Here is a 111924-nt window from a genome sequence, read left to right as displayed (position 1 = left end):
CCTCCCACCCCCGGACGCACGGCGGGACGGCCGGTCACCAGGATCGGGACGGCCCGCCGGTCCACTGTGGGCGGAATCCCGGTCGGGGGATATCGCGGCCCCGGCGTGGGCCGGCGCGCGGATCGGGTAAGACTGGGCCATGCGCGCGATCACGATCCCGGAACCCGGCGGACCCGAGGCACTCGTCTGGGCGGAGGTGCCCGATCCCGAGCCCGGTCCGGGTGAGGTGGTCGTCGACGTGCGCGCCAGCGCGGTGAACCGGGCGGACCTGCTCCAGCGGCAGGGGCACTACCCACCGCCGCCGGGCGCGCCCGCGTACCCCGGTCTGGAGTGCTCCGGGGTGATCAGCGCGGTCGGCGCGGACGTGACCGGCTGGAAGGTCGGTCAGGAGGTCTGCGCGCTGCTGGCCGGCGGTGGCTACGCCGAGCGGGTGGCCGTGCCGGCCGGGCAGCTGCTGCCGGTGCCGGCCGGCGTCGACGTGGTCGACGCGGCGGCGCTGCCGGAGGTGGCCTGCACGGTCTGGTCGAACGTGGTGCGACTGGCCCGGCTGGGCCGGGGCGAGACGCTGCTGGTGCACGGCGGCGGCAGCGGGATCGGCACCTTCGCCATCCAGCTGGGCACCGCGCTCGGCGCGACCGTGCTGGTGACGGCGCGGGCGGCCAAGCACGAACGGCTGCGCGAGCTGGGTGCCGCGCACACCATCGACTACCGGGAGCAGGACTTCGTCAAGGAGGCCCGCCGGGTCACCGACGGCCGGGGCGTCGACGTCATCCTCGACATCATGGGCGCCTCCTACCTGGGGCGGAACGTGACGGCGCTGGCCGACGGCGGACGGCTGGTGGTGATCGGGATGCAGGGTGGCCGCAAGGGCGAGCTGGACCTGGGCGCACTGCTGGCCAAGCGGGCCACCGTGGCGGCCACCGCGCTGCGCTCCCGCCCGCTGGACGACAAGGCGGAGATCGTCCGGGGCGTCCGGGAGCAGGTCTGGCCGCTGGTCGAGTCGGGCGCGGTCCGGCCGATCGTGGACCGGCGGATACCGATCACCGACGCGGCGCAGGCGCACCGGCTGGTGGAGTCGAACGAGCACCTGGGCAAGGTGCTGCTCACGGTCGGCTGACGGCCGCCGGGTCGGTGGTGGTCGGAGGGCGGGGCAGCACCAGCCGGGCGCCCGGCCCCTCGCCGGCGAGCGAGTCCTCGGGGTTGTAGAGGGTGCAGCGCGTCAGCGACAGGCAGCCGCAGCCGATGCAGCCGTCCAGGTCGTCGCGGAGCTTGCCGAGCAGCCGGATCTTCTCGTCCAGCCGCTCCTGCCAGGTGCGGGAGAGCGCGGCCCAGTCCTCGGGTGTGGGGGTCCGTGCCGACGGCAGCGAATCCAGCGCCTCCCGGATCTCGTCGAGGGAGACTCCGACCTGCTGGGAGATCCGGACGAAGGCGACCCGGCGCAGCTCGGTGCGGGCGTACCGGCGCTGGTTGCCGCCGGTGCGCTCGGCACGGATCAGACCGAGCCGCTCGTAGTAGCGCAGCGCCGAGGGCGCGACGCCGCTGCGGGCCGCGAGCTGCCCGATGGTGAGGGACTCGTGCATCACATTCGCCTTGAGTTGAAGTGAACTTCAACTTGCAGGCTAGCGGCATGACCACCACGACCGCCACCGCCCCACCCGGCCACACCCTGCCGGGGCCGGTCGCCGCGCCGCTGGAACGGCTGCGCGCCGGCCGCGAGTACGGCGCCAACGTGTACTCCACCATCGACGTGCTCTGGGTGCTCTACGACCGGATCCTGCGGACCACCCCGGCGACCGTCGACGACCCCGAGCGGGACCGCTTCCTGCTCTCCAAGGGCCACGCCGTCGCCGGCTACTACGCCGTCCTCGCCGCCAAGGGCTTCGTTCCCGCCGACTGGCTGGACGACCAGGGCGGCCCGGACAGCCGGCTCGGTGACCACCCCGACCGGCTGCTGGTGCCCGGGGTCGAGATCGGCTCCGGCTCGCTCGGCCACGGCCTCGGGCTGGGCGTGGGCACCGCGCTCGGGCTGCGCGCCCAGGGCCGCCCCGACCCCCGGGTGTACGTGCTGCTCGGCGACGCCGAACTCGACGAGGGGTCGAACCACGAGGCGATCGCGTACGCCGGCGCCACCGGCCTGGGCAACCTGACCGCGATCGTGGTCGACAACCGCTCCGCCAGCCACGGCTGGCCGGGCGGGGCGGCCAGCCGGTTCACCGTCAACGGCTGGACCGGCACCACCGTCGACGGACGGGACCACGATGCTCTGCACGCCGCCCTGACCGGGCACGACGGGCAGCGCCCGCACGTCGTCGTCGCGGTCGTCACCGAGGGGGAACAGCCATGATGCGGGAGACCTTCGTCGACACCGCCACCGCCCTGCTGGAGGACACGCGGACCACGATCGTGCTGGCGGACATCTCCGCCGACGCGTTCGCCCCGGCCGCCCGGCGGCACCCCGACCGGGTGCTGAACGTGGGTATCCGGGAGCAGTTGATGGTGGGCGTGGCCGGTGGGCTGGCGCTGACCGGGCAGCGCCCGATCGTGCACAGCTACGCCCCGTTCCTGGTCGAGCGGGCGTACGAGCAGATCAAGCTGGACCTGGACCACCAGGGCGTCGGCGCGGTGCTGGTGAGCATCGGGGCGTCGTACGACCGGGCGGCCGCCGGGCGCACCCACCTCTCGCCGGCGGACGTGAGCCTGATCGACACCCTGAACGGCTGGACGGTGCACGTGCCCGGGCACCCGGACGAGGTGCCGGGGCTGCTGCGGAGCGCGGTCTGCGGGCGGGACTCGGCGTACCTGCGGTTGTCGACGCAGACCAACGCACGGGCGTACCCGGAGGCGGGCGAGCTGCGGGTGGTGCGCGACGCCGGGCCGGGCGCGGCGCTGGTGGTGGCGGTCGGGCCGGTGCGCGACGCGGCGCTCGCCGCGGTGGCCGACCTGCCGGTCACCGTGGCGTACACCCACCGGCCGCGGCCGCTCGACGTGGCGGGCCTGCGGGCGCTGGCCGGCACGGAGGTGATCCTGGTCGAGCCCTACCTGGCGGGCACGTCGGCGCGGGTGGTCTCCGAGGCGCTGGCCGACCGGCCGCACCGGCTGCTCAGCCTGGGCGTGGGGCGATCGGAACTACGCCGGTACGGCTCGGCCGAGGACCACACCCGCTGGCACGGGCTGGACGCGGCCGGTCTGCGCCGGTCGGTGGCCGACTTCCTGACGCCGGCCGGGTCAGCGCGCGGTTGACCGGGCGGGACGGCGGCGGGTGCGCTCCCGGCCGAGGATGAAGAGCGCCTCGACGCCGTCCTTCCAGGTGATCTTCTTGCCCTCCTCGCGACCGCGGGCCCGGTAGCTGATCGGCACCTCGTACGGGCGGATCCGGCGGCGCAGCAGCTTGCCGGTCACCTCCGCCTCCATGCCGAACCCCCGGGAGCGGATCTCCAGCGAGCGGTAGAGCTCCACCGGCATCAGCTTGAAGCAGGTCTCCAGGTCGCCGATGTAGGAGTTGAAGAGCACGTTGGCGGCCATCGTGACGCCCTTGTTGCCCATCACGTACCAGAAGCTGTAGGCACTGTGGCTGCCGAAGGTCCGATTTCCGTAGACCACGTCGGCGCGGCCGTCGAGCACCGGGGCGAGCAGCCGGGGGATGTCCTGCGGGTCGTACTCCAGGTCGGCGTCCAGGATGACCATGTACTCACCGTCGGCGGCGTCGACCGCCGTTTTGATCGCCGCGCCCTTGCCAGCGTTGCGCTGGTGGGTGATCACCCGCAGCCGCGCGTCGTCGGCCCGGTCGAGGATCTCCCCGGTGCCGTCCCGGCTGCCGTCGTCTACCACGACCAGCTCGATCTCGCACGGATAGTCGACCGCCAATGCCTGCTTGAGGGCATCCGCGATGCGTTCTTCCTCGTTGTAGACCGGCATGAGGATCGAGAGCTTCACGGGGATCTCCACGGTGGCGACAGTAAATCGGCCCTAGCGTAGCCTGGCTGGCCAGCCGTACCGAGGCCGCCACCACGGGCGGCCGGCGTCAGCGCAGGGCCGGACGGCATCTCCCGCGAGTATCCGGCACCGGGCACGGTCCGGGCACGCAGATGGCGGAAACCTTTCCCGAGACATATTCACATCAATACAGGTGCGGCGTTACCTTCCGGTAACTCGATCGACGTCCCGCGATCGAGCCGAAAGGAGTGCGTCGATGCTTGGCACCCCCACCAGGCGCGCACCGGCGATCCGACGGGTCCTCGCCGTCGCCTCCGCCGCCGCCCTCGCCCTACCCATGCTCCTCGGTCCGGCGTCCCCCGCCGCCGCCGACGACCGCCCGACCGTCCAGCCACTCCCGACGAACCTCGAGACGGTCCGCGCCGCCGAGGCCACCGCGCTCTACGGCTCTCCGGAGATCCGGCCGCTCGAGCAGCGCCGCACCGCCCTGGTCACCATGGGCGACAGTGAGATCTCCGGCGAGGGCGTGGGCAACTACGTCCCCGGCACGCACACCGACGGCAACTGGTGTGACCGCTCGTACGACCAGGCCGTCTTCCGGACCGGCATCGCCTCCGACACCCAGTACAACCTGGCCTGCTCCGGCGCCACCCCGTGGAACCTCGTCGCCGGCGGCCCCACCCAGCACAACGAGCTCAACCAGGGCGACTACCTGGCCGTCAAGGCGCGCAACACGCACGTCAAGCTGATCTGGGTGGTCGTCGGGGCCAACGGCGACGGCACCATCCAGTTCGGCCCGGTCGCCACCGACTGCGCGGTGCGGCGGGTCTTCTTCCAGGGCCCCTGCTACCCGACCTACACCGACCAGTGGACCATCCGCACCGACGGCAGCCGGCGGGCCGTCGAGGAGGCCCTCACCTCGATCCGGCAGACCATGACCGACGCCGGCTACCTGCGCACCGACTACGAGCTGGTGCTGATGTCGTACCCGAGCCCCGGCAGCCCGGACGTGGAGGACAACCCGAACTTCCCCGGCTGGTACTCCGGCGGCTGCCTGCTCTACCTCGCCGACGCGGCGTTCGCCCGGAACAAGGCGGTGCCGCTGTTCGAGTCGGCGCTGCGCGCGGCGGCCACCGACACCGGCACCCGCTACCTGGACGCCAGCCGGCTCTTCCACGGCCACGAGGTGTGCACCGACAACACCTCCGTCCGCGGCCTCTACATCGAGGTGGGGATCTGGGACGAGAACGCCGCCCGGCAGTCGTTCCATCCCAACGTCCGCGGACACGGCATGTTCGCCCAGTGCATCACCCAGTTCTGGAAAGCAGGCCTGTCGCGGGCCACCTGCGTCGACCCGGCCAGCACCGGCAGCGGCGTGCTCTACCCCGGGCTGATGGAGTTCCGGCAGCTGCGCAACGCGGCCACCGGCACCTGCGTGGACGGTCGCGGGTACGACTCACGCAACAGCACCGCCCAGCAGTCGTACGCCTGTCACGGCGGCCGTAACCAGGGCTTCTGGTACGACCCGACCCGGCGGTCGTTGCACTCCGAGCTCTCCCACGACCGCTGTCTGGACGTGGCGGGCGGCTCGCTGACCGCCAACACCGCGGTCAACATCTACGACTGCCACGGCGGCGCGAACCAGCAGTTCGTCTTCGTCGGCAACCAGCTCAAGCCGGCCGGCGCGACGAGCCTCTGCGTGGCGTTCGACAACCCGTGGCTGGGCACCCCGCGGCTGCGGCTGGCCACCTGCTCCACCAGCGCCCGCCAGCAGTGGTCCTTCGAGTCCCGGTCGTTCCCCACCCCGGTCGGGTACGGGCACGACGACTTCATCGGCTCCCGGGTCTACTGAGCACGCCGAGGAGCGGCCGTCCCAGCGGGACGGCCGCTCCTTTCACCCGTCACTTCTGCTTGAGCGGGACCACGATCAGCCGGGCCGTACCGTTGTCGCCGTCCTTCGCGCCGGCCACGCCGACGGTGGTGCCGACCTTGATGTCGGTGGACTGCACGGTGTTCCGCCGCTCGACCACCTTCAGGTCCTCGCCGAAGGTCCAGGTCATGGTGAATCCGTCGGTCGACTTCACGGTCATCGAGTCGCCGTCGATGGCGGTCACCTGGCCGCGTTGGACGGCGACGGTCCTCGTACCGCCGTCCCTGGTCTGCACCACGGCCTCACCGTGCAGGGTGTTCTTCCGCAGCAGCACCCGGGCCTGCCGCCGCTTGCGCCACTCCTCGGCCCGCTCACCCCGCTTGCCCTTCCCGCCGGCGGACGCCTCCGGAGCCGGCGAACCGGACGGGGCGGCACCGGCTGCGGCCACCGGCTCCAGCTCGGTCGGGTCGAAGCCCATCGCGGCGAGCGCCTGGCCCTCCACGCCCATCGCCGCGGCCACGTCCACCGCCGCCGCCTTCGAGCTGTTCTCGGCGACCTGCGCCGGGCCGCAGCCGGCGAGGCCCAGCGCCAGCGCCGCGAGCAGCGACGTGGTGCCGATGGCCAATCCCTGACGTGCCATGAGTCTCCCTCTCGTCCGTGGTGATTACAGAGTCCGGTACCGGGATGGGTGGCGCGTCAGGCCGATGTTCGGGTCAGGTAAGGATGCGCGGGCAGCCGGACGGTGAAGGCCGCGCCGCCCTCCGGCGCGTGTCCGGCGGCGATGTCCCCGCCGAGCCGGCGGACCAGGCCGGCGGCGAGCGCCAGCCCGAGGCCGCTGCCGACCTTGCGCACCCCCCGGTAGCGCTGGTGCAGCGCCCCGCGCTCGAACGCCACCGCCAGGTCGCCGTCGGTGAAGCCCGGTCCGCCGTCGCGGACCTCGACCACCCCGCCGGCCGCCGGGTCCGGTCCGGCCGGCCGGACCGCGAGCACCACGGGCGCCCCCGGGGGTACGACCCGCAGCGCGTTCTCCAGCAGCCCGTCCACCACCTGCCGGATCCGCCCCGGATCGGTGTACGCCGGCACCGGCCCCGAAGGCACCTCCAGCCGGAAGGGCACGCCGAGCGCCGCGCACCGGTCCGACCAGGTGCGCCCCGCGTCGGCGGCCAGCCGGGTGAGGTCGACCGGCACCGGCTCCAGCGGGAAGTCCGCCGCCTCCAGCCGGGCCAGCGCCAGCAGGTCGCTGACCAGCCGGTCCAGGTGCTGGGCCTCAGCGAGCATGGTCCGGCCGGTGGCCGCTGCCTCGTCCGGGTCGATCACCCCGTCGGCCAGCGCCTCGGCCCAACCCCGGATCGCGGTCAGCGGGGTGCGCAGCTCGTGCGAGACGGAGAGCAGGAACTCCCGCTGCCGTCCCTCGCTGGTGGCCAGCGCGGCGGCCAACCCGTTCAGCGCGTACGCCAGGTCGGCCACCTCGTCCGGCGGCTCCACCGGCACCCGGACCGTCCGGTCCCCGGCGCGCAGCCGGGCCGCCGCGGTGGCCGCCTGCCGGATCGGCCGGGCCAGCCGGCGGGCGAGCAGCAGCCCGGCCGCCACCCCGGCGGCGAGCCCGGCCAGCAGCGGCAGCCACAGGGTGCGCAGCACCTGCCGCCACGGGCCCTGCGGGGTGGCCCGGGCGAGCACCACGCCGTCGCCGGCGCCGCCGGGCAGGGCCCGTCCCTCGACCAGGGACCGCCTGCCGGCCACCAGCCGCGGGCCGGAGACGTTCCCGCCGGCGGCGATCCGGTTCACCACCTGCCGGGGCAGTCCCGGCCGGTCGACCTCGCCGGCCCGGACGACGTACACGTCGATCTTCTGCTGGCTCAGCTGACGGATCAGCCGGTCGCCGGCGGCGTCGCGCTGCCGGGCCGGGCGGACCCGCAGCACGTCGGCGGCGAGCCGGGCCTGGGCGGCGAGCGCCTCCTGGTCGCGCCGCTCGGCGCCGCGAACCGCCAGGGGAACCGCGACCAGGGCGGTGACCAGCACCGACACCAGCGCCACCGCACAGGTGACCAGGACCGCGCGGGCGGTCAGGGTGCGGCCGAGCCAGCTCCGTCGGGGCGGGGACAACGCCGGGCGGGCACCGATCACCGGCAGCGCGACGGTGGGCTCGTGCGGCCGGTGCGGTCCGGGCGGCCGGGCCGGCGCGGTGGGCTCGGGCGGCCGGGGCGGGCCGGTGGGCTCAGCCATCGGCCGCGTACCCGACGCCGCGGTGGGTACGGATCACGCTGGCCGGGCCGAGCTTCGCCCGGACCTGTGCCACGTGCACGTCGACGGTCCGGGTGCCGGCGTGCGCCGCGTATCCCCAGACGCCGGCCAGCAGTTCCTCCCGGGTGAAGACCCGCCCCGGGCGGGCCATCAGGTGAGCGAGCAGGTCGAACTCGGTGGAGGTGAGCTGCACCGGCGCGCCGGCCGCGGTGACCGTGCGCCGGGCCGGGTCGAGGGTGACCGGGCCGACCGTCCGGGGCCGCTCCGCGCCGCCCGGAGCGCCGACGGTGCGACGCAGCACCGCGCGGACCCGGGCCACCAGTTCGCGGGGGCTGAACGGCTTGGTGACGTAGTCGTCGGCGCCGAGTTCCAGGCCGACGATCCGGTCGACCTCGTCGTCGCGGGCGGTGAGGAAGATGACCGGGGTCCAGTCGCCCGCCTCCCGGAGCCGTCGGCAGATCTCGGTGCCGGCCAGGCCGGGCAGGGCGATGTCCAGCACGCAGGCCACCGGGCGCAGCCGGCGGGCGGCCGCCAGCCCCGCCTCGCCGTCCCGTTCCAGGTGGACGCCGAACCCGTCCCGAACCAGGTAGAGCCGGACCAGGTCGGCGATGGCCGGCTCGTCCTCCACCACGAGGACGAGCCCGCGCGGCGCGGCGTCGGCGGTCACCGGCCCATGATGACCGACCGTCGGGCGGGACGGACGTGCGGCTGTGTTCGGGTCAGGTAAGGATGCGGTCAGCGCGCCACGACGGGGCGCAGCGCGGGGATCGGCGGGACGGCCGGCGTCTCGCCGATCTTCGCGACGACGCGCTCCGCCGGCTTGCGCAGCCGGGTCCGGAAGGCGTGGTGGAGCAGCGTGTCGAGCTGCCAGACCTGCTTCGGGTGCTGGGTACGGATGACGAACCGCTCGCGCGCCCCGTCGATGGCGGTGGCGGCCAACTCGACGGAGTGCGACCGCGGGTCCGGGCTCCAGGTCACGTTGCTCAGCTCACGCAGTTCGGTGTTGAGGTGCAGGCGCAGCCGGTGCAGCACCCGGGTCTGCTGGGTGACCACCATCCGGCGGTGGGTGAGCAGGAGGAGGAATTCCCCGGCCACCGGCCGGTCGGGGCGGCTGCACCGGGTGACCAGGATGGTGGCGTCACCGGAGCCGACGCACTGCCGGAACACCGGCATGTGCCGGGCCACCGTCTGGACCGCCAGTCCGGTCTCGGCGGCGGCCGGGAGGAACGTTCGCGAGAAGACGTCCATGCCCTGGTCAACGAGCCGTTACCTGCGGTGACGTGGGTCACTACGGCATTTTGGAAGTTCCACCCCTGCAAGTCGCACCCTGGGTGCGACGAGTGCGCAGGATCAGGACCGGCCGGTCGAGACCGTCCCGCTGAACACCCGCGGGTACGCCGGCTGCGCCAGGTCGAGATAGTTGCTGTCGATGTTGATCCGGACGCCGCCCCAGGTCTCGTCGTGGTCCCCCTGGTACTGCTTCATCCGCCGCTTGGGCGCCCAGTACGTCGACGGCACGGCCGGGTCGGTGACGGTCTTCACTCCGTCCCACCGGGCGAAGTCGAGGACGTCCGGGCGACGGTAACCGGGCCGGGAGTAGGCGGCCAACTGGTCGGTGAGACCCGCCGAGGAGACGTTGGTGTAGTAGCCGGAGAAGAAGCTGGACTGGTGCAGCCGGGTCGTCCAGGCCGAGACGAACGCGTTGACGGCGGCGGAGCAGGCCGCGTCGCCGGTCTCGTAGTGCTCCATGTCCAGGATGATCGTGCTCCAGGCCGCCAGGCCGAGGCTGCGGGCGCTGGCCGCCGCGTCGTTGGCCGCCTCCCAGCCCTGAGTGGCCGCCCGGGCCGGGTCGATTGTGCGCAGGAACCCGGAGCAGGGGGCCTGGAGGCCGACGTAGAGCGGGAAGAACCGCCAGCCCGCCGCCTGCTGGTTCGCCACCCAGGTCCGGGTCAGGTTCGGCTGCGCGCAGCCCCGGTTGACCCCGCCGATGTAGATCCCGACCGCCCGGTACGGCGACTGCAGCCACGCCTGCATCGCCACGTCCGAGGGCGCCGCGCAGGTGTCGAAGCCCAGCCCGGTGAAGGTGCCGGGCTGCGGGCCGTAGTAGCCGGCGGCCTGCGCCGGCTGGCTCGTGCCGGTCACCGCGGCGGCCACGGCGAGCACGCCGGTCAGGGCGGCGGCGAGCACCCGGCGGACGGCACGACGCCGGCCCCACGGGGCGGAGGGGATCGTCACAGGTCTCCCGATCTGGTCGAACGACGGTGGGGGCGGAGCGGGCCCGGACGGGCCGCGCGCTCGACGCCAACCCGAGGAATACTGCCGTGCCCTCGCCTGGCTGTCTACCCCGTCCACCATGGACCGGAGGAACCGATCCACCGACGGGCGGTGGGGCTCAGAGCGGGGCGGGGGCGAAGAGCTCCTCCAGCCAGCCCGGCACCGCCGCGGCGTACTGGGCCCGGGACGGGTCGGGGCTGTCCAGGGCACGCCGCCAGGACAGTGACCGGCTCACCGTGGTCACGATCATCGCCAGCGCCGCCGCCTCCCGCAGGTCACCCCGGTCGTACCGGTCGGTCCACGGCTCCAGGTACGCGTCCCGCAGCCGGGCCAGCGCCGGGTCGCCCGGCGTCAGGGCGAAGCCGTCGGCGACGGAGCGCAGGGTCACCAGCAGGGTGCCGAAGGGATGGGCGACCGAGGCGTCCCCCCAGTCGAAGAAGCGGTACCCGTCGTCGGCGGCGAAGACGTTGCCGTCGTGCAGGTCGTCGTGCTGGATGGTGGCCGGTATCCCGAACCCGGCGAGCCGGCGGCAGTCCGCCGCGTACCCGGCGCGGTGCGCGCGCAGCCGCTCGTAGCCGGCCGGGGCCAGCCCGTCCTCGGCGCCGATCAGCAGCGATCCAGTGTCGTCCAACAGCGACTCGAAGAGCGCCGGCAGCACCTCGGGGTGGTGGTCGGGCACGCCGGCGGCCAGCATCGCGTCAACCCGCGGCGCGGTGGCCCGCTGGAGGTCGGCGTACGCCGGCAGCACCCGCTCCCAGCGGCCCAGGTCGCGGTCGACGCTCAGCACCGCACGCAGGCTCGGGCCCCCGTCGGGCAGCAGTGACCAGCCCCGCCGCACGTCGAGCGCAAGCGGTTCGAGCACCCCGCCCGGGGCGGTCCGGGCCAACTCGGCCAGGAGCGCCGCCTCGTGCCGGGTGCCCGGGTTGTTGGCCTTGAACCAGACCGGCCCGGCGTCGGTAGGCACCTGCCAGACCAGCGACCAGGGGCGGACCCGCGGCTCGACCGGACCGGTGACCCGGCGGCCGAGCGGTGCCAGCTGCCCGGTGACCCAGGCGAGGGCGTCGTCGGCCCACCGGCGGTCCGACCAGTGCGGGGTGGGGGTAGTCGTCACGGCCGGCAGGTTAGGCCGCCCGGACGCGGGACGGCCACCGATTTCAGAGCAGTTCGACGATGGTGGCGTTGGCCATGCCGCCGCCCTCGCACATGGTCTGCAGGCCGTAGCGGATGCCGTTGTCGCGCATGTGCTGGAGCATCGTGGTCATGATCCGGGCGCCGCTGGCGCCGAGCGGGTGGCCGAGGGCGATCGCGCCGCCCCGCGGGTTGAGTCGCTCCGGGTCCGCCTCGGTCTCCGCCAGCCACGCCAGCGGCACCGGGGCGAACGCCTCGTTCACCTCGTACACCCCGATCTCCTCGATGCCCAGCCCCGCGCGGCGCAGCGCCTTCGCGGTGGCCGGGATGGGGGCGGTGAGCATGGTGACCGGGTCGTCGGCGGCGACCACGGCGGTGTGGATCCGGGCCAGCGGGCGCAACCCGTGCCGGCTGGCCCACTCGCTGGTGGTGACGGCGAGCGCCGCGGCGCCGTCGGAGATCTGCGACGCGGACCCGGCCGTGACCACGCCGTCGGCGCGGAACGGGGTGGCCAGCTCACCGAGCTTGGCCAGCGAGGTCTCCCGGCGGATGCCCTCGTCGGCGACGAACTTGCCGCCGTCGGCCAGCGCCACCGGGGCCAGCTCCGGGTCGAACGCGCCGGCGTCCTGCGCGGCGGCCGCCTTCTCGTGGCTGGCCAGCGCGAACTCGTCGAGCTGGGTACGGGAGAAGCGCCAGCGTTCGGCGATCAGCTCGGCCCCGACGCCCTGGTTGAACGGCAGCGGCTGGTCGTCGGCGAAGCCCTCGACGCCCCGGTAGCGGTCCCGGAGCTGATCGCTGAAGGGCATCCCGCCGCCGACGCTGGAGCCCATCGGCACCCGGGTCATCGACTCGACGCCACCGGCCACCACCAGCTCGGCCTGACCGGACGCGACGGTGGCGGCGGCGAAGTGCAGGGCCTGCTGGCTAGAGCCGCACTGCCGGTCGAGGGTGGTGCCGGGCACCGACTCGGGCCAGCCGGCGGCCAGCACGCCGTTGCGGGCGATGTTCCAGGACTGCTCGCCGACCTGGGAGACGCACCCCCAGACCACGTCGTCCACCTGGCCGGGCTCGATGCCGGTCCGCTCGGCGAGGGCGCGCAGCACGTGCGCCGAGAGGTCGACCGGGTGCACGGCGGCAAGGCTGCCCTTGCGCCGCCCGACCGGGGTGCGTACCGCGCCGACGATGACTGCGTCACTCATATCTACTCCCCGGTAACCTGGCTGGGTCGATCCTACGTCGTCGGCCGGCCGTCGTCCGCCCCCGGGAGCCGGCCCGGTCCGGCTGGCATGCTGGAGCCGTGCAACCACCATCGTCCCCGGCCCGCCAGTGGCGGGTGCCGGCGGCCCTGCCGGTGGCGAAGCTGCTCGCCGCGGCCGGCCTGGTCCTGCTCGGGCTGATCTTCGCCGACGGCGACCCGGTCCAGATCGCGCTGGCCGTCGCGGTGGGCGTCGCGCTCGCCGGCTGGGCGCTGCGCGACCTGCTCGTCCCGGTCCGCCTCGCCGTCGACCCGGCGGGGATCACCGTCATCGACGGGTACGCCGGCCGGCGGCTGCTGCCCTGGGATGCGGTGGAGGCGATCACCGTGGACCGGCGCAGCCGGCTCGGGCTCGCCACCGAGACGCTGGAGATCGACGCCGGGGAGTCGTTGCACCTGTTCGGCCGGGCCGACCTGGGCACCGAGCCGGCCGAGGTGGCCGAGGCGCTTCAGGCGGCCCGCCCCTGAGGCAGGGTCAGCCGGTCAGCATCGCGGTGCGGACGACCACCAGGCCGAGCAGCGCCACCAGGATGACCGCCGTACCGGCCGCCTGGAAGACCGACCGGCGCATCCGCGGGGCGTACGCGAGCACCAGCGCCATCAGCGCCCCGGCGACCAGGCCGCCGATGTGCCCCGGGACGGAGATGCCCGGCACGGTGAAGGTGAAGACCAGGTTGATCACCAGGATCGGCACGATCGCCGAGGTGTCCCGACCCAGCCGGCGCATCAGCACGAAGACCGCGGCGAAGAGCCCGAAGATCGCGGTCGAGGCACCGGCCGACGCGGCGTTCGGGGCGCTGAACAGGTAGGCCGCGACGTTGCCGCCAAGGCCGGCGACCAGGTAGAGCGTGAGGAAGCGCAGCGGCCCGAGCAGCGCCTCCAGGTCGCGCCCGAGCACCCAGAGCGCCCACATGTTGAGCAGCAGGTGCACCAGGCCGTAGTGCAGGAACATGGCGGTGACCAGCCGGTACCACTCGCCGGTGGCGACGCCCTCCACCGGGAACTGCGGCGGCCACTGCGCGATCACCGCGCCCCACTGGGTCAGCGGGGTGCCGCCGCCGAACAGGCCGCCAAGGGCGGAGCCGCCGGCCATCGAGTCGCCGCCCCGGTCGGAGGCGATGGAGAGCACCATCATCAGCACGTTCAGCGCGATCAGGGTGCGGGTCACCAGGCCACGTCGGCCGGCGGCACCGCCGCCGAAGGCGGTGCGCGCCGGCCGTACGGTGCGGCGTCCCTCGCTCACGCACTCCGGGCACTGGTGGCCGACGGAGGCGTCCCGCATGCAGTCCGGACAGATCGGCCGGTCACAGCGGGTGCAGCGGACGTACGTCTCCCGGTCGGGGTGGCGGTAGCAGACCGGAGTGGTCGGCACCGACCCACCGGTGGCGTCGCCGGCCGGCCCGGAGCGTTCAGTCATGCGTGCAAAGGTACCTCGCGGGCGCGATCAGGCCGGGGTGCGCTCGATCTCGACCCGCTCGATCACCACGTCCTGCAGCGGCCGGTCGCTCGGGCCGGTCGGAGTGTTGGCGATCGCGTCGACGACCTTCACCGACTGCTCGTCGGCCACCTGGCCGAAGATGGTGTGCCGGTTGTTCAGGTGCGGCGTCGGCGAGACGGTGATGAAGAACTGCGAGCCGTTGGTGCCCGGCCCGGCGTTCGCCATCGCCAGCAGGTACGGCCGGTCGAAGCGCAGCTCCGGGTGGAACTCGTCGCCGAACTGGTAGCCCGGTCCACCCCGGCCGGTGCCGGTCGGGTCGCCCATCTGGACCATGAAGCCGCTGATCACGCGGTGCGAGATGGTGCCGTCGTAGTACGGCCCGCTGCCCGGCTGGCCGGTGCGCGGGTCGGTGTACTTCGCGGTGCCCTCGGCCAGTTCCACGAAGTTGCGGACCGTCTTCGGAGCGTGGTTCGGGAAGAGCTCCAGCCGGATCGGGCCAGCGTTGGTGTGCAAGGTGGCGTAGACAGCCTCGGCCACGGGTACTCCTCACTCGTTGGTCAGTTCCATGCGGATCCTCCCATGTGCCCGATCTGGCAGTGCGGAGGCATCCGAAGGTGGAGGATGACGAAGGAACAACTCCCAGGAGGTGGGACCGTGTTTGGAATCGGGCGGCGCAAGACCCAGGGACAGCTCGCAAAGATCGAGCTCAACCAGGGCATCGGACACCTGCGTCAGGCCGCGAACCATGCGGCGAAGGGTGCCGGCGCCACGGTCGGCCCGCGGGTCCAGGCGGCCCGGGGCGCCGTCGCGCCGACCGCCGTCGTCGTGAAGGACCGGGCGTCGAGCGGGTTCGCGTCCACCGTCGCGGCCCTCGCGCCGCTGGCCCTGGCCGTGCGCAACGCGCAGGCCGGCACGGCGGGCAAGATGGTCGCCGACCGCAAGGCCGCCGCCGCGAAGCAGGCCGCGGTGAGCAAGAAGGCCAAGGCGAAGAACGCCAAGGCCAGCAAGAAGAAGCAGAAGAAGTCGGGCGGCATGATGACCGGCCTGCTGGCCGCCGGCGCGGTCGCCGGGGTGGCCGGCGCGATGGCCATGCGTCGCCGCCGGGAGCAGCAGGAGTGGGCCGAGTACGACCCGACCCGCGGCGTCGCGCCGGTGAGTGACGAGGTCGACACCCTGGTGGTGGAGACTCCCTCGCCCAGCGGCGAGAAGGTCACCGACGCCTCGACGATGTCCAGCGGCGCCGGCACGGCCGGTGGCCCGACCGGCGCGGGAAGCTCATCGGTGGCCGGTGGCGACAGCGCGTCGACCACCCGTCCCGGCACGCAGCCGGTGATCCACGCCAACGACAAGGTCCCCTCGGTCGCCGAGGGCGCCAAGGACGTCTCCGGTCGTCCGGCGGACGACCTCACCAACGCGCTCGGCAAGGGTGCCGCGAAGAGCCGTCGCTGACACCAGGGGCATCGCCGGCGGCGCGGGAGGCGACTCCCGCGCCGCCGGCGTGTCCGGGGGAGTGAACCTCGCTTATCGGATCGCCGGGCGTGCGCCCGGCTCCTACAGTGCAGGACATGCCGCCGTCGAGGAGTGAGCCCCCGGCGCCCGGGGTGCAGTCGGCACGGCCGGCCCCCGCGGGTACCCGGGCGGTGTCCCGACGGCGGATCCTGACCGGCGCCGCGGCCGCGCTGGGCGGGGCGGCCGCCACCCTCACCGGCGAAATCGGGTACGACGAGGCCACCGCCGACAGCAAGCTGCCCTTCTACGGCGGGTACGCCGCCACCGTGCACGCCGATCGGCGCACGCCGCCGCGCTCCTCACGGGTGGAGGTGGTGTGGGGAGTGGACACCACCCGGCGGCTGGTCGCGTTGACCTTCGACGACGGGCCCGCGCCGAGCTGGACCCCGCAGGTGCTGTCGATCCTGGCCGACGCCGACGCCCGGGCCACTTTCTTCATGGTTGGGCGCAACGCCCGCGAGCACGGCCACCTGGTCGCCGACCGGTTGGCCGGGCACGAGGTCGGCAACCACACCTGGGCCCACCTGGACCTGGCCCGAATGACGTACGAGCAGAGCCGCGAGGCGATCAGCCGGGCGCACGAGGAGCTGACCCGGCTCTGGGGCCGGGAGCCCACCCTGCTCCGCCCGCCGTACGGGCACCTCGGCGGCAGCACCCTGCTCGCGGCGAACGACCTGGGCTACCAGTTGGTGCTCTGGAACCGGCAGATGCTCGAGTCGCAGTACGTCCACAACCCCGCCGGCCTGGTCGACTACGTGGTCGGGGCGTGCACCCCCGGGACGATCCTGCTGGCCCACGACACCGGGCCGGCCGACCGGCTGGTCGCCATCCGCGGACTGGCCGGAATGATCAAGGGGCTGCGGGCCCGGGGCTTCGACTTCGTCACCGTCTCCGAGCTGCTCGCCACCGGTTGAGCCGGCGCTACAGCCAGCCGTTGCGGCGGAACAGGCGGTAGAGGGTGAACGACGACGCCAGCATCAGCGCCCAGACGCCCGGGTAGCCGTACGTCCACCCCAGCTCCGGCATGTTCTCGAAGTTCATGCCGTAGATGCCGGCGATCGCGGTCCACACGGCGCCGATCGCGGCCCACGCCGCGATCTTGCGCATGTCGTTGTTCTGGTCGACGGTGACCTGCGCCAGCCGGGCCTGGAGGATCGAGTTGAGCAGGTCGTCGTAGGAGTTGACCTGCTCGACGGTGCGGCTGAGGTGATCCTGCACGTCGCGGAAGTACCGCCGGATCTCCTTCGGCACGTCCCGGTTGACCTGCGAGGTCAGCGTGAGCAGCGGCCGCTGCAGCGGGACCACCGCCCGCTTGAACTCCACCAGCTCCCGCTTCATCTGGTAGATCCGCTGGATCCGCCCGCTGCCCTGGCGGTCGAAGACGTCCGCCTCCAGCACGTCCAGGTCGTCCTCCAGCTGGTCGGCCACCTCCAGGTAGAGGTCGACCACCCGGTCGGTGATCGCGTACGCCACGGCCCACGGACCGTGCACCAGCAGCTCGCGCTTGGCCTCCAGGTCGGCCCGGACCGGGGCGAGCCGGCTGGCGTCGCCGTGCCGGACGCTGATCAGGAAGTTCGGCCCGATGAAGAGCATCACCTGGCCGGTCTCCACCACCTCGGAGTTCTCGGTCAGCTCGGTGTGCTCGCAGTACCGAGCGGTGCGCAGCACCAGGAAGACGACCTCGCCGAAGCGCTCCAGCTTGGGGCGCTGCTCGGCCTTGACCGCGTCCTCGACCGCCAGCTCGTGCAGGCCGTACGTCTCGGCGATGGCGGTCATCTCGGCCAGCTCCGGCTCGTGCAGCCCGATCCAGACGAACGCGTCGCGTTCCCGGCGGGCCGCCTCCAGCGCCTCGGCGTAGTGCCACTGGCCGGACTGGCGCTCCCCGCCGACATAGAGACCGCAGTCGACGACGCCGCTGCGCTCCGGGCCGGCCGGCGCGGCCGTACGCGGGGAGCCATCGGCGTTGAGGATGCGGGACATCGCGCGGACCGGGGCCGCCCAGGCGCGGGGGCGCGGCGCCCGTCCGGCGTTCGGTGTCGTCGACCGCTCCTGGTCCGTCATGGCGTCCCCCTCCCCCACGCTGCTGCGGCTTGCAGGTTACGCCGCCGCCGGGGTTCGGCCCGTCAGCGAGGTACGGGGCGTTCCGAGCGTCCGATCCGGCGGGTGGGGCCGTGACAGTGGTCACAGTTCTGGCCGCGGCAGCGGGCGGGGCCCGGAGAAGCCACGGCGACGGGCGGGTGCGGGCACCGGCGCCGGGGTGGCGCCGGGTGGGCCGTACCGCGTCAGGGGGTGAGGGGCGACACGGCCCACCCGACGCCGTTGGGGGCGGGGGTAGTGCTGCGTGGCGTCGCCGGTCCACCCCGGTCGCGGGGGCACCGGCCCTGGTGGGGGCGGTGCGGCGGTGGACGTGAGTGACGCTCGCAGCATTGTGGGCCGCCGGCCGGCTCGGGGGGAGTCCCGAGCCGGCCGGCATCGCCTGATTGTCGGAAACCCGACAGAAAATCAGCCGCGAACGGCGGCCACGGCCTCCGCCAGCCGGCGGACACCCTCGTCGATCCGGTCCGCGGTCACCGCGGAGAACGCCAGCCGGAGCGCGTGCCGGCCGCCCTCGATGACGAAGTCGCTGCCCTTGACCACGGCCACGCCCCGCTCGGCGGCGGCCGGGGCGAGCTTCTCCACCAGCACGTCCTCCGGGAACTCGACCCAGAGGAAGTAGCCGCCGTCCGGCTCCACGAACCGGGCCTCCGGCAGGTGCCGGCGCAACGAGTCGGCCAGCACCCGGGCCCGCTCGCCGAGCGCCGTCGACACCGTCTCGATCGACCGCTGAATGTCGCCGGAGACACAGAACTGGTGCACGATCGCCTCGGAGACCATGCCCGGGGAGATGTAGAGGCTGGTCGCCTTCTTGGCGATGTCGGCGATCAGGTCAGCCGACCCGACCAGGTAGCCGACCCGGACGCCCGGGCAGACCGTCTTGGTGAAGCTGGACGCGTGCACCACCACGTCGCGGGTGTCCATCGAGAGCATCGACGGCAGCGGCTCCCCGCGGAAGCGGATGTCGGCGTACGGGTCGTCCTCGAAGATGATGAACTCGTACTCCGCGGCCAGGTCGAGCAGCTCACGCCGCTTCTCCAGGGAGAGGGTCACCCCGGCGGGGTTCTGGTAGTTCGGGATGACGTGCGCCAGCCTGGGCCGCACCCCGGACTCCAGCAGCTTGCGCAGCTCGGCGGTGTCCAGGCCGTCCGGCTGGATGGAGACGCCGTGGATCTCGCCGCCCATCTTCTGCAGGTTGAGCAGGGTCCGGTCGTATGTCGGACGCTCCACCACCACCGCGTCGCCGCGCCGCACCAGGTGGTCGAAGAGGAACGCGTCGGCCTGCAGCGAGCCGTTGGTGACGAGCACCTGGTCCGGCTGAACGCCGTGCTTGTCGGCGATCCACTTTCGCAGGGGTGGGTAGCCGACGGAGGTGCCGTAGGCCGTGACCCCGGCGGGGTCGGCGTCGAAGGCGCGGACGGCGGCTGCCTTGAGACCCTCGACATCCACGATGTCCAGCGAGGGAGCTCCACGGGCGAACGAGATCAGCTGCTCGGCGGTCATGCGCACGAGCCTAGGGCCTGCCCCGGCCACTCCGACCGGCATACACGCCAAGTTCAACATGCGGGCAGTGATCGATTGGCGGACCCGAATTCCGCTCTCGTTCTCCCTGCTGGCGGGCCGGCCGGGAGTCGTCGGGGGAGGGTACGACGACTCCCGCCCCGGGGGTCAGCGCAGCGCGAGCCCCTGCTGCGCCCAGACCCGCATCAGGTCCCGGACCGAGATCACCCCGGCCACCTCGCGGCCGTCGAGCACCACCAGGTGCCGGAAGCCGCCCCGGGCCATCGCCGCGGCCGCCTCCTCCACCGTCCACTCCGGACCGGCGTAGACGACATCCCAGCTCACGTGCCCCCTGGTCCGCTCGACATCGCAGTCCAGGTCGGCTCCGATCGCGTTGAGCACGTCGCGTTCGGTCATGATGCCGATTCCCTCGGACTCCGGGTCGATCACGACCGCCGACCCGACACCGCGGGCCGACATCATTCGGGCCGCCTGGCGGAGCGTGTGCTCCGGGCCGACCACGAGTACCTCACTGGACATCGCTTCTCGAACCTGCATCACGCATCACCCCTGTGGGACGGCGGCACCGGTACCCCACATGGTGGGCCCTCAAGGCAGATCGGGACAAGACCGGTCAGCGGCGAGCTCGCCGGCGGCTCGCTACTGTCGACGCTGTGCCCACCGAGCCTCTCCGCTGCGCCGGCGCGCTGATCGTGGACGACGACGGCCGCCTTTTTGTCCAGCGCCGGTCCCCCGAGCGGCGCCTTTTTCCCAACACGTGGGACATCGTCGGCGGCCATCTGGAACCCGGTGAGGACGCCGAGGACGCGCTGCGCCGCGAGGTCGCCGAGGAGACCGGCTGGACCGTCTCGCACGTGCTGGCCCGGTTCCCCGCATTCCGCTGGACCGGCGACGACGGCCTGGACCGAACCGAGACCGACTTCCTGGTCCGGGTCGACGGCGACCTGACCCGGCCCCGCCTGGAGGCCGGCAAGCACACCGAGTTTCGCTGGCTGACCGAACGCGACGTGGCGATGCTGGACGAGAACCGGGACGTCGACGACGGTGAGATCCGGCGAATCGTCGAGGACGCGTTCGCCGCCCTCCGGTCCATCGGCCGGTGAACGAGGGCGTCGAGCTGGCCCCGCACCGGTTCGCCGGACTGGTCGCGCCGGCGGTCGACCGGACCTTCGTCGCCGGCATGCTCGCCGGCCGCGACGGCGGCGGCGCCGAGTTGAGCCAGCGGTACGGCGGGCCGGCGGCGACCGGCTTCCTGGTCGAGTTCCGGACCCGGCTCGCCGCGCCGGGCGGGACGGTCGACGGGCACGGCTTCGCCGCGGTCACCCGGTACCGGGACCCGGCGGCCTGCCAGCGGGCACTGGACAAACAGGTGGCGCACGGCATGATCGCCCGCCAGCCCGACGGCGGGTTCGCCGCGACCGAACGGGGGGCGGACTTCCTGGCCGAGATCTACCAGGTGCACGGCGAGGTGACCGAGGAGCTCTGGGTCGGGCACGACGACCGGGTGGTCCGGCTGGTCGAGGCCCTCGGGCGGCTGCTGGCGTACGCGCTGCTGCTCGCCGACGCCCCGGGCGCCGAGCCCGGCCCCGCCTTCGCCACCATGGCCCCGCCGTACGAGCCGGACGGCACCCCGCCCGGCGTGCTGCTGCTGAACCGGCTCAGCACGCTGCGTTACCACCGGGCGGACGCGCACGCCGCCGCGTGGACGGCCGCCGGGCACACCGCCGCGACCGTGGCGGACCTGCCGCCCGGACCGGAGCGCCGGGCCATCGAACTGGAGACCGACCGGCGGGCCGGCGGGCCGTACGCCGTGCTCACCGCGGACGAGCGGCTGGGCATGCTGGCCGACCTGGCGGCGCTGCCCGGCTGAACGACCGTGCGCACCGGTTGGCCGCAGGACGACCGCCAGGTGACGTTATCCTCCACGATGACCGTGGGTGATTCGTGGGGAGGACGTCGGAATGATCGGGATGGTGCTCGCCGCCGGTGCCGGGCGGCGACTGCGCCCGTACACCGACACCCTGCCCAAGGCGCTGGTGCCGGTGGACGGTGAGACCACCATCCTCGACATCGCGTTGCGCAACCTCGCCGAGGTCGGGCTCACCGAGATCGTGATCGTGGTCGGCTACGCCGCCGACGCGGTCGTCCAGCGGCAGGCGGCCCTGGAGCAGCGATACGGCGTCCAGCTCACCCTCGTGCACAACGACAAGGCCGAGGAGTGGAACAACGCCTACTCCCTCTGGCTGGCCCGGGAGCACTTCGCCCGTGGCGTGCTGCTGGTCAACGGCGACACCGTGCATCCGGTGAGCGTGGAGAAGACCCTGCTGGCCGAGCGCGGCCCGGGCGTCCTGCTGGCCGTGGACAACATCAAGCCGCTGGCCGAGGAGGAGATGAAGACCACCTTCGACGCGGCCGGCCAGCTCACCCGGATCACCAAGCTGATGGACCCGGGCGAGGCGTACGGCGAGTACATCGGCGCGACGCTGATCGAGCCGCAGGTGGCGGTCCCGCTCGCCGACGCCCTGGAGGCGACCTGGCGGCGCGACCCGAACCTGTACTACGAGGACGGCTACCAGGAGTTCGCCGACCGGGGCGGCGAGGTGCGGGCGGCGCCGATCGGTGACGTGCTCTGGGTCGAGGTCGACAACCACGCCGACCTGGCCCGGGCGCGGGAGATCGCGTGCCGCTACTAGCCCGGACGATCCTCACCCCGCTCCACATCGACGTGCGGCGGGGCGCGGTGGCGGACCTGGCCGCGATCCTGGTCGACGGGCGGATCTCCGCCGGGGGCGACGTGGCGGTGGTGGTCGGGCCCGGGCAGGGCGAGCAGATCGCCGAGCTGATCCGGCCGAAGCTGCGCTCGGCGGACGTCTTCACCGTGGCGGGCGGCACCCTGGACGCCGCCGACGACCTGGGCGCGAAGCTGCGCGCCCGGTCGTACGACGCGGTGGTGGGGATCGGCGGCGGCAAGACCATCGACGTGGCGAAGTACGCGGCCACCCGGCGCGGGCTGCCCATGGTGACCGTGGCGACCAGCCTGGCGAACGACGGCATCGCCTCCCCGGTGGCCAGCCTGGTCAACGAGGGCATCAAGGGCTCCTACGGGGTGCACATCCCGATCGCGGTGATCGTCGACCTGGACTTCGTGGAGGCCGGCCCGGAGCGCCACAACCGGGCGGGCATCGGCGACGTGGTCAGCAACATCAGTGCGCTGGCGGACTGGGAGCTGGCCCGGCAGGTCCGCGGCGAGCCGGTCGACGGGCTGGCCGCCTCGCTGGCCCGGATGGGCGCCGAGGCGGTGCTCGCCCACCGGGGCGACATGACCGACGACGCGTTCGTCACCGTGCTGGCCGAGGCGCTGATCTCCAGCGGCCTGGCGATGGCGGTCTGCGGCACGAGCCGCCCGGCCAGCGGCGGCTGCCACGAGATCATGCACGCGGTCGACTCGCTCTTCCCGGGCACCGCCTCGCACGGCGAACTGGCCGGGCTCGGGGCGCTCTTCTGCACGTTCCTGCGCGGCGACCGGCGGCGCTTCGAGGAGATGTCGGCCTGCCTGGCCCGGCACGGCCTGCCCCGGCTCCCCGCCGACGTGGGCCTGACCGACGACCAGTTCGTCGAGGCGGTGCAGTTCGCCCCGGCCACCCGGCCGGACCGCTACACCATCCTCGAACACCTCGCGCTGACCCCGGCCGAGACCCGACAGCGGCTTGGAGAGTACGCCGATGAACTACGCGTCCACCTTGGCTGAGCCGACCCGGCCCTCCGTCGCCGACTTCTACCGGGTCAACCGGGGTGGCGGGCTGTTCAGCGAGTCGGTGAGCCAGCGCCTGGGAGCCGTGTTCGCCCTGGTCGCCCAGCGGCTCGGGCTGCGCCCCACCGCGCTGAGCATCGGCAACCTGGTGCTCGGGCTGGCCACCTCGGTGACCGTGGTGGCGCTCGCCGACCGGGTCGCCGCCGGGGACGTGCCGGCCTGGGTGGTCGGGCTGGTCGCGCTGGTCGGCTGGCAGGTCGCGTACGCGCTGGACTGCGCCGACGGGCAGCTGGCCCGGGTGACCGGCACGGGCAGCGCGGCGGGCGCCCGGGTGGACGTGCTCTGCGACGTGGCCGCCCAGATCGCCCTGGTCGCCGCGCTGGCCGCGACCGTCGTGGCGCAGCACCCGGGCGTACCGACCTGGCTGATGGTGACCTTCGCCGGCACCTGGATGGTCAACCTGGTGACCTCGGTGATGCAGTCCGGCCCGAACGCCGCCAGCATGGTCACCTCGACGTCGCTGCCGGTACGCCTGGTGAAGCTGGTCCGCGACTACGGCGCGGTGATCTTCGTGGCCGCGCTCGTGCTGATGGTCGCGCCCGCCCTCACCCTCTGGGTGGTCGTCGCCTTCACCATCGTCAACGGCGGCTTCCTGCTGGCCAGCATCGCCTTCGCCGCCCGCGCCTCCCTCCGCTGACCCTCCTCCGGCCCTCCGCTGGCCGCGGGTTTCAGGGGCGGGGGGCGGCGGTGCGGGCTACGTCGGCGTAGATGTCGAGGAGGCGGTTGGTGACCACGTCGGGGTGGAAGGTCTGCTCGTAGCGGGCGCGGGCCGGGGCGGCCAGGGCGGGTGCGCCGGCGCGGGCGCCCGGGAGGGCGGCGGCCATCGCGGCCGGGTCCGGGGGGACGACCCAACCGGCGGTGCCGGTGACCACGCCGGTCGGCAGCGGTGCGACGCCGACTCCGGCGACGGCGGAGGTGACGGCGGCCGGGCCGGTGCCGGCGGGCTCGTGCGGCGCGTCGGCCCCCACCAGGTAGGGGATGCCGCCGAGCGCGGTGCCGAGCACCGGCCGCCCGCTGGCCAGCGCCTCGATGATCACCGTGGGGAGCACGTCGTGCCAGGTGGAGGCGGCGATCACCACGGCGCTGGCCTCGATCGCGGCCCGCACCCCGGCCCGATCCAGCTGGCCCAGGTAGAGCACGTCGGGCCGCTCGGCGGCGGCCGCCTCTACCAGCGGCCGCAGCTCCCCGTCACCGGCGATGCGCAGCGGGCCCAGCGCCCCGACCGGGTGCCGACGCCATGCCTCCAGCAGCAGGTCGAGCCCCTTCTCGGGGGTGAGCCTGGCCATGTAGAGGAACCCGTCGCCGAGCGGCGCGGGCGCGCCCGGGTCCGGCACCGCGTTGGGCTTGACCACGATCCGGTCCGCCGGGATGCCGTAGTCCCGCAGGTGGTCGGCGATCGCCGAGGTGAGCGCGATGAACCGGTCCACCGACCGCCAGGTGCCCCGGTGCACGGCCAGGGTGGTCGCCATCAGCGCACTCTGCGCCGCCGAGTTCCGGTAGCAGCGGTGCACGATCGCCGGCACGCCCAGCGCCCGGCCCTTGCAGTCCTGGCAGATCATCCCGTCCCGGAAGTAGATGCCCGAGGAGCAGACCTGCCGGTAGTTGTGCACCGTCTGCACCACCGGCACGCCGTGCCGGTGCGCGGTCCGCACCACCCAGGGCGAAATCAGGGGGTACGGGTTGTGCAGGTGCAGCACGTCCGGCCGGTGCTCGGTGATCAGCCGGCTCAGGTCCTCCTGGGCGCGCGGCGCCCAGATCGGGGAGATCGGCAGCAGCGCCTTGGCCGCCTTCGACATCGACGGGATCTCGTCGGAGCTGCGGATGAACGGCAACACCTCGACGCCGGCGGCGGTGAGCTGGGCGATCTCCGAGTCGACGATGGTGTTCTCGCCGGAGGGTTGGGCTTCCCGGTACCGGTTGTGCGCCACCACGATTCTCACGGGAAAGAAGGCTACCGTTGTACCGTGCCCGAGCTACCGGAGGTGGAGGCGCTCGCGGGTTACCTGCGTGAGCGCGCGGTGGGGCGGCGCGTCGACCGGTGCGAGGTCGCCGCGATCAGCGCCCTGAAGACGTACGACCCGGCGCCGGCCGCACTGGGCGGCCGGGCGGTGACGGACGCCCGGCGGCACGGCAAGTTCCTCGAAGTGGTCTTCGACGGCGGCCTGCACCTGGTGGTGCACCTGGCCCGGGCGGGCTGGCTGCACTACCGGGAGGCGTTCTCGTCGACCGTCCCGCTCCGGCCGGGCAAGGGCCCGATCGCGCTGCGGGTACGCCTCGACGACGGCTCCGGCTTCGACCTGACCGAGGCGGGCACCCAGAAGAAGCTCGCCGTCTACCTGGTGACCGATCCGGCCCAGGTGCCCGGGGTGGCGAAGCTGGGACCGGACGCGCTCGGCGCCGACCTCGCCACCTTCGCCGAGCGGCTGCGCAGCCGCCGCGGTCAGGTCAAGGGAGTGCTCACCGACCAGGCGGTGCTCGCCGGGGTGGGCAACGCGTACTCCGACGAGATCCTGCACGCGGCGAAACTCTCCCCGTTCGCGATCAGCGACCGGCTCACCGACGACCAGATCGCCGTGCTGCACGGGGCGACCCGGGCGGTGCTCGGCGACGCGGTCCGCCGCTCACTGGGCCAGCGGGCCGCGGAGCTGAAGGGCGAGAAGCGCTCCGGACTGAAGGTGCACGCCCGGAAGGGGCTGCCCTGTCCGGTCTGTGGCGACACGGTGCGGGAGGTGTCTTTCGCCGACTCCAGCCTCCAGTACTGCCCGACCTGCCAGACCGGCGGCAAGCCCCTCGCTGACCGTCGGTTGTCCCGCCTCGTACGGTGAGTGACGACACGTTCCGATTACGGAGAGGAATCATCCCGGGAGCGTCGAAGGTCCCGGTCCACGCCTCTTCCCGACCCCCCATACATCGGTATAGTGGCTCGGTCCCCGGCTTCCAAACTGACGTGGAGCCGGCCGGATCCCCCGCTGGCAACACCAGACGCGATGTCCTTCGGGTCAGCGTCGGGCCCGATGCCCGCGTGGGAGACTGGAACGGTGGGCGACCCGAGCCCCTCACGGCGAGTGAGCGGCACGTGGCATGCGGGAGGACATGGGTGAGGTGACGACAAGCCTCCAGCGCCCGGTAACCAACACAGGCCGGAGCAAACTCGTGCGGCACGTCGACAGCTTCGAGATCCAGCCGCCGACACCGCCGTCGCACAACGGCGTACCCCGGTCGGCGTGGGCACGTGCCCGCCGACGTGTCTCCCGCTGGCACCGGCCCTACATCGCGCTGCTCCTGCTGCTCGACTTCGGAGCCGCGGCACTGGCCAGCTGGATCGCCGTCCAGACCTTCGACCAGGCCGCCTCGGGCTTCCAGGACGCCAAGGAGTCCTGGTTCCACACCGTGGCGTTCGTGCTGCTCCCGCTCGGCTGGTTGATCATCCTGTGGGGCAACGGGGCCTACGACCGGCGGTACCTCGGCCTCGGGCCGGACGAGTTCAAGCGGGTGATCCGGGCCGGGGTGGCGGTGGCCGCCACGGTCTCCTTCATCGCCTTCGCCACGCGGACCCTGCTGTCCCGGTGGTCGGTCGGCTTCGCCCTGCTCGGCGCCCTGCTGCTGATCCTGCTGGTCCGGTTCCTGGCCCGGTTCGTGCTGCACCAGGTGCGCAGCCGGGCCGGTCAGGCCGGGCACCGGATGGTGCTGGTGGGCACCCTGCCGGAGGCGCTGGAGGTCTACACCGCGGTCACCCGCAACCCGGGCGCCGGCCTGGTGCCGGTGGCCATCCACATCACCGACGGGTACGCCGCCGCCCGCGGCATCCAGACCCCGGTGCCGGTCTACGCCGGCCGGGACGTCCTCGCCCTGGTCCGCGAGGTCGGCGGGGACACCATCGCGGTCTGCGGCTCGGCCAGCGCCGAGCCGGGCGAGCTGCGCCGGCTGGCCTGGCAGCTGGAGGGCTCCGGCGTCGACCTGGTCGTCGCCCCGCAACTGACCGACATCGCCGGCCCCCGGGTGCACATCCGCCCGATCGAGGGCCTGCCGCTGCTGCACGTCGAGGAGCCGACCCTGTCGGGCCCGGCGCTGCTGGTCAAGAACCTGCTGGACCGGGTCGCCGCCGGCCTGGGCCTGCTCCTGCTGGCGCCGCTCTTCCTGGCCATCGCGATCGCGATCCGGATCTCCGACCCCGGGCCGGTCTTCTTCCGCCAGCCCCGGGTCGGCCACGAAGGGCGCACCTTCAGGGTCTGGAAGTTCCGGACCATGTACGTCGACGCCGAGGAGCGGCTGGCCAGCCTCACCGACCAGAACGAGACCGACGGCCTGCTGTTCAAGATGAAGCAGGACCCGCGGGTCTTCGCGGTGGGTCGCTTCCTGCGGGCCTCCTCGCTGGACGAGCTGCCCCAGCTGATCAACGTGCTCTGGGGCGAGATGTCCCTGGTGGGGCCGCGCCCGCTGCCCGCCGACGACGGCGACTTCCTCGGCGACGTGCGCCGCCGGCTCCTGGTCCGGCCGGGCATCACCGGCCTGTGGCAGGTCTCCGGCCGCTCCGACCTGTCCTGGGACGAGGCGGTCCGGCTGGACCTCTACTACGTCGACAACTGGTCGCTGGCGTACGACCTGAGCATCCTGTGGCGAACGGTGGGCGTGGTGCTGGCCCGCAAGGGGGCGTACTAGCGCTCGGGGGCGTCACCCGTCAGGATCGCTGCGTGAGTGGCAACCTCTCCGCCGTCGTCGGCGTCGTCTCGCTGGTCACCGCGCTGGCCGCGGCGCTCTGGGCGGTGCTGCGGCTGCGCGGCCGGCGGGGCATCGCCACGGCCACCCAGCGGGCCACCTACGAGGTGCTGCACACCGCCGGCCTGGCCGCCGAGCCGTTGCGCGGCGGGCTGCACCCGGCCGGCGCGGCGAAGGCCGTACGCCATCTGCGGTCCCTGGTGGGGGCGGCCGGGCTGGCGCTGACGGACACCGACGCGCTGCTCGCCCTCGACGGGCGCGGCGCGCACCACGGCGACCAACTGCTCGCGGCGGCCCGGCGGGCGGTGGAGACCGGGCGCTCGACGGTGCTCGGCGAGTCGGAGCTGCACTGCGACCGGGTGGACTGCGCGGTCCGGGGCGCGGTGGTCGCTCCCCTCTCCGCCCAGGGGCGGGTGGTCGGCGCGCTGGTCGCGGTCGCCGACGCGCCGCCGGCGCCCGGGCTGGTCCAGGCCACCCTGGAGACCGCCCACTGGGCCGGCAACCAGCTCGCCCTGGCCGAGCTGGACTCGTCCCGGGAGCGGCTGGCCCGGGCCGAGATCCGCGCGCTGCGCGCCCAGATCAGCCCGCACTTCATCTACAACGCGCTGACCGCGATCGGCTCGTTCGTCCGAACCGACCCGGAGCGGGCGCGGGAGCTGATCCTGGAGTTCGCCGAGTTCACCCGGTACTCGTTCCGGGCGCACGGGGAGTTCACCACGCTGGCCGAGGAGCTGCGCTCGATCGACCGCTACCTGACCATCGAGCGGGCCCGGTTCGGCGACCGGTTGCAGGTACGGCTGGAGATCGCCCCGGAGGTGCTGCCGGTGACGCTGCCGTTCCTCTGCCTCCAGCCGCTGGTGGAGAACGCCGTCCGGCACGGGTTGTCCCGCAAGCCCGGCACCGGCATGGTGAGCATCGAGGCCCGGGACGCGGGCGCGGAGTGCCACATCACGGTGGAGGACGACGGAGTGGGGATGGATCCGGCCACCCTGACGGCGGGGATCGCCGAGCTGGCCCGGGGCGGCATCGACCCGAGCGACGACCAGGGCCAGCACGTCGGCCTCTCCAACGTCGACGAGCGGCTCCGGTCGGTCTTCGGGGACCGGTTTGGCCTGGTCGTCGAGACCGGCCCGGGCTCGGGTACGAAGGTGAGCCTGCGGGTGCCGAAGTTCCACCCCGGCGTACGGGCGGGTTCATGAGCGAGCGGGCCTCGGGTTTCCTCCGGGTGCTGGCGGTCGACGACGAGCCGCCGGCGCTGGACGAGCTGGCGTACCACCTGCGGGCCGACCCCCGGGTGGCCCGGCTGCACACGGCGGGCGACGCGACCGAGGCGCTGCGGGTGCTCCGCGACGCCGACGTGGACGTGGTCTTCCTGGACATCCGGATGCCCGGGCTGGACGGGATGGAGCTGGCCCGGGTGCTGCGCCGCTTCGCGCGGCCCCCGGCGATCGTCTTCGTCACCGCGTACGACGACGGCGCGGTGGACGCGTTCGACCTGGGCGCGACGGACTACGTCCGCAAGCCGGTACGGGCGGAGCGGCTGGCGGAGTCGCTGCGCCGGGTGATCGGCTCGCGGGTGGTCCCGTCGCACCCCGCGGCGCTGGCCCGGGCGGAGGAGGATCCGACCATCCCGATCGAGCTGGCCGGGACGACCCGGATGCTGCCCCGCTCGGCGGTGCGCTGGGTGGAGGCGCAGGGCGACTATGCCCGGCTGCACACGGCGGACGGCTCGCACCTGGTCCGGGTGTCGCTGGCGACGCTCGCCGAGCGCTGGGCGGATGCCGGGTTCGTCCGGATCCACCGGTCGTACCTGGTGCAGTTGAAGCTGATCGCCGAGCTGCGGCTGGCGAACTCGGGCTACGTGGTGGTGATCGACTCCTCGGAGCTGCCGGTCAGCCGCCGGCACACCCGGGAGCTGAAGGACAAGCTGGTCCGGGCGGCGAAGCAGGACTGGAACCGGTGAGTCGGGAATAGTTCCGCCGTTGGCGTACGCTGTACGGTAGGCCCTACGACAACAGGAGGCCGCCGTGACCGTGTTCGATCCCGCCGCCGAGTTCGACCGTCAACTCGACACCCTGTTCCGCCTCGGCTACCCGGCGCCCGCCGGGCACGGCGAGGACAGCTTCCGCGACCTCCTCGCACCGCTGCGGGAGTCCGCCGTGGCCGGCGCCGCCGGGTTGCCCGCCCCCACCGACGCCCGGGTGCCGTTCGTGCTGGTGACCACCCGCGACCTGGTCGGAGTGCCGGACCGGCTGGCGCTCACCACCCTGGCCGGGAAGCGCAAGCCCGGCTTCCTCGACCGGAACTTCCCGGTGGACGACCTGCCCAAGTTCGACCCGATCAAGGAGCTCGAGGTGCCCGTCGGGCCGGCCTACCTGCTCTTCGACGTCGACCGGGGCGAGGAGTTCCGGAACCTCCCGCCGTCGGCCGCCGTCGATCAGATGGCCGCCCAGGACCGGCTGCCGATCACCATCGACGAGGGCATCGCCCTCGTCACCCACTTTCCGGCCGCCCTCGCCAGCAACCGGTGCTTCTCGCTGGTCGGCTCGCGCTGCGGCGACAAGCGGGTGCCGGCGCTCTGGATCAGCCAGGGCGCGCCGAAGCTCGGCTGGTGCTGGTACGGCAACCCGCACACCTGGCTCGGCTCCGCCTCCGCCCGCCCGGAGCGCGTCGGCCTGGAGTGACCGTCACCGGGACGGCCGGAGTCACGCGCCGGCCGTCCCGCCCGCTCAGTCCGGGAGCGTTCCCGATACGTCGAAGGGCGCCCCGGCTCGGCCGGGACGCCCTTCGCACGAACGCTGGGATCAGCCGGAGACGCGCTCCGAGCCGACCGTGCCGGCGAAGGTACGCCGGACCGGACCCGCCGAAGCAGTCGTGCCGGCCGTGGCCGGGTAGACGTAGAACGTGCCCACCACGTCGGCCACCACCCCGGTCCAACCGGTCAGGTTCCAGATGTTGAAGGCGTCCTTCGGGCCGATCCCGGCGAGCACCCCGTTCGAGATGGTCTGCCCGGCGGCCGGGTTCAGGTTGCTGGCCAGCGGCCGCTCGATGCCCAGGTCGGCCGGCCAGACGGTGAGCACGGTGCTCTTCTGGGGCGTCACCGCGGTCACGTTCATGGCCACCACCTGGGTCGCCTCGTCAAGGAGCGGGGACGGGACGGTCACCGTCCCGGTCGCGCCCGGACCGAGGTCCCGCAGCCCCTGCTGGGTCCGGCTGTCCGCGATCCGGGTCGGGCTCGTCGGCCGGAAACGCAGCCCGTCGGCCATGGTTCCGTCGTCGATCACCCCGACCAGGTCGACCACCACATGGGTGGTGGCGGACGTGTAGATCTTGTAATTCGGCGCGCCGGTCGCCCCGCCGCAGCCACCGGCGGCGCACGGCACGGTCTGCACGTAGGCCAGGTTCGGCACCACCTTGCCCGCGCCGTAGTTGACCGTGGACACCCCGGGAACTGCGGTCGTACCCGGCCAGGCGGTCAGGAAGCCGCCCTGCTGCGGGCTGACCGCGGTGATGTTCAGGACCAACCCCCGGACGTGGGAGTTGAAGTCACCACCGAACTGGAAGTCGATCCAGCCGTTGACGGCCGCGCCGGCCGGCAGTGGGCCGCGGGTGCCGTCGCGGGTGTCCAGGATGCGGTACGGCTCGAACGGCTGGTACTGGCCACCCTTGGCCGGGATGGACGTGAGCGCGACCCCGTCGCCGTAGAACCCGACGACGTCGACCACCACGTCGGTGTAGCCGCTGTTGTTGTAGATCGCCACCTTGCCGTCGGTACCGAGCTTGACGGTGACGTTGTTGGAACCCAACCAGCCCTTGGCGAAGTTGACCGAGGAGGCCGTCGGTCGCTGGCTGTCGGTCGACGGGTACACCGTCAGGAAGCTGCCGGCGGTGGGGCCGGTGACCGTCACGTTCAGCACGACCGCGCCGATAGCGGCGGTCGGCAGCCCGCCGCGCCCACTGACCTGCAGGTTGATCTTGCCGGCCGGGCCAAGCTTCGCCTTCGGGGCACCGAGACCGGTCCGGGTGTCCATCAGGCGGGCCGGGGTGACGGGGTAGTAGCTGCCCTTGTTCCCGTCGATGCCGTACGCCTTCAGCGGGATCGCGCGTCGCCCCGTCGCGCTGTTGTCGGGCAGGTACAGCACCGCGTTGTGCCACCCGGCCCGGGTAGGCCGGGCCCGCACCGTGAGCCCGCACGTGGAGTACGACGGAACCGTCCGTCCGGAGCAGACGTCCTGGTCGACCTGGAACGCCTGCGGGTCGGTGCCGCCCACGGTCGCAGCGCCGAAGGTGACGGCCTCGCTCCCCACCGACTGCAACGTGACGTACCGGATCGGTCCGTCGCCGACGTGCACGCCGGAGAAGTCGAGCAGGCGCGGCTCCGGCAGCACGGCGACGTAGCCGCCCGAGGAGTTCCAGCGGATCTCACCGGTGATCGCGGCCGGGTCGCCGTCGCAGTGGTACTCGTAGTTGGCGGCGAAGCTCGTCATGGTCCGGGTGCCGGCGTCCCGGACCACCTCTTGGACGGTGATGGCGCCGACCGCCGCGGTGCATCCGGTGGTGCCGGACTCGGAGAGGTCGAGTAGGGCGTGGGTGCTGTCCCGCCCGCGCGCGGTCGGGTACGTCTGCCCCTCGGTCCAGGTCCCGCCGGTCGGCGGCGCGGCGTCGAGGCGTACCTGGTAGCTGGTGTTGGGGAAGGTGGCGGCGAGCTGGAAGGTGTCGTCGGCGGTCGCCGTGCCGCGCATGGTGGCGGTCTCGTTGTCGTAGACGAACGAGTCCTGGACCGGCCGGGCGCGATGCTCGCCCAGGTCGGCGGTGAGGACGGTGTACGGCGCGGTGGGTGCGGCGAGCGCCACCCCCGGCAGTCCGGCCAACACGCAGGCCCCGGCGACAGCGGCGCCGAGGACGGTGCGGAACGTACGCAATGGACACCCCGTGCAGCCGAGAAGAAAGAAAAGAGGAGCGGGTGCCCCGCCGGCGGACCGACGGGACACCCGCGCTGTCTCAGCGGTGCCGGAGCACGAAGTTCGTGTCCCGCACCTTCACCCGCTCGGCGTTCGCGGCCATCGCCTGCGCGACGGTCGGCGAGGTCGCCGTGCCGGGGTAGAGGTAGAAGCTGCCCACCACGTCGGCGACCAGGTGCGTGCCGCCGAGGTGGTTGTAGACGTTGAACGCGTCCGTCGGGCCGATGACCCCCCACACCGCGTTCGACACGGTCTGGCCGGCGGCTGGGTTGAGGTTGCTGACCCCCGGCCGGGCCATCCCGGCGTCCGCGGGCCAGGCGGTGAGGTACGTGCTGCTGTTCGGCGTCACGGCCGTCACGTTCATCGACAGCACCTCGGTGCTGTCGCTGACCATGCCCGCCGGGGCGGTGACCTTCTTGGTCGACCCGGGGCCGAGGGCACCGGTCATCCCCAGGTTGATCCGGCTGTCGGCGATCCGCTTCGGGCTGAGCGGGGTGAACCGCAGGCCGTCCGGGAAGTAGCCGTTGTCGATCACGCCGACCACGTCGATCAGGAAGTCGGTGGTCTGCGAGGTGTAGACCGCGAAGGCGGGCATGTAGTACCCGCCGTCGCTGTTCCAGACCTGGCGGGTCCGGACCACGGCGAGGTTCGGCACGACCTTGCCGGCGGCGTAGTTAACCGTCGAGGCGGTCGGCAGGTCGCTCTCGTCGAAGCCGGGCCACGCGGTGAGGTAGCCACCGCGCTGCGGGTTGACGGCGGTGATGTTCAGGACCAGCGCCCGCACCGTCGGGCTGAAGGACGGACCGAAGTCGATCGGACCGTCGATGTAGTAGTCGGCGGGCATGGCCCCGCCACGGGTGCGGGAGTCGAAGGCCCGGTACGGGTTCAGCCACTGGTAGTGGCCGCCGATGCCCCGAGTGCTGATGATCGAGTTGTCCTTGGCGTAGTAGCCCACCACGTCGACCACCACGTGCGTGTAGCCGACGTGGTTGTAGATGGAGACCTTGCCGCCCGAACCGAGCTTGACCGTGACGTTGTTCGACCCCAACCAGTTCTTGGCGAAGTTGATCGACGACGCGGTCGGCCGGGCCTCACCCGCCGGGTACACGGTGAGGAAGCCACCCGCGGTCGGGCCGGTCACCGTCACGTTCAGCACGACCGAGCCGACGCCGGTGGTCGGCACGGTCGCCCGCCCGGTGACCTGGAGGTCGACCTTGCCGGCCGGGGCGAGCCGTGCCTTCGGCGCGCCCAGGCCGGTCCGGGTGTCCATGATCCGGGTGGGGGTGAGCGGGTAGAAGGTGCCGGCCGCGCCGCGCTGGCCGACGACCTTCAGCGGCACCACGCGGCGGCCGAAGGTGGTGTTGTCGGCGATCAGCAGCTTGGCGTTCTGCTCACCGTCGCGGAACACGTTGGCCACCACGGTCACCGTGCAGGTGCCGCCCGGCGCGATTGTCTGGCCGGCGCAGGTGTCGTTGCCGACCGTGAAGAGGCCCGGGACCGGGCCGTCGACCGTGGTGGCGCCGAAGACGCTGGGCACGCTGCCGGCCGCGGTGACCGTGACCGACTTCGTGACGACCGGCGAGGCCACCTCGCGGGTGCCGAAGTCCACGGTGACCGGGTTGGTGACCGCGGCGATGTAGTCGACGGACGACCGCCACCGCACCTCACCGGTGATCGGCGCGGTGGCGTTGCCGCAGGCGTACCGGTAGGAGGCGGCGAAGACGGTGATCCGCTGGGTGGCCGCGTCCCGCTCCAGGTCGCGCACCGTGAGCTCACCGGAGCCCTGGCAGTCGTTGTGGTTCGACGTCAGCCGCAGCATCGCCCGGCCGGTGTCGTCCCGGAAGAGCCCGGCCGGGTAGGTCTGCCCCACGACCCAGCTCTGGCCCACGGGCGGCTGGGCCGCCCAGGCCACGTACTCGATGGTGGGCAGGTTCTTGGCCTCGAGCCCGAACAGGTCCTCGTCGCCGATGGTGGCCTGCATCGTCGCGTTGTCGCGGTCGTAGACGGCCGAGTTCTGGACCGGGAAGGTCTGGTGGTCACCGAGGTCGACGGTGAGGACGACGTACGGCGCGGTCGGCGCGGCGAGCGCCATTCCCGGCAGTACGGCCAACGCACAGGCCCCGGCGACAACCGCGCCGAGGAGGGTGCGGATTTTGCGCATGAACACCCCGTGGAAGAAGGGAGAGGGATTGTCGGCACAGAATATGGGCCGTGATCAACATCCGGCAAGCGCGATACGCCGGAACCCCAAGAAACGGCATTTGGCTGCGTATCCGGACCAGTGCCTGTCGGGGACGGAGAAAGGGCGCCCCGACCATTCGGCCGGGACGCCCTTTCCGGTGTGTCGCGAAACTGTTACCGGCTCGACGAGAGGTGCAGGGTCGGCCGGGTGGCGCCCCCCGCCAGCGACTGGCGGGCCGTCGCGGCCACCGGCGCCGGGTAGTAGAACGTGCCGACCACGTCGGCCACCAGGTGCGTGCTGCCCTGGAGGTTCCACACGTTGAAGGCGGCGTTCGGTTCGATGATGCCGAGCACGCCGTTGGAGACGACCTGACCGGCGTACGGGTTGAGGTTGCTGGTGGCCGGCCTCGGCACCGTGGCGTCGGCCGGCCAGGTGGTGATGACCGTGCTGAGGGTCGGCTGGACGGCGGTCACGTTCATCGCCAGCACGCCCGTGTCGGGGGTGACCAGCGCGGGCGGGACGGTGACCGTGCGGGTGGCGTTCGCGCCGATCGCGCCGGTGATGCCCTGGTTGATCCGGCTGTCCACGATCCGGGTCGGGCTCAGCGGCGAGAACCGCATGCCGAGGTCCCCGTAGCCGTCGTCGACGACGCCGACCAGGTCGATGAGGACGTGCGCCGACTGGGAGGTGAAGATCTTGAACTTCGGCTCACCGACGACGCAGAAGTTGCTGACCTCGGTGCCCGTGCACGGAGTGGTCTCCACGTACGCCAGGTTCGGCACGTTCTTGCCGGCACCGTAGTTCACCGTGGAGACGTTCGGCCGCGCGGTGAGGCCGGACCACGCGGTCAGGAAGCCACCGGCGGACGGCGACACCGCGGTGATGTTGAAGACGAAGGCCTTCACGTGCGTGTTGCGGTCCTGCTGGTCGACGTCGAAGCCGAGGGAGTACTCCAGCGTCTCGCCGGCCAGCGGCTTGCCCGCCGGGTCCTCCCGGGTGTCCACGACCCGCGTCGGGTCGAACCACTCGTACTGGCCACCGGCCCTGTTGGTCGGGGTGTTGTCCTTGGCGTACCAGCCGACCACGTCGACGATCACGTCGGTGGAGCCGCTGTTGTTGTAGACGGAGGCCTTGCCGCCGGTGCCGAGCTTCACGGTGACGTTGTTGGAGCCCAGCCAGCCCGCGGCGAAGTTCACCGAGGAGGCGGTCGGGCGGGCCACGCCCGCCGGGTAGACGGTGACGAAGCTGCCGGCGGTCGGGCCGGTGATGGTCACGTTGAGCACGACCGCGCCGACGCCGGTGGTCGGCACGCCGCCCCGGCCGGCGACCTGGAGGTCGACCTTCGCCGCCGGCCCGATCTTGGCCTTCGGGGCGCCCAGGCCGGTGCGGGTGTCCATCAGTCGGGCGGGGGTGACCGGGTAGTAGGCACCGGTCACGTCGGCCAGGTCCGTCGCGGCCTGGAACGAAGCGGCGACGGGGGCTGCGGTCGCCACGCCGGGCACCGCGGCCAGTGCACATACGCCGGCGAGGGTAACGCCGAGCAGAGTGCGAATTTTGCGCATAGAGACCCCGCGAGTGAAGAGGAATGGGGATTGCCGACTCAGAGTAGGGGCCGACGCCTACGCCGGCAAGACGGTCCCACCCAGCGGCTGGGGGCCGGTTTTCCGGCACGTACCAGCAATTCTTCGGCGGCCCGCACCACCCCGGCGGCCGGTTGTCCACAGGAGTGAAGCGTTGTCCACACGTTGTCCACAGCCCCGGTGGACAGCCCTTGACATTCGCGCTGAGCAGGCGAGACTGCCCAGGTGGCCGCCGCCGACGATCGGGTCCCGGCCCCCCGGGCACCGCAGCCAACCGGGCGGGCCCGAATCGTGCTGGCCGAGGTGTCCCGGCGCGACAGCCGTGCCGACCGCACCCGCACCGAACTGGCCCAGCAGACCCGGGTCGGCGAGGCCCTGGTCCGCGGGCTGGTCCGGGCGCAGCTGGCGCTCGCCCTGCGGCTGAGCCTGTTGGTGCTGATCGGCCTCGGCGGCCTGCCCTGGCTCTTCGCCATCGCCCCCGCCGTCGGCCGGGTCACCGTCGGCGGCGTCAACCTGCCGTGGCTGCTGCTCGGGGCGGTCTCCTTCCCGTTCCTGATCGCGGTGGGCTGGGCGTACGTGCGGCTCGCCGAGCGGAACGAGCAGGATTTCACCGATCTCGTCCAGCGGCCGGAGCGCTGAGATGGGCAACGGTTTCGTCGTACCGGCGATCGTGGCGGTCACCCTGGTCACCGTCGGCATCGGCTTCTACGGGCTGCGGCTGGCCCGGACGACGTCGGACTTCCTGGTCGCGTCCCGGGCGATCAGCCCCACCTGGAACGCGGCCGCGATCGGGGGGGAATACCTCTCGGCGGCGAGCTTCCTCGGCGTGGCCGGGCTGATCCTCAAGTACGGCGTCGACGTGCTCTGGTACCCGGTCGGCTTCGCCGCCGGCTACCTGGCGCTGCTGCTCTTCGTGGCCGCTCCGCTGCGCCGCTCCGGTGCGTTCACCCTGCCCGACTTCTGCGAGCTGCGGCTCGGCTCGCGCCGGCTGCGCACCCTGGCCACCGTCTTCGTCATCTTCATCGGCTGGCTCTACCTGGTCCCGCAGTTGCAGGGCGCCGGGCTGACCCTGGCCACGGTGGCCGGCGCGCCGTATCCGGTGGGGGCGCTGCTGGTGGCGGCCGTGGTCACCGCGAACGTGGCGCTGGGCGGGATGCGGGCGATCACCTTCGTGCAGGCCTTTCAATACTGGCTGAAGCTGACCGCGCTGGCCGTACCCGCGATCTTTTTGATGTTGCAGTGGCAGGCCGACGCCCGCCCCGCGGTGACCCCACCGGACGGCCCGGCGTTCCGCACCGCGACCACCGTCGTGGTCGAGCACCGCGCGGCGCTCACCTTCGCCGACGGCACCATCCGGGAGGTACGCCCCGGCGACCGGGTCGACTTCGCGGCCGGCGACCCGGTGCCGGAGGTCTCCGGGGTGGCCACCGACGCCGCGGACTGGCTGCTGCCCAGCGCGGCCGGGGACGACGACCGCGGCCTCTTCGCCACGTACTCGCTGATCCTGGCCACCTTCCTCGGCACCATGGGATTACCCCACGTGCTGGTCCGCTTCTACACCAACCCCGACGGCGCCGCGGCCCGGCGCACCACCCTGGTGGTGCTCGCCCTGGTCGGCGTCTTCTACCTGCTCCCCACCCTCTACGGCGTGCTGGGCCGGATCTACACCCCGCAACTGCTGGTGTCCGGGCAGACCGACGCGGTGGTGGTGCTGCTGCCCGGGGCGGCGCTCGGCGACGGGCTGACCGGGCGGCTGCTCGCCGCGCTGGTCGCCGCGGGTGCCTTCGCGGCCTTCCTCTCCACCTCGTCCGGGCTGGTCACCAGCGTCGCCGGGGTGATCTCCACCGACGTGCTCGGGCACGGCTCGGTACGCGGCTTCCGGCTGGCCACGGTGATCGCCGGGGCGGTGCCGGCGGTGCTCGCATTGAACGTCTCCGGGCTGGACGTCTCCCAGGTGGTCGGGCTGGCGTTCGCGGTGGCCGCGTCCAGCTTCTGTCCGCTGCTGGTGCTCGGCATCTGGTGGCGCGGCCTGACCGACCTCGGCGCCGCCGCCGGGGTGCTGGTGGGCGGCGGCGCGGCGATCGGCGCGGTACTGGTCACCGTGCTGGGTCCGCCGCTGTCGGGCTGGCCGGCAACGCTGACCACCCAGCCGGCGGCGTGGACCGTGCCGCTCGCGTTCACCGTGATGGTGGCGGTGTCGATGGCGACCCGACGCCGGCTGCCGGCCGACGTCGGGGCCACCATGCTGCGCCTGCACGCCCCGGAGGCGCTGCGGCTCTGACCGGCGTCAGCCGCGGCGCTCCTGGAAGGAGTACGGGTAGCTGGCGTTGCGGATTCCCGGCCGGAGCGTCGGGTGGCTCCCGACGGATACGGTCGGACCATGACTGGTGAGCACCCCGCGCTCGCGCTGCGTGGCCTGGCGAAGCGGTTCGACGGCAAGGTCGCGGTCGCGGGCGTCGACCTGGACGTCCCGGCCGGCTCCTTCTACGGCCTGCTCGGCCCGAACGGCGCCGGCAAGACCACCACCCTGTCGATGGCGGTGGGCCTGCTCCGACCCGACCACGGCCGGGCCTGGGTGCTCGGGCACGACGTCTGGGCGGACCCGGTGGGCGCGAAGCGGCTGCTCGGTGTCATGCCCGACGGGGTACGCCTCTTCGACCGGCTCAGCGGGGCGGAGCTGCTGGCGTACCACGGTCTGTTGCGCGGGATGGACCCGGCGGTGGTCGACCAGCGGGCCGCCGAACTGCTCGACGTACTGGCGCTCACCGACGCCGACCGGACCCTGGTGGTCGACTACTCGGCCGGCATGAAGAAGAAAATCGGCCTGGCCTGCGCGCTGCTGCACGGCCCTCGGCTGCTGGTGCTGGACGAACCCTTCGAGGCGGTCGACCCGGTCTCCGCGGCGCTGATCCGCGACATCCTGCACCGGTACGTCGTCGGGGGCGGCACGGTGGTCTTCTCCAGCCATGTGATGGAGGTCGTCGAGCGGCTCTGCTCGCACGTGGCGATCCTCGCCGAGGGCACCATCAAGCGGGTCGGCACCCTCGACCAGGTCCGCGGCGACCGCTCGCTGGAGGAGGTCTTCGTCGAGGTGGTCGGCGGCCGGACCGCGACCGGCGAGGAGCTGGCGTGGCTGTCCCGGTGACCCCGACCGCCGAGCCGGTCCGGCGGGTCACCGCCGGACACTTCGTCCGCCTGAAGCTGCGGGTGATGGGCAACAACTTCCGGGGCCAGGGCTGGCGGATCGCGCTCTTCGTGGCCGGCGCCCTGGTCGGGCTCTGGTTCGCGGTCGGCGGCTTCCTGCTGCTGGCGGCGCCGGGCTTCACCGACGAATCCCGGTACGCGTTGATGACCGCGGCGTTCGGCGGCGGGTTGCTGGTGCTCGGCTGGCTGCTGCTGCCCCTGGTCTTCTTCGGCGTGGACGAGACCCTCGACCCGGCCCGCTTCGCGCTGCTGCCGCTGTCCCGGCGCACCCTGGTCACCGGGCTGTTTGCCGCGGCGCTGGTCGGCGTACCCGTGGTCGCGGTGCTGGTGGCGACCGCCGGTCTGGTGGTCACCGCCGGCGCGCTGGGCGGCTGGTCGGCCGGCCTGGTCGGCGCGGTCGGGGTGCTGGCCGGCGTGCTGCTCTGCGTCGCGGCCAGCCGGGCGGTGACCAGCGCGTTCGCCACCATGCTGCGGTCCCGGCGGGTACGCGACCTGGCCGCCGTGCTGCTGGCGGTCGTCGCCGCGCTGCTCGGGCCGCTCCAGATCGTAGTGCTCGCGGCGGTCCGGAACGCGGACTGGGATCGGCTGACCGGGGTGGCCCGGGTCGTCGGCTGGACGCCCTTCGGGGCACCGTGGACGGTCGGCGTCGACACCGCCGAGGGGCGGATCTGGGCGGTGCCGGTGAAGCTGCTGATCACCGCGCTCACCATCGGCCTGCTGCTGCTCTGGTGGTCCCGGTCGCTGGAGTCGGCGATGGTCGGCGCGGCGAGTTCCGCGCCGACGAAGAGCCGGCGCGGGCCGGTGGGCGGTGCGGTCGCCCAACTCTTCCCCCGGCGGTCGGCTGGGTCGGGCGGGACCGGTTCGGTGCGCTGGTCGCGCGGGAGTGCCGCTACTGGTGGCGGGACGCCCGGCGCCGGGCCAACCTGATCACCATCGCGGTGGTGGGCATCTTCGTGCCGGTGATGGTCAACCTGGGCGGGGCGAACTTCGCGGCCGGCGACGGCCCGGACTTCACCGCCGGCAACTCCTCGCCGGCGCTGCTCAGCCTCTCGATGCTCTTCGTCGGGGTGCTCGCGTCGGTCACCCTGGCCAACCAGTTCGGTTTCGACGGCAGCGCGTACGCGGCGAACGTGGTCGCCGGGGTGCCCGGCCGGCTGGAGCTGCGCGCCCGGATGACGGCCTTCTCGGCGTACGTGGTGCCGATCCTGGGGGTGGCGTCGATCGCGATTGCCACCGTACTGGGGGAGCCGGGCTGGATCGGGGTGGCCGCCGGGGCCCTGCTCGCCGCGTACGGGGCCGGGTTGGCGATCAACGGGTTCGTCTCGGTGCTGGGGGCGTACTCGCTGCCGGAGACGAGCAACCCGTTCGCGATGAACACCGGCGCGGGGGTGGCGAAGAGCTTCCTCACCCTGCTGTCCATGGTCGCCTCGGCGGCCGCCGCCGTTCCGATGGTGGTGGCCGCGGCGCTGCTCGGCGACGCCTGGCTCTGGCTGGCCCTGCCGGTCGGCGGAGCGTACGGGCTGGGCGCTGCGCTGCTCGGCTCGTACCTGGCCGGGGACGTGCTGGACCGCCGGCAGCCGGAGCTGTTGGCCGCCGTCACCCCGCGCCGCTGATGCCGGTCGTCGAGGCGGTGGCCAGCGTGCCCGTACCCCCGGAGCTGGCCTTCGCGGTCTCCCAGACCGTCGCGCCGGTGCGCTACCGCTGGGACCCGTTCGTCCGCGAGCAGCACTTCACCGACGGCGCGACCCGCCCCGGCAAGGGCGTGCGGACCTTCACCCGCTCCCGGCACGGCCTGGTGATGGTCAGCGAGTACGTCTCCTTCGCGCCGCCGACCAACGTCGGCATGAAGATGGTGCGGGGCCCGTGGTTCTTCGAGATGTTCGCCGGCGGCTGGCGGTTCGCGCCCGGACCGGAGCCGGGCTCGTCGGTCGCCACCTGGCGGTACAGCTTCCGCTGCCGGCCGGCGTTCCTGCGCCCGGTCGCCGACCGGATCGGCGTCTGGCTGCTCACCCGGGACATCCGCCGGCGCATCGCCGGCTACGCCGCCGGCTGCGAGGATCCGGAGGTGCTGGCCGCCGCCCGCCGCTCACTCACCCCCGAAGACCAGGCCGACGAGGGTACGACCTGAGCCCGCCCGCCCCGGGCGGACCGCTCTGTTTGCGGCATGTCGCGGGGCCCGGCAGGCGGCAAGATCGCGTCAGTCGGGGCGGCTGGTGCGGAGCACGGCGACGAAGGCGCGCCAGGCGACCGGGGCGAAGGTGAGGGTCGGGCCGGAGCGGTCCTTGCTGTCCCGCACCAGCACCATGCCCGACAGGTTGTCCGCCACCTCGACACAGTTGCCGTCATTGGCGGACCGGGTCGACTTCCGCCAGCGAGGCCCGGCACTGCTCATGGCGTCACCTTCAACTTGTTGATCAGATCGATGGAGGCACTTCTGCCGAGCGCCTCGCCCAGAAGATGCTCCCACTTGCGCTGCACCAAGGTTATCCACTCCGGATAGTCGGCGATCTGGCCGCGCGCCCCGTTGTCCAGGCAGAGCAGGCAGTCGTTCCCAGGCAGTTCCGCGAGGACGAAGCCGCCTCCCAGCGACACGTGCGCGCCGACGTCGAGCGGCAGAACGTGCAGGCGCACCTGCGGCAGCTTGGGAGGGCGACATGCCCGCGAGTGATATGACTGTGCGTCATAAACATGACCCAGTGTCATATCGCTCGTTGCCCCATCCGCGTCCGAGGGCGGACACGCTGGAGGCCGGCCGGCCCGGCACGCCGCGGTCGGAGCGGCCCGGCACCCCATCGGTCCGGCGGCCGTCAGCGTCGAACACCGCCGGACCGGCGCGGTGAGCAGGCCGCACCTGCCGATGCGGCCGCTGTGGCGCTGCCGGGCCTGCGGCGCGCACTGGCCGTGCCAACCGGCCCGCCTGGCGCTGCTGGTCGAGTACCGGCACGATCGGACCGCGCTGCTGGTCTACCTGGGGAGCCTGCTGGCCGAGGCGACCGATCAGCTCGGCCAGTTGCACCCCGGCGCACGCGCGGTCGAGCTGCACGAGCGCTTCCTCGGCTGGGCACGGGCCCGGGGCGGCACAATGTTTCACGTGAATCATGAGCCGGGCGCCGAGATCCACCACACCGATCCCTTCGCCGTCCCCGCCGGGCAGCGCTCGCCGGTCCGCCGGCTGCGCGGCCGGCTGGCCGCGCCGGTGACGCTCTGGACGGCACCGGGGCCGGCCGGGCTGACCGTCTCCTCCACCCTGGTCGCCGAGGGGGAGCCGGACCGGCTGCTCGGGCTGATCGACCCGGAGTCGGACCTGTGGGCGGCGATCGAGGCGGCCGGCCGGTTCGCGGTGGCGCCGCTGGGCCCACCGCACCGGCAGTTGGCCGACCGGTTCGCCGGCCTCTTCCCCTCGCCGGGCGGGCTCTTCGCCACCGGAGCGTGGACCGACACCCCGTACGGCCCGGTCCCGACCGACGCCGGCGGTTGGGCCGGCTGCCGGCTCGACACCGCCCGGGAGTACGGCTGGGCCCTGCTCGTCGAGGCCACCATCGAGGCGGTCGACCTGGCCGAGGAGACCACCCCGCTGCTGCACTACCGGGGTCGCTACCGGGAGCTGACCGACTGAGCGGCTACCGCTCAACGGAGTGACCTGGGTCACTCGGCGCAGCCAGCGGACCGCTTGGCGCAGCCGCCGACCGGCCCCGATCACGGTCTTCCCCGGCGTGGAGCGCGCTCTCTACCGTGCGCGAAACTCCCCACGCCTGTGAAGGTGGTGATCCACAGATGTCCACGGACACACCCGCGTCCGCCCCCGCCGAGTCGGCGGCGGAGCGATACCTCGCCGTACAGCGGTCGGACGAGTTCGCCGGGTTGCGTCGCGCCCTGCGCAGCTTCGTCTTCCCGATGACCGTCGCCTTCTTCCTGTGGTACGCGCTCTACGTGATCCTCTCCGCGTACGCGCGGGACTTCATGGGCACGAAGCTCTTCGGCAGCAACATCAACATCGCGCTCGTCTTCGGGCTGCTCCAGTTCGTCTCCACGTTCGTCATCGCCTGGCTCTACTCCCGGTACGCCGACCGGAAGCTCGACCCGGTCGCCGACCGGATCCGCGCCGAGATCGGGGAGGTGCACCATGAACACGGTCCTCGCGGCTGAGGCGGGCGACACCACCGCCCGGAACCTCACCATCACGCTCTTCCTGGTCTTCGTCGCGATCACCCTGGCCATCACGGTCTGGGCGAGCCGGCAGACCAAGACCGCCACCGACTTCTACGCCGGCGGCCGGTCCTTCTCCGGCTTCCAGAACGGCATGGCGATCGGCGGCGACTACATGTCGGCCGCGTCCTTCCTGGGCATCGCCGGCATCATCGCGCTCTACGGCTACGACGGCTTCCTCTACTCCATCGGCTTCCTGGTCGCCTGGCTGGTGGCGCTGCTGCTGGTCGCGGAACTGCTGCGCAATTCGGGCCGGTACACGATGGCCGACGTGCTGGCCTTCCGGATGCGTCAGCGGCCGGTGCGCACGGCGGCGGCGGTCTCCACCATCACCGTGTCGATCTTCTACCTGCTGGCCCAGATGGTCGGCGCGGGCGCGCTGGTCGCGCTGCTGCTCGGCATCAAGCCGGGCACCACCTTCCTCGGGATGGACGCCGACACCGCCAAGGTCGCCACCATCATCATGGTCGGCGCCCTGATGATCATCTACGTCACCGTCGGCGGAATGAAGGGCACCACGTACGTCCAGATCGTCAAGGCGTTCCTGCTGATGACCGGCGCCGTGGTGATGACCCTGCTGGTGCTGGCGAAGTACAAGTTCAACCTGTCGTCGCTGCTCGGCGACGCTGCGGCGGCGTCCGGCAAGGGGAACGCGTTCCTCGAACCGTGCCTGCGGTACTGCAAGGAGGTGCCCGGCGATGGGCTGCAGACCTTCTACAACAAGATCGATCTGCTCTCGCTCGGCATCGCGCTGGTGCTCGGCACCGCCGGCCTGCCGCACATCCTGATCCGGTTCTACACCGTGCCCACCGCCAGGGCGGCCCGCAAGAGCGTGCTCTGGGCCATCGGCATCATCGGGTCGTTCTACCTGCTCACCCTCGCCCTCGGCTTCGGCGCGGCGGCGCTGGTCGGCGGCAAGGCGATCACCGCGCAGGACAAGGCCGGCAACACCGCCGCGCCGCAGCTCGCCGAGGCCCTGGGCAAGGACTTCTTCGGCGGCGACCTGGGCGGCGCCACCCTGTTGGCGATCATCGCCGCGGTCGCCTTCGCCACCATCCTGGCGGTGGTCGCCGGGCTCACCCTGGCCTCGTCGTCCAGCCTGGCGCACGACTTCTACGCCAACGTCATCAGGAACGGGCAGGCCTCGGAGCGGCAGGAGGTGGCGGTCGCCCGGATCTCCGCCCTGGTCATCGGCGCGGTCTCCATCGCGCTCTCGATCTTCGCGCAGAGCCTCAACGTGGCCTTCCTGGTGGCGCTCGCCTTCGCGGTCGCCGCTTCCGGCAACCTGCCCGCGATCCTCTACAGCCTGTTCTGGAAGCGGTTCAACACCTCGGGCGCGGTCTGGGCCATCTACGGCGGCCTGGTCTCCGCCGTCTTCCTGGTCTTCTTCTCGCCCGTGGTGTCCGGGGCGCCGACCTCGATGTTCCCCGACCACGACTGGCAGTGGTTCCCGCTGTCCAACCCGGGCATCCTCTCCATCCCGTTCGGCTTCCTCTGCGGATGGATCGGCACGGTGATCTCCAAGGAAAGGGACGACGCCAAGTACGCCGAACTGGAGGTGCGGGCCCTCACCGGCGCCGGAGCGCACTGACCACCCACCACCGGTACGGGGCCCCCGGCGTGACCACGCCGGGGGCCCCGCGCCACATCGGAGGGCGCGCCGGCGGCTCGGGCCCAGCGGCGTACGACCGGGCCGCTGAGTAGGCTGACCGGCATGAAGGTTGCCCCGCGCTTCGGAAGCGATCACCGCGTCCTGGTCACCGGCGGTGCCGGTTTCGTGCCGTCCCACCTGGTCGACGCCCTGATCGAGCGGGGGTGCACGGTCGTCGCGCTGGACAACTTCGTCACCGGCTCCAAGGACAACGTCGCCCACCTGGCGGAGCACCCGCGCTTCACCCTGGTCGAGGCGGACATCTCCGAGGGGCTGCCGACCGACCACCCGGCGCTCGCCGAGCGGTTCGACGCCATCCTGCACATGGCCTCCCCGGCCAGCCCCACCGACTTCGAGAAGCTGCCGGTGGAGATCCTCCGGGTCGGCTCGGTCGGCACCCTGCACCTGCTGGAGCGCGCCACCGCCGACGGCGCCCGGTTCCTGATGGCCTCCACCTCCGAGGCGTACGGGGACCCGAAGGAGCACCCGCAGCGCGAGACGTACTGGGGCAACGTCAACCCGATCGGCATCCGCGCGGTGTACGACGAGGCCAAGCGTTTCTCCGAGGCGGCGACCATGGCGTACCACCGCAGCCGCGGGTTGGACGCCGCGATCGTGCGGATCTTCAACACCTACGGCCCGCGGATGCGCCCGGACGACGGGCGGGCCATCCCCACCTTCATCTCCCAGGCGCTGCGCGGCGAACCGATCACCGTGCACGGCACCGGCAACCAGACCCGCTCGATCTGTTACGTCGACGACCTGGTGCGCGGGATCCTGCTCCTGCTCGACTCCCGCGAGACCGGGCCGATCAACTGCGGCACCGAGCACGAGATGAGCATGCGGCAACTGGCGGAGACGATCGTGTCACTCTGCGGCAGCGAATCGCAGGTGACCTACGTCACCCGCAGCTCGGACGACCCGGAGATGCGCCGCCCGGACCTGACCCTCGCCCGGGAGCTGCTCGGATACGAGCCGATCGTGACGCCCGAAGAAGGCCTGCGACGCACGATCGACCACTTCCGCGAGCGGGTAGGGTAACCCCTCCCCCGGCACGCGGAGCGTCTTCCGCCGTTCCCCTTCGGGCAACTCTCGACTCGGCTACGTACGCTGAGACGCATGTCAGCGACATCGTCTGCCGGCGCCCCGCTCCCGTACCTGCACCGGAGCTCCGGGCGCGCCCCGGTTCCCGGCTCCGCTCCGGGCGCCGTCACGCGCCCCCGCTCGTCCGGCTCGCAGTGGTACCCGTCGTACGACGAGGCCCCGGGCCGCACCGGCGGGCCGGGCGGCCCGGGCGGACCCGGCGGGCCCCAGGACCCGGGCGGGCCGGGCGGCCCCGGTGGGTCGGGCCGGCGCGGCCCGCGCCCCCGCTGGGGGCGGATCGGCCTGGTCGCCGGCATCGTGGTGCTGGTGCTCGCGCTGCTCGGCGGCATCGGGGCGTGGTTCTACACCCGCAACCTCAACGAGGACCTGGCCCGCACCGACCCGTTCTCGCAGATCACCGGCGGTCGCCCCGCCAAGGCGGTCAACGGCGCGCTGAACATCCTGCTGGTCGGCTCGGACTCGCGGGACCCGGACGCCCCGGTGGACAAGCAGAGCCAGTGGCGCGCCGACACGATCATCGTCATGCACATCCCGGCCGACCACAAGGCCGCCTACCTGGTCTCCATCCCGCGGGACCTGTACGTGCCGATCCCGGAGAGCGCCGGCGCGGAGTGCGGCTCCGGCCAGCGCCACAAGATCAACGCGGCGTTCGCCTTCGGCGGCCTGCCGCTGGCGGTACGGACCGTGGAGTGCTTCACCGACGTCCGGATCGACCACGTGATGGCGATCGACTTCGGCGGTTTCAAGGAGGTCACCGACGCTCTCGGCGGGGTCGACCTGAAGGTGGAACAGAGCATCACCTCGATCCACAAGCCCTACCGGAAATTCACCAAGGGCACCATGCACATGGACGGCGCCACGGCGCTGGACTGGATCCGTCAGCGCAAGCAGTTCCCGCAGGGCGACTTCGCGCGGATGCGCCACCAGCAGGAGTTCCTCAAGGCGCTGATGGACAAGGCGGCGAGCACGGGCACGCTCACCAATCCGAAGAAGCTGAACGACTTTCTCCAGTCGGTCACCGACGCGGTGACCGTGGACAACGGTTTCTCGCTGACCGACATGGCGTTGCAGTTCCGCAATCTGCGCGGCGAGAACCTCACCTTCATCACCAGTCCGAACGGCGGCAGCGAGACGATCAACGGGGAGTCCGTGGTGGTCTCCGATCGGGAGAAGGCGTTGGCGATGTACAAGGCGATGTCCGCCGACACCATGGCCGACTGGGTGGCGGCCAACCAGAAGACGGACGTAACGGGCAACACGAACTGAGCTGGCACCCCGGCGGCCGGGTGCTCCGGCCGCCGGGACGGCCCGCCGGGCGGGCGAGATGTCGGTGAGGTTTCGACGAGCGTCATCAGAGGTGGTCTTTTGGCGGGTCGATCATCGCCCGCCAACCACCGACCAGACCCCGTTGCCTCACCCGTTCGGATGATATTCGTAGGCAACTGTCGGAATGGTTAAGAATTGGGTGTCTGACGACCTCGCCTTGGCGAGGGGCGGTCCGTAAAGTGATCCACCGCCCCCCGATCCTCGAGCTGGAGCACGCATGCCGGTTCAGACCAGCCCCCGCCCGACGTCGCAGGAGTTCGACACCCCACCCCGGGTGTCCGCCACCATCCCCTCGCAGGGTGGCCGCGCCGGGCGGCGTGCCGACGCCGGCACCCGCAAGCGGACGAAGCGCAAGGACCCCCTGTGGGCCCGGATCACCCTGGTCTTCGGTGCGGTGCTGATGATGACCAGCGGGATCGCCATCGTCGGCAGCAAGGCGCTGATCAGCCAGGCGACCGGCGGCATCGCCCAGAAGAACCTGCTGGGCGGCGCGGGAAAGAGCGACGCCGAGGGCGGCGCCAACATCGACGGCCCGATCGACATGCTGCTGCTCGGCGTCGACGTGCGGCAGAACTGGGCCAAGGACGACATCCGGTCGGACAGCATCATCCTGCTGCACATCCCGGCCAGCCACGACCAGGCGTACCTGATCTCGATGCCGCGGGACACCGAGGCGCAGATCCCGCCGTTCGAGAAGAGCGGTTACCGGGGCGGCACTGACAAGATCAACGCTGCGTTCCAGGCCGGCGCCCGCAACGGCGGCGGCTGGGAGGGCGGCGCCCAGCTGATGGCCCAGACGATCAAGAACATGACCGGGGTCAGCTTCGACGGCGCCGCGATCATCAACTTCGGCGGCTTCAAGAGCGTGATCGACACGCTCGGCACCATCCGGGTCTGCGTCAGCCACGAGGTGAAGTCGATCCACACCTCGGTCGTCGACGGCAAGCAGATGTGGAACACCGAGGCCCAGAAGACCGGTCGCCCGATGACCCCCACGGTCTACAAGAAGGGCTGCCAGGAGATGAACGGCCTCCAGGCGCTCGACTACTCCCGCCAGCGCTACGGCCTGCCGAACAGCGACTACGACCGGCAGCAGAACCAGCAGCAGGTGATCAAGGCGATGGCCCGCAAGGCCACCGACAAGGGCGTGCTGGCCAACCCGGTCAAGCTCAACCAGTTGGTCAAGGCGACCAGCAAGGGCCAGGCGTTCATCCTGGACACCGGCGGCATCCCGGTGGCCGACTTCGTCTTCGCCATGCGCGGCGTCACCGCCAACGAGCTGACCATGCTGCGGACCAACGGCGGCACGTACCACGGCAACGCCAACCACCGGGAGACGCTGGACCAGCAGACCCTGGACATGTTCAAGGCCGTCAAGGAAGACCGGCTCGCCGAGTTCGTGTACGCGCACCCGAGCGTGCTCTCCACCCGCAAGTGAGCCGGCCCCGGCGAAGCGGCCACACCAGGAGTGACCGACCCGTAGCCTGATGTGAGGGGATCTCACGTCACGGCCAGGGGGAGGGCGCCACGTCCAGGTCAGTGCGCGCCCACCGGGGGCGGGGCAACCCGCCGGCCCGGCCAGGACGCCGCTGGCCCCGCCTGGTGCTGGGCGTCGGTCTGACCCTGCTGCTGCTCGCCGTCGCCGGCGTCGTCGGAATGAAGGCGCTGACCTCCCGGTACGACCGCACGGTCAGCCGGGAACAGCTGCTCGCGCAGGACGCCCGGAACTCCCGCACCGACCTCTCCCGCGGGCTCAACTACCTGCTCGTCGGCTCCGACCGGCGGGCCGGGTCCGACGCGCCGGACCAGCGCTCGGACACCATCCTGATGGTGCACGTCCCGCCCGGCATGCGGCAGGCGTACCTGATCTCCATCCCGCGCGACCTGCTGGTCGCCATCCCGCCAGCGGGCAACGGCTACCGCGGCGGCCAGGACAAGATCAACGCGGCGTACGACCACGGCGGCGGCGGCGAGGGCGGCACGAGGCTGCTCTCGGCCACCCTGTCCCGGCTCACCGGCGTCCGCTTCGACGGCGCGGCCCTGGTCGACTTCACCGGCTTCCGCCAGGTCATCGACCTGCTCGGTGGGGTCCGGATGTGCGTCGACACCCAGGTCCGCTCGATCCACACGAAGACCCTGTTCACCCCCGGCTGCCAGCAGATGGACGGCGCCCGGGCGCTGGACTACGCCCGTCAGCGCTACGACCTGCCCAACGGCGACTACGACCGGCAGCGGCACCAGCAGCAGCTGCTCCGGGCCATGCTGGACCGGGCCGGGCAGGCCGACCTGCGCGGCGACCCGGTCAAGCTCGACCGGGTGCTGCGCGCCGTCGGCGGCTCGCTGACCGTGGACACCAACGGCGTACCCCTGGACGACCTGGTCTTCGCCCTCCGGTCGCTGCCGTCCGACGCGCTGCACGGCGTCCAGGTGCCGTCCTACCCGCAGACCATCGACCAGGTCTCCTACGTGGTGCTCGACAACGGCGGCGGCGGCCTCTTCGACGCCGTCCGCGGCAAGCGGGTGGCGGACTGGGTCCAGGCCAATCCGCGCTGGGTGAACCGGCTGTGAACGCCACGCCGGCCCGCCCCGCGACGGCCGCCGGGGCGAGGATCTAGGCTTGGTACCCGTGTTCGGACCCCAGGTACCCAGCGTCCCCGTGACCGAGATCCACGACGACATCTACCTGCTCGACGTCCGGGAGGACGACGAGTGGACCGCGGGGCACGCCCCCGGTGCGCACCACCTGCCGATGATGCAGCTGCCGGGCCGGCTCGCCGAGGTGCCCACCGACCGTGAGGTGGCCGTGGTCTGCCGCTCCGGCGGGCGGTCCGCCCAGGTGGTCGGCTATCTGCTCAACAACGGCTGGGAGCAGGTACGCAACGTCGACGGCGGCATGCGGCAGTGGGAGGCCGTCGGCAAGCCCGTGGTCGGCGGGGACGGGCAGCCCGGCCGCATCATCTGAGCGACGACGGATGGGCACGCCACTGGTCTTCGCGCACCGCGGCGCGTCGGCCGACCTCCCGGAGCACACCCTCGCGGCGTACCTGCGGGCCCTCGACGAGGGCGCCGACGGGCTGGAGTGCGACGTCCGGCTGACCCGCGACGGGCACCTGGTCTGCGTGCACGACCGCCGGCTGGACCGGACCAGCAACGGGCGCGGCCTGGTCAGCGCCCGTACCCTGGCCGAGCTGGAGACGCTCGACTTCGGGTCCTGGCACCCGGGCCGCCTCGCCGTCGACGAGGCCGAACCGCTGGACGAGTCGCACACCCGGCTGCTCACCCTGGAGCGGCTGCTGGCGGCGGTGCTGGCCGCCGGCCGGCCGGTCCGGATGCTGGTGGAGACCAAGCACCCGTCCCGCTACGGCGGCGACGTCGAGCGGAAGCTGGTCACCCTGCTGCGCCGGCACGGGCTGGCCGAGCCCGGGCCGGACGATCCGGTCCGGGTCACCGTCATGTCCTTCTCCGCGCTGGCCGTCCGCCGGATCCGTGAACTCGCACCCGCGCTCCCCACCGTGCTGCTGCTGGAGGTGCTGCCGTCCTGGGTGCGGCCCGGCCGGCTGCCGTTCGGCGCCCGGATCGCCGGGCCCGGCATCGCCCTGGTGCGGACCCGCCCCCGGCTGGTGCCCGCGCTGCGCGCCGCCGGCAACCAGGTGTACGTCTGGACGGTCAACGAACCGGAGGATCTGGAACTGGTCCTCGCCGCCGGGGTGGACGGGGTGATCACCGATCGGCCGGCCCGGACGCTGGCCCGGCTGGGTCGGTGAGCCCGCCGGGGCGGGGGTGCCCGGGGAGCGGTCGACGGGGCACACTCGGGGCATGCCGGAGCGTACCGATCTCGCCGCCCTGATCACCGGCCACGCCACGGTGATCGAGATGATCAATTCCGGTGACGCGGCCCTGCCCGTCCTCACCGAGCTGCTCCGGGTGGCCCGCGCGGCGCTCGGCGCGGCCAGCCTCGCCTTCGTCGAGTTCGGCCCGGCCGGTGGCCGGGTCATCGCCGCCAGCGGCGCCGCCGCCGAGTGGACCATCGGCCGGCCGCTGCCCGCCGCCGACCCGGCCACCATCTGCCTGCTCGCCGGCCCCCGCGTCCGCCAGGTCCGGGTGGACCACCTGCCCGGCCCGCTCGCCGGCGAACTGGTCGCCCGCGGGCTGCGCCGGATGGTGGTGGCCCGCGCCGAGATCGGCGGGCTCACCGTCGGCAGCCTGCACGCCCTCTACCCGGACGGCGAGGAGTCCGAGGACGCCGTCCAGCACACCACCCTCGGCTACCTCGCCTCCTGCATCGCGCACATGTACGGCGACCAGAGCGGGCTGCCCGTGCACGGCGACGGCCCGGTGGTCGCCGCGCTGGCCGACGGGCTGGCCGTGGTGGACCGGGACGGCCACGTCCGGCTCTGGAACCCGGCCGCCGTCCAGGTCACCGGCCGTTCCACCGCCGAGGCGCTGAACCACCCGCTGCCGTTCCCGCTCCCCCCGTCCGGCCAGGTGCTCGACCACCAGCTGCCCGACGGCCGCTGGCTCCGGATCACCTCCGGCGAGCTGCCCGGCCCCGGCACGCTGCACGTGGTGACCTTCCGGGACATCACCGACCAGCAGCGCCGCGACTCCGAACGCGACCTCTTCGTCGCGGTCACCAGCCACGAGCTGCGCACCCCGGTCACCGTGATCAAGGGGTACGCGGACACCCTCACCGACCACTGGGAGTCGTTGACCGAGCACGACCGCCGGCTGGCCGCGCGGGTGATCGGGCAGCGCGCCAACGAGTTGGCCCGGCTCGTCGACCGGCTGCTCACCTCGGCCACCGACGGGCGCCCGGACGGCGACCCGACCGTCCCGTTCGGCCTCGGCGAGGCGCTGCGCGCCACGGTGCCGGACCTCCCGGCGGACCTGCGCCACCGACTCGTCCTCGACCTGCCGGCCGACCTGCCCAAGGCGCTCGGCGACCGGCACAGCATGGCCACCGTGCTGACCGAACTGGTCACCAACGCCGGGAAGTACTCGCCCCCGGACACGCCGATCGAGCTCACCGCCGGCACCGACGGGCAGACCGTCTCGTTCCGGGTCAGCGACCGGGGCATCGGCATCCGTCCCGAGCACGTCGAGCGGGCCTTCGACCGGTTCTGGCAGGGCGAGTCCGGGGACCGCCGCGGCTACCCGGGGGCGGGTCTGGGGCTCTATCTCGTCCGTCGGATCGTTGAACAGCAGAATGGCTGGGTATCCCTCCGGCCGAGAAACGGTGGCGGTACGGTCGCAGAGGTGCGGCTGCCGCGGGGATGACCCGCCGCGCCGACGGGCGTACGGGGAGAGGGAGCGGGGTGTCGACGGGAGCGGTCGAGCGGTCGTGGTGCGTGGTGGTCCCCCACCACGCGACCGGAGCGCGACTGGCCCGGCACCGGCTCGCCGACGAGCTGGCCGAGGTCGTACCCCCGGTTCTGCTGGCGGACCTGGTGGCGGTCCTGGCGGAGCTGGTCGGCAACGCGGTCCGGCACGCCGACCCGCTGCCCGGCGGGGTGGTCCGGGTGGCCTGGCGGCTGCGGAGCACGCCCACCGGTCCGAGCGTGTCCGTCCGGGTGACCGACGGCGGCGCGGCGGCCGGGCCGCGGCTGCGGGCGGCCAGCCCGGACGCCGTCGACGGCCGGGGCCTGCACATCGTCGCCGGCCTGGCCAGCCGCTGGGGCGTCGACCGGGACGGCCTGGGCCAGAGCGTCTGGGCGGAGTTCGACCCGGCCGGCACGGCCCGACCGGACCTCGTCCCGGCCGGCTGACCGGGGGATCGGGGCGGGTCCTGCCCACCTTGCCGGCGCGCGGGCTCTAGGCTGTCTCGCCGTGAGCAAGCGTCGAAAGAACCAGCGCGTCGTCGAAGCCGCCCCCCGCCGGGAGAAGGTCCGGGACGTCTTCGTCCCCCGTCCCTTCGAGGGGCTCGTGGACGAGCCGGAGTGGATCGCCCTGCGCGAGCTCGTACCGGCCGCCTCCGCGCCGCTGCGACTCACCCCCGAACTGGTCGAGGAGTACGGCGACCGCCCGGTCACCCTGGCCACCGTGCTGCCGATGGCCGCCCCGGCGATGACCAAGCCGGACGGGCGGGTCTTCATCGGCCTCCAGCGCCACCAGCAGTCCGGGGACGTCTCCCGTGACCTGGCCGACGCGCTGCTCAGCGCGCTGCGTACCGAGCCGGGCGGCCAGGTCTCCGTGCCGCCGCTGCCCGGCCCCGGCCCGCGCCTGCAGGACATCCTGGTGGACGGTCCGCTGGAGATCACCATGCACGACGGGTTCGACTTCTGGCTCGACCCGGGGGCGACGAACGATCCGAACGTCCAGGCCTCCCTGGAGCGGGCGAACGCGGCGATCTACCCGACGGTCCGGCTGGCCGCCGCCAAGGCCGCGTACTGGTGCCAGGTGCCGGAGAAGGCGCACGTGCGCTGGGTGCTGGGCGACGACGAGGACGCCGCGCTGGACGCGCTCTCCCGGCTCTCCGCCGCCGGCAGCCTCACCCTGGGCGAGGGTACGAAGTTCGCCGGCATGTTCCGGGCGCACGGCCGGCTGGCGCCGGTCTGGGACCTTCCCGAGGACGTCCCGGCGGGCGACTGGGAGGAGCCGGTGGCCGGCTTCGCCAAGCGCTACGCCGACGCCCTGACGGAGCCCGCCCCGCTGGACGCCGCCGGCCGCCGCGCCCGCCAGGGCCTGCTCGGCCGCCAGCTCACCCTCCGCTGACCCGTCCCCCGCCCGCCGATCCGGAGGGACCGACGACGGTCACCCCTGGATCGACGCGGTGGGTGCGGACGGCGGGGTGGGGTGCAGCGGCTCCCGGGTCAGCGGGCAGGACATGCAGCGGGGGCCGCCACGGCCGGAGCCGAGCTCGGAGCCGGCGATCGGGATGACCTCGATGCCGGCCCGTTCGAGCTGCGCGTTGGTCTCCACGTTGCGTTCGTAGCCGACGCAGAGCCGGGGGGCCAGGGCGAGCGTGTTGTTGCCGTCGTCCCACTGTTCGCGTTCCGCGGTGACCGGGTCCAGGCCGGTGTCGATCACCCGGAGCTGGTCGATGTCCATCGCGTCGGCGGCGGCGCGCAGGAACGGCGCCGGGCCGTCCACCCGCGGCTCGCCGTCCGGGCCGGCGACCACGGTGTACGCCGACAGGGTGCTGGCGATGTTCGGGTACATCAGCACCGCGTCGACGTCGACCATGGTGCAGACGGTGTCCAGGTGCATGGTGGCCCGCTCCTGGGCGATCGGCACCACCAGGATGGTGTGCGCGAGCCCGGCGGCGAAGACCTGCCGGGCCAGCCGTTCCGCCCCGGCCGGCGTGGTCCGCTCGCCGACCCCGACGGCGAGCACCCCGGGGGCGAGCAGCAGCACGTCGCCGCCCTCCAGGTGCTCCAGCCCGTGGTGGTAGACGGACTCGGTGCCGGCGAAGCGCGGATGGTGGCGGTAGATCGCGTCGGTCAGCGTGGTCTCCCGCCGGCGGGCCGGCATGGCGAGGCTGGTGACCCCGACCCGGTCGCCGATCCACAGTGACGAGTCCCGGGTGAAGAGCAGGTTGGGCAGCGGGTCGATGACGAAGTCGTGCCGGTCCATCAGCGTCCAGACCAGGCCGCCGGGGCGCTCGGCGCTGACCCGTACCTCCTCGTGGGCCAGCCCGGCGGTGAACACGTCGGCGAGGGCGGCGGGGTCGAGGTAGGCGAGGTGGTCGGCGACCCGGCGGCGCAGCGTGTCGCCCAGGCGCGGGGAGCGGAGCACCTCCTCGGTCAGCTCGGCCCGGGCATCGGCGACGGCGAGGGTTTCGGCGAGCAGGGTGGAGAGGTAGAGCACCTCCACGCCGCGGGCCCGCAGTTCCGCCGCGAAGGCGTCATGCTCCTCCTGTGCCCGGCCGACCCATGGGATAGCGTCGAAGAGCAACGAGTCGTTGTTGCGGGGGGTGAGCCGGGCGAGTTCGGGCCCCGGCCGGTGCAGCAGTACGGTGCCGAGCCGACCGACCTCGCTGTCCACGTAGTGGGTCACCCTCGCAGCGTAGGGCAGATGTGAAGTGTGTTCAGCGGAAGAACTGTGGATGAATATGGCATTCATCCGCACTCATTCCGGCGCTCCAACTTGCCGTACCCCCGCACTGTCAACGTAGGGTAGTGGGGACATAACTTCGAGGGACCTTTTGCCGGAGGTCGCGATGACTGTCTTTCCCGCTCGTCGAGCCGTACCGACCCGGGCACTGCCGCCCGTGGCGGTGCCGCATCCCCGAACCGACGCCTCCTCGGCGCTCGAGCCGGCCCGACCCACCCCACTGGAGTGGGCGCGTCGCCGCCGCGCCGAGCGGGGCGCCCGGCGCCTGGAGGCCGCCGGCGCACGCGCGCTCGGGCAGCTCGACCACCTGGGGCCCGCCTGGCACGTCATTGAGTGGCCCCGCACCGACGTCGCCGATGTGCTCCGCGACCACGGCCAGGACGAGCGGGCCGGGTTCCTCGCCATCGGCCCGAGCGGGCTCTTCGCGGTGAGCATCGCCGACCACGGTCGCGCCCGGGTGCTGGTCGCCGGGGACGTGGTCCAGATCAACGGCAAACGACCGCCGTACGTGGCCGAGGCCCGGCGGGACGCCAAGCGGGCCAGCAAGGCGCTCTCCGAGGCGGTCGGCCTGCCGATCCCGGTGTCGCCGGTGCTGACCTTCGTCGGCTCCGGCGTCATCAGCGTCTACGGCCTCCCCAAGGACTGCCTCATGGCGACCCACCGGGAGCTCGACCGGCTCCTCGTCGCCGGGGGCAACCGGATCAGCCCGGCCACCGCCGAGAAGCTGTCGCGAGTCGCCCAGCAGCCGCAGACCTGGTGGAACGGCACCTACCGGTCCGCCGCCGACTACCGGTGGTACGACGAGGGCCGAACGGCCGCTGACAAGCCGGCCGCCCGCCGGTAACGTCACCGGCGACGCCACGCGGCCCTGGGGTCACCCCCGCCGGCCCGCGCCGTCGCCGGCCGCCCGGTCAAAAGGGCACCCCAATCGTCACCGGCGGCCGGTGGCTCCAGCGCGGTCGGCCGGCCGTCGCGACGACCGGCTAGCGTGGACAGACCGTCGGTGTACATAGGAGGCGCGGTGGCCCACGTCGAGCTCTCGCTCTCGGAAGTGTTCGCGCCAACCGGGCGGACGCCGACAGGGCCGGGGTCCGGCAACGTCGGGCGGTGGTCGGCGACGGTATCCCACGCCGACGAGCCCTGCCTGCTGATCGACGCGGAGACCAGTGTGGTGGCCATCTCGGCGTCCGGCTGCGAGCTGCTCTGCCTGGGCGCTCCCGAGGACGTGGTCGGCCTGCCGCTGCTGGAGGGCGGTCTGCGGCTGCTCGACTTCACCGCCGCCCGGCACGAGCTGACCGAGCAGGAGACCGACAAGATCCCACCGCTGCTCGCGCTGCACTCCGGCCGGTTGGCCCGCGGGCTGCTCCGGGTGCAGGCCGCCGGCGACGAGACCACGTACGCCACCGTCGACGCCATCTCCACCCCGGTGCTCACCGACGGCGAGGTCGCCGGCTCGCTCACCTTCTTCTCCGAGGTCTGACCTGGGGCGAAGTGTGGCACGCGCCGCACGCCGCGACGCTGGGGTCGGCCGAGGCCGACACCGTAAGGTGCCCTCATGCTCGATGTCGCGCTGCTCCCGGGCGAGTACGCCGTGTGCCGGCTGGCGGCCGGCGCCCCGCTGTCGCCCGCCCTCTGGGCCGAGCCGGGCGACGCCGAGGTGGTGACGGTGGCCTGGACGGCCGAGGGAATCTCCGTCATCTGCCCCGCCGGCCGCACGCCCGTGGGCACGGACGTGGAGACCGACTGGCGCTGCCTGCGGGTGGTGGAGCCGCTCGCCCTCGCCGTCACCGGCACCCTCGCCGCGCTGGTCGACCCGCTCGCCGCCGCCCGGATCAGCGTGGTCGCCTTCTCCACGTACGACACCGATCACGTGCTGGTGCCGGCGGTACGTCTCGCCGAGGCGACGGCCGCGCTGGAGAGGGCTGGCCACCGGGTCCTGCGCTGACCTTCACCGCGCCGCCGGATCCTCCTACGATGGGCTCGGCCACCCCCGGCTGCAACCACGCGCCTCGATGCCCGAGGCGCGCTCCCCCCGAGGAGCGGTCCGTGCCGCCTGACGTACCGCAGCGCATCCCGTACCGCCGGCTGGCCGGCACCGGCGCGCTGCTCGCCGCCCTGCCGCTCGCCGCCTGCGGCGCCCCGCCCGAGCGGGGCACCGCCGTGCCGCCGCTGCCGCCCGCGCCGACCACCGGCCTCCCGACGCCCACCCTGCCCACGGCCACCCCGGCGGCCACCCCGACCCTCGGGCTGCTGCCGACCGAGCTGCCGCCGGCCACCCCCGTGCTGTCGGCCACCCCGGGGCTGGTCGCCGCGCCGTGCCAGGGCCGGCCCTCCGCCGACCGGGTGACCGGCCTGCTGCGCGACTCGGTGCTCCCCCGCGACGTGACCGTCCGGGCCACCCAGGGGCCGCTCTGCGCCGACGACTGGCAGTACACGATGCTCGCGGTGACCGGTCACGAGGAACTCCAGGTGGTCACCCAGGGCCGACCCGACGCGCTGCGGCTGGTGACCGCCGGAACCGACGTCTGCTCGATCGAGGTACGGGCCACCGCGCCGCCCGCCATCCGGACGTTGGCCTGCGACGCCGGCACCCAGCCGCTGCCCGGTGCGTAGGCTGGTCGGCATGCCCGGAACACCGCCGACCCGCTTCGTCTACCTCGGACCCGAGGGCACCTTCGCCGAGCAGGCGCTGCGCACCGTGCCCGCCGCCGAGCACGGCAGCCGTACGCCCGCCCGCAGCGTCGGCGAGGCGCTGGAGAGCGTACGGGCCGGTGAGGCGGACGCGGCGCTGGTGCCGCTGGAGAACTCGATCGGCGGCGCGGTCGGGGTGACCCTGGACGAGCTGGCCGAGGGGGACCCACTGGTGATCACCCGCGAGGTGATCCTGCCGGTGGAGTTCGTGCTCGGCGCCCGCCCGGGCACCGGCCTCGGCGCGATCCACAGCGTGGCCGCCCACCCGCAAGCGTCCACCCAGTGCCGGAACTGGCTGCGCGACCACCTCCCCGACGCGGTGGTGGTCGACGTGCTCTCCAACGGCGCGGCGGCGGCGGGCGCGGCGGCCGGCGAGTACGACGCGGCGATCTGCGCCCCGATCGGGGCGGCCCGGCACCGGCTGGCGGTGCTCGCCGACAAGATCGCCGACCATCCGGACGCGGTGACCCGCTTCGCGCTGGTGTCCCGCCCGGGCCCCCCGCCGCCCCCGACCGGGGACGACGTCACCTCGCTGGCGATCTACATCGCCCACGACCGGGTGGGCGCGCTGCTCTCGGTGCTGATGGAGCTGGCCGTCCGCGGGGTCAACCTGAGCCGGATCGAGTCCCGCCCGACCGGGGAGGCGCTGGGCCGGTACGTCTTCTTCCTCGACTGCGCCGGACACGTCGCCGACGTCCGGATGGGCGAGGCGTTGCAGGGGCTGCGCCGGCTCTGCGCGGACGTGCGCTTCCTCGGGTCGTACCCCCGGCACCGCTGGCCCGACGGGGCGGGTGACCGGCCGGTGCCGGCGCCGGCCGGACTCTCCGACGCCGACTACGCCGACGCGGCGGCCTGGCTGGCCCGGCTGCGAGCCGGCGAGCTGAGCTGACGACGGTGGGGCACCCGAACCGGGCGCCCCACCGTCGGACGGGTCAGCTGAGCAGGCCGCCGAGCAGGCCGCCCTGCTGCTGCTGGGCGCCGCTGCCCTGCACCGGGGGCTCCTCCGAGGGCTGAACCACCACGAAGCCCTGACCGGCGAAGCTCATGGTGAACGCCTCACCCGTGGTGCGGCCGAGCAGCGAGCCGAGGCCGAGCTGCTCCGCCCGGTGGTAGCCGGTCTGCAGGTTGGCCGACCAGCAGACCGCGGCCTGCGGGTCGACGTAGGTGGGGGCGTCGACGTTCAACACCACCGGGGTGCCCTTGGTGGTGATGGCGATCCGGCCGTGGCCGCTGAAGACGCAGTTGAACAGCCCGGACGACGAGGCCATGCCGGCGCCGCCGACCATCTTGATGTCATACGACAGAGTGGAGTCGAAGGCCAGCACGCTGGACCCGTTGATGGAGAGGGCGTCTCCCGGCTCCAGGTCGATGATGTGCACGTCCTTGCTGAGGTCGGCGAGAAAGACATCGCCGTGCCCGGAGAGCTTCATCAGCGGCACGCCCTCGCCGGTGAGGCGCTGCTTGATGAACTTGCCGATGCCGCCCGAGCCGAGCGCCTGGAACTGCACCTGACCCTGGTAAGCCACCATCGAGCCGACCCGGGCCATCGCCTCGCCGTTGAGTTCGATCTTGAGCATCTTGGAGTTCTGCAGCCGCATGCCGGGCTGGGCGGACTCCTTCTCCAGGTTCTCCGCGGAGAACAGCGCGCTGCGCATGGAATTCCTCCTGATTCGGGGTGTGCTGTCCCGACGGTAGGCGACCCATGCAACGGCGACCATCGGCCGAGCGGGGCGGTCAGCCCCAGCCGAGCGCGTGCAGCCGCTCGTCGTCGATGCCGAAGTGGTGGGCGATCTCGTGCACCACCGTCACCGCCACCTCGTCGACCACGTCGTCCTCGGTGTCGCAGATCCGCAGGATCGGGCGACGGTAGATGAGGATCCGGTCCGGCAGCACCCCGGAGTAGTCCCAGCCCCGTGCGGTCAGCGCGTGCCCCTCGTAGAGCCCGAGCAGGTCCTCGCCGGGCGGCGGGTCCTCCTCGACCAGGATCACCACGTTGCTCATCAGCCCGAGCAGCTCCTCGGGCACCTCGTCGAGGGCCTCCCCGACGAGCTCCTCGAACCGCTCCCGGCTCATCTCCACGCCCACACCCCCATCCTCCCCCACCGCCACACCCCCACCCCCGCCAAGATCCGCGCACGTGCACGGAAAGAGTGGCCGCGGCGGGTGCGACAGCCACTCTTTCCGTGAAAGTGCGGCGGGAAGGCCGGGGATGCGCGACGCCGCCCGAACCCCGGAGGGGGCGGGCGGCGTCGGAGTGGGTCAGGCCAGGCGGGCGGAGAGGGAGATCTGGGCGCCGGGGGAGAGCAGCCGGGAGATCGGGCAGTTCTCCTTGGCGGCCTCGGCCAGCTTGGTGAACTGGGCCTCGTCCATTCCCGGAACCTGGCCGACCGTCTCCAGGTCGATCCGGGTCACGGACATGCCCGCCTCGGTCTTGTCGAAGTGCACCTTGGCGGTGGTCTCCACCGACGAGTCGGTGGCGCCGGCGTCGGCGAGCTGCTTGGAGAGGGCCATCGAGAAGCAGGCGGCGTGCGCGGCGCCGATCAGCTCCTCGGGGTTGGTGCCCTCGCCCTCCTCGAAGCGCGACTTGAAGGAGTAGTTGCCGGAGAGGCCGCCCTTGCCGGTGCGGACGGTCCCGGCACCCTCGGTGAGGTTGCCCTGCCAGCGTGCGGAAGCGGTACGGATAGGCATGCCCCGACGCTAACCGATGCGGCAGCCGCCGGCGACCGACTGGCGCTACGACGCGGCCCCGACTCGCCGGTCCCGGGGCCGGGTCGTGCCATGATGCGGAGCAGGCCCGCGACTGCGGAAGGTGGCCGATGTCCCAGGATCTCCCCATCCCGCGACAGGACGACCGGTCCGACGGCACCGCCGTCGTCGAGTGGGGCGCGGTGGAACGCCCGCCCGCGGGCCGGTCCGGCCACACTCTGGCCGGGCTGGGTCGGGATCGCCGGCTGCCGCTGGTGCTGGCCGCCCTGGCCGCGGTCGCCACGACGGCGTCGCTGGTCGGCGAGTGGCTGGTGATGACCGTGCCGAACGGCGGCCCCGACGGCGGCAGCCCGGTCCGGGTGCCGGGCGGGGTGGCCGAGGTGGGCGGCTTCGGCGTCGCGTACCTGGTCGGGTTGCTGCTGCTGGCCGTGGCGGTGACGCTCGCCCTGCGCGGCCGGCCCGCGATCCGGCCCGACGCTCGGCTGGCCGGCCTGGCCCTGGCGGGCGCCCAGCTGGCGCTGCTCACCGCCACCGCCTTCTCGCTCGACGACTCCGGCCAGCGGGCGCTGTTCTACTCCCCGGAGGACGGCTTCCAGGTGGAGTACGGGCGCGGCCTGGTGACCGCCTTCGCCGCCGTGCTGCTGGTCGCCGCCGCGCTGCACCTGGCCGGCCGGGGGTCGGCCGACCGGCCGGACGCCCACCCGGACGGGGCACCGGAGAAGCCGCGCCGGGCCGAGCGGGACGACCGGCCGCCCGCCCCCACCGACCTCACCGTCACCTCGACCGTGCCGTTCGCCCGCCCCGGGTCGGAGGTCTGAGAGCCCTCCGGGAGGGCGCGGTGACGCCGGATCGCCGTCACCGCGCGTTGGTATCCGATTCGCCGGGAAGCCATGGTTGCGACCCGTTCCGCGAGGTACGGTTGCTGCCCGCCGTCACTCCGGGTCGACGTACCGACGACTGAAACGGTTGGCTGCGACGGCGGCGGGCAAGGAGGAACGATGCCCCGCCCGGGACTGCCCAAGCTGATCGCCACCGACCTCGACGGCACGCTCGTCCGTAGCGACGAGACCGTTTCGGCGTACACCCACGCGGTGCTCGACCGGGTGCGCGCCGCCGGGATCCCGGTGGTCGGCGCCACCGGCCGCGGCCCACGACTGGCCGAGCTGACCCGCAACGACATCCGCGCCGCCGACTTCCTGGTGATGGCCGGCGGCGGCCGGGTGGTCGACCAGAGCGACCCGGCCGGCCCGGTGGTGCTCCGCGACGAACGCCTCCCCGCTGAGGTGCTGACGCACCTGATCGGCGAACTGGAGGCCGAGGTCGGCCCGCTCACCGTGATGGTCGAGGCGTCCGACGAGCACGACGCCCCGCTCTGGGGCGACTACCACCCGAGCTGGCCGTACCAGGACCGGTTCGAGGCGCGCAGCCGCGCCGAGTGCCTCTCCTGCGACGTGATCAAGGCGTTCGCCCGGACCGCCGACCACCACGTCGACGAACTGCTGGCGGTCGCCCGCCGGATCGTCCCGCCGCAGGTGGCCACGCTCACCCAGGCCGGTCTGGGCTTCATCGAGATCTGCCCGCCCGGGGTGGACAAGGCCACCGGGCTGACCGTGGTCGCCGAGCGGCTCGGCGTCGACCCGGCGGAGGTGCTGGTCTTCGGCGACCAGCCCAACGACCTGCCGATGTTCGGCTGGGCCGGCTGGGGCCGGGTGGCCGTCTCCAACGCCCACCCCGAGGTCCGGGCCGCCGCCGACGAGGTGACGTTGCGCAACGACGACGACGGGGTCGCCGTCTACCTGGACCGGCTACTGTCCCGGTGATGGGAGAACGACCGCGGCTCGTCGCCACCGACATCGACGGCACGCTGCTCGGCGACGACGCCACGATCAGCCGGCGCACCGCGGCGGTGCTGGAAATGATCTCCGCCGCGGGAACGCCGGTCGTGCTGGTCACCGGCCGTCCGATCCGCTGGCTGCAACTGGTGTACGACCAGCTCGCCGCGCCGCTGCCGGCGATCTGCGCCAACGGGGCCGTGGTGTACGACCCGGTCACCGACGAGGTGCTGCGGGCCGATCCACTCGCCCCGGAGCTGCTCGCCGAGGTGGCCCGCCGGCTGCGCGCCGCGGTGCCCGAGGTGAGCTTCGCGGTGGAGATCGTGGACAGCCGGCAGATGCGGCACGAGGCGCACTACCCCCTGCGCTGGGACGCCGACCACGACGCGATCCGGGCAGTCGAGTCGCCGGAGGAGCTGCACTCCATGCCGGCGGTGAAGCTGCTGGCCCGCGCCCGTGACCAGGACCCGGACGTCTTCGTCCAGGTGGTGGCCGGGGCGCTGGAAGGGCTGGCCGAGGCGACACACTCGTCGTACAGCGGGCTGGTGGAGATCTCCGCGGCCGGGGTGACCAAGGCGGCCGGGCTGGCCTGGTACGGCGCCCGGCTGGGCGTGGACGAGCGGGACGTGCTGGCCTTCGGCGACATGCCCAACGACGTGCCGATGCTCACCTGGGCCGGTCGGGCGGTGGCGGTGGCCAACGCCCACCCCGCCGTCCTGGCGATCGCCGACGAGGTGACCGGGGCGAACACCGAGGACGGCGTGGCGGCGTATCTGGAGAAGGTCTTCGGGGTGGGCTGAGCGGGCCGGGCGCGCCCGGCCGGGTCTCAGAGGTACTGGCCGGTCTGGTGCCCCTCGCCCGACGGCTGGCCCATGCCCGGCATGCCGGGCATGACGCCGGCCGGCCCGCTGGGCAGCGCCTGCCGGCCGGAGCGCATCTGCTCCAGCTGCACCCGGGCGGCCATCTGCTGGGCGACCAGCGCGGCCTGGATGCCGTGGAAGAGCCCCTCCAGCCAGCCGACCAGCTGGGCGTGGGCGATCCGCAGCTCGCCCTCGCTGGGCGCCTGGTCGTCGGCGAAGGGCAGCGCGAGGCGCTCCAGCTCCTCGCGCAGCTCGGGGGCGAGCCCGTCCTTCAGCTCGACGATCGACCGCTCGTGGATCTCCCGCATCCGGTGCCGGCTGGCGTCGTCCAGCGGAGCGGACTTGACCTCCTCGAGCAGCTGTTTGATCATGCTGCCGATCCGCATCACCTTGGCCGGCTGCTCGACCAGGCGGGTCGGGTCCTCGCCCGCCGCCTCGTCGGTCTGCACCGTGCCGACCGGCCGCCCGTCCGGGCCGACCACCACCACGGTGCCCGGGTGTCCGGCGCCGTTGCGGTCCGGCTCGTCGTTCTCTCCAGCGAAGTGCGCTTCGGTCATGGCACCCATCTTTACCCACGCCGAGGTGGCGCACGCGCCCGGACCGGCTCCGGGGCGCGGTCGGACGGCGGGCCGCGCTACCGTCGCCGGCATGTCCGCCGACCCGCGCGCCGTGCTCACCCGCCCGGCGCCGCCACCCGACCGCACCGTCGCGTACGGGACGCACCCGGACCAGCTGGTGGACCTGCGCCGCCCGGCCGGCGACGGGCCGGCCCGCCCGCTGGTCGCGGTGCTGCACGGCGGGTTCTGGCGAGCCGAGTACGACCGCGCCCACACCGGCCCGCTGGCCGCCGCGCTGGCCGGCCTGGGCTGGCCGGTGGCCCAACTGGAGTACCGGCGCACCGGGCAGCCCGGAGGCGGCTGGCCGGGCACCCTCACCGACGTGCTGGCCGGGGTGGCCGCGCTGCCCGGACTGGCGGCGGACGCCCTGCCCGGGCGGGTGGCCGCCGGGCCGCCGCTACTGCTGGGGCACTCCGCCGGCGGGCACCTCGCGCTCTACGTCGCGGCGCATGCCCCGGCCACCGTGGCCGGGGTGCTCGCGCTGGCCCCGGTCGCCGACCTCGCCGAGGCGTACCGGCGGAACCTGGACTCCGGTGCGGTGGCCGCGCTGCTCGGCGGCGGACCCACCGACCACCCGGACCGGTACGCGACCGCCGATCCACGGGCATTGGTGCCAATCCGAACACGCACAGTGATCGTCCACGGGTTGCGGGACCGGCAGGTTCCGGTCGCCCTCAGCCGGTCCTTCGTGACCGCCGCGCGGGCCGCCGGATCGGACGTCAGCCTTCGTGAACTGCCGGAATGTGAGCACTTCGGGCTCATCGATCCGGATTCGGCGGCCTGGCCACAGGTGAGAGCTGCGTTGCAGTCGCTGCACGAAGATCAATAGGCATTGACGCAGCGTCGCCGACCAGGTAGAACGCCGAGGGGGCGGTGACGCCCGGCAACGTTCTCGGAAGGATTTCGGTGTCCCAGATGAACCGCAGGCGGGCCCTCCAGCTGCTGGCCGCGCTCGGTACCACCGCGCTGGCCGCCGGCTGCGGTGATGACGACGACGCCGCATCCACCAGCGACGGCAGCCCCGTCAAGATCGGTCTGATCGCGCCGGAGAACGGGCCGGGCAAGACCATCGGCCAGGACATCGTCAACGGCTTCCAGCTCTACCTGACCCTCAACGGGCAACGGCTCGGCGGGCACCCGGTGAACCTGCTGACCGCCGACGAGGGCTCCACCGAGAAGACCGGCCAGGCCGCCGTCGACCAACTGCTCGCGCAGGGGGTCCTCGCGCTCACCGGCGTGGTGAACCCGGCGGTGATGACCACCGTCCGGGACACCGTGGAGAAGGCGCGGGTGCCGCTGATCGGCTCCAACGGCTCCCCCACCAGCCTGCAGAGCGTCGTCTACATCTGGCGCACCTCGTACGTGCTGGACGAGCCGGGGCGGGCCCTCGGGGCGTACCTGAAGCAGACGCTGGCGGCCGACAAGCGGATCGCGATCATCGCGCCGGACGACGCTCCCAGCCAGGACGTGGTCCAGGGGTTCCGCCAGGTGCTCGGCGCCGACGACCCGCGCATCCTGGGTGAACCCATCTGGACGGACAAGACCCCCACCCCGAACAGCAGCACCTACCGCTACGACATCCGGCAGATGCTGGGCCGGAAGCCGAACGCCGTGTTCTGCTTCTTCGCCGGCCCCGCCGCGGTCCAGTTCATCCGGCAGCTGCGCGAGGAGGGCTGGCGGGGGCCGGTCTACGCGCCCGGCTTCCTCACCGAGGGCACGGTCCTCGACGAGCTGCGCAGCAGGCTGGTGAACGACGACGACAAGCTGCTGCCCGGCACGATCCACACCGCGCTGAACTACTCCGCCGACCTGACCAACCTCGCCAACCGGACCTTCGCCTCGGCGTACCGCAAGACGTTCAACGTCTCTCCCACCACGTACGCGATGGCCTCGTACGACGCCGCGCAGGTGCTCGACAAGGCGATCGAGCTGGCCGGGCCCAACCCGACCTCGCAGGGGGTCAACCTGGCCATTGGCAAGATCGGTCAGATCGACAGCCCGCGCGGGACGTGGCAGTTCAACCAGCCGCGTACCCCGCAGCAGAAGTGGTACCTGCGCAAGGTCCAGCTCGACGGCCGGCTGCTCTCCAACGTGCTGATCAACGAGATCGCCACGCTCGGCTGAGCGTCACCCCCGTACGACGAAGGGCCGGTCCCCCCACGGGGGGCCGGCCCTTCGGGCGTCCGTGGCGCCGTCAGTGGCGCAGCTCGGCGATGCAGCACTTCACGCTGCCGCCGCCCTTCTTCAGCTCGGCCAGCTCGACCGGGACCGGGGTGTAGCCGGCCGCCTTGAGCTTCCCCGCCAGCCGGGTCGCCTCGCTGTTGAGCACCACGTTCGCGCCGTCGGAGACCAGGTTCAGGCCGAAGGAGAGGGCGTCCTCGTCGTCGGCGACCACCGCGTCCGGGAAGAGCTGGGTGAGGACCTTCTGGCTGGCCGCCGAGAAGGCACCCGGGTAGTAGACGACGTTGGTGTCGTCGATCGAGGCCAGCGCCACGTCCAGGTGGTAGAAGCGCGGGTCGACCAGCCGCAGCGAGACGACCGGCCGGCCGAGCGCCTCCTGCGCCTCGGCGTGCGCCGGCAGCTCGGTGCGGAAGCCGTGCCCGGCCAGGATCAGGCCGCCGTGCGCCTCCGGCAGGTAGGCGAAGTCGCCCTCACCCTCGTTGGTCTCGCTCGGCGCGATGAAGTGCCAGCCCTGCTGCTCGTAGAAGGCGCGGTGCGCGGCGGCCTCGGCAGCCCGCTGCTCGTGCTTGAACTGCGCGCCGTAGACCGTCCCGTCCACCACGAAGGCGCCGTTCGCCGCGAAGACCATGTCCGGCAGCCCGGCCTCGGGGGTGAGCAGGTGCACGTCGTGACCGAGACCGACCAGGGCCTCGCGCAGTCGGTCCCACTGCTTGACCGCCAGGTCCGCGTCCACGGCGGTGGTGACGTCCATCCAGGGGTTGATGGCGTACTCGACGGCGAAGTGCTCAGGGGAGCACATGAGATATGTCCGCTTTCGCGGGACGCGCTGCTGGTTCACGGTGACCAAGGGTAGGTAGCGTAGAACTTTGGTAACAGCCAGAACCGTTGCTTCCCAGAGGCGGAACATTGCAGATCGACGCGGTGGACCAGCGAATCATTGCGCTGCTCGTGGCGGACGCCCGAGCGTCGTACGCCGACATCGGAACCCGGGTGTCACTCTCCGCTCCAGCGGTCAAACGACGCGTCGACCGACTCCGCGCCACCGGGGTCATCCGGGGCTTCACCGCGGTGGTCGACCCAGCCGCCGTCGGCTGGACCACCGAGGCCTTCGTGGAGCTCTTCTGCGCCGGCCGCACCACCCCCGCCCAGATCGGGGTGGCCGCCCGGCGGCACCCCGAGGTGGTCGGCGCGTACACCGTCTCCGGGGAGGCCGACGCGCTCGTCCACCTGCGGGCCGCCGACATCTCCCACCTGGAGGACGCCCTGGAACGGCTGCGCGCCGAATCCTTCGTGACCTCGACCCGCAGCACCATCGTCCTCTCCCGGCTGGTCGAGTCGCCCGGCGTCGGCCCGTCCACCGGCTGACCGTGCCCCCACCGCGCGTCCCGGCGGGAACCGCACGGCGGCGGGGCACGTCGGAAGAGGACATGACCCGTGGAACCGCCCACGCCGCCGCCGGCGCCCTGCTCGCCCTCGGCCTGCTGGCCGGGAGCGCCCCGTCCGGCGTCGGACCGGCCGGCCCGACGACCACTGCCGCGCCCCGGCTGGTCGCCTACGACTCGTGCGCCGAGGCCCTGGCCGACCTGCGGTCCGCCGCCACCGCCGCGGTCGGTCCGTGGGGCTTCGGCCCCGGCTGGCGTACCGGCCTGGACATCGCGGTGCCCGCCGGCGTCGCCGAACGGGCCGCCGCGCCCGACCACTCCGTCACCAACGCGTACGAGCCGGACGCCGACGAGCCGGACCTGGTGAAGACCGACGGCCGGCGGATCGTCACGGTGACCGGCGGCGTGCTGCGGGTCGTCGACCCGGCCACCCGGACCGTCACCGGACGGCTGGTCCTCGGCCCGGCCGAATGGACGGCCACCGGAGCCGGGGCCGGGCTGCTGCTGCGCGGCGACCGGGCGCTGGTGCTGACCCGGCCCGCCGCCCCCGACGCCGGGCCGCTGGTCCGCCCCGCGCCGTCCGCCTCCGCCGTGCCGCAGCCCGACGCGCCCGCCGAACGGCCCGCCGGCCCCGCCGGCCCGCGCCTCGTCCTGGTCGACCTCACCGGGGCGCCCCGCGTCCTGGCCACCTACCGGATCGACGGGAACCTGCTCGACGCGCGGCTGACCGGCGGGACCGCCCGGGTCGTCGTCCGCACCACCCCACGGATCTCCTTCCCGTACGCCGAGCAGGGCACCGACGAGGAGCGGAGCGCGGCGAACCGCGCGGTGATCGCCCGGGCCGGCCTGGACGCCTGGCTGCCCGGATTCGAGTGGACGGCCGGCACCGCGCACGGCTCCGGCCGGGTCGGCTGCGACCGGGTCAGCCGGCCCGCCAGCGGAACCGCCACCACCCTGGTCACCGTGCTCAGCTTCGACCTCGGCGCGGACCGGCTCGGCGACGGTGACCCGGTCGGCGTCGCGGCCGACGCCGACACCGTCTACGGCACGGCCGGCAGCCTCTACCTGGCCGGCCAGCGGGAAGACCCGGTCCCCGCGACGGCCCGCGGCCGCTGGGCGGCGCCGACCGCCACCGACGTCCACCGGTTCGACCTCACCGGCCCGGGCCACCCCCGGTACGCCGCCACCGGCCGGGTCCCCGGCGCCCCGCTGAACCAGTACGCCCTCTCCGAGTGGCGCGGCGACCTGCGCATCGCCACCACCACCGGCGAGGGGAACGCCAGCGAATCCGCGGTGCACGTGCTGCGCCGCCGCGGCGACACCCTGGCCGAGGTCGGCCGGGTCGGCGGCCTCGGCCGGGGCGAGCGGATCCAGGGAGTGCGCTTCCTCGGCCCCACCGGATACGTGGTGACCTTCCGGCGCACCGACCCGCTGCACACCGTCGACCTCTCCGACCCGACCGCGGCCCGGGTCACCGGCGAACTGGAGATCACCGGCTGGTCGGCGTACCTGCACCCGCTGCCCGACGGCCGGCTGCTGGGAGTGGGGCAGGAGGCGGACGAGCAGGGTCGGGCGCTGGGACTCCAGATCTCCCTCTTCGACGTCACCGACCCGGCCCGACCGGTCCGGCTGGCCCGCCACCACGTGCCCGGCGCCGGCTCCGCGGCGGAGTTCGACCCGCACGCGTTCCTCCACCAGCCCGCCACCGGCCTGGTCGCCCTGCCGGTGGGAGACGCGGTGCGGCTGCTGCGGGTCTCCGCCACCGGGATCACCCAGGTCGGCACGGTCGACCACGGGCCGGGCCGGACCGTCACCCGGTCGCTGCTGGTGGCCGGCACCCTCTGGACGGTCTCCGACGCGCGCCTGGCGGCCACCGACCCGGCGACCGCCCGCCCGCTCGGCTGGCTCCCCGCCGCCTGACCCGTCACTTTCTCCGGCGTTGACCTCACCTCGGCTTCAGGTTGTCGAATGGTGCCCGGGAACGGCAGAGGGGGAAACGTGCGGACGGTGTGGCTGACGGAGTTCGGTGGGCCGGAGGTGCTGACACCCGGGAACGCCGAGGACCCGGTACCGGGTCCGGGGCAGGTGCTGATCGAGGTGGCGCACGCCAACCTCACCTTCGTCGAGACGATGTTCCGGGCCACCGGGTTCGGGCCGTTCCGCGCCGCGTTGCCGGTGATCCCCGGCAACGGGGTCGGCGGGCGGATCGGCGCGGTCGGCCCGGGCGTGGACCCGGCGCTGGTCGGGCGACGGGTGGTCAGCGGCACCGGCGGCTCCGGCGGGTACGCCGAACGGGTCGTGGTGGACGCCACCGCGCCCTTCGACGTGCCGGACGGGCTGCCGCTGGACGAAGCGGTGGCGCTGCTCGCCGACGGCCGTACCGCCCTGATGCTGGTCGGCGCGGCCACCCCGCGACCAGGCGAACGGGTGCTGGTCGAGGCGGCCGCCGGCGGGGTGGGCGGGCTGCTGGTGCAGCTGGCCACCCGGGCCGGCGCCCGGGTGGTGGCGCTCGCCGGGGGCCGGCGCAAGACCGACCTGCTGCGCGGCGTCCGTCGGGCCGGCGCACCGGAGCCGGTGGCGCCCGGCGCCGAGGTGGTGGTCGACTACCGGGAGCCCGGCTGGCCGGACCGGGTCCGCGCGGCGGTGGGCGGGGTGGACGTCGTCTTCGACGGGGTCGGTGGCGACGTCGCCCGGACGGCGTTCGAGCTGCTCGACCCGGGCGGGCGGATGGTCAGCTTCGGGCTGGCCGGCGGGAGCTGGGCCGAGCTGCCCGAGGAGCTGGCGGCGGCGCGCGGGGTGACCCTGCTCCGCCCGGCGGCCGACCCGGCCGAGCTGCGCGCCCTCACCGCCCGGGCGCTGGCCGAGGGCGCGGCCGGGCGGCTCCGGCCGCTGATCGGGCAGCGCTTCCCGCTGGAGCGGGCCGCCGACGCGCACGCCGCGATCGAGTCCCGCGCCACGATCGGCAAGACCCTGCTCGACGTCGGGTGAGCCGCCCGACCGGACCACGGACGGCCCGGCCGGCGGCGAGAACTCAGAGGTACATGCCGGTCCGGTGCTCCGACTCGCCCCGGCCGGGCTTGTCGCCCTCGCCGAAGAAGCGCTTGCCGCCGAACTCGCCGTGCAGCCGGTCGTCCAGTTCGTCGGCCAGCCCGGTCATCACCTGCACGGCCAGCATGAGGTGGGTGGCCTGGAAGTTGCGGCCGAAGACCGGGATGGACGCCCAGACCGTGTCGTCGGCGCAGTAGAGCCGGCCGATCGGCATCCGGTTGGTCAGCTCGGAGAGCTTCACGTAGAGCCGCTCGGTCGGCTCGACCTCGGTGAGCACTGGGGAGAAGACGTCGACCAGGGGCGGGTTGTCGCGTACCCGGACGAAGACCATCGCCGAACCGGCCCGGATGTTGATGTCGCCGTCCGAGTCGACCTGGAGCTGGTCGGCGTTCGACTTGAGCAAGGTCGAGACGACCGTGCGGACCCGCTCCTCCAGCGCCAGCACGTCGCTCTCGCCGCCCGGTGCACTCGCGGCGGCGGCCAGCGCCTCGTCGAGGTCCGCCTCCACGTCTCGGTCCGGCCCGAACTCGCTGCGGGCGGTGCCCAGCGGCTCGGCCGGCAGTGGCTCCCCCTCGGCGTCGTGCACCAGGTAGACCAGGAAGGCCGGGTGCGGGGCGCCGTAGACGTCGCGCAGGGTGCGGGAGAGCAGCGCGGCCAGCTTGCTCGCGTCACCGCCGGAGGCGTCCAAACCGAACTGCTCCCCGGAGCCCGCCACCACGCCCGGCGGGGACCAGCCCAGCGCGATCATGTCGGCGACGGCGGCGCGGTCCAGCCGGTAGCCCTGCGGGAGGGTGGCGTTGCCGACCGCGCGGGCCGACAGCCGACCCTCGTCGCGGGCGTCGACGCTGATCGAGTAGACCGCGTCGCCGGTGCCGGAGGCGGTCGGATCGAGGGTCAGCTCCAGGTGCGCCCCGGTGGGCAGCGTCCGCAGCCTCTCGGCGAGCGCGCGGGCGAACTCCCGCCACGCCTCGGTCACCTTCGCCCGCAGGTCGGCCGTGGTCGGCTCGTCCAGCAGGACCGACTCGTACTGTTCCGGCGAAGCGCCGGACTGATCACCGGTCGGCACCGAGGGGTGGTCTGCCGTCATGATCGCCTCCGTCCGTCAAGGTCACCCTACCCAGGCATGCCGGGGATCGAATCCACCGCGACCGGGATCGGACACCCCCTCACTCCGGACGTTCGCCGCCCAGCTCCACCGGCCAGGTGCCGGCCAGGGCGCTGAGCCGGGCCGCCGCGTCGGCCGGCTCCGCGCCGCGACCCACCGCCACCCCGAGCAGGTACGCGGTGACCGGCGCGCCCGGCCGCAGCACCTGGTGCGCGACGTCCTTGGCCAGGTCCAGCACCGTCGGCACCGGCACGTCGGCCGGATCCAGGCCCAGCTCGGTGCAGGCCGCCGTGATCCAGTCGTCCATCACCGTCATCGTGTCCACTCCTCCGCCCGGCGTACGTCGGAGTCAGTGTCGCAGTCGAACCAGGGCGGCGGGCCACTGGCGGACCAGGCCAGCTCCCCCACGGTCAGCTCACCGAGCAGCTCCCGCATCGAGGCACCGTCGAGGGTGCCGCCACGCCGGGCGGCGAGCCGGCCGAGGGCGGCGCGCAGTGGCGGAACGCGCCACACCCCGCAGAGCGGTTGCCGTCGACCGTCGCCGTCGACCAGGCAGACACCGTCGGCCCGCTCGGAAGACAGCGCGCGGAGCAGGACGCCGACCGCGTCCCGGGTGAGCAGCGGCAGGTCCGCGGCGAGCAGGGCGACGGTGGTCGTACCGGCGGGGAGCAGGGCCAGCCCGGCGGCGACGGCGGCCACCGGGCCACCGCCCGGCGGGTCCTCCCGGGTCACCAGGACGTCGGCGGGCACCCCGTCGGCCGGCCCGACCAGCACCCGCGGGACGGCGTCGGCCACGGCCGCCAGCACCCGCTCCCGCATCGGCCGGCCGCCGACCGGCACGGCCGGCTTGTCCCGACCGCCCATCCGCCGGGCCGCCCCTCCGGCCAGCACCACCGCCGCGTACGCCGTCACCGGGCCACCGTAGCCGCCGTGGGGGACGCCGGCCGCCGTGCGGGTGGACGGTGGGCGGGGGCAGGATGGCAGGATGGGACGGGCGACTGATCGACGCGGCGTGCTCCGAATCGACCTCGACGCGTCGGCCGACGGGCGCGCCCCGGTCCGCCGCCAGGACACCCTGTCGGTGGAGGAGCCGTTCGAGATCCGGGTCGGCCCGGCGGGGCCCGGCCGGCGCCGGCCCCTCGCGGTGACCATGCGGACGCCCGGCGACGACATCGACCTGGCGATCGGCTTCCTGCTCACCGAGGGGCTGATCCGCTCGACCGAGGACGTGCTCACCGCCCAGCTCTGCGCCGGTGCGGAGACGCCCAACACGTACAACGTGGTGGACGTGGTGCTCGCCCCCGACGTGCCGGAGCCGACCACCGACCCGTCGCGGAACTTCTACACCACCAGCTCGTGCGGGGTCTGCGGCAAGGCCAGCATCGAGGCGATCCGGACCCGCTCGCCGTACCCGATCGCCGAGGACGACCTGACGGTACGGGCGGACGTCCTCGCCGGGCTGCCGGACCGGCTGCGCGCGGCCCAGCGGGCCTTCGACCGCACCGGCGGGCTGCACGCGGCGGGACTCTTCACCCCGGACGGGGAGCTGGTGGTGCTCCGGGAGGACGTCGGCCGACACAACGCCGTGGACAAGGTGGTCGGCTGGGCGGTGCGGGAACGCCGGCTGCCGCTGGCCGGGTACGTCCTGTTGGTCTCCGGCCGGGCCAGCTTCGAGCTGACCCAGAAGGCGTGGATGGCGGGCGTACCGCTGCTCGCCGCCGTCTCCGCGCCCAGCTCGCTCGCCGTCGACCTGGCCGACGAGGCGGGGATGACGCTGGTCGGCTTCCTGCGCGGCCGGACGATGAACGTCTACGCCGGCCCGCGGCGGGTCACCGTCGACTGACCCGCTCACCCGATGCCCCGCCGGGGCCGGCCGCGACGACGGGAGCGGCGGCGGACCACGCCCGACTCGCCCACCGCCGGCCAGCCGTCCAGCTCGGACGGGGGTACGCCCCGGCGCAGCAGATCGTCGAGGAGTTGGGCGAGCGAGTAGTCGGGGTGGGCGGCGAGCGCCCGTTCCAGCGCCACCGCCGCGAGCGCCCCCTGCCCGGCCCGCCAGGCGGCGAACGCCAGCAGGCTGGCGGGGGCCGCGATCAGCTCCTCCTCGGCCCGGCGCAGCACGTCGCTCCAGAGGCTGATGTCCTCCTCGCGCCCGTCGGTGCGTTCCCAGGCGTGGTCCCGGACCGGCAGGTGGGTGAGGAGCAGGCTGAGCCAGGCCACCTCGTCGTCGGTCAGCCGCTCCCCCCGACGGTGCCGCCGCAGCGCCGCCCGGATCGCCGCCACCCCGGCGGCCCGGACCACACGTCCGTCCAGCAGGTCGGCGGCGGGCGCGTCCTCCAGGAGAGCGAGCAGCCGGCGCTCGGCCGCCACGCCCGCCCACCGCATCGCCTCCCGGTCGAGCCCGTCAAGCGGGGCCACCTGGGCGGTGAGCGCGGCGCGGTCGGGGAGCGCCACCTGACCGGCGAAGACCGCCGCCGCGCTGACCTGGCTGGCGCCCGGGTCGTACGGGGTGCCGTCGGGCGGGCAGCAGTCCACCCCGTCGCAGAGGTACGACCAGTACCGCCCGTCGGTCACCCGGAGCGCGTCGAGCACGCTCAGCCCGGCGTCGGTCAGCGCGGCACGGACCGCGTCCACCGCGGGGGTGACCCGCTCGGCCGGGCCGTACCCGACGACGGTGGCCGATTCGGCGTCCTGCCGGGCGAGGACGTCGCCCAGGTGGTGGGCGGGCAGCCGCGGGTCGGTGCCCGGGTCGGGCAGGTCGGACCGGGCGGCGAAGACGATCCGTCGGCCGCGCAGCGCCACCACGACCACGCTGTCGGCGGGGTGGAAGCCGAGCAGGTACGGCACGGCGGCGAGCAGGTCGCCGGGGGTGCGGACGGTGAGCCGGGGGCGGTCGGTCGCGGTCATGGAGGCAGCCTGCGACCGGCCGGAGGCGACCGACAGACCCTGTGGACGACACGCGCCTTGTCCACAGATACGGAGAGTGTTCATGCAGGTGGGCCCGCTTCACCACGGCTCGGGCAGCGGCCACCGGACGCGCCGGGCCACCGGCCGGCGCCGCAGCGGATACGTTGCGCAGATGGACCTGGCGTACCTGCGGGCGCACCCGGAGCACCTGCCCACCTTCCTGACCCACCAGCGGATCCGGGAGACACCGGTGGCCGGCGGGGACATCTGCGCCGCCTCCCGGCTCACCCTGGACGACGGCCACTCGGTCTTCGCGAAGACCTGGCCGGAGCGGGCCGGCCGACCGGCGCCGGAGCACTTCTTCCACACCGAGGCCGCCGGCCTGCGCTGGCTGCGGGCGGCGGGCACGGTGGCCGTACCCGAGGTGGTCGTGGCGCTGCCGGAGCTGCTGGCGCTCGACTGGGTGGAGCCCGGCGAGCCGACGCCGGAGGCGGCCGAGCGGTTCGGGCGGGAGCTGGCCGGGATGCACCGGGCCGGCGCGCCGGCGTTCGGCGCGGACTGGCCGGGCTTCATCGGCGCGCTCCCCCAGGACAACACCCCCGACGAGGGGCCGTGGTCGGACTGGTTCGCCCGGCGGCGGCTGCTGCCGTACCTGCGGATGTCGGTCGACGGCGGCGCGCTCGCCGGCGCGGAGACCGCGCTGGTCGAGCAGGTCGTGGCGCGAATCGGCGAGTTCGGCGGGGACGAGCCGCCGGCCCGGCTGCACGGCGACCTCTGGCCGGGGAACCTGCTCTGGGCCGACGACCGGGTCTGGTTGATCGACCCGGCCGCGCACGGCGGTCACCGGGAGACCGACCTGGCCCAGCTGGCGCTCTTCGGCGGCCCGCCGCAGCACGACAAGATCATGGCCGCCTACCGGGAGGCGTGGCCGTTGGCCGACGGGTGGCGGGACCGGGTGCCGCTGCACCAGCTGCATCTGCTGCTGGTGCACACCGCCCTGTTCGGCGCGGGGTACCGGGATGCGGTCGCCCGGGCGGCCCGCGACGCGCTGGCCGGGGCCGGGCGCGCTACGGTCGACGGGTGACCGCCGCCCCGACGACCGACGGCGTCCTCGTCGACCGGTACGGCCGCGTCGCCCGGGACCTGCGCGTGTCGCTGACCGACAAGTGCAACCTGCGCTGCACCTACTGCATGCCGGCCGAGGGGCTGCCCTGGCTGGCCGGCCCCCAGCTGCTCGGCGACGACGAGATCGTCCGGCTGGTGCGGGTGGCGGTGGAGCGGCTCGGGGTGACCGAGGTCCGGTTCACCGGCGGGGAGCCGCTGATCCGGCCCGGCCTGGTCGGCATCGTGGCCGCCGTGGCGGCGCTGGCACCCCGCCCGCGGATCTCGGTGACCACCAACGGCCTCGGGCTCGAACGACTCGCCCCCACGCTGAAGAGCGTCGGGCTGGACCGGGTCAACGTGTCGCTGGACACCCTGGACCGGGACCGCTTCGCCGCGCTGACCCGCCGGGACCGGCTCGCCGACGTGCTCGCCGGGCTGGCCGGCGCGGCCACCGCCGGGCTCACCCCGGTGAAGATCAACTCGGTGCTGATGCGCGGCGTCAACTCCGACGAGGCGCCGGCGCTGCTGCGCTTCGCCCTCGACCACGGGTACGAGCTGCGGTTCATCGAACAGATGCCGCTGGACGCCCAGCACGGCTGGGACCGGGCGACGATGGTCACCGCCGACGAGATCCTCGCCTCGCTCGCGGCCGAGTTCGCGCTGACCGCCGATCCGGCGGAGCGGGGCGCGGCCCCGGCCGAGACCTGGCTGGTGGACGGCGGGCCGGCGAAGGTCGGCGTGATCGCCAGCGTGACCCGGCCGTTCTGCGGCGACTGCGACCGCACCCGGCTGACCGCCGACGGGCAGGTCCGGGCCTGTCTGTTCGCCACCGAGGAGTCCGACCTGCGCAGCGCCCTGCGGGCCGGCGCGGACGACGCCGAGCTGGCCCGGCGCTGGCAGGTGGCGATGCGCGGCAAGCGGGCCGGGCACGGCATCGACGACCCGACGTTCCTGCAACCCGTCCGCCCGATGTCGGCGATCGGAGGCTGAGCCATGGACGTCACCGTCCGCTACTTCGCCGGGGCGCGGGCCGCCGCCGGCCGCAGCGAGGAGACCGCATCCGCGGACCGGTCGCTGGACGAACTGGTGGGTGAACTCGCGCAGCGGCACGGGCCCAGGATGGCCGCGGTGCTCCAGGTCGCGAGTTTCCTGGTCGACGGCGTGACCTGTCATGATCGTCGGGCACCGCTGCCGGCCGGGGCCACGATCGACGTACTGCCCCCCTTCGCAGGGGGCTGACAAGGGGCGACATGTTGGCGACTCTGGCGTTCGTCGCCACCCTCGCGCTGATCACCGGCCTGATCCACTTCTACCTGTGGAAGCGGCTGGTGAAGGACACCACCGGCCCGGGGCGGTGGCGGCGGATCGGCAGCATCGCCGCGCTGCTGCTGGCGCTGCTCGTACCGGCGACCATGGTGGGTACCCGGGTCGGCGGGACGCACTGGCTGGCCTGGCCGGGCTACCTCTGGCTCGCGTTGATGTTCTACCTGCTGGTCGTCCTGCTGGTGCTGGAAGTGCCGACCGCGGTGACGAAGCTGGTGCTGCGCCGCCGGGTCACCGCGGTCGAGGCGACCGCCGCCGCACCGGAACCGGTGCTGGTGGGTGCCGCGGGCGGCGCCGACCCGCCGGCAGCCGCGGCGGTGGGTCAGCCGGACCATGACCCGTCCCGCCGGCTCCTGCTGGCCCGCGGCGCGGCGATCTTCGCCGGGCTCACCGCCACAGGCGTGACCGGCTACGGCGTCCGTACCGCGAAGGGGCCGCCGCGGCTGGACCGGGTCCGGATCCCGCTGGCGAAGCTTCCCCGGAGCATGGACGGCCTGCGCATCGCCACCGTCTCCGACATCCACCTCGGTCCGCTGGCCGGGCGGGCGCACACCGAGCGGATCGTGGCCGCGATCAACCGGCTCGACGCCGACCTGGTGGCCGTCGTCGGCGACCTGGTCGACGGCTCGGTCGCCGAACTGGGGGACGCGGCGGCGCCGCTGCGTGACCTCCGCTCCCGGTACGGCAACTTCTTCGTCACCGGCAACCACGAGTACTACTCCGGCGTGGAGGAGTGGGTGCGGGAGGTGGACCGGCTCGGCCTGCGGGTGCTGCAGAACGAGCGCCAGGAGATCCGGGCCCGGGGCGGCGTGCTGGACCTGGCCGGGGTCAACGACGTCACCGCCGCCGGCACCGGCCTGGCCGCGCCGCCCGACTACGCGGCCGCGCTCGCCGACCGCGAGCCGAACCGGCCGGTGGTGCTGCTGGCCCACCAGCCGGTCGCCGCGCACGAAGCGGCGAAGTTCGGCGTCGACCTGCAACTGTCCGGGCACACCCACGGCGGGCAGATGGTGCCGTTCAACCTGCTGGTTCCGCTCCAGCAGCCGGTGGTCTCCGGGCTGGGCGAGGTGGACGGCACCAAGGTCTACGTGACCAACGGCGCCGGTTTCTGGGGCCCGCCGGTGCGGGTCGGCGCCCCGCCGCAGGTCACCCTGGTGGAGCTGCGCGCCCCATAGCGCGCCGGGGTCCCGCAGTCCAGCACCGGATTGCTCAGGTCACGCGTACGCGTGGCGGCGGGCGGGTAGTGGGCCGGCCGTGACAGGATGCGGCGTGCCTCCGTTCAGCGCCGCGTCCCCCGGTGGCGTCCCGTCGTTCGTCGCGGACCTGCACATCCACTCGAAGTACTCCCGCGCGTGCAGCCGTGACCTCACCCTGCCGAACCTCGGCTGGTGGGCCCGGCGCAAGGGCATCGGGGTGCTCGGCACCGGCGACTTCACCCATCCCGCCTGGTACGACCACCTGCGGGAGACGCTGCGACCGGCCGAGCCGGGCCTGTACCGGCTGAACCCGGAGGCCGAGGCGGACATCGCCCGCCGGCTGCCGCCCCGGCTGGCGAGCGCGGCGGAGGCGGACCCGGTCCGGTTCATGCTCAGCGTGGAGATCTCCACGATCTACAAGCGGGACGACCGAACCCGCAAGGTGCACCACCTGATCTACCTGCCGGACCTGGACGCGGTGGCCCGGTTCAACGCGGCGCTGGGGCGGATCGGCAACCTCGGCTCGGACGGTCGCCCGATCCTCGGCCTGGACTCCCGGGACCTGCTGGAGATCACCCTGGAGGCGAGCCCGGACGGGTACCTGGTCCCGGCGCACATCTGGACGCCGTGGTTCTCCGCGCTGGGCTCGAAGTCGGGCTTCGACGCGATCGCGGACTGCTACGCCGACCTGGCCGAGCACGTTTTCGCGGTGGAGACCGGGCTCTCCTCGGACCCGGAGATGAACTGGCGGGTAGCCAGCCTGGACCGCTACCGGCTGGTCTCCAACTCGGACGCGCACTCGCCGCCGGCGCTGGCCCGGGAGGCCACCGTCTTCGACTCGGCGCGGGACTACTTCGCGATCCGGGAGGCGCTGCGGACCGGCGACGGCCTGGCCGGGACGATCGAGTTCTTCCCGGAAGAGGGGAAGTACCACGCGGACGGGCACCGGCTCTGCGGGGTCAACTGGTCGCCGGAGCGGACCCGCCAGGCCGGTGGTCGCTGCCCGGAGTGCGGCAAGCCGTTGACCGTGGGCGTGCTGAGCCGGGTGGCGGAACTGGCCGACCGGCCGGTGGGGCACCGCCCGGACCACGCCCGGGACGTCGCCCACCTGGTGCCACTGGCCGAGATCCTGGGTGAGCTGAACGGGGTGGGCGCCCGGTCGAAGAGGGTCGAGGGGAAGCTCAACGACCTGGTCGCCGAGCTCGGCCCCGAGCTGGAGATCCTCACCACCACCCCGCTGGACGAGGTCGGCCGGGTCGGGGGCGAACTGCTCGCCGAGGGGATCGGCCGGCTGCGCCGCGGCGAGGTCCACCGGGTGCCGGGTTACGACGGCGAGTACGGCGTGATCACCCTCTTCGACCCGGCCGAGCTGAGCTCCGGCGGCGCGTCCGCCGCGCAGGAGACGCTCTTCGACGTACCCGTGCCGGCGCAGCGGACCCCCGCGGAGCCGGCAGCCCGGTCGAAGGCCCGGCGCCCGGCGGCGAAGGCCGAGCCGAAGCGGAAGGTCGCGCCGACCCCGCCGCCGCCAATCGCGCCGGCGCCCTCACCGCACGAGCCGTTCGAGCCGATGCTCGCCGGGATGGAGGAGGTCGGGACGGGCCTGCTGGACCGGCTGGACGCGATGCAGCGGGTGGCGGCATCCGCGCCGGGCGGCCCGCTGCTGATCGTGGCCGGCCCGGGCACCGGCAAGACTCGGACGCTGACCCACCGGATCGCATACCTCTGCGCGGAGCTGAACGTCTTCCCGGAGCAGTGCCTGGCGATCACCTTCACCCGGCGCGCGGCGGAGGAGCTGCGGCACCGCCTGGACGGCCTGCTCGGACCGGTGGCCGAGGACGTCACCGTGGGCACCTTCCACTCGCTGGGGCTGGCCATCCTGCGGGAGAACGCCAGCGCGGCCGGCCTGGCGGCGGACTTCCGGATCGCCGACGACGCGGACCGTTCCGCGGCCCGCGCGGAGGCCGGCGACGACGACGCCCGGTACACCGGGTTGCTCCGCAAGCACGACCTCGTCGACCTGGACGAGCTGCTCACCCTGCCGGTGGCGCTGTTGAAGGGCGACAAGAAGCTGGTCCGGGAGTACCGCGAGCGCTGGCGGTGGATCTTCGTCGACGAGTACCAGGACGTCGACGCGGTCCAGTACGAGCTGCTGCGGCTGCTCAGTCCCGCCGACGGCAACCTCTGCGCGATCGGCGACCCGGACCAGGCGATCTACTCGTTCCGCGGCGCAGACGTCGGCTACTTCCTGCGCTTCTCGCAGGACTTCACCGACGCGCGGCTGGTCCGGCTGAACCGCAACTACCGCTCGTCGGCCCCGATCCTGGCCGCCGCGGTGCAGGCCATCGCGCCGTCGTCGCTGGTCCGGGGCCGCCGGCTGGACCCGGCCCGGCTCGACCCGGAGGCTCCGCTGGTCGGTCGCTACCCGGCGGCCTCCGTCGCCGACGAGGCCGATTTCGTGGTACGCACCATCGACGACCTGGTCGGCGGGCTCTCCCACCGGTCGTTGGACTCGGGCCGGATCGACGGCCGGTCGACCACGCTCTCCTTCTCCGACATCGCGGTGCTCTACCGCACCGACTCGCAGGCCGCGCCGATCGTGGACGCCCTGGCCCGGGCGAACATCCCGGTGCAGAAGCGCTCGCACGACCGGCTGCGTGACCGGCCCGGCGTGCCGGCCATCGCCCGGGAGCTGCGGCACGCCGACGGCCTGGGCGGCGGGCTTCCCGCCCGGGTACGGCTGGCCGGTCAGGTGCTCGCCGAGCGCTTCGCCGCACCCACCCTGGACGGCTCCGGCGCGGTACGCCCCGAGGACGTCCGCACGGCGGTCGACCTGCTCACCCCGCTGGCCCGGCGGTGCGGCGACGACCTGGAGCTGTTCCTGTCCCAGTTGGCCACCGGCGCGGAGGTGGACGCGCTCGACCCGCGGGCCGAGGCGGTCACCCTGCTGACCCTGCACGCGGCGAAGGGGCTGGAGTTTCCGGTGGTCTTCCTGGTCGGCGCGGAGGACGGGCTGCTGCCGCTGCGCTGGCCCGGTGCGGAGCCGGACGCCGACGCGGTCGCCGAGGAGCGGCGGCTCTTCTTCGTCGGGCTGACCCGCGCGCAGGACCGGCTCTACCTGAGCCACGCGGCCCGCCGGGTCCGGCACGGGGCGGAGCGCGAGTGCCGGCCGTCGCCGTTCCTCGACGTCATCGATCCCGGGCTGTTCGAGCGGTTCGGCGAGGCCGAGCCGCGCCGGCCGAGGGACCGCCAGCTCCGGCTGATCTGACGCCGCCGGCTCGGCCCGCTCCGGCCGCCCCGCCCGCCGGCCCGGCTGATGTCACTCCGGGTGATGCTGCTGCAGGTGGTTTGCTCCGAGAGCGATATGACGCAGAGTCATAAATATGACGGAGCGTCATACCGCTCGCCGGGGAATCCTGCCCGCCGGCCCGACACGCCCGGCGGCGGCGCAGCGGGGGCGCAGCGGCCGCGCGGCAGCACCGCAGCGAGGGTGCGGCAGCCTTCAGGCGAGCAGCACGGCCAGCCAGGCACCGGCGAGCAGCGCGGGGCCGAACGGCAGGGCGGTGTCCCGGCGTACCCGGCGGGTGGCCAGCAGGCCGACGACCAGCACGCCGTTGAGCAGGTGCGGCAGCAGCAGGCCCAGCCAGAGGATCGGCCAGCCGAGCCAACCGAGTGGCAGGCCGAGTGCGGCGGCGAGCTTCACGTCGCCGAAGCCGAGCCGCGAGCCGGGCAGCAGCGCCAGCCCCACATGGACGGCGAAGGCAAGTCCCGCGCCGGCTGCCGCGCCGAGCAGCCGGCCCGGGGTGCCGACCGCCAGCGCCGCCCCGAACAAACCGACGGCGGCCGCCGCCCCGGCGGCGAGGACCAGCGGGTCGGGCAGTCGCAGCCGGATCAGGTCCACCCGGGCCAGCACCAGTCCGATGGCCGCCACCAGCAGGAACACCGGCAGGTCCGGCTCGGCGCCGCGCGCTGCGGCGAGCCCGCCGAAGACCCCCGCGCCGACCAGCGCACTGACCCCGGGGGTGAGCGGCGCCGGGACCGGGACCGGCGGCTCGGCGGTGAAGCGGCGGGCCGCCGCCGGGACCGCGGCGCCGGCCAGCGCCCCGAGCAGGGCGGCGGCGGTCACCAGGCCGACGGACACGGGCCGGGACGTTACCGGCGCGCCGGCTCCGGGGCTGCCCCGTCGACCGGGCGGCGCGCCCGTTCGGTGCTCACCACCAGCGCCACCCCGGCCACGATCACCGCGCCGCCGAGCAGCACCTGCGCGGTGACCGGCTCGGCGACCAGCAGCGCGCCCAGGGCCACCGCGACCGCCGGGTTGACGTAGGCGTACGTCGCCACGAGCGAGATCGGCGCGTGCGCCAGCAGCCAGACGTACGCGGTGAAGGCCACCAGCGAGCCGGCCACCATCAGGTACGCCAGCGCGAGCCAGGACCGGGTGGTCACCTCCGCCGGGGAAAACCCACGCAGCTCACCCCGGGCGACCGCCAGCACGACGAGCGCCGCCGCGCCGGCGGCCATCTCGTACACGGTGGCGACGAACGGGTCGGCGGGCATCCGCAGCCGGTTGGACAGGAACGAGCCGACCGACCAGGAGGTGGCCCCGGCGACCACGGTCAGCGCCCCGGCCAGCGGCACCGCGCCGGTGCCTCCGGTCGGCAGGACCAGCAGGACCAGGCCGAGGAAGCCGAGCGTCACCCCGGCGAAGGTCCACGCCCGGGGCCGATCACCGGTCACCGTACGCAGCACCACCACCAGCAGCGGGACGGTGGCCACCAGCAGCGCGGCGATGCCGGAGGGCACCGCCACCCCTGGCGGGCCGGACTCGGCGAGCACCACCAGCCCGTTGCCGCCGGCCAGCAGCAGGACGCCGACCAGCGCGGCGGAGCCGAGCTGCCGCCGGTCGACCCGGAGCGCGCCCGGCCCCCGGCGGAGCCGGAGGACGGCGGCCAGCACCAGGGCGGCGGCGGCGAACCGGGCGGCGGCGGAACCGAGCGGCGGCAGCGACTCGACCGCGATCCGGATGCCCAGGTAGGTGGAGCCCCACAGGACGTAGACCAGCACCAGCGCGGTCCAGAGCAGGGCGGGCCGGGCGGGTGTCGCACTCGCGGGAGGTGAGCTCATCGGTGGACCACGCTACGGTGGCCGGGGCGCGACGTCCCTCGTGGGTGTCCGGCCGTCGGTACTCGTACGCAGGAGGGCGGGCATGGCGAACGACGGACCCCCGGGTGACGGCTCCCCGGAGCCGTGGGGTGGGCGAGGCGCCGACGGCGGGTACGGGGCCGAGCCGGGTCAGCCACCGCAGCCGTACGCCGGGCAGCAGGCGTATCCGCCCTACCCCGCCGGCGGGTACCCCCTGTCCACGGCGTACGACCCGGGGGACCCGTACCGGACGACCGGTCCGGCGGCGTATCCGGGCAACCCGACGCCGAAGCGCGGCCGGGGTCCGCTGATCGCGGTGCTGGCGGCGCTCGCGGTGCTGGTGCTCGTCGGCGCGGGCATCCTCTGGTTCCTGCTCGGGCGGGACGACGACCCGACCCCGGTCGCCGGTTCCGCCGTGTCGACCGCGCCCGCCGAGCCGAGCGATCCCGAACCGGCCGAGGCGGCACCCACCACTCCCGCGCCGGCGTCGTCGGCCGACCCGCGCTTCGTCAAGGCCGGGCAGTGCGTCCGCAACGAGGGGCCGGCCGGCGGGAAGCCCAAGCTGCTGGTCGCCGAGTGCGGCCCGAAGACGTACCAGGTGCTGCGCCGCTTCGACGGGGCGACCAGCGGCGAGAAGGACGCCGAGGCGAAGTGCGGTCGGGTGGAGGGGTACACCAACTGGTACTTCTTCGACAGCGAGCTGGACACCCTCGACTTCGTGCTCTGCCTCAAGCAGCGCTGATTCCCTCTCGTACCCCAATCTACGTCTCTCTAGTGTCTACGCTAGACAGCCGCAGATTCGTGTCGACGGTCCGAGACACGCCGGTAGCCCCGTCTACGCATCTCTAGCCCGTCGACTAGACGGGCCGATACTGTGCGATGCGTGGATCCCGTCCGCAACCCGTACGCCCCCGGCGCCGGCCAGCGCCCGCCCGAACTCGCCGGACGGGGGCGGGAGCTGGACGTCTTCGACGTGGTGCTGGAACGCATCGCCCGGGGTCGCCCCGAGCGCAGCCTGATGCTCACCGGCCTGCGCGGCGTCGGCAAGACGGTGCTGCTCAACACCCTCCGCTCGCAGGCCATCAACCACCTCTGGGGCACCGGCAAGATCGAGGCCCGCCCCGACCAGTCACTGCGCCGCCCGGTCGCCGCGGCCCTGCACATGGCGGTCCGCGAACTCGCCCCCCGGCACCGCGCCCCGGACCGAATCGACGCCTTCCTCGGCGTGCTGAAGGCCTTCGCCCAGCGTTCCGCGCCCACCGGGCGGGCCGGCGCCGCCCCCAAGCTGCGCGACCGCTGGCAGCCCGGCATCGACGTGCCCGCCAGCAGCGGCCGGGCCGACTCCGGCGACATCGAGATCGACCTGGTCGAGCTGCTCAGCGACGCCGCCGCGGTCGCCGCCGACGTGGGCACGGGCATCGCGGTCTTCATCGACGAGATGCAGGACCTCGGCCCGGAGGACGTCTCCGCGCTCTGCGCCGCCTGCCACGAACTGTCCCAGCTCGGCGCCCCGCTGATCGTGGTCGGTGCCGGCCTGCCGCACCTGCCGGCCGTGCTCAGCGCCGCCAAGTCGTACTCCGAGCGGCTCTTCCGCTACCAGCGCATCGACCGGCTGGACCGGATCGCCGCCGACCACGCGCTCTGCGCGCCGGCCGAGCGGGAGGAGGTCGAGTACGAGCAGAAGGCGCTCGACCTGCTCTACGAGAAGTCCGGCGGGTACCCGTACTTCGTCCAGGCGTACGGGAAGGCGACCTGGGACCATGCGCCCCGCTCGCCGATCACCGCCGCGGACGTCCGGGTCGCCGCGCCCGAGGCGGAGGCGGAACTGGCGGTGGGCTTCTTCGGCTCCCGGTTCGAGCGGGCGACTCCGGCCGAGCGGGAGTACATGCGGGCGATGGCCACGCTCTCCCTGGTGGAGGGGGAGGTCGACGGCGGCGGGCGGGACGACATGGACGCGGCGGTGCCGACGGCGGAGATCGCCCGGGCGCTCGGCCGGAAGCCGGCCAGCCTCTCCCCGGCCCGGGACGCGCTGATCAAGAAGGGGCTGATCTACTCCGGCGAGCGGGGCACGGTGGCCTTCACCGTCCCGCACTTCGGCCGCTACCTGCGCACCCAGCCCGCCTGACCACCGGCCGGTTCAGACCCGGGACCAGGGCGCGGGGAAGACCACCTCACCGTGCGGCGGCGGCGCCTCGTCGCTGGTGGCCGGCGGCAGCACCAGCGCCTGCCAGGGCTCGCCGAGACCGGACCACGGGCTGGTCAGACCCATCCGGTCCGCCCGGGTGAAGCCGAAACGCCGGTAGTAGCCCGGGTCGCCGAGCACCACCACCAGCCGCTCGCCCAGCTCGGTCGCGGCGTCCAGCGCGGCCTGCACCACCGCCGTGCCGTGCCCGACCCGCTGCCGGTGCGGGGCCACCCCCACCGGGCCGAGCGCCAGCGCGGGCTCGCGGACCTCGTCGGACTCCACCCGGACCCGGCTGAGCAGGGCGTAGCCGACCACCTCGCCGCCGTACTCGGCGACCATGGCCAGCTCGCGGATCCAGGCGTCGCTGTCACGTAGCTCATCGACGAGGGCGACCTCGCCGGGGGTGGTGCCCTCCGGTCGGGCGAAGGCCGCGGCCAGCACCCGGCGGACCGGGCCGGTGTCGGCCGGGTCCTCGGGGCGCAGCCGCAGGGTCGTCACCCGCGCGACGTTACCCGCCGGCAGGGGTCCATCAGCGACGGTCGCTCGAATCGGCGTGGCGAGACATCCACGAGCGGCCGGTCGGGATCGGCCGTTGGTCGGGTAACGGCCGCCGTGACGGGGTATGACTGATCCATGAAACCCGTGCGCTCCCTCGCCCGTGTCATGTTGAGCGGCATCTTCGTGGTCAGCGGCGCCCGCAACTTCCAGAACCCGCAGCGACTCGTGCCGGCCGCCCAGCCGGTGACCGACCGGGTCGCCCCGCTGATCACCCGGGCCGCCCCCCAGCTCCCCACCGACACCGAGACACTGATCCGCGTCAATTCTGCCGTGCAGCTGGCCGCTGGTCTGATGCTCGCCACCGGAAAGCTCACCCGGCCGGCGGCGCTGGTGCTCGCCGGCACGCTCATCCCCACCACGGTCGCCGGTCATCCCCTCTGGAACGTCGAGGATCCGGCGATGCGGAACAACAACCAGGTGCACTTCCTGAAGAACCTGGGGCTCTTCGGCGGCCTGCTGCTCGCCGCCGCGGACACCGAGGGGAAGCCGGGTCTGCGCTGGCGGACGGGCCATCGCATCGGCCACTCCCGACGTTCCGTGCAGCGCGCGGTCCGTACCGCCCGCCGGGAGGCCCGGATCGCCGTCGCGTCCGCGTCCGCCGCTCGACGACTCCCGGGCTGACCTGCGTCAATACGGCCAACACCCCCGTAAGGCCGCGAATTACCTGAACCACCTGACACCCGTTAACGCGGTGGAAATGTCAAAAACATGTGTGGGATCGGACACGGTCGCATAACGGGGGGAGGCAGCAACGTGAGGCGCCGTTCTAGGCTCCGAACCGGACCTGGACGGGTAGGACGACCTTGGTACGGGGGTGGCCACGCCCTGCCGGCGACCGTCGGTAGACGGCTGGACCGCCTCGCTCCGGTCCGTCGCGCGACGCGCGGGATCGATCGAAGGGCGGCCACCCGGGCCGGTGTCGTGTCCGCCGCCGCCTACGCCGCCTGGCTCGCCATCGGCGCGTTCGGGCGACCGTACAACTTTTTCGACATGAAGATCTACCACGGCGCGGTGGTGTGGTGGGCGACCGGGCACGACCTGTACGAGTTCATCGCCCCCACCACCACGCTCGGCTTCACCTACCCGCCGTTCGCCGCGCTGATGATGCTGCCGATGGCCCGACTGCCGATCGAGGCGGCCGGCTGGATCAACGCGGCGGGCAGCATCGGCGCCCTGGCCGTCGTGCTGGCCGCGCTGCTGCGCCCGGTCGTCGACCGGCTGACCTGGCCACTCTGGTTCACCGTGGCCATCGCCACCCCGATGGCCGTGGCCATCGAGCCGGTCCGGGAGACCCTCGGGTACGGCCAGGTCAACGTGCTGCTCTTCGCGCTGATCATGGCGGACCTGGTCGGGCTGCGCTGGCGGTCCCGCCGGGGCACCCACGGCCGCCCCACCGACGGCCCGCTGCTGCGCTTCCTCTACAGCGGCGCCTGGGCCGGTGCCGGCATCGGTCTGGCCACCGCGGTCAAGCTGACCCCGGCGCTCTTCATCGTCTACCTGCTGATCACCCGTCAGTGGCGTACCGCCGCGACCGCCGTCGGCACCACCATCGGTGTGACGGTGGGGACGTTCATGCTGGTCGGCACGGAGTCGCGGGCCTACTTCGGCGGGGTGCTCTGGCAGACCGAGCGGGTCGGCGCCGCCGACATGACCCCCAACCAGTCGCTCGCCGGCCTGTTGGCCCGGCTCTACGACTCGATCGAGACGCCCGGGCTGCTCTGGTTGGCGTTCTCCGTGCTGATCCTGGCGGTGGGGCTCTCCCGCGCGGCGACCGCCCGCGCTGACGGCGACGAGCTGACCGCGTTCACCCTGGTCGGGCTGACCGCCAACGTGATCAGCCCGATCTCCTGGTCACACCACCTGGTCTGGGTCATCCCGGCGATCGTCGTGCTCGCCGACGCGGCGGTACGCCGGCGCGAGGCCAGCCGGGGACCGTCGCCGCGCACCGGCCCCTCGTCCGCGTACGGCGGGCCGCCCGGGATGACCGGGCTGCGACCGCCCATCTGGTACCCGACGCTGACCGGCCTACGGCACGGCGTCGCCGCCGTCGGGCTCTACCTGCTCTTCCTGATCTCGCCGATCTGGCCGTACGAGCACCAACTCCCCGAGGTCTCCCACTACCAGGACGGCCTCTTCGGCGCGCTGATGGAGAACTCCCTCGCGCTGGCGCTGATCGTGCTGGTGGCCGCGCTGCCCTGGCGACCGGGCGCCGAGCCGGCGTTCTACACCGACCGGCTGGCCCGGGTCACCGCCGCCGCCGCCGGCCGCCGCTGACCGGCCAGCTGCACCGCCCGGTCAGGGGCAGTTGACCCATTCCTCGGTGCCGTCGTCGAAGACCTGCCGCTTCCAGATCGGCAGTCGCGCCTTGACCTCGTCGACCAGCCGGGCGCAGGCCGCGAAGGCCGCCGCGCGGTGGGCGGTGCTGACCGCCGCGACCAGGGCCACGTCGCCGATCTCCAGCCGACCGATCCGGTGCGACACCGCGACCGCGTAGACGTCCGGTTCCGCGGCGATCTCGGCGGCCACCTCGCGCAGCACGTCGCCGGCGCTCGGGTGGCCCTCGTACTCCAGGAGGGTGACCGCACGGCCGTGGTCGTGGTCGCGGACAACGCCCTGGAAGGAGACCACCGCGCCGGCCCGGCGCTCGGCGACCGCGGCCTCGTGCGCGGCCAGGTCGAGCGGCTCGTCGGTGACCGCGAGCATGGTCACCGTCGGCCCGGCGGTCACGACGACCGCTCCCCGGGCAGCAGCGGCAGGGGTACGACCGGCACCCGCGCGCCCACCTCGCCGGTGGTGCCGGGGCGGATCACCGCGAAGCCGTCCGCACCGGCCAGCCCGCGCAGCATGGCCGAGCCGACGTGCCGGACCGGGTGCGCGGTGCCGGCGGCCCGGTCGAGCCGGACCAGCGCCAGGTGGGTGTAGTCCCCGCGGCCGGCCACCGGCTCGGCGAGGGTGGCGTGCGGCAGCACCGGCATCGGCCGGCCCTGCAATCCGGCGAGCAGCGGCGCGACCAGCGAGACCAGCGCGACGATCGCGGACTGCGGGTTGCCGGGCAGGCCGGCGACGAAGCGGACCCGGCCGTCCGCGCCGGCCAGCCGGGCCAGCAGCATCGGGAAGCCGGGGCGGACGGCGACGGTGTTGACCACGTAGTCCGCGCCGAGCGCCTCCAGCGTCGGGTGCAGGTGGTCGACCGGGCCGTGCATCGTGCCGCCGGTGGTGCAGACGAGATCGGCGGCGGTCAGCGCCGTGCGCAGCGCCGCCACGTGGGCGGGGAGGGTGTCCGCCACCGGGCCGACCACGTCGGAGGGGCGGACCTGGCAGCCGTAGCGGCGCAGCCAGGCCGGCACTGCCGGGCCGAGCGCGTCGCGGACCCGGCCGGCGCCGGGCGGGCCGGCGGTGAGCAGTTCGTCGCCGAAGACCAGCAGGGCGGCCCGCGGCTGCCGGCGGACCCGCAGCTGGTCGTGGCCGCAGGAGGCGGCCAGCCCGATCAGCGCCGGGTCGACCGGGGTGCCGGCGGGCAGCAGCTCCTCGCCGGCGGCCGCCTCCTCGCCCGGCTCCCGCCACTCCGGCGCGGGACGCGGCGTGCCGGTGACCCGCCCGTCGGCGGTACGCCGGGACTCCTCGATCCGCAGCACGGCGGTCGCCCCCGCGGGGACCATCGCGCCGGTGGCGATCTCGACGGTCGTCCCGTCGGCGGTCAGCGGCTCCGGGACGCCCCCGGCCAGCACCCGCCCGACGACCTGCCACGGCCCGTCGCCGCGGACCGCCCAGCCGTCCACGCTGGAGGTGGGGAAGGCGGGCAGGTCGGTACGGGTGGTGAGCGGCTCGGCCAGGGTCTGCCCGTCGGTGTCGGCGAGGGCGCGGTTGACCGCGGGCAGCGCGGCGGAGAGGCCCACCGCGTACACCCGGGAGCGGGCCTCCTCCCACCCGGCCGGCGGCGGCGGCGCGGCGACCTGCGCCGCGGCGGCGGTTTCCGTGCTCACCGGGGGTGGCCTCCGTTCGAGAGTCGGTCGGGGCGCGGGCGGCCCGCGCTCACCCGGCGAGCCTATCGCCGCGCGCCGCCGGCCGCCCCGTCAGTGGTCGCCGCCGCGCAGCTGGTCCACGGCGTGGGTCAGGATCGGGCCGAGCACGGCGAGCCCGTCCTTCGCGCCGCCCCGCGAGCCGGGCAGGTTGACCACCAGCATCCGCCCGGCCACGCCGGCCAGCCCCCGGGACAGCGCCGAGGTGGGCACGCGCTCCCGGCTGTGGGCACGGATCGCCTCGGCGATGCCGGGGATCTCGTAGTCGAGCAGCGCGCGGGTCACGTCGGGCGTCCGGTCGGTCGGGGTGATGCCGGTGCCCCCGCTGGTCAGGACCACGTCCATCCCGTCGGCGAGGGCGGCCCGCAGCGCCGCGCCGACCGGCTCACCGTCGGGCACCACCACCGGCTCGTCGACCGTGCAGCCCAGCTCGCGCAGGCCGGCGACGAGCAGCGGCCCGCTGGTGTCGGCGTAGACGCCGGCGGCGGCCCGGTTGGAGGCCACCACCACCCGCGCCCGGATCACGGCCGGTCCTCCGGCCGGACCCACTCGCCGGTCTTGCCGCCTTCCTTGCGGAGCACCCGAACGCTCTCGACGGAGGCGGCCGGGTCAACCGCCTTGACCATGTCGACCAGGGCCAGCCCGGCGACGGCCACCGCGGTGAGCGCCTCCATCTCCACGCCGGTCCGGTCGGCGGTCCGCGCGGTCGCGGTGATCTCGACGGTGTCGACGGTGAGCCGCAGGTCGACCGTGACACCGTGCAGCGCGATCGGGTGGCAGAGCGGGATCAGGTCGGGGGTGCGCTTGGCGCCCATGATGCCGGCGAGCCGCCCCACCGCCAGCGCGTCACCCTTGGGCAGGCCGTCGCGGCGGAGCAGGTCGACCACCTCGGCGGTGGTGCGGAGCCGGCCGGCGGCCACGGCGAGCCGGCCGGAGACCGGCTTGGCGGAGACGTCGACCATGCGGGCCGCGCCGGCCGCGTCGACGTGGCTGAGCTGCGCGGGATCGGTCACGGTCGGCAGCCTATCTGTCGGGTACGACCGGGGTGCCCGCCCGGTTCGGGAGGGGTACGGCCGGGTGCCCGTGCCGTACCCCTCCCTCCCCCTACCCGCCGTCACAGTCGCTGGGGGGGACCTTGACGTGCGGGGGCCTCGTCGACTCGGCTCTGACCACGGCCAGAACCTCCCCCGTTACGCCGACGCGCGGGAACGCTACCGGGGTCGGCGATAAGAACTCGATAAACGCTGTCGGCGCTGTTCAGGAGGGACTCGTAGACAGGCGTCGGCGCATCTCGACGCGTTCCGGCACGCCCATCCGGTCGTATACGGCCAGGGCTCGTCGGCGAAGCCGGCGCGCCTCGGCCGGGTCACCTGCGGCCTGGTGATCGGCAAGGGCGGCCAAGGCTCGTCCTTGCTCGTACGGGTGGGAGATCCGAGTAGCCAGTTCAAGCGCCTGCTGGTGATGTCGCACGGCGCCTTCGACATCGTCCTGCGCGGCCAGGGTGAAGCCGAGCTCGTTCAGCGCCGCCGCTTCGATGTGCCGCTCGCCATGGTCGATCGCCTGCTCCCGGGCCAGCTCGTGCTGATGTCGCGCCTCATCGAGGAGGCCAAGCCCGCGCAGCGCCGTTCCCAGGTCGTTGCGTGCCTCCGGCTCGCCGTACCGGTGGCCCGTCCGCCGGCGGAGCATCAACGACGCTCTCAGCAGTCGGACGGCGTAGGCGTGCTGACCGAGCCGCACCTTGACAGTGCCGATGTGAGCCAACGCGTTCAACTGGTGGAACTGGTCACTTTGCAGGCGGGCGAGGTAGAGGTGAAGCCGGTGCATGCGCAGGGCTTCCTGGTATCGCCCAGCGACGGTCAGCGCGATGCCGAGGTTCGGCAGCACCAGACCCAGGTGCAGACCGGCGCGGCTTCGTTCCTCCTTCAGCAGTTCCTCACCCAGCCGCACCGCCGTCTCGATGCCCCCGGTCAGCCAGTGGATGGCGGTGAGGTTGGCGCGGAACCGCACGACCGTGATGCGGTCACCGAGTTCGACGTACGTGTCGATCGCCGACTGGAGCAGGCTCAGTGCCCGGGAGTAGTCGCCGGTCCGGACGTACGCCGACGCGAGGTAGTTCTTGATCGAAGCGGTGGCGGCCAGGTCGCCATCGCGCTCGGCTGCCGCCAACGCCTGTTGATGCGTGGTGATGATGTCGTCGAAATAGCTCCGCATGTAGCAGAACCGCCACAGCGATCGGGCCAGCCGCCAGGCGTAGCCGTTTCGGCCGGTGCTCTCGGCGAAGGTCACCAGCGCGGTCAGGATCGCCCGCTCCCGCTCCAACCACTCCACCTCCGCCGGACCGAGTGCGTCGATCAGGTCGGGGCGAGGCGCAGGGTCCGGGGCCAGCCGTGCCTCGGCGAGCATCGGCTGGATCACCACGGCGATCTTCAGCGCCATCCGTAGGCAGAGATCCAGGAGGCGGTCACCGGCGTCGACTCGGACCTTGGAGTCGTCCAGGTGGCGGGAGAGTTCGGTGGCGTACTGCCGCATCAGGTCGTGCAACCGGTACCGCCCGCCGCCGATGTCCTCGAGCAGGTGGCGGTCGACCAGTTCATCCACCGTCCGTGCGGTCTCGTCCAGCGGCAGATCGGTGAGCGCGGCCGCCATCGGCAGGCTGAAGTGGTCGCCTGGGTGGACAGCCAGCATCCGGAAGACGTACCTGGTTCGCTCGCTGAGGGGCTGGTAGGAGGTGGCGAACGCGTCGGCCACCGTCCGGTGCTCCACCGTCAGCTGATTGATCGCGCCCCGGTCGGAGGAGAGCTGCCGGACCAGGTCCGCCACCCGCCAATTGCCACGGTGCGCCAGCCGGGCACCGGCCAGCCGGATCGCGAGGGGAAGGTAGCCACATCGGCGGACCACCTCCAGGGCAGCCTCCGGCTCGGCGGCCACCCGGGCCGCACCGGCAGTCACGGCCAACAGCTCGACGGCCCCCTCCTCGGTGAGAACCGCCAGCGACTCGGGCATCCCGGCTTCAATTGCGAAGAGCCGGTTGCGGGTGGTCACCAGGACCACCGTGTCCGAGCCGGCGGGCAGGAGCGGCCTCACCTGTTCACTGTCCGCGGCGTTGTCCAGCACGACGACGGTACGCCGACTGGTCAATTCCCGACGCCAGAGCTCGGCCCGGTCATCGAGATCGCTGGGCACTCGGCCAGCCGGTACGCCGAGCTGCCTCAGGAGGGTGAGCAGAATCGCCGACGGTTCCAGCGGAGGGGCTTGACCGTGCCCCCTCAGGTCGATGAAGAGCCGGGCGTCGGGGTAGTCCACGGCGAGTCGGCCGGCAATGTGAACGCTCAAGGTCGTCTTGCCGCAGCCGGCCATCCCGTCGATGACCCGGACGACCGGACCGGCAGCGCTGGCCCGGCGGATGTCCTCCAGCAGCCTGGCCACGACGTCCACCCGTCCGACGAAGTCCGGTATAGCGGGCGGCAGCCAATTCGCCGGCTGCCGGGTGTACGGGACCGTCGCATCGTCCGGCCGGGCCGGCGCATCCCCCCGGACGAACGACCGCCGGGCGCGGACCGCCTCGCGGTGCAGCTGCTCCAGCTCTTCGCTGGGACCCACCCCTAACTGCTCGAGCAGCGCCTGTCGAGTGGCCTGGTATACGGCGACCGCCTCGGCATGGTCATCCATCGCGATCAGGGCCCGCATCAGCAGCAGCCGGGACTGTTCCCGGAACGGTTGCCGCGCTGTCCGGGTCCGCAAGAGGGGCACGGCCAGGTCAGCCCGACCGGAGTTGATCTGGAGGCTGGCCAGAAGTTCGACGGCCGACTGTCGTTCCCGCTCCGCGGCCTCCCGCCAGCCGAGCAGCACCGGACCGAGGGCCAGACCAGCGAGCAGGGGCCCTGGCTCGGCGTCGAGAACGCTGGTCAGCAGGGACATCGCGGGCCCGACCTGACCGGCCCGGGCCAGGTCTCGTGCTCGGGCGTGCTCGTCCAGCAGTCGGATGACATCCACCGACTCCCTGTCGACCAGCATGCGGTAGCCGTGGCCGTCCCGAACCAGCAGACTTGGCGTCGCACTCGCGGAGTCGAAGGCCCTCCGCAGATTGGCCGCGTAGGTGCGGACGTTGGCCACCGCCGACCGGGGCGGCACCTCCGGCCACAACTCGTCGACCAACTCGGTGACCGTGACGAGACGCCCGGCGTTGACCGCCAACATCGCCAAGACGATCTGTTGCTTCGGAGTGCCGAGGGGGACCGACGCCTGCCCCAGTGACGCCTCAGCGGCACCCAGAAGGCGAATGTCCATCAGCTCGCCTCCGTGTGACCGCGGGAACCTCGACCGGGATACTTCGCGCCATAACCTCTCAACCAGCGCGACATGCCGTCAACCGTCGCCCTCCCGCCCCGAGCAGCTTGTCGGAGAGCAGCGGCGCCTTCTCTTTACGTCAGCATGGTCTCCCACAGGCCGTTCGGGAGCGGGAACAGCGCACCGAACGGGGAGAGACAACGTGCTGGCGTACTCCGATAATCAGCAGTGACGGCAATGCTGATAGCGCGGTCAGTTCCGAATCAAAGACGCTGAGTGAGAAGAAGCAGCCGCATTGGCGTAATATGCGCATATGGACACTTAACGGGCGCAACCCGCAGCAAAATCCCATACCATCGGTTCATCAACGGGCCCGCAGCAAGCGGCCCCCGTAATGAGAGGCGAGCCGATGCGCGTCCACGACTGGCTGTGAGCAGTTCCCTTCTTTACGGCCTGATCAGGCCGTAAAGTACCGAGGCACGCATCGTGACGAATGCCCGTGGAGGCATGCGACGTGACCCCGGCCAACGCACGCGACAATGGGACCGATCAGCGGCTGCAGCTGCTTGTCGGTCTCGTCGTGTTCTCGGCCGCGATCGCCGCGCTGGTCGCCATCGTGACCATTGGTCGCCGCGGAATATCAACCCCCCATGAGATCCTCCAGGCCGCCACCCTCACGTTTCTTGTAGCCGTCGGCGCCACGGTCAACGTCCGGATACGCGTCCGAGCCACCAATCACGGCGTCTCGTGGACCGAGGTCGCATTCATCACCGGTCTCGCCGTCGCCCCCGTACCCTGGGTCATCATTGCGACCGGCCTCGGCGTGGGAATCGCTCGAGCCGCCGTCCGGCTCGCTCCCATCAAGCTCGCCTTCGGTGTCGCCAAGGACACCCTGCTCGCCGCCGCAGGCGGCATCGTCCTGATCCTCGCCGGCTGGGACTGGCCGTGGAGCGGACCACTGACCAACGCCCTGCCCGCCCTGATCGGGGCGTACCTGACGGTCGTCGCCCTCGACGAGATCCTCACCATCCCGGTCATCGCCCTGGCCACCCGCACCCGGGCCCGCGACCTCTTTCGCGAGCACTACGACCTTCGGCTCGCCAGCATCGTCGCCCGCTTCGTCGTCATCCTCGCGACGCTGCTGATCCTGCAGGGCAACCCGAGCTTCCTCATCGTCGTCCCACCTCTGGTCCTCAGCCTGCATCTCGCCTACTCGAGTCGGGTACGTAACCGGGCGGAACGGGATGCCTGGCAGCGCCTCGCCCGCACCACGGACGCCCTCAACGTGGTCGACCTGCACAAGGTCCTCAGCACCGCGGTCACCCAGGCCGCCGAACTCTTCTCCGCCGACGAGGTCGAGATCGCGCTGCGCGACGGCGGCCGGGCGATTCGCGGCACCGGCGAGGCCATCACGTACGACGGGCCGGCCGCCAAGCCGAGCACCGTCGACGGCTCGGTGATCACCGCCCGGCTGGAGGGTCACGACGGCACCGCCGACGTCGGCACGCTCCGGCTGCGCTTCCGCGGGCCGGTGCAGCTCAACGAGCGGGAGCAGTACACCCTGCGTACCTTCGCCTCGGCGCTCTGCACGGCGGTCCGCAACGCCCAGGCGTACGCCGAGCTGGCCCGGGTGGCCGACGAGCACGCGCACGCCGCCACCCACGACGCGCTCACCGGCCTGGCCAACCGCCGCCAGTTGCTGGAGCGGGGCACCGAGCAGATCGCCGAGCGGCACGCCGAAGGGGTGACCGCGCTGGTGCTGATCGACCTCAACCACTTCAAGGAGGTCAACGACACGCTCGGCCACGCCGCCGGCGACCAGGTGCTGATACAGGTCGCCGACCGGCTGCGGACCGTGGCCCGCCCCGACGACCTGGTGGCCCGCCTCGGTGGCGACGAGTTCGCCGTGCTGCTGCGCGGCCTGCCCGCCCCGGCGGTCGCCGCGCATCGAGCCGAGGCCCTGCTCGGCGCTCTGCACGAACCCATCGACGTGGACGGCATGCGGATCAGCGTGGAAGCCAGCGGCGGCATCGCGGCGGCCCCGGCCAGCGGCGGCGTGCCCGAGCTGCTGCGCCGCGCAGACGTGGCGATGTACCAGGCCAAACGGGCCGGCCAACGGATTTCCACGTACGCCCCCACCCGGGACACCGCCGACCTCGGTCGACTCACCCTCGGCGGCGAGCTGCCCCGGGCGGTCGCCGACCACGAGTTCACGGTCAACTTCCAGCCGATCGTCGACCTCGGCACCGGCGCGGTGACCGGGGCCGAGGCGCTGGCCCGCTGGCACCACCCCACCCACGGCGTGATCGACCCGCTGCGATTCATCGAGGCGGTGGAACGCTCCGGGATGCTCCCGGCGTTCGCCGAGGCCATCCTCGACCAGGCGCTGATCGCCGCCGGCAGCTGGCGGGCCGCCGGCTTCGACCTGCCGGTGTCGGTGAACGTCTCGCCCCGCAGCCTGCTCGACGCCCGCTTCCCCGGTGCGGTACTGGCCCGGCTGCGGGCGCACGACCTGCCGCCGGACCGGCTGGTGCTCGAGTTGACCGAGACGCTCACCCTCAGCCAGCTCGACGTGGTCGACCGGGTGCTCAGCCGGTTGCGGGACTCCGGGGTCCGGCTGGCCCTGGACGACTTCGGCACCGGCTACTCGTCGCTCTCGCTGCTCTCCCGCATCCCGGTGCACGAACTCAAGATCGACCGCAGCTTCGTCACCGCGATGGAGAGTTCGGCGGAGGCGGCGGCGGTCATCCGCTCCACCCTCGACCTGGGGCGCAGCCTCAACCTCGCGGTGGTCGCCGAGGGAGTGGAGAGCGAACCGCAGCGCCGGGCGCTCTGGAAGCTGGGCTGCGGCGCCGGGCAGGGCCACCTCTTCGCCCGTCCGCTGCCCGCCGGCAGCCTCCTCGCCGCCCTTCAGCGCGGCTCCGGCGGGCGCGCCGGCACTCTCGTCGCACCGTTGCACGACACCGGCGCCGTGATCCGGCTCGCCCCCGGCCGCCGCCAGCCCGGACGGAACCGCACGACGGGTCTGCCACACTTGCCGGCGTGACCGCCGCCGATCGCGCCGCCCGCAGCTGGCGGGCCGTCGACTCCGCCGCCGGCGGGCTCGGGCTCGACCTCGGTCTGTACGCCGTCGCCGCGGCCTTCGCCGCGGTCACCGCCGCCACCTCCACCCTCCCGCCGCACCGGGCCTGGGGCGGGGTCGCCGCCGTCGGCTACCTGACCGCCGCCCTGCTGGTGCTCGCCCAACTCCTGCTCCACCGGCGGCGACCAGGGCTGGGCGGCACCACCGCCCGGTGGCTGGTGACCGGGTTCGCCTGGGCGACCACCGCCCTGCTGCCGCTGGCGCTCCAGGCCGGGCAGCGGGCGTCGGGGCGTACCGACCGGGCGCAGGAGGAGGTGGTGGTCGTCGAGCAGGCCGGCATCCGCCTCGCCGAGCACGGCACCCCCTACCTCGGGCACGACGCGATCGCCGCGCTCCCCGCCGACGAGCGACTGCTCGGCTACACCCCGTACCAGCCGGGGATGGCGTTGTTCGGGCTGCCCCGGGCCGCCACGGAGGCCTGGTGGACCGACTCCCGGGTGTGGTTCGCCCTGGTCACCGCGCTGGTCCTCGCCCTCGCGGCGGGGACGCTCCGATCGGCCGTCAGCGCCGCGGCGCAGGGCCCGTCGGCGGCGGTGCTGCGCGGCGTGCAGGCGGCGACCGTCCTGCCGGTCTGCGCGCTCACCCTCGCCACCGGCGGCGACGACCTGCCCGTACTCGCGCTCTGCCTGCTGGCGCTGGCCCTCGCCGCCGCCGACCGCCCCGGCGCAACCGGCGTGGCGGTCGGCCTCGCCGGGGCGTTGAAGCTCTTCGCCTGGCCGGTCGCCCTGGTCCTGGTGTTCTGGGGGGCGGCCCGACGGGCCGGTCTCCGGGTCGCCGCCGGCGCGCTCGGCCTGCCGCTGCTCGCCCTGCTGCCGGCGCTGCTGGTCGACCGGGACGCGCTGGTGGAGAACGTGCTGCGCTTCCCGCTCGGGCACGGCCTGGTGACCAGCCCCGCCCAGTCGCCGTTCCCCGGCCACCTGATCGCGACCGCGCTGCCCGCCGGCCGGGTGCTCGCCGCCGCGCTGCTCGGCGCGGTCGGCGTCGCCATCGCCGTCCGGCTCGTCCGCCGCCCGCCCCGCACCGCCGCGGCCGCCGCCCTGATCTGCGGGTACGGGTTGCTCGCGGCGATCCTGCTGATGCCGTCGACCCGATTCGGCTACCTGCTCTACCCGCTCGCCCTGCTGGTCTGGGCGCCCGCGCTGCGACCCGGGACCGTTTCCGCCGACTCCCCGGCACAGGTGCTCTCCAGGGCGTAGACCTGAAGACATGAGCAGCTACCGCGATCGTGAGGACGCCGGCCGGCAACTCGCCGACCGCCTCGCCGGCCTGGTCGGCCAGCCGGACGTCGTCGTGCTGGGGCTGGTCCGGGGCGGGGTGCCGGTGGCCCGGGTGGTCGCCGACCGGATCGGCGCGCCGCTGGACATCCTGGTGGTCCGCAAGCTCGGCATGCCCTGGGCGCCCGAGGTGGCCTTCGGCGCGCTCGGCCCCGGCGGGGTCCGCGTCCTCAACGACATCGTCGCCAGTCGGCTCGACGAGGACGCCATCGCCGAGGTGCAACACCGCGAGCAGGCCGAACTGGAACGCCGGGAGGCCCGCTACCGGGCCGGCCGGCCTCCACTGGACCTGTCGGGGCGTACCGCGGTGATCGTGGACGACGGCCTCGCCACCGGCGCCACCGCCCGGGCCGCCGTGCAGGTCGCCCGCCACCTCGGCGCCAACCGGGTCGTCGTCGCGGTGCCGGTCGGCTCACAGGAGGCGTACGAGATGCTGGCCGCCGAGGCCGACCAGGTGATCTGCGCGCAGCGGCCACCGGAGTTCGGCGCGGTGAGCGCCTACTACGACGACTTCCACGAGGTCAGCGACGACGAGGTCAGCGAGGCGCTGATCGCCACCGCCTGACCGGTCGCCGAGACCGGGTACCGTCGAGCGATGCAGCTCACCTGTCCCAAGTGTCACGGAGACATGCGCCAGTACGAGCGCAGCGGAGTCGTCATCGACCAGTGCAGCGAATGCCGGGGGATCTTCCTGGACCGCGGCGAACTCGAGAAACTCTTCGAGGCCGAGGCCAACTGGAATCAGCAGCACACCGGCGCGGCTCCCGGCCAGCCGGCGTCGACCCCCGGCCCGCAGCACGTCCAGGGCGGGTACGCCCCGCCGCCGCCGCCCGCGCACCAGCCGGGCTACGGCGCCGTGCCCCCGCCGCCCCCGCCACCGCCCGCACACGGCTACCCGCCGCAGCCCGCGTACGGGCACGGCGGGCAGCAGCACTACGGCTACCACGGGCACTACAAGCGCAAGAAGCACAAGAGCTTCCTCGACGAGATGTTCGGCTGAGCACCGCGCCTACCGGGCCGGCCCCCGCGCCGGTCCGGTCGGCGTGCCGACCCGCCACCGTCGTGGCAGGCTGGGCGGCATGACGCGGCAGCACCTCGCGTTGGCGCAGGCGTACGACGGGATCACCCGGGTCGTCGCCGACCTCGACGATGCCGATCTGCAACGCCCCACCCGCTGCCGCGGCTGGCTCGTCGCCGACCTGCTCTTCCACCTGCTCTGCGACGCCCAGCGCTGCCTGATCACCCTGGCCAGCCCCGCCGACGGCCCGCCCGACGTCGACGACGTCAGCTACTGGCGGTCCTTCCCGCCCGGCGGCGACGTCGACGGGGCCCGGCACGCCTGGTGGGCCCGCCGGTCCGCCGCCGCCTTCGAGCGCCCCAGCGGTGTCGTCCGGGTCTGGTCCGACACCGCCCCCGCCGCCGTCCGCGCCGCGGCGAAGGCCGATCCGGACAGCTGTGTCACCACCCAGGGTCACGTGCTGCGGGTACCCGACTTCCTGGCCACCCTGACCACCGAGGCCGTGCTCCACCACCTCGACCTGGTGCTCGACCTGGCCGCCGCGCCGCCGCCCGGCGAGCTCGCCACCGCGGTGGCGGTGGCCACCATGGACGGCCTGCTCAGCGACGACACGGTCCGCCCCACCGGCTGGGACGACGCGGAGTACCTGCTCAAGGCCGCCGGCCGGGAGGCGCTCACCGACCGCGACCGGCGGGAGTTGGGCGAGGCCGCCGGCTGGTTCCCGCTGATCGGCTGACGCTCCGCACACCCGGCCGGCACTCCGTACTGACGCACTCAGGTGCTGGTCAGGTCAGCGGCCGGTCCGGTCTCGCGAACGTCTGCAGGGCCGCCGCATGCGTCACCGCGCTGCCCGCGAACAGCGCCGGGCCGGGTCTCGGGTGCCGCTGCCCGTCCAGGCCGCTGAACCAGCCGCCGGCCTCCTCGACGATGATCGAGGTGGCCGCGAAATCCCACACCTGTCCCCGAGTCTGTACGGCGAGGTCCAACCGTCCTTCGGCGACGAGGAGCGCGGCGTGGGTACGCCAGGGGGTGGGCACGGTCTGCGCGCTCAACGCTTTGATCATCTCGCGTTCGGCCGGAAAGAGCTGGTCGTCGGTGGGGATCACCCCGAGCCGGCTCCTGACCAGCGCGTCCTGGGCTCGTCCGGCGACGGTGATCGGGCGTGCGTGGGCCACGCCGTCACCGGCGACGTCCGCGGTGAAGGCGCCACCGCCTCGCTCGGCCCACCAGATCCGGCCCTGAGCGGGAACCACGGCCACCCCGACGACTATCTCGCCTTCCTCTTCGAGCGCGACCAGCACCAACCAACGGTCGTCGCCGGCGACAAACATCGCGGTGCCGTCGATCGGGTCGATGATCCAGCGGCGGCTACCCGCACCGGTCGCGCCCGCCTCCTCGCCCAGGACGGCGTCGTCGGGGCACGCCTCGGCCAACACTCCTCGGATGGTGGCCTCCACGGCACGATCCGCCTCGGTCACCACGCTCCCGTCGGACTTCAGCTCCAGCGGGAGCTCGGCGAGGGCCGCGAAGTACCGCAGCCCGATCGTGGCCCCGGCGAGAGCCGACCGCCGAGCGAGCGGAAGATCGCTTTCCATGTGGTCATCCTGCTCGATCCATGGCAGGGACGTCTGCCCGCCTCGATCCAGCCGGCGAACCGTGCCGGAGACTCGTCGTGCCGGTGCGTCAGCCGATGGCCATGTCGACGAAGCGCGACAGGTGCAGCTGCGCGGCCACGGTGATGCTGTCGGTCGGACCATTTCTGTGCTTTGCGACGATAAAGTCCGCCTCGCCCGCCCGCGGGGACTCCTTGTCGTAGTAGTCGTCGCGGTGCAAAAGGATCACCACGTCAGCGTCCTGCTCAATTGAGCCGCTTTCGCGCAAATCAGACAATTGCGGACGCTTATCGGTACGCTGCTCCGGGCCACGGTTCAGCTGGCTGACCGCGATCACCGGGCACTCGACCTCCTTGGCCAGTAGCTTCAGGCCACGGGACAGGTCGGCGACCTCCTGCTGTCGGCTCTCGGTGCGCTTCGGCGAGGTCATCAGCTGGAGGTAGTCGACCACGATCATCTTGAGGTCGTGCTTCTGCTTGAGCCGGCGCGCCTTGGCCCGGATCTCCATCAGGTTCATGCTCGGCGTGTCGTCGACGAAGAGCGGCGCCTCGCTGATCTCGCCCATGCAGCGGGCCAGCTTGGTCCAGTCGTCGTCGGAGAGCTGCCCGCTGCGCAGCACGTGCAGCGGCACCCGCGCCTCGGCCGAGAGCAGTCGCATGACGATCTCGACCTTGCTCATTTCCAGCGAGAAGATCGCCGCCGCCTGATTGGCGCGGATTGCGGCGTTGCGCGCGAAGTCCATGCTCGCCGTGCTGTTGTGGGTCGGGATCATCGCCCGACCCGCGAGGTATAGGTGCTCCGGATTGTCCACGGTCACGCAGCGGACCGGCACGCTGGCGACGGGCCGCACGTCGACGATGAACCGCGTGGCGGTCCGGACGTCCGAACTGGTACGGCGTCGCGCCGCCTGCGCTCTCCGCTTCCGCTCGAGTCGGAAGACCACATCTGGCGTGGAGAAGTTCAGCGTGTACGCCGTCGATGTGGCCTCGCTCCGTCCAGCTACGGACTTTCGATTGACCGTGCACCGGTAGCCGAGGCTGACCACGAGCTCGCGGACGTCCTCGGCCAGCCGCTCGGAGGTGGAGGTGTACTGCAGGTTCCCGGTGGGGGCCACGGTGCCGTCGGTATCCATCAGGCCGGCGAGCAGCGCGCGGCGCTGACGCTCCGAGGCCCGAAGGTACTCATGGGGGATGCGCTTCTCGAGAGCGACACCCAGGCCGTGCAGCAGCCCGAGGAATGAACCGCGCTGCCGGTGACACTCGGCGCACCGCCGGGTCCCCGGATTCTCCCGCAACGCTCGGCTGCTGCCGCCGCAGTCCACGCAGCGGCGATCGGCCGGCGCGGGCACCACGGGAAGCAGGATGGTGTAGACCATCGGCCCGCTCGGCCGGACCACGAATCCGTCCTGCTCGACGTACCCGATCATTTCCGGATCGGCCGTGGTGAACCGGCTGGCGCCGGTGTGCCCGTCGCCGAGCCAGACCCCCAGGGTGTACGGGCCGATGGGCAGTTCCCGCTCCGGCAGCTGCAGCGGGGCGCAGTTCTGCACCGAGTGGTTGAGCCGACCGTCCGTCCCAGTACGCAGCGTCGCGGCGATCTGGGCGGTGGTGACCACGCCTTCGTGCTGGACCCGGGCACCCGCGTTGACCTGCCGCTCGGCGCGTTCCCGCAGCCCTGCGAGCAGTGGCCCGGCCGGGTAGCCCGGCGCGGTCCAGTTCCGCACCTTCCCCGCCCGGTTCACCGGACGGCTGATCCGCCCATTGGCACCGACCTGCCGTGCCACGGTGTGCAGGACGTTCCTGAACTCAGGGCCCACGAGTTCGAGCGTCTGCGCGAGCGTGACCAGTCGGCGGGGATCGGCCTCGACATTGGCGACCGCCGTCCGGACCTTCGCCAGGGACGATTCCGGCCAGTGGCTGCGGAACCGCTGCTCGGGCTGGCGGCGGCTGGCCCGGGTGGAGGTTTTCCACAGGTGCTCGGCGTCGGCGACGATCACGCTGCCGTCGGAGAACTCGACCTCGTAGCAGGGGCGGTCGTACCGGACGTCGAAGGCTGCGGTGATCGTCGTCGGCGTGCCGTCCGCCGCCAGCAGTTGGTCGCCGACCGTCACCTCGCCCATGGTCGTCCAGCCGTCGGGGGTCGGAAGCGGCGTATCAAGGGCGAGCGCCTTGCCCAAGCCAGGGCGCCCTGCCACGATGATCAACTGCCCCGGGTGCAGGCCGTTGAGCAGCCGGTCCAGGTCGGTGAAGCCGGTCGGCACGCCGGTCATCATGCCGCCCTGCGCGCCGACCGCCTCGATCTCGTCCAGCGTCGGCTGGAGCATGTCGGCGAGCACCGCGAAGTCCTCGCTGACCCGGCGCTCGGTGATGTCGTAGACGGCCTGCTGGGCGAGGTCGACGACGTCGTCCACGTCGCGGCTGCCGCCGGCCGCGGTGCCGTAGCCGAGCTGCACGATCCGGGTGCCGGCCTCGACCAACCGGCGCAGCACCGCCCGCTCGCCGACGATCCGGGCGTAGTAGGCGGCGTTGGCCGCCGTGGGAACGGCGGCCATGCAGGTGTGCAGGTAAGGGGCCCCGCCCACCCGGGCCAGGTCGCCGGAGTCGGCCAGGGCGGCCGCGACGGTGATCCCGTCGGCGGGCTCGCCCCGGCCGTAGATGTCCAGGATCTTGTCGAAGATGGTGGCGTGGATCGGCCGGTAGAAGTCGGTGGTCTTGATGATCTCGACTACGTCGGCGATGGCGTCCTTGGAGAGCAGCATGCCGCCGATGACGCACTGTTCCGCCGCAACGTCCTGGGGCGGGGTCTTGTCGAAGTGCCCGTCACGCGGGGCCGGCGCGGGCGACTGCCCGCCAGCTCGAGGCTCCGCCCGCATGTCGTCGGTGACCGACACGGATCCCCCTCCACTGCAACGTCGACTACCAGCTCTACCCGTGGGGTGCGACAACTTCCGATCGGCCCGGTCCGGTCGATCGGGGGGCATCGCGCGACCGGTCGGTGCCCCACGATACGGAACCCGAGGTCAGACCCCAACCACGCCGGTGGACGAGCCTCGGGACAACCTGTGGACACCGGTGGACGAGCATGTGCGCAGCGTGTGCACAGGCTGTGGAAAACCGTTGGGGAATTCCTGGCGGATCGGCTCTGACCTGCGCAGACATGATCCCCACCCTGTGGACGAGAAATTTCCGGTGAGCCTGTCGGGCCGGTTTTCCCGTACTATCTGCTGCGAACGGCTACACCTGGACAGCGGATTGCACTTTCGGTTGAGAAGGGTCACGCTCCGGCCGTGAGTTACCGGGACTGGGAGCGCGGGGAGGGCACCCCGCGCGGGCGTCAGCCGATCGCCCCCTGGGAGGACCTCGGCGACACGGTCCCGGCCGATCCGTACACCTCCGGTGTGGACCGCTACCGGACGCCGAGCCGGCGCCGGGCGATCGAGCGCGGCCAGGACGAGCCGGTCGACCCCTACCTGCCACGCTGGGCGACGGAGTCGGGGATCGCGCACGCCGACGGTCGGGGCCGACACGCCGCCTCCGACGACGACGACCCTCCGGTCTCCGGGGCGGGCCGCCGGGCGGCTCGCCGCCGGGAGAGCGAGCGCGGCGAGCTGCGGGCGATCGGCGCCGCGCCGGAGTCGGACCACACCCAGGAGTGGACCTTCGACCGCCCCCAGGAGCAGGGGTACGTGGGCAGCCGCCGGGCCGAGATGGCCGAGGAGGACCCGGTTTCCGGGGCGTTGCCGCCCGCCCGCCCCCGCCGGTCGCCGTCCCGCCGTCCGCAGGTGATCTGGTCGGGTGGGGAGGAGTCCGAGGTCGATCCCGGGCCGTCCCCCGACCGGGGCGTCGAACAACCCTTCCGGCGCGGTCGGCGCGCCACCACGGATTCCGCCTGGTCTCGTCCGGCTGACGGGTGGGGTCGCGGCGTACAGCCGGAGCCGGAGTACCGGCCGGCGGTCGATCCGTGGGACGCGTCCGGCGTACACACCTGGCAGCGCGGGGAGTCCGACGACCGGTGGGGCGGGTCGACTGCCGCCGCGCGGTGGGACCAGGGCGACAGCACCGGCCAGTGGGACCGGTTCACCGACACGGGCCAGTGGGATCGGACCGACGGCGGCCGGTGGGGCACCACGGTCGATACCAGTGGGCGGGGGCGTACCGACGCCGGCCGGTGGGACCGGACCGAGCCACCGCAGTCGGCGCAGCCCGGGGCCGGCGAGGGCTGGCCCTGGTCGGAGCAGCCGGAGGGGTTCTGGTCGGGGACCCGCCTGGCCGGGGACGATCCGAGGTGGATGGATTCGCCGCAGTCCGCTCCGCGTTCACCGGCGGTCGCCTACACGGCCCCGCGGCCACGGACTTCGCCCCGCCGGGTGACGTCGGTGGATGCGGATCGGGCGGCGGGTCCGGGGTCGCTACGGGACCGGATCGGCGGTGGGGTCTGGCAGCGACGGCTCGAGGACGACCTGCTCGACCCGGATCCCGGGGGTCCGCTCCGCCCGTTGGTCTACACCGCGGCGTGTTACCTGGTGCCGGCGCTGCTGGTCTTCGTGTTCCTGTTGACCCTGGACGGTCAGGCGCCGGCGGGCTGTGTCACGGACATCAGCGGCGGCGGGTGCGACTCGCCACGGGCGCACGCCTTCGGCTCGTTGATCGCGGGGGCGCCGCGGTTCGGGTTGGCGTTGCTGAGCAGCCTGGTCGTCGCGATGCTGCTGCGCCGGGTCGGGACGACCTGGCGATCGGCGACGGTGGCGTTGGCCGCGGCGGTGGTGGGGGGCGGTCTCTCCACCGTGCTGATCAGCGCGGTGACCGGTCAGCCGATCGGCTGACCGGCCGGACGCGCCGGCCCGCGTCGGGCGGCCTGTTGTTGTCGCCCGGTCCGGACATGGGAAAGGCCCGCACCGGAGTCCGGTGCGGGCCTTTCCGTCGTGCGGTGGGTGTCAGCCCTGAACGACGTTGAGGTCGAACTTGGCGCTCACCTCGGGGTGCAGCTTGATCCGCACCGGGTAGGAGCCGGTCGACTTGATGTGACCGGGCAGCTCCAGCCGACGACGGTCGAGGGTCGGGCCGCCGGCCGCCTTGACGGCGTCGACGATCTCGGCCGGGGTGACCGAGCCGAAGAGCCGACCACCGTCACCGGCGCGGGCCTTCAGGTTGACCTTCAGACCCTCGAGCTGGTCCTTGACCTCGTTGGCGTGGCCAAGGTCGCGGATCTCACGGGCCGAGCGGGCCCGCTTGATGACCGTGACCTGCTTCTCCGCACCCTTGGTCCAGCTGATCGCGAAGCCCTGCGGCAGCAGGTAGTTACGGCCGTAGCCGTTCTTGACCTCGACGATGTCGCCGGGGGCACCGAGACCGGAAACTTCCTGGGTCAGGATGATCTTCATGTCGGTGCCTCCTCTCAGCGGGCCGTGGCGGTGTACGGCAGGAGCGCCATCTCACGGGCGTTCTTGACCGCACGGGCGATCTGCCGCTGCTGCTGCGAGGTAACGCCGGTCACCCGTCGCGCGCGGATCTTGCCGCGGTCGGAGATGAACTTGCGCAGCAGCGCGGTGTCCTTGTAATCGATATAGGTGATCCCGTCCTTGTCGAGCGGGTTCACCTTCTTCTTCGGCTTGCGAAGTGCCGCAGCCTTGGCCATTGACCTTGCTCCTGGTTTGCGATCGCGGGCGCTCGGCGCCATTAGAACGGGGGCTCCTCGTCGAAGTTGCCGCCGCCCGAACCGGAGCGCGACGGAGAGGGCGCGGCCGAAGCCCAGGGGTCGTCGAAGTTTCCTCCGCCGCCACCCTGGCCACCACCGCCACCGGAACCAAAGCCACCGCCTCCGCCACCGGAGCGCGCCATCTTCTGCACCTTCGCCGTGGCGTAGCGCAGGGACGGGCCGATCTCGTCGACCTCGAGCTCGATGACGGTGCGCTTCTCACCCTCGCGCGTCTCGTACGACCGCTGACGCAGCCGACCCGAGACGATCACGCGGGCGCCCCGCTGGAGCGACTCGGCGACGTGCTCCGCCGCCTGCCGCCACACGGTGCAGGCCAGGAAGAGCGGCTCGCCGTCCTTCCATTCGTTGGTGGTCTTGTCCATGAACCGGGGCGTCGAAGCGACCCGGAACTTGGCGACCGCCGCACCGGACGGGGTGAACCGCAACTCGGGGTCATCGGTCAGATTGCCGATGACCGTGATGGTGGTGTCTCCTGCCATGACCATCTCCTCGCGCACTCATCAGTTCTGTCGTACAGGCTCTCAGAGCCCTGCGACAGCATCGATGAGGCTGATCCGGGCGAACCGGGGGTTGAATGCTTAGCGCATCTCCGGCCGAATGACCTTGGTGCGCAGCACGGACTCGTTGAGCCGCAGCTGACGGTCCAGCTCAGCCACCGCCTCAGGCGTCGCCTGAAGGTCGATGACGGCGTAGATGCCCTCGGCCTTCTTGTTGATCTCGTACGCGAGGCGCCGGCGGCCCCACACATCGGTCTTCTCCACCGAGCCACCCGCGGTCCGAATCACGTTCAGGTACGTGTCGAGCGACGGGGCGACGGTGCGCTCCTCGAGGCTGGAGTCGAGGATCACCATTACTTCGTAATGACGCAAGACGTGCTCACCTCCTGTGGGCTATGCGGCCACGGTCCCTCCGTGGCAGGAGGTCGTGCGTCGCTGCCCGCTCCGGGGCCCGGGGGAACCCGGCCGGACGCGGACAACCTGACCAGGATACCCGGTCCGGACGATCATGCCCGGGCAGGCCGGGCCGGCCGGACGGGCGCGGCGACAGGGGCCCGCCCCCGGTGCCCGAAGGCCGGTGGCGGACCCCTGTCCACGAGGCCGCGGGGCGTCCCGTCCGCATTCCTTGGGTGGGACCTGGGGAGGAACGACCACACCGATGAGGTTGGATCGAGGACGCCCCGCGGAGCTTTTCCTGTTGTTGTCCGACCGTACAACGACACTCGTCACCTGTTTGCCGAAATGAGACTATTTGGTCTGACATTTCTCGCAGTCGCGGTGGTAGCCCGTCGGGTCCGGCGAGAGCCGGAGGTCGATCCCACCCGGTCAACGACCACCGACCCGTCCCGGTGACGCCGCAGGCCCGGAACGCCTCGCCGCGACTCCCCGCGTCCGTGGCCCACGCTGTCGGGGACGCGACGTAGGCTCGCCTGCATGCGCATCGGAGCCCACGTCGACCCGACCGACCCGCTGGCGGAGGCGGCCGCCCGTTCCGCCGACGCGGTGCAGTTCTTCCTCTCCGACCCGCAGGGCTGGAAGGCCCCGAAACCCCGGGAGGACGCCGACCGGTTGCGCGCCGCCGAGGTCGACGTCTACGTCCACGCCCCGTACGTCATCAACGTGGCCACGCTGAACAACCGGATCCGGATCCCCAGCCGCAAGCTGCTGCTCGGCCACGCGAGCGCCGCGGCGGCGATCGGCGCGAAGGGCCTGATCGTGCACGGCGGCCACGTCAACGCCGGTGACGACCTGGCCGTCGGCTTCGACAACTGGCGCAAGACCTTCGCGTACGCGGCCGACTCCGGCGGCTTCCCGCTGCCGGTCCTGATCGAGAACACCGCGGGCGGCGACAACGCCTGCGCCCGGCGGCTCGACGCGCTGGCCCGACTCTGGGACGCCCTCGGCGACCACGAGGTCGGGTTCTGCCTGGACACCTGCCACGCGTACGCCGGCGGCGAGGAGCTGCTCGACCTGGTCGACCGGGTCAAGGCCATCACCGGCCGGATCGACCTGGTGCACGCCAACAACTCCAAGGGCGGGTTCAACTCCGGGCAGGACCGGCACGACAACCTCGACGGCGGCACGATCGACCCGGAGCTGGTGGTGGCGGTGATCCGCGCCGCCGGCGCGCCGGTGATCGTGGAGACGCCCGGTGGCGCGGCGGGGCAGCGCGACGACATCGCCTTCCTGCGCGAGCAGCTCGGCGTGGAGGCCTGACCCGGATGACGACGAACGCGACCGGCGGCGGCCAGCCGACCGGCCAGCCCGGCGGGGCCGGCGACCGGCCCTCCGCCACCGGGACGGGCACCACCGACGACGCCGATCCCTCCGCCGACGCCGGCCGCGTCGCAGCGGACGGCCCCCGCCCGGGCGGGAAGGGTTCGGCCGAGCCCGCCGGGAAGACCGGGGACGGGGAAGCCGAGGCCGGGGCCGGGGAGAAGAAGGACGGGGAGAAGAAGGACGGCGGCGCGGAGCCCGACCCGTGGTCGGCGTTCGCCCCCGCCCCCGAAGCGACGCCGGGCCGCGTCGGCCGGGCCGCCCGGGCGGTCGGCCGGCTGCTACGGCACGAGTGGACGCTCGCCCTGCTCGGCTCTCTCGCCGTCGCCGTCGCGATGACCTGGCCGACGCTGCGCTACCCGCTCTACACGTTGCCGCAGGACTACTGGGACCCGAGCCTCCAGTCGTGGCAGATGGCCTGGTCGGGGCACATCCTGCGGACGGACCCGGGCCAGCTGTGGCAGTCGAACACGTTCTTCCCGGAGGTGTACAGCTTCGCCTTCTCCGACACCCTGCTCGGGTACGCCCCGGCCGGCATGATCGGCACCGGCCCGGACGCCGCCGTGCTCCGCTACAACATCATGTTCGTGCTGGCCCACGCGGTGGCGACGTTCGGGGCGTACGTGCTGGCCCGGCAGCTGGGCGCCGGCCGGAGCGGGGCCGCGGTGGCCGGGGTCACCTACACGTACGCCCCGTGGCTGCTCGCCCAGGCCGGCCACCTGCACATCGTCTCCAACGGCGGGATCCCGCTGGCGCTGGCGATGCTGGCCCGGGGGCACGGCTGGTCGCTGCGGTACGGCTACCGCCCGGAGCGCCGGCACGAGGGCTGGACGTACACCGGCTGGCTGGTGGCCGCCTGGCAGCTCAGCCTCGGCTTCGGCATCGGGCTGCCGTTCGCGTACCTCCTCGCCAGCATCGTGCTGGTCGCCACCGTGACCTGGTGCCTGCGGCGCTGGGTGGTCCGCCCGGTGAAGCGTCCCTTCGGCGGCCGGCTGCTCGCTGCGGACCTGGTCGGTGCCGCGGTCTTCGCCGGCGTGGGCGCGCTGCTGGCCATCCCGTACTTCAAGGTCGCGGAGCAGCACCCGAACGCGGAGCGGACGATCGGCGACATCGCCGTCTACTCCCCGCCGGTGAGCGGCTTCTTCACCGCGCCGGCCGAGTCCCGGGTCTGGGGCGCGCTGCACGAGGGGGCGCGGGCCGCGCTGCCCTGGCACCCGGAGATGACACTGCTGCCGGGCTACGTGCTCTACGCGCTGGCCGCGGGGGGCCTGTTCTTCTCGGTCTGGCGGGTGCGGCACCGGCTGCTGCTGCTCGCCGGCGTCCTGGGCACCATGGTGCTGGCGATGGGCACCCGGTTCTTCGGCGGCGCCGTCACCTACGTGCCGCTCTTCGACCACCTCCCGGGCTGGAACGGGCTGCGCACCCCGGGCCGGATGATGCTCTGGGCGACGCTGCTGCTCGGCCTGCTCGCGGCCGGCGCGGTGACCGCCTTCGCCGAGCGGGTCCGCGAGATCTCCGCCGAGCGGGCCCCGGCCCGCCCGTCGCCGTGGCTGCGGGCGGTCATCCTGCTGCCGCTGCTGCTGGTGCTGGTGGAGGGGTTGAACAACACGCCGCACCCGGTGGTGCCCGAGCAGCCGGCGGCGATGCGCACCGTGGACGGCCCGATGCTGGTGCTGCCGAGCAGCCAGAACCT

Annotated in this window: 108 protein-coding genes and 1 pseudogene (1 of these 109 cut by a window edge); 65 read left to right on the top strand and 44 right to left on the bottom strand. The window is 73.2% G+C overall.

The window, feature by feature from the left end; translation table 11 throughout:
• Positions 1–139: 139 nt before the first annotated feature.
• The gene (locus AC5RWQ_RS05390; RefSeq protein ID WP_494281596.1) at positions 140–1117 is read left to right on the top strand and encodes an NAD(P)H-quinone oxidoreductase; all 978 of its coding nucleotides are present in this window, start codon (positions 140–142) and stop codon (positions 1115–1117) included.
• Here the strand turns inward: AC5RWQ_RS05390 and soxR are convergent.
• Positions 1104–1580, bottom strand: coding sequence for a redox-sensitive transcriptional activator SoxR (gene soxR / locus AC5RWQ_RS05385; protein ID WP_494281595.1), 477 nt, complete (start codon positions 1578–1580; stop codon positions 1104–1106). The genes AC5RWQ_RS05390 and soxR overlap by 14 nt on opposite strands.
• Positions 1581–1627: 47 nt before the next feature.
• Between soxR and AC5RWQ_RS05380 the strand changes: the two genes are divergently transcribed.
• Both AC5RWQ_RS05380 and AC5RWQ_RS05375 read left to right on the top strand, forming a co-directional pair.
• Positions 1628–2344 carry a thiamine pyrophosphate-binding protein gene (locus tag AC5RWQ_RS05380; protein WP_494281594.1) on the top strand — a complete coding sequence of 239 codons (717 nt, stop codon included), beginning with the start codon at positions 1628–1630 and terminating at the stop codon, positions 2342–2344.
• Positions 2344–3240: a transketolase family protein gene (locus AC5RWQ_RS05375; protein WP_494281641.1), complete on the top strand. Its 897-nt coding sequence runs from the start codon at positions 2344–2346 to the stop codon at positions 3238–3240. The genes AC5RWQ_RS05380 and AC5RWQ_RS05375 overlap by 1 nt, the downstream gene beginning before the upstream one ends.
• On the opposite strand, the gene AC5RWQ_RS05370 is transcribed toward AC5RWQ_RS05375, so the two are convergent.
• On the bottom strand, positions 3226–3933 hold the full coding sequence (locus AC5RWQ_RS05370) for a glycosyltransferase family 2 protein (protein ID WP_494281640.1): 708 nt from the start codon (positions 3931–3933) through the stop codon (positions 3226–3228). The two genes, AC5RWQ_RS05375 and AC5RWQ_RS05370, sit on opposite strands and share 15 nt — an antisense overlap.
• A 256-nt stretch (positions 3934–4189) precedes the next feature.
• Between AC5RWQ_RS05370 and AC5RWQ_RS05365 the strand changes: the two genes are divergently transcribed.
• Complete coding sequence (locus AC5RWQ_RS05365; RefSeq protein WP_494281593.1) at positions 4190–5785, top strand: ricin-type beta-trefoil lectin domain protein; 1596 nt, start codon at positions 4190–4192, stop codon at positions 5783–5785.
• Between the two features lie 49 nt (positions 5786–5834).
• Here AC5RWQ_RS05365 and AC5RWQ_RS05360 read toward each other — a convergent pair whose 3' ends face one another.
• The 7 genes from AC5RWQ_RS05360 to AC5RWQ_RS05330 form a co-directional block, all read right to left on the bottom strand.
• Complete coding sequence (locus AC5RWQ_RS05360; RefSeq protein ID WP_494281592.1) at positions 5835–6443, bottom strand: hypothetical protein; 609 nt, start codon at positions 6441–6443, stop codon at positions 5835–5837.
• A 56-nt stretch (positions 6444–6499) separates the two neighbouring features.
• On the bottom strand, positions 6500–8026 hold the full coding sequence (locus AC5RWQ_RS05355) for a sensor histidine kinase (protein WP_494281591.1): 1527 nt from the start codon (positions 8024–8026) through the stop codon (positions 6500–6502).
• Complete coding sequence (locus AC5RWQ_RS05350; RefSeq protein ID WP_494281590.1) at positions 8019–8711, bottom strand: response regulator transcription factor; 693 nt, start codon at positions 8709–8711, stop codon at positions 8019–8021. The genes AC5RWQ_RS05355 and AC5RWQ_RS05350 overlap by 8 nt, the downstream gene beginning before the upstream one ends.
• Positions 8712–8779: 68 nt before the next feature.
• On the bottom strand, positions 8780–9292 hold the full coding sequence (locus AC5RWQ_RS05345; protein WP_494281589.1) for a hypothetical protein: 513 nt from the start codon (positions 9290–9292) through the stop codon (positions 8780–8782).
• Between the two features lie 102 nt (positions 9293–9394).
• The gene (locus tag AC5RWQ_RS05340; protein ID WP_494281588.1) at positions 9395–10279 is read right to left on the bottom strand and encodes a DUF1906 domain-containing protein; all 885 of its coding nucleotides are present in this window, start codon (positions 10277–10279) and stop codon (positions 9395–9397) included.
• Positions 10280–10436: 157 nt separating this feature from the next.
• Positions 10437–11429 carry a phosphotransferase family protein gene (locus AC5RWQ_RS05335; protein ID WP_494281587.1) on the bottom strand — a complete coding sequence of 331 codons (993 nt, stop codon included), beginning with the start codon at positions 11427–11429 and terminating at the stop codon, positions 10437–10439.
• A 43-nt stretch (positions 11430–11472) separates the two neighbouring features.
• Positions 11473–12645 (bottom strand): thiolase family protein, encoded by a 1173-nt coding sequence (locus tag AC5RWQ_RS05330; protein ID WP_494281586.1) that lies wholly within the window; start codon positions 12643–12645, stop codon positions 11473–11475.
• Between the two features lie 98 nt (positions 12646–12743).
• On the opposite strand from AC5RWQ_RS05330, the gene AC5RWQ_RS05325 reads away from it, so the two are divergent.
• Positions 12744–13169, top strand: a complete 426-nt coding sequence (locus tag AC5RWQ_RS05325) for a PH domain-containing protein (RefSeq protein WP_494281585.1) — start codon at positions 12744–12746, stop codon at positions 13167–13169.
• Positions 13170–13176: 7 nt separating this feature from the next.
• On the opposite strand, the gene AC5RWQ_RS05320 is transcribed toward AC5RWQ_RS05325, so the two are convergent.
• Both AC5RWQ_RS05320 and AC5RWQ_RS05315 read right to left on the bottom strand, forming a co-directional pair.
• Positions 13177–14118 (bottom strand): rhomboid family intramembrane serine protease, encoded by a 942-nt coding sequence (locus tag AC5RWQ_RS05320; protein ID WP_494281584.1) that lies wholly within the window; start codon positions 14116–14118, stop codon positions 13177–13179.
• Between the two features lie 27 nt (positions 14119–14145).
• Positions 14146–14676: a peptidylprolyl isomerase gene (locus AC5RWQ_RS05315; RefSeq protein WP_334487659.1), complete on the bottom strand. Its 531-nt coding sequence runs from the start codon at positions 14674–14676 to the stop codon at positions 14146–14148.
• An 84-nt stretch (positions 14677–14760) separates the two neighbouring features.
• Between AC5RWQ_RS05315 and AC5RWQ_RS05310 the strand changes: the two genes are divergently transcribed.
• A complete protein-coding gene (locus AC5RWQ_RS05310; RefSeq protein WP_494281583.1) occupies positions 14761–15588 on the top strand; it encodes a hypothetical protein in 828 nt (275 codons plus the stop codon).
• A gap of 116 nt (positions 15589–15704) precedes the next feature.
• Positions 15705–16562, top strand: a complete 858-nt coding sequence (locus AC5RWQ_RS05305) for a polysaccharide deacetylase family protein (protein WP_494281582.1) — start codon at positions 15705–15707, stop codon at positions 16560–16562.
• 7 nt (positions 16563–16569) lie between these two features.
• Here the strand turns inward: AC5RWQ_RS05305 and corA are convergent, their stop codons facing one another.
• The 3 genes from corA to AC5RWQ_RS05290 form a co-directional block, all read right to left on the bottom strand.
• Positions 16570–17709, bottom strand: a complete 1140-nt coding sequence (gene corA / locus AC5RWQ_RS05300) for a magnesium/cobalt transporter CorA (RefSeq protein ID WP_494281581.1) — start codon at positions 17707–17709, stop codon at positions 16570–16572.
• A 441-nt stretch (positions 17710–18150) separates the two neighbouring features.
• Positions 18151–19245, bottom strand: a complete 1095-nt coding sequence (locus AC5RWQ_RS05295) for an aminotransferase-like domain-containing protein (RefSeq protein ID WP_334487670.1) — start codon at positions 19243–19245, stop codon at positions 18151–18153.
• A 165-nt stretch (positions 19246–19410) separates the two neighbouring features.
• The gene (locus AC5RWQ_RS05290; protein ID WP_494281580.1) at positions 19411–19800 is read right to left on the bottom strand and encodes a CBS domain-containing protein; all 390 of its coding nucleotides are present in this window, start codon (positions 19798–19800) and stop codon (positions 19411–19413) included.
• Positions 19801–19916: 116 nt separating this feature from the next.
• On the opposite strand from AC5RWQ_RS05290, the gene AC5RWQ_RS05285 reads away from it, so the two are divergent.
• The 5 genes from AC5RWQ_RS05285 to AC5RWQ_RS05265 all read left to right on the top strand — a co-directional run bounded on the left by AC5RWQ_RS05285 (position 19917) and on the right by AC5RWQ_RS05265 (position 23711).
• Positions 19917–20366 (top strand): NUDIX domain-containing protein, encoded by a 450-nt coding sequence (locus AC5RWQ_RS05285; protein WP_494281579.1) that lies wholly within the window; start codon positions 19917–19919, stop codon positions 20364–20366.
• Entirely contained in the window at positions 20363–21133 is a 771-nt protein-coding gene (locus AC5RWQ_RS05280) for a hypothetical protein (protein WP_494281578.1), read from the top strand. The genes AC5RWQ_RS05285 and AC5RWQ_RS05280 overlap by 4 nt, the downstream gene beginning before the upstream one ends.
• A gap of 91 nt (positions 21134–21224) precedes the next feature.
• Complete coding sequence (locus tag AC5RWQ_RS05275) at positions 21225–21956, top strand: phosphocholine cytidylyltransferase family protein (protein ID WP_494281639.1); 732 nt, start codon at positions 21225–21227, stop codon at positions 21954–21956.
• A complete protein-coding gene (locus tag AC5RWQ_RS05270; RefSeq protein ID WP_494281577.1) occupies positions 21944–23011 on the top strand; it encodes an iron-containing alcohol dehydrogenase family protein in 1068 nt (355 codons plus the stop codon). The genes AC5RWQ_RS05275 and AC5RWQ_RS05270 overlap by 13 nt, the downstream gene beginning before the upstream one ends.
• Entirely contained in the window at positions 22986–23711 is a 726-nt protein-coding gene (locus tag AC5RWQ_RS05265) for a CDP-alcohol phosphatidyltransferase family protein (protein WP_494281576.1), read from the top strand. The genes AC5RWQ_RS05270 and AC5RWQ_RS05265 overlap by 26 nt, the downstream gene beginning before the upstream one ends.
• A gap of 31 nt (positions 23712–23742) precedes the next feature.
• On the opposite strand, the gene AC5RWQ_RS05260 is transcribed toward AC5RWQ_RS05265, so the two are convergent.
• Positions 23743–25014, bottom strand: coding sequence for a glycosyltransferase (locus AC5RWQ_RS05260; RefSeq protein WP_494281575.1), 1272 nt, complete (start codon positions 25012–25014; stop codon positions 23743–23745).
• A 24-nt stretch (positions 25015–25038) separates the two neighbouring features.
• Between AC5RWQ_RS05260 and AC5RWQ_RS05255 the strand changes: the two genes are divergently transcribed.
• From AC5RWQ_RS05255 to AC5RWQ_RS05235, 5 genes are all read left to right on the top strand, one after another.
• Positions 25039–25899, top strand: a complete 861-nt coding sequence (locus AC5RWQ_RS05255; protein WP_494281574.1) for an Fpg/Nei family DNA glycosylase — start codon at positions 25039–25041, stop codon at positions 25897–25899.
• Positions 25900–26167: 268 nt separating this feature from the next.
• A complete protein-coding gene (locus tag AC5RWQ_RS05250) occupies positions 26168–27733 on the top strand; it encodes a sugar transferase (protein WP_494281638.1) in 1566 nt (521 codons plus the stop codon).
• A 32-nt stretch (positions 27734–27765) separates the two neighbouring features.
• Positions 27766–28989: a sensor histidine kinase gene (locus tag AC5RWQ_RS05245; RefSeq protein ID WP_494281573.1), complete on the top strand. Its 1224-nt coding sequence runs from the start codon at positions 27766–27768 to the stop codon at positions 28987–28989.
• Positions 28986–29753, top strand: coding sequence for a LytR/AlgR family response regulator transcription factor (locus tag AC5RWQ_RS05240; RefSeq protein ID WP_334487696.1), 768 nt, complete (start codon positions 28986–28988; stop codon positions 29751–29753). The genes AC5RWQ_RS05245 and AC5RWQ_RS05240 overlap by 4 nt, the downstream gene beginning before the upstream one ends.
• Before the next feature lie 64 nt (positions 29754–29817).
• On the top strand, positions 29818–30474 hold the full coding sequence (locus AC5RWQ_RS05235; RefSeq protein WP_494281572.1) for a DUF5701 family protein: 657 nt from the start codon (positions 29818–29820) through the stop codon (positions 30472–30474).
• A 120-nt stretch (positions 30475–30594) separates the two neighbouring features.
• Here AC5RWQ_RS05235 and AC5RWQ_RS05230 read toward each other — a convergent pair whose 3' ends face one another.
• The 3 genes from AC5RWQ_RS05230 to AC5RWQ_RS05220 form a co-directional block, all read right to left on the bottom strand.
• Positions 30595–32712: a hypothetical protein gene (locus AC5RWQ_RS05230; RefSeq protein WP_494281571.1), complete on the bottom strand. Its 2118-nt coding sequence runs from the start codon at positions 32710–32712 to the stop codon at positions 30595–30597.
• A 79-nt stretch (positions 32713–32791) separates the two neighbouring features.
• Complete coding sequence (locus AC5RWQ_RS05225) at positions 32792–34912, bottom strand: hypothetical protein (RefSeq protein ID WP_494281570.1); 2121 nt, start codon at positions 34910–34912, stop codon at positions 32792–32794.
• Between the two features lie 194 nt (positions 34913–35106).
• Positions 35107–36426, bottom strand: coding sequence for a hypothetical protein (locus AC5RWQ_RS05220; RefSeq protein ID WP_494281569.1), 1320 nt, complete (start codon positions 36424–36426; stop codon positions 35107–35109).
• A gap of 312 nt (positions 36427–36738) precedes the next feature.
• Here AC5RWQ_RS05220 and AC5RWQ_RS05215 point away from each other — a divergent pair, with 312 nt between their 5' ends.
• The 5 genes and pseudogenes from AC5RWQ_RS05215 to AC5RWQ_RS05195 all read left to right on the top strand — a co-directional run bounded on the left by AC5RWQ_RS05215 (position 36739) and on the right by AC5RWQ_RS05195 (position 41845).
• Positions 36739–37152, top strand: coding sequence for a hypothetical protein (locus AC5RWQ_RS05215; RefSeq protein ID WP_494281568.1), 414 nt, complete (start codon positions 36739–36741; stop codon positions 37150–37152).
• Between the two features lies 1 nt (position 37153).
• Complete coding sequence (locus AC5RWQ_RS05210) at positions 37154–38794, top strand: sodium/solute symporter (protein ID WP_494281567.1); 1641 nt, start codon at positions 37154–37156, stop codon at positions 38792–38794.
• Positions 38795–38893: 99 nt separating this feature from the next.
• Positions 38894–39658 carry an ABC transporter ATP-binding protein gene (locus AC5RWQ_RS05205; RefSeq protein WP_494281566.1) on the top strand — a complete coding sequence of 255 codons (765 nt, stop codon included), beginning with the start codon at positions 38894–38896 and terminating at the stop codon, positions 39656–39658.
• Positions 39643–41330 (top strand): annotated as a pseudogene (locus AC5RWQ_RS05200) (ABC transporter permease). The gene AC5RWQ_RS05205 and the pseudogene AC5RWQ_RS05200 overlap by 16 nt, the downstream one beginning before the upstream one ends.
• Complete coding sequence (locus AC5RWQ_RS05195; protein ID WP_494281565.1) at positions 41330–41845, top strand: SRPBCC family protein; 516 nt, start codon at positions 41330–41332, stop codon at positions 41843–41845. The pseudogene AC5RWQ_RS05200 and the gene AC5RWQ_RS05195 overlap by 1 nt, the downstream one beginning before the upstream one ends.
• A gap of 69 nt (positions 41846–41914) precedes the next feature.
• Here the strand turns inward: AC5RWQ_RS05195 and AC5RWQ_RS05190 are convergent, their stop codons facing one another.
• Positions 41915–42109 carry a DUF397 domain-containing protein gene (locus AC5RWQ_RS05190; protein ID WP_494281564.1) on the bottom strand — a complete coding sequence of 65 codons (195 nt, stop codon included), beginning with the start codon at positions 42107–42109 and terminating at the stop codon, positions 41915–41917.
• The gene (locus tag AC5RWQ_RS05185; protein ID WP_494281563.1) at positions 42106–42348 is read right to left on the bottom strand and encodes a Scr1 family TA system antitoxin-like transcriptional regulator; all 243 of its coding nucleotides are present in this window, start codon (positions 42346–42348) and stop codon (positions 42106–42108) included. The genes AC5RWQ_RS05190 and AC5RWQ_RS05185 overlap by 4 nt, the downstream gene beginning before the upstream one ends.
• 226 nt (positions 42349–42574) lie before the next feature.
• Between AC5RWQ_RS05185 and AC5RWQ_RS05180 the strand changes: the two genes are divergently transcribed.
• The 12 genes from AC5RWQ_RS05180 to AC5RWQ_RS05125 all read left to right on the top strand — a co-directional run bounded on the left by AC5RWQ_RS05180 (position 42575) and on the right by AC5RWQ_RS05125 (position 54715).
• Positions 42575–43333: a flavin reductase family protein gene (locus AC5RWQ_RS05180; protein ID WP_494281637.1), complete on the top strand. Its 759-nt coding sequence runs from the start codon at positions 42575–42577 to the stop codon at positions 43331–43333.
• Positions 43334–43491: 158 nt separating this feature from the next.
• A complete protein-coding gene (locus AC5RWQ_RS05175) occupies positions 43492–43863 on the top strand; it encodes a DUF485 domain-containing protein (protein ID WP_494281562.1) in 372 nt (123 codons plus the stop codon).
• Complete coding sequence (locus AC5RWQ_RS05170; protein WP_494281561.1) at positions 43841–45514, top strand: monocarboxylic acid transporter; 1674 nt, start codon at positions 43841–43843, stop codon at positions 45512–45514. The genes AC5RWQ_RS05175 and AC5RWQ_RS05170 overlap by 23 nt, the downstream gene beginning before the upstream one ends.
• Positions 45515–45637: 123 nt before the next feature.
• The gene (locus tag AC5RWQ_RS05165) at positions 45638–46615 is read left to right on the top strand and encodes an NAD-dependent epimerase/dehydratase family protein (RefSeq protein ID WP_494281560.1); all 978 of its coding nucleotides are present in this window, start codon (positions 45638–45640) and stop codon (positions 46613–46615) included.
• Positions 46616–46693: 78 nt separating this feature from the next.
• Positions 46694–47944, top strand: a complete 1251-nt coding sequence (locus AC5RWQ_RS05160; protein WP_494281559.1) for an LCP family protein — start codon at positions 46694–46696, stop codon at positions 47942–47944.
• Positions 47945–48221: 277 nt separating this feature from the next.
• On the top strand, positions 48222–49442 hold the full coding sequence (locus AC5RWQ_RS05155) for an LCP family protein (protein WP_494281558.1): 1221 nt from the start codon (positions 48222–48224) through the stop codon (positions 49440–49442).
• Positions 49443–49543: 101 nt separating this feature from the next.
• Positions 49544–50572, top strand: coding sequence for an LCP family protein (locus AC5RWQ_RS05150; RefSeq protein ID WP_494281557.1), 1029 nt, complete (start codon positions 49544–49546; stop codon positions 50570–50572).
• 58 nt (positions 50573–50630) lie between these two features.
• Positions 50631–50966, top strand: coding sequence for a rhodanese-like domain-containing protein (locus AC5RWQ_RS05145; protein ID WP_494281556.1), 336 nt, complete (start codon positions 50631–50633; stop codon positions 50964–50966).
• Between the two features lie 10 nt (positions 50967–50976).
• Entirely contained in the window at positions 50977–51768 is a 792-nt protein-coding gene (locus tag AC5RWQ_RS05140) for a glycerophosphodiester phosphodiesterase (RefSeq protein ID WP_494281555.1), read from the top strand.
• A 52-nt stretch (positions 51769–51820) separates the two neighbouring features.
• Positions 51821–53281, top strand: coding sequence for a PAS domain-containing sensor histidine kinase (locus AC5RWQ_RS05135; RefSeq protein WP_494281554.1), 1461 nt, complete (start codon positions 51821–51823; stop codon positions 53279–53281).
• A complete protein-coding gene (locus tag AC5RWQ_RS05130; RefSeq protein ID WP_494281553.1) occupies positions 53278–53769 on the top strand; it encodes an ATP-binding protein in 492 nt (163 codons plus the stop codon). Before AC5RWQ_RS05135 ends, AC5RWQ_RS05130 begins: the two co-directional genes overlap by 4 nt.
• Positions 53770–53830: 61 nt before the next feature.
• Positions 53831–54715 carry a DUF5926 family protein gene (locus AC5RWQ_RS05125; RefSeq protein WP_494281552.1) on the top strand — a complete coding sequence of 295 codons (885 nt, stop codon included), beginning with the start codon at positions 53831–53833 and terminating at the stop codon, positions 54713–54715.
• A 39-nt stretch (positions 54716–54754) separates the two neighbouring features.
• Here the strand turns inward: AC5RWQ_RS05125 and AC5RWQ_RS05120 are convergent, their stop codons facing one another.
• Complete coding sequence (locus AC5RWQ_RS05120; RefSeq protein WP_494281551.1) at positions 54755–55999, bottom strand: arginine deiminase; 1245 nt, start codon at positions 55997–55999, stop codon at positions 54755–54757.
• A 163-nt stretch (positions 56000–56162) separates the two neighbouring features.
• Here AC5RWQ_RS05120 and AC5RWQ_RS05115 point away from each other — a divergent pair, with 163 nt between their 5' ends.
• The 5 genes from AC5RWQ_RS05115 to pheA all read left to right on the top strand — a co-directional run bounded on the left by AC5RWQ_RS05115 (position 56163) and on the right by pheA (position 59636).
• Positions 56163–56900, top strand: a complete 738-nt coding sequence (locus AC5RWQ_RS05115; protein WP_334487757.1) for a hypothetical protein — start codon at positions 56163–56165, stop codon at positions 56898–56900.
• Positions 56901–57077: 177 nt separating this feature from the next.
• Entirely contained in the window at positions 57078–57536 is a 459-nt protein-coding gene (locus AC5RWQ_RS05110; RefSeq protein WP_494281550.1) for a hypothetical protein, read from the top strand.
• 75 nt (positions 57537–57611) lie between these two features.
• The gene (locus tag AC5RWQ_RS05105) at positions 57612–58001 is read left to right on the top strand and encodes an ACT domain-containing protein (protein WP_494281549.1); all 390 of its coding nucleotides are present in this window, start codon (positions 57612–57614) and stop codon (positions 57999–58001) included.
• Positions 58002–58141: 140 nt separating this feature from the next.
• Positions 58142–58669: a hypothetical protein gene (locus AC5RWQ_RS05100; RefSeq protein WP_494281636.1), complete on the top strand. Its 528-nt coding sequence runs from the start codon at positions 58142–58144 to the stop codon at positions 58667–58669.
• Positions 58670–58679: 10 nt separating this feature from the next.
• Positions 58680–59636: a prephenate dehydratase gene (pheA, locus tag AC5RWQ_RS05095; protein WP_494281548.1), complete on the top strand. Its 957-nt coding sequence runs from the start codon at positions 58680–58682 to the stop codon at positions 59634–59636.
• Positions 59637–59679: 43 nt separating this feature from the next.
• On the opposite strand, the gene AC5RWQ_RS05090 is transcribed toward pheA, so the two are convergent.
• The 3 genes from AC5RWQ_RS05090 to AC5RWQ_RS05080 all read right to left on the bottom strand — a co-directional run bounded on the left by AC5RWQ_RS05090 (position 59680) and on the right by AC5RWQ_RS05080 (position 61435).
• Positions 59680–60402, bottom strand: a complete 723-nt coding sequence (locus AC5RWQ_RS05090) for an AIM24 family protein (RefSeq protein WP_334487769.1) — start codon at positions 60400–60402, stop codon at positions 59680–59682.
• Positions 60403–60481: 79 nt separating this feature from the next.
• Entirely contained in the window at positions 60482–60826 is a 345-nt protein-coding gene (locus AC5RWQ_RS05085; protein WP_494281635.1) for a metallopeptidase family protein, read from the bottom strand.
• Between the two features lie 180 nt (positions 60827–61006).
• Complete coding sequence (locus AC5RWQ_RS05080) at positions 61007–61435, bottom strand: OsmC family protein (RefSeq protein ID WP_494281547.1); 429 nt, start codon at positions 61433–61435, stop codon at positions 61007–61009.
• A 128-nt stretch (positions 61436–61563) separates the two neighbouring features.
• Here AC5RWQ_RS05080 and AC5RWQ_RS05075 point away from each other — a divergent pair, with 128 nt between their 5' ends.
• The 3 genes from AC5RWQ_RS05075 (at position 61564) to AC5RWQ_RS05065 (ending at position 64085) form a co-directional block, all read left to right on the top strand.
• Positions 61564–62271 carry a hypothetical protein gene (locus AC5RWQ_RS05075; protein WP_494281546.1) on the top strand — a complete coding sequence of 236 codons (708 nt, stop codon included), beginning with the start codon at positions 61564–61566 and terminating at the stop codon, positions 62269–62271.
• Between the two features lie 180 nt (positions 62272–62451).
• Positions 62452–63273, top strand: a complete 822-nt coding sequence (locus AC5RWQ_RS05070) for an HAD family hydrolase (protein WP_494281545.1) — start codon at positions 62452–62454, stop codon at positions 63271–63273.
• Positions 63273–64085 (top strand): HAD family hydrolase, encoded by an 813-nt coding sequence (locus tag AC5RWQ_RS05065; protein ID WP_494281544.1) that lies wholly within the window; start codon positions 63273–63275, stop codon positions 64083–64085. The genes AC5RWQ_RS05070 and AC5RWQ_RS05065 overlap by 1 nt, the downstream gene beginning before the upstream one ends.
• Before the next feature lie 26 nt (positions 64086–64111).
• On the opposite strand, the gene AC5RWQ_RS05060 is transcribed toward AC5RWQ_RS05065, so the two are convergent.
• On the bottom strand, positions 64112–64711 hold the full coding sequence (locus AC5RWQ_RS05060) for a bacterial proteasome activator family protein (RefSeq protein WP_494281543.1): 600 nt from the start codon (positions 64709–64711) through the stop codon (positions 64112–64114).
• An 82-nt stretch (positions 64712–64793) separates the two neighbouring features.
• Here AC5RWQ_RS05060 and AC5RWQ_RS05055 point away from each other — a divergent pair, with 82 nt between their 5' ends.
• On the top strand, positions 64794–65591 hold the full coding sequence (locus tag AC5RWQ_RS05055) for an alpha/beta hydrolase family protein (RefSeq protein WP_494281542.1): 798 nt from the start codon (positions 64794–64796) through the stop codon (positions 65589–65591).
• Positions 65592–65668: 77 nt separating this feature from the next.
• Positions 65669–66886 (top strand): ABC transporter substrate-binding protein, encoded by a 1218-nt coding sequence (locus tag AC5RWQ_RS05050; RefSeq protein ID WP_494281541.1) that lies wholly within the window; start codon positions 65669–65671, stop codon positions 66884–66886.
• 70 nt (positions 66887–66956) lie between these two features.
• Here AC5RWQ_RS05050 and ddaH read toward each other — a convergent pair whose 3' ends face one another.
• The gene (gene ddaH, locus AC5RWQ_RS05045) at positions 66957–67790 is read right to left on the bottom strand and encodes a dimethylargininase (RefSeq protein ID WP_494281540.1); all 834 of its coding nucleotides are present in this window, start codon (positions 67788–67790) and stop codon (positions 66957–66959) included.
• Positions 67791–67849: 59 nt separating this feature from the next.
• On the opposite strand from ddaH, the gene AC5RWQ_RS05040 reads away from it, so the two are divergent.
• From AC5RWQ_RS05040 to AC5RWQ_RS05030, 3 genes are all read left to right on the top strand, one after another.
• Positions 67850–68308 carry an Lrp/AsnC family transcriptional regulator gene (locus AC5RWQ_RS05040; RefSeq protein ID WP_334487794.1) on the top strand — a complete coding sequence of 153 codons (459 nt, stop codon included), beginning with the start codon at positions 67850–67852 and terminating at the stop codon, positions 68306–68308.
• Between the two features lie 62 nt (positions 68309–68370).
• Complete coding sequence (locus AC5RWQ_RS05035; RefSeq protein ID WP_494281539.1) at positions 68371–70245, top strand: beta-propeller domain-containing protein; 1875 nt, start codon at positions 68371–68373, stop codon at positions 70243–70245.
• A gap of 78 nt (positions 70246–70323) precedes the next feature.
• Entirely contained in the window at positions 70324–71313 is a 990-nt protein-coding gene (locus AC5RWQ_RS05030) for a zinc-binding dehydrogenase (RefSeq protein WP_494281538.1), read from the top strand.
• 43 nt (positions 71314–71356) lie between these two features.
• On the opposite strand, the gene AC5RWQ_RS05025 is transcribed toward AC5RWQ_RS05030, so the two are convergent.
• The 3 genes from AC5RWQ_RS05025 to mobA all read right to left on the bottom strand — a co-directional run bounded on the left by AC5RWQ_RS05025 (position 71357) and on the right by mobA (position 73465).
• Positions 71357–72460 (bottom strand): T3SS (YopN, CesT) and YbjN peptide-binding chaperone 1, encoded by a 1104-nt coding sequence (locus AC5RWQ_RS05025; RefSeq protein WP_494281537.1) that lies wholly within the window; start codon positions 72458–72460, stop codon positions 71357–71359.
• Positions 72461–72539: 79 nt separating this feature from the next.
• The gene (locus tag AC5RWQ_RS05020; protein WP_494281536.1) at positions 72540–72794 is read right to left on the bottom strand and encodes a DUF6457 domain-containing protein; all 255 of its coding nucleotides are present in this window, start codon (positions 72792–72794) and stop codon (positions 72540–72542) included.
• Complete coding sequence (gene mobA, locus AC5RWQ_RS05015) at positions 72791–73465, bottom strand: molybdenum cofactor guanylyltransferase (protein WP_494281634.1); 675 nt, start codon at positions 73463–73465, stop codon at positions 72791–72793. Before mobA ends, AC5RWQ_RS05020 begins: the two co-directional genes overlap by 4 nt.
• Here mobA and fdhD point away from each other — a divergent pair.
• Positions 73464–74321, top strand: a complete 858-nt coding sequence (fdhD, locus tag AC5RWQ_RS05010; RefSeq protein WP_494281535.1) for a formate dehydrogenase accessory sulfurtransferase FdhD — start codon at positions 73464–73466, stop codon at positions 74319–74321. The genes mobA and fdhD overlap by 2 nt on opposite strands.
• Before the next feature lie 5 nt (positions 74322–74326).
• On the opposite strand, the gene AC5RWQ_RS05005 is transcribed toward fdhD, so the two are convergent.
• Positions 74327–75385: a DUF4192 domain-containing protein gene (locus tag AC5RWQ_RS05005; protein ID WP_494281534.1), complete on the bottom strand. Its 1059-nt coding sequence runs from the start codon at positions 75383–75385 to the stop codon at positions 74327–74329.
• A 172-nt stretch (positions 75386–75557) separates the two neighbouring features.
• On the opposite strand from AC5RWQ_RS05005, the gene AC5RWQ_RS05000 reads away from it, so the two are divergent.
• The 5 genes from AC5RWQ_RS05000 to AC5RWQ_RS04980 all read left to right on the top strand — a co-directional run bounded on the left by AC5RWQ_RS05000 (position 75558) and on the right by AC5RWQ_RS04980 (position 82273).
• Positions 75558–76469: a fructosamine kinase family protein gene (locus AC5RWQ_RS05000; protein ID WP_494281533.1), complete on the top strand. Its 912-nt coding sequence runs from the start codon at positions 75558–75560 to the stop codon at positions 76467–76469.
• Positions 76466–77479 carry a GTP 3',8-cyclase MoaA gene (gene moaA / locus AC5RWQ_RS04995; protein ID WP_494281532.1) on the top strand — a complete coding sequence of 338 codons (1014 nt, stop codon included), beginning with the start codon at positions 76466–76468 and terminating at the stop codon, positions 77477–77479. The genes AC5RWQ_RS05000 and moaA overlap by 4 nt, the downstream gene beginning before the upstream one ends.
• Before the next feature lie 3 nt (positions 77480–77482).
• On the top strand, positions 77483–77728 hold the full coding sequence (locus AC5RWQ_RS04990) for a MoaD/ThiS family protein (protein WP_494281531.1): 246 nt from the start codon (positions 77483–77485) through the stop codon (positions 77726–77728).
• 11 nt (positions 77729–77739) lie between these two features.
• The gene (locus AC5RWQ_RS04985; RefSeq protein ID WP_494281530.1) at positions 77740–78987 is read left to right on the top strand and encodes a metallophosphoesterase; all 1248 of its coding nucleotides are present in this window, start codon (positions 77740–77742) and stop codon (positions 78985–78987) included.
• A gap of 94 nt (positions 78988–79081) precedes the next feature.
• Positions 79082–82273 carry a UvrD-helicase domain-containing protein gene (locus AC5RWQ_RS04980; RefSeq protein WP_494281529.1) on the top strand — a complete coding sequence of 1064 codons (3192 nt, stop codon included), beginning with the start codon at positions 79082–79084 and terminating at the stop codon, positions 82271–82273.
• Positions 82274–82507: 234 nt separating this feature from the next.
• Here the strand turns inward: AC5RWQ_RS04980 and AC5RWQ_RS04975 are convergent, their stop codons facing one another.
• On the bottom strand, positions 82508–83146 hold the full coding sequence (locus AC5RWQ_RS04975) for a prepilin peptidase (protein ID WP_494281528.1): 639 nt from the start codon (positions 83144–83146) through the stop codon (positions 82508–82510).
• Between the two features lie 11 nt (positions 83147–83157).
• Positions 83158–84129, bottom strand: coding sequence for an EamA family transporter (locus tag AC5RWQ_RS04970; RefSeq protein ID WP_494281527.1), 972 nt, complete (start codon positions 84127–84129; stop codon positions 83158–83160).
• A 232-nt stretch (positions 84130–84361) separates the two neighbouring features.
• Here AC5RWQ_RS04970 and AC5RWQ_RS04965 point away from each other — a divergent pair, with 232 nt between their 5' ends.
• Positions 84362–84889, top strand: coding sequence for an LppU/SCO3897 family protein (locus AC5RWQ_RS04965; protein WP_494281633.1), 528 nt, complete (start codon positions 84362–84364; stop codon positions 84887–84889).
• Positions 84890–85030: 141 nt separating this feature from the next.
• Positions 85031–86272 carry a DUF8462 domain-containing protein gene (locus AC5RWQ_RS04960; protein WP_334487834.1) on the top strand — a complete coding sequence of 414 codons (1242 nt, stop codon included), beginning with the start codon at positions 85031–85033 and terminating at the stop codon, positions 86270–86272.
• Positions 86273–86284: 12 nt separating this feature from the next.
• Here the strand turns inward: AC5RWQ_RS04960 and AC5RWQ_RS04955 are convergent, their stop codons facing one another.
• Positions 86285–86830: a GNAT family N-acetyltransferase gene (locus AC5RWQ_RS04955; RefSeq protein WP_494281526.1), complete on the bottom strand. Its 546-nt coding sequence runs from the start codon at positions 86828–86830 to the stop codon at positions 86285–86287.
• A 135-nt stretch (positions 86831–86965) separates the two neighbouring features.
• On the opposite strand from AC5RWQ_RS04955, the gene AC5RWQ_RS04950 reads away from it, so the two are divergent.
• The gene (locus tag AC5RWQ_RS04950; protein WP_494281525.1) at positions 86966–87511 is read left to right on the top strand and encodes a DoxX family protein; all 546 of its coding nucleotides are present in this window, start codon (positions 86966–86968) and stop codon (positions 87509–87511) included.
• 204 nt (positions 87512–87715) lie between these two features.
• A complete protein-coding gene (locus tag AC5RWQ_RS04945; RefSeq protein ID WP_494281632.1) occupies positions 87716–89164 on the top strand; it encodes a glycosyltransferase 87 family protein in 1449 nt (482 codons plus the stop codon).
• A gap of 21 nt (positions 89165–89185) precedes the next feature.
• Here AC5RWQ_RS04945 and AC5RWQ_RS04940 read toward each other — a convergent pair whose 3' ends face one another.
• From AC5RWQ_RS04940 to AC5RWQ_RS04920, 5 genes are all read right to left on the bottom strand, one after another.
• Positions 89186–89593, bottom strand: coding sequence for a molybdenum cofactor biosynthesis protein MoaE (locus AC5RWQ_RS04940; protein ID WP_494281631.1), 408 nt, complete (start codon positions 89591–89593; stop codon positions 89186–89188).
• 20 nt (positions 89594–89613) lie between these two features.
• Positions 89614–90873, bottom strand: a complete 1260-nt coding sequence (locus AC5RWQ_RS04935; RefSeq protein WP_494281524.1) for a molybdopterin molybdotransferase MoeA — start codon at positions 90871–90873, stop codon at positions 89614–89616.
• 90 nt (positions 90874–90963) lie between these two features.
• Complete coding sequence (locus AC5RWQ_RS04930; RefSeq protein WP_334487844.1) at positions 90964–91434, bottom strand: MogA/MoaB family molybdenum cofactor biosynthesis protein; 471 nt, start codon at positions 91432–91434, stop codon at positions 90964–90966.
• Positions 91431–91922 (bottom strand): cyclic pyranopterin monophosphate synthase MoaC, encoded by a 492-nt coding sequence (moaC, locus tag AC5RWQ_RS04925; RefSeq protein WP_494281523.1) that lies wholly within the window; start codon positions 91920–91922, stop codon positions 91431–91433. Before moaC ends, AC5RWQ_RS04930 begins: the two co-directional genes overlap by 4 nt.
• A 244-nt stretch (positions 91923–92166) precedes the next feature.
• On the bottom strand, positions 92167–95196 hold the full coding sequence (locus AC5RWQ_RS04920) for an AfsR/SARP family transcriptional regulator (protein WP_494281522.1): 3030 nt from the start codon (positions 95194–95196) through the stop codon (positions 92167–92169).
• A gap of 493 nt (positions 95197–95689) precedes the next feature.
• Between AC5RWQ_RS04920 and AC5RWQ_RS04915 the strand changes: the two genes are divergently transcribed.
• The 5 genes from AC5RWQ_RS04915 (at position 95690) to AC5RWQ_RS04895 (ending at position 101366) form a co-directional block, all read left to right on the top strand.
• A complete protein-coding gene (locus AC5RWQ_RS04915; RefSeq protein WP_494281521.1) occupies positions 95690–98242 on the top strand; it encodes a putative bifunctional diguanylate cyclase/phosphodiesterase in 2553 nt (850 codons plus the stop codon).
• Complete coding sequence (locus AC5RWQ_RS04910) at positions 98239–99534, top strand: glycosyltransferase 87 family protein (RefSeq protein ID WP_494281520.1); 1296 nt, start codon at positions 98239–98241, stop codon at positions 99532–99534. The genes AC5RWQ_RS04915 and AC5RWQ_RS04910 overlap by 4 nt, the downstream gene beginning before the upstream one ends.
• Before the next feature lie 10 nt (positions 99535–99544).
• Positions 99545–100177: a phosphoribosyltransferase gene (locus tag AC5RWQ_RS04905; RefSeq protein ID WP_494281519.1), complete on the top strand. Its 633-nt coding sequence runs from the start codon at positions 99545–99547 to the stop codon at positions 100175–100177.
• 30 nt (positions 100178–100207) lie between these two features.
• Positions 100208–100612 (top strand): TFIIB-type zinc ribbon-containing protein, encoded by a 405-nt coding sequence (locus AC5RWQ_RS04900; protein WP_494281518.1) that lies wholly within the window; start codon positions 100208–100210, stop codon positions 100610–100612.
• A gap of 79 nt (positions 100613–100691) precedes the next feature.
• Positions 100692–101366 carry a maleylpyruvate isomerase N-terminal domain-containing protein gene (locus AC5RWQ_RS04895; RefSeq protein WP_494281517.1) on the top strand — a complete coding sequence of 225 codons (675 nt, stop codon included), beginning with the start codon at positions 100692–100694 and terminating at the stop codon, positions 101364–101366.
• 49 nt (positions 101367–101415) lie between these two features.
• On the opposite strand, the gene AC5RWQ_RS04890 is transcribed toward AC5RWQ_RS04895, so the two are convergent.
• Both AC5RWQ_RS04890 and dnaB read right to left on the bottom strand, forming a co-directional pair.
• Positions 101416–102225: an inositol monophosphatase family protein gene (locus tag AC5RWQ_RS04890; protein WP_494281516.1), complete on the bottom strand. Its 810-nt coding sequence runs from the start codon at positions 102223–102225 to the stop codon at positions 101416–101418.
• 88 nt (positions 102226–102313) lie between these two features.
• Complete coding sequence (gene dnaB, locus AC5RWQ_RS04885; protein WP_494281515.1) at positions 102314–105133, bottom strand: replicative DNA helicase; 2820 nt, start codon at positions 105131–105133, stop codon at positions 102314–102316.
• A gap of 396 nt (positions 105134–105529) precedes the next feature.
• On the opposite strand from dnaB, the gene AC5RWQ_RS04880 reads away from it, so the two are divergent.
• A complete protein-coding gene (locus tag AC5RWQ_RS04880) occupies positions 105530–107065 on the top strand; it encodes a hypothetical protein (protein ID WP_494281514.1) in 1536 nt (511 codons plus the stop codon).
• Between the two features lie 111 nt (positions 107066–107176).
• Here the strand turns inward: AC5RWQ_RS04880 and rplI are convergent, their stop codons facing one another.
• The 4 genes from rplI to rpsF form a co-directional block, all read right to left on the bottom strand.
• Positions 107177–107623 carry a 50S ribosomal protein L9 gene (gene rplI / locus AC5RWQ_RS04875; protein WP_334487876.1) on the bottom strand — a complete coding sequence of 149 codons (447 nt, stop codon included), beginning with the start codon at positions 107621–107623 and terminating at the stop codon, positions 107177–107179.
• Between the two features lie 14 nt (positions 107624–107637).
• Positions 107638–107877, bottom strand: coding sequence for a 30S ribosomal protein S18 (rpsR, locus tag AC5RWQ_RS04870; RefSeq protein ID WP_007073789.1), 240 nt, complete (start codon positions 107875–107877; stop codon positions 107638–107640).
• 41 nt (positions 107878–107918) lie between these two features.
• Positions 107919–108455: a single-stranded DNA-binding protein gene (locus AC5RWQ_RS04865; RefSeq protein ID WP_494281513.1), complete on the bottom strand. Its 537-nt coding sequence runs from the start codon at positions 108453–108455 to the stop codon at positions 107919–107921.
• 81 nt (positions 108456–108536) lie between these two features.
• Positions 108537–108827, bottom strand: a complete 291-nt coding sequence (gene rpsF, locus AC5RWQ_RS04860; protein ID WP_067301247.1) for a 30S ribosomal protein S6 — start codon at positions 108825–108827, stop codon at positions 108537–108539.
• A 561-nt stretch (positions 108828–109388) separates the two neighbouring features.
• Here rpsF and AC5RWQ_RS04855 point away from each other — a divergent pair.
• Both AC5RWQ_RS04855 and AC5RWQ_RS04850 read left to right on the top strand, forming a co-directional pair.
• Positions 109389–110171 (top strand): deoxyribonuclease IV, encoded by a 783-nt coding sequence (locus AC5RWQ_RS04855; RefSeq protein ID WP_494281512.1) that lies wholly within the window; start codon positions 109389–109391, stop codon positions 110169–110171.
• Between the two features lie 5 nt (positions 110172–110176).
• Positions 110177–111924, top strand: the 5' portion of a protein-coding gene (locus AC5RWQ_RS04850) for a hypothetical protein (RefSeq protein ID WP_494281511.1). It continues 280 nt past the right edge of the window; the window shows 1748 of its 2028 coding nt (coding positions 1–1748); the start codon lies at positions 110177–110179; its stop codon lies off the right edge, out of view.

This window comes from Micromonospora sp. BS32 (genome assembly GCF_059089345.1).
This window is presented reverse-complemented; position numbering and strand designations above follow the sequence as displayed.

Coding starts and splice junctions, on each gene's coding strand:
- AC5RWQ_RS05390 (WP_494281596.1), top strand. CDS start 140: ATGCGCGCGATCACGATCCCGGAACCCGGCGGACCCGAGGCACTCGTC.
- soxR (WP_494281595.1), bottom strand. CDS start 1,580: ATGCACGAGTCCCTCACCATCGGGCAGCTCGCGGCCCGCAGCGGCGTC.
- AC5RWQ_RS05380 (WP_494281594.1), top strand. CDS start 1,628: ATGACCACCACGACCGCCACCGCCCCACCCGGCCACACCCTGCCGGGG.
- AC5RWQ_RS05375 (WP_494281641.1), top strand. CDS start 2,344: ATGCGGGAGACCTTCGTCGACACCGCCACCGCCCTGCTGGAGGACACG.
- AC5RWQ_RS05365 (WP_494281593.1), top strand. CDS start 4,190: ATGCTTGGCACCCCCACCAGGCGCGCACCGGCGATCCGACGGGTCCTC.
- AC5RWQ_RS05360 (WP_494281592.1), bottom strand. CDS start 6,443: ATGGCACGTCAGGGATTGGCCATCGGCACCACGTCGCTGCTCGCGGCG.
- AC5RWQ_RS05355 (WP_494281591.1), bottom strand. CDS start 8,026: ATGGCTGAGCCCACCGGCCCGCCCCGGCCGCCCGAGCCCACCGCGCCG.
- AC5RWQ_RS05345 (WP_494281589.1), bottom strand. CDS start 9,292: ATGGACGTCTTCTCGCGAACGTTCCTCCCGGCCGCCGCCGAGACCGGA.
- AC5RWQ_RS05330 (WP_494281586.1), bottom strand. CDS start 12,645: ATGAGTGACGCAGTCATCGTCGGCGCGGTACGCACCCCGGTCGGGCGG.
- AC5RWQ_RS05320 (WP_494281584.1), bottom strand. CDS start 14,118: ATGACTGAACGCTCCGGGCCGGCCGGCGACGCCACCGGTGGGTCGGTG.
- AC5RWQ_RS05310 (WP_494281583.1), top strand. CDS start 14,761: ATGACGAAGGAACAACTCCCAGGAGGTGGGACCGTGTTTGGAATCGGG.
- AC5RWQ_RS05305 (WP_494281582.1), top strand. CDS start 15,705: ATGCCGCCGTCGAGGAGTGAGCCCCCGGCGCCCGGGGTGCAGTCGGCA.
- corA (WP_494281581.1), bottom strand. CDS start 17,709: ATGACGGACCAGGAGCGGTCGACGACACCGAACGCCGGACGGGCGCCG.
- AC5RWQ_RS05295 (WP_334487670.1), bottom strand. CDS start 19,245: ATGACCGCCGAGCAGCTGATCTCGTTCGCCCGTGGAGCTCCCTCGCTG.
- AC5RWQ_RS05290 (WP_494281580.1), bottom strand. CDS start 19,800: ATGCAGGTTCGAGAAGCGATGTCCAGTGAGGTACTCGTGGTCGGCCCG.
- AC5RWQ_RS05275 (WP_494281639.1), top strand. CDS start 21,225: ATGATCGGGATGGTGCTCGCCGCCGGTGCCGGGCGGCGACTGCGCCCG.
- AC5RWQ_RS05265 (WP_494281576.1), top strand. CDS start 22,986: ATGAACTACGCGTCCACCTTGGCTGAGCCGACCCGGCCCTCCGTCGCC.
- AC5RWQ_RS05250 (WP_494281638.1), top strand. CDS start 26,168: ATGGGTGAGGTGACGACAAGCCTCCAGCGCCCGGTAACCAACACAGGC.
- AC5RWQ_RS05240 (WP_334487696.1), top strand. CDS start 28,986: ATGAGCGAGCGGGCCTCGGGTTTCCTCCGGGTGCTGGCGGTCGACGAC.
- AC5RWQ_RS05225 (WP_494281570.1), bottom strand. CDS start 34,912: ATGCGCAAAATCCGCACCCTCCTCGGCGCGGTTGTCGCCGGGGCCTGT.
- AC5RWQ_RS05210 (WP_494281567.1), top strand. CDS start 37,154: ATGGGCAACGGTTTCGTCGTACCGGCGATCGTGGCGGTCACCCTGGTC.
- AC5RWQ_RS05205 (WP_494281566.1), top strand. CDS start 38,894: ATGACTGGTGAGCACCCCGCGCTCGCGCTGCGTGGCCTGGCGAAGCGG.
- AC5RWQ_RS05195 (WP_494281565.1), top strand. CDS start 41,330: ATGCCGGTCGTCGAGGCGGTGGCCAGCGTGCCCGTACCCCCGGAGCTG.
- AC5RWQ_RS05190 (WP_494281564.1), bottom strand. CDS start 42,109: ATGAGCAGTGCCGGGCCTCGCTGGCGGAAGTCGACCCGGTCCGCCAAT.
- AC5RWQ_RS05180 (WP_494281637.1), top strand. CDS start 42,575: ATGCGGCCGCTGTGGCGCTGCCGGGCCTGCGGCGCGCACTGGCCGTGC.
- AC5RWQ_RS05175 (WP_494281562.1), top strand. CDS start 43,492: ATGTCCACGGACACACCCGCGTCCGCCCCCGCCGAGTCGGCGGCGGAG.
- AC5RWQ_RS05170 (WP_494281561.1), top strand. CDS start 43,841: ATGAACACGGTCCTCGCGGCTGAGGCGGGCGACACCACCGCCCGGAAC.
- AC5RWQ_RS05165 (WP_494281560.1), top strand. CDS start 45,638: ATGAAGGTTGCCCCGCGCTTCGGAAGCGATCACCGCGTCCTGGTCACC.
- AC5RWQ_RS05160 (WP_494281559.1), top strand. CDS start 46,694: ATGTCAGCGACATCGTCTGCCGGCGCCCCGCTCCCGTACCTGCACCGG.
- AC5RWQ_RS05155 (WP_494281558.1), top strand. CDS start 48,222: ATGCCGGTTCAGACCAGCCCCCGCCCGACGTCGCAGGAGTTCGACACC.
- AC5RWQ_RS05140 (WP_494281555.1), top strand. CDS start 50,977: ATGGGCACGCCACTGGTCTTCGCGCACCGCGGCGCGTCGGCCGACCTC.
- AC5RWQ_RS05135 (WP_494281554.1), top strand. CDS start 51,821: ATGCCGGAGCGTACCGATCTCGCCGCCCTGATCACCGGCCACGCCACG.
- AC5RWQ_RS05130 (WP_494281553.1), top strand. CDS start 53,278: ATGACCCGCCGCGCCGACGGGCGTACGGGGAGAGGGAGCGGGGTGTCG.
- AC5RWQ_RS05115 (WP_334487757.1), top strand. CDS start 56,163: ATGACTGTCTTTCCCGCTCGTCGAGCCGTACCGACCCGGGCACTGCCG.
- AC5RWQ_RS05105 (WP_494281549.1), top strand. CDS start 57,612: ATGCTCGATGTCGCGCTGCTCCCGGGCGAGTACGCCGTGTGCCGGCTG.
- pheA (WP_494281548.1), top strand. CDS start 58,680: ATGCCCGGAACACCGCCGACCCGCTTCGTCTACCTCGGACCCGAGGGC.
- AC5RWQ_RS05090 (WP_334487769.1), bottom strand. CDS start 60,402: ATGCGCAGCGCGCTGTTCTCCGCGGAGAACCTGGAGAAGGAGTCCGCC.
- AC5RWQ_RS05080 (WP_494281547.1), bottom strand. CDS start 61,435: ATGCCTATCCGTACCGCTTCCGCACGCTGGCAGGGCAACCTCACCGAG.
- AC5RWQ_RS05075 (WP_494281546.1), top strand. CDS start 61,564: ATGTCCCAGGATCTCCCCATCCCGCGACAGGACGACCGGTCCGACGGC.
- AC5RWQ_RS05070 (WP_494281545.1), top strand. CDS start 62,452: ATGCCCCGCCCGGGACTGCCCAAGCTGATCGCCACCGACCTCGACGGC.
- AC5RWQ_RS05065 (WP_494281544.1), top strand. CDS start 63,273: ATGGGAGAACGACCGCGGCTCGTCGCCACCGACATCGACGGCACGCTG.
- AC5RWQ_RS05060 (WP_494281543.1), bottom strand. CDS start 64,711: ATGGGTGCCATGACCGAAGCGCACTTCGCTGGAGAGAACGACGAGCCG.
- AC5RWQ_RS05055 (WP_494281542.1), top strand. CDS start 64,794: ATGTCCGCCGACCCGCGCGCCGTGCTCACCCGCCCGGCGCCGCCACCC.
- AC5RWQ_RS05035 (WP_494281539.1), top strand. CDS start 68,371: ATGACCCGTGGAACCGCCCACGCCGCCGCCGGCGCCCTGCTCGCCCTC.
- AC5RWQ_RS05025 (WP_494281537.1), bottom strand. CDS start 72,460: ATGACGGCAGACCACCCCTCGGTGCCGACCGGTGATCAGTCCGGCGCT.
- AC5RWQ_RS05020 (WP_494281536.1), bottom strand. CDS start 72,794: ATGACGGTGATGGACGACTGGATCACGGCGGCCTGCACCGAGCTGGGC.
- fdhD (WP_494281535.1), top strand. CDS start 73,464: ATGGGACGGGCGACTGATCGACGCGGCGTGCTCCGAATCGACCTCGAC.
- AC5RWQ_RS05005 (WP_494281534.1), bottom strand. CDS start 75,385: ATGACCGCGACCGACCGCCCCCGGCTCACCGTCCGCACCCCCGGCGAC.
- AC5RWQ_RS05000 (WP_494281533.1), top strand. CDS start 75,558: ATGGACCTGGCGTACCTGCGGGCGCACCCGGAGCACCTGCCCACCTTC.
- AC5RWQ_RS04990 (WP_494281531.1), top strand. CDS start 77,483: ATGGACGTCACCGTCCGCTACTTCGCCGGGGCGCGGGCCGCCGCCGGC.
- AC5RWQ_RS04985 (WP_494281530.1), top strand. CDS start 77,740: ATGTTGGCGACTCTGGCGTTCGTCGCCACCCTCGCGCTGATCACCGGC.
- AC5RWQ_RS04970 (WP_494281527.1), bottom strand. CDS start 84,129: ATGAGCTCACCTCCCGCGAGTGCGACACCCGCCCGGCCCGCCCTGCTC.
- AC5RWQ_RS04950 (WP_494281525.1), top strand. CDS start 86,966: ATGAAACCCGTGCGCTCCCTCGCCCGTGTCATGTTGAGCGGCATCTTC.
- AC5RWQ_RS04940 (WP_494281631.1), bottom strand. CDS start 89,593: ATGCTCGCGGTCACCGACGAGCCGCTCGACCTGGCCGCGCACGAGGCC.
- AC5RWQ_RS04920 (WP_494281522.1), bottom strand. CDS start 95,196: ATGGACATTCGCCTTCTGGGTGCCGCTGAGGCGTCACTGGGGCAGGCG.
- AC5RWQ_RS04915 (WP_494281521.1), top strand. CDS start 95,690: ATGCCCGTGGAGGCATGCGACGTGACCCCGGCCAACGCACGCGACAAT.
- AC5RWQ_RS04905 (WP_494281519.1), top strand. CDS start 99,545: ATGAGCAGCTACCGCGATCGTGAGGACGCCGGCCGGCAACTCGCCGAC.
- AC5RWQ_RS04900 (WP_494281518.1), top strand. CDS start 100,208: ATGCAGCTCACCTGTCCCAAGTGTCACGGAGACATGCGCCAGTACGAG.
- AC5RWQ_RS04895 (WP_494281517.1), top strand. CDS start 100,692: ATGACGCGGCAGCACCTCGCGTTGGCGCAGGCGTACGACGGGATCACC.
- AC5RWQ_RS04890 (WP_494281516.1), bottom strand. CDS start 102,225: ATGGAAAGCGATCTTCCGCTCGCTCGGCGGTCGGCTCTCGCCGGGGCC.
- rplI (WP_334487876.1), bottom strand. CDS start 107,623: ATGAAGATCATCCTGACCCAGGAAGTTTCCGGTCTCGGTGCCCCCGGC.
- rpsR (WP_007073789.1), bottom strand. CDS start 107,877: ATGGCCAAGGCTGCGGCACTTCGCAAGCCGAAGAAGAAGGTGAACCCG.
- AC5RWQ_RS04855 (WP_494281512.1), top strand. CDS start 109,389: ATGCGCATCGGAGCCCACGTCGACCCGACCGACCCGCTGGCGGAGGCG.